Origin of the sequence: Oceanibaculum nanhaiense (assembly GCF_002148795.1) — a bacterium.
Lineage (GTDB): Bacteria > Pseudomonadota > Alphaproteobacteria > Oceanibaculales > Oceanibaculaceae > Oceanibaculum > Oceanibaculum nanhaiense.
Window position 1 is genome coordinate 334,551 of the sequence record NZ_MPOB01000004.1, and the last position, 111,449, is coordinate 445,999.

Annotated in this window: 110 protein-coding genes, 5 tRNA genes and 1 riboswitch (2 of these 116 cut by a window edge); of the genes, 84 read left to right on the forward strand and 31 right to left on the reverse strand. The window is 63.9% G+C overall.

The window, feature by feature from the left end; all coding sequences use genetic code 11:
- Together BKM74_RS09130 and BKM74_RS09135 are read right to left on the reverse strand one after the other, a co-directional pair.
- Positions 1–224: the 5' portion of an alpha/beta fold hydrolase gene (locus BKM74_RS09130; protein ID WP_086465390.1), read on the reverse strand. Its footprint begins 661 nt before the window's first position; the window shows 224 of its 885 coding nt (coding positions 1–224); the start codon lies at positions 222–224; its stop codon lies beyond the left edge, outside the window.
- 15 nt (positions 225–239) lie between these two features.
- Positions 240–2,321, reverse strand: a complete 2,082-nt coding sequence (locus tag BKM74_RS09135) for a lytic transglycosylase domain-containing protein (protein ID WP_086465391.1) — start codon at positions 2,319–2,321, stop codon at positions 240–242.
- A 297-nt stretch (positions 2,322–2,618) separates the two neighbouring features.
- Between BKM74_RS09135 and dapA the strand changes: the two genes are divergently transcribed.
- Together dapA and smpB are read left to right on the forward strand one after the other, a co-directional pair.
- On the forward strand, positions 2,619–3,506 hold the full coding sequence (dapA, locus tag BKM74_RS09140) for a 4-hydroxy-tetrahydrodipicolinate synthase (protein ID WP_086465392.1): 888 nt from the start codon (positions 2,619–2,621) through the stop codon (positions 3,504–3,506).
- A 25-nt stretch (positions 3,507–3,531) separates the two neighbouring features.
- Positions 3,532–4,014: an SsrA-binding protein SmpB gene (gene smpB, locus BKM74_RS09145; protein ID WP_407668684.1), complete on the forward strand. Its 483-nt coding sequence runs from the start codon at positions 3,532–3,534 to the stop codon at positions 4,012–4,014.
- Between the two features lie 16 nt (positions 4,015–4,030).
- Here smpB and BKM74_RS09150 read toward each other — a convergent pair whose 3' ends face one another.
- The gene (locus tag BKM74_RS09150; RefSeq protein ID WP_086465394.1) at positions 4,031–5,332 is read right to left on the reverse strand and encodes an NAD(P)/FAD-dependent oxidoreductase; all 1,302 of its coding nucleotides are present in this window, start codon (positions 5,330–5,332) and stop codon (positions 4,031–4,033) included.
- Positions 5,333–5,534: 202 nt separating this feature from the next.
- On the opposite strand from BKM74_RS09150, the gene BKM74_RS09155 reads away from it, so the two are divergent.
- On the forward strand, positions 5,535–6,440 hold the full coding sequence (locus BKM74_RS09155) for a DMT family transporter (protein ID WP_176342464.1): 906 nt from the start codon (positions 5,535–5,537) through the stop codon (positions 6,438–6,440).
- Here the strand turns inward: BKM74_RS09155 and BKM74_RS09160 are convergent.
- Genes BKM74_RS09160 through BKM74_RS09175 form a run of 4 tightly spaced genes read right to left on the reverse strand, consistent with a single transcriptional unit; the run spans position 6,421 to position 9,866 of the window.
- A complete protein-coding gene (locus BKM74_RS09160; RefSeq protein ID WP_086465396.1) occupies positions 6,421–7,686 on the reverse strand; it encodes a D-amino acid dehydrogenase in 1,266 nt (421 codons plus the stop codon). The two genes, BKM74_RS09155 and BKM74_RS09160, sit on opposite strands and share 20 nt — an antisense overlap.
- A gap of 3 nt (positions 7,687–7,689) precedes the next feature.
- Positions 7,690–8,496 (reverse strand): zinc ABC transporter permease subunit ZnuB, encoded by an 807-nt coding sequence (gene znuB, locus BKM74_RS09165; RefSeq protein ID WP_086465397.1) that lies wholly within the window; start codon positions 8,494–8,496, stop codon positions 7,690–7,692.
- Positions 8,489–9,319, reverse strand: coding sequence for a zinc ABC transporter ATP-binding protein ZnuC (gene znuC / locus BKM74_RS09170; RefSeq protein ID WP_086465398.1), 831 nt, complete (start codon positions 9,317–9,319; stop codon positions 8,489–8,491). The genes znuB and znuC overlap by 8 nt, the downstream gene beginning before the upstream one ends.
- Positions 9,309–9,866, reverse strand: coding sequence for a Fur family transcriptional regulator (locus BKM74_RS09175; RefSeq protein WP_086465399.1), 558 nt, complete (start codon positions 9,864–9,866; stop codon positions 9,309–9,311). Before BKM74_RS09175 ends, znuC begins: the two co-directional genes overlap by 11 nt.
- 105 nt (positions 9,867–9,971) lie before the next feature.
- Here BKM74_RS09175 and BKM74_RS09180 point away from each other — a divergent pair, with 105 nt between their 5' ends.
- From BKM74_RS09180 to BKM74_RS09210, 7 genes are all read left to right on the forward strand, one after another.
- Positions 9,972–10,964 carry a zinc ABC transporter substrate-binding protein gene (locus tag BKM74_RS09180; RefSeq protein ID WP_217895458.1) on the forward strand — a complete coding sequence of 331 codons (993 nt, stop codon included), beginning with the start codon at positions 9,972–9,974 and terminating at the stop codon, positions 10,962–10,964.
- A gap of 106 nt (positions 10,965–11,070) precedes the next feature.
- Positions 11,071–11,343: a hypothetical protein gene (locus tag BKM74_RS09185; RefSeq protein ID WP_086465400.1), complete on the forward strand. Its 273-nt coding sequence runs from the start codon at positions 11,071–11,073 to the stop codon at positions 11,341–11,343.
- Positions 11,344–11,347: 4 nt separating this feature from the next.
- The gene (locus BKM74_RS09190) at positions 11,348–11,950 is read left to right on the forward strand and encodes a DUF1007 family protein (protein ID WP_086465401.1); all 603 of its coding nucleotides are present in this window, start codon (positions 11,348–11,350) and stop codon (positions 11,948–11,950) included.
- Between the two features lie 5 nt (positions 11,951–11,955).
- Positions 11,956–12,930, forward strand: a complete 975-nt coding sequence (locus BKM74_RS09195) for a nickel/cobalt transporter (protein ID WP_086465402.1) — start codon at positions 11,956–11,958, stop codon at positions 12,928–12,930.
- Between the two features lie 90 nt (positions 12,931–13,020).
- Complete coding sequence (locus BKM74_RS09200) at positions 13,021–13,728, forward strand: DUF6134 family protein (protein ID WP_086465403.1); 708 nt, start codon at positions 13,021–13,023, stop codon at positions 13,726–13,728.
- On the forward strand, positions 13,715–14,482 hold the full coding sequence (locus BKM74_RS09205) for an SDR family NAD(P)-dependent oxidoreductase (protein ID WP_086465404.1): 768 nt from the start codon (positions 13,715–13,717) through the stop codon (positions 14,480–14,482). The genes BKM74_RS09200 and BKM74_RS09205 overlap by 14 nt, the downstream gene beginning before the upstream one ends.
- On the forward strand, positions 14,479–14,901 hold the full coding sequence (locus tag BKM74_RS09210) for a nuclear transport factor 2 family protein (RefSeq protein ID WP_086465405.1): 423 nt from the start codon (positions 14,479–14,481) through the stop codon (positions 14,899–14,901). The genes BKM74_RS09205 and BKM74_RS09210 overlap by 4 nt, the downstream gene beginning before the upstream one ends.
- Positions 14,902–14,905: 4 nt before the next feature.
- On the opposite strand, the gene BKM74_RS09215 is transcribed toward BKM74_RS09210, so the two are convergent.
- From BKM74_RS09215 to BKM74_RS09240, 6 genes are read right to left on the reverse strand one after another with little or no spacing between them, the layout of a single operon-like run.
- Positions 14,906–15,466, reverse strand: coding sequence for a DUF3833 domain-containing protein (locus BKM74_RS09215; RefSeq protein ID WP_086465406.1), 561 nt, complete (start codon positions 15,464–15,466; stop codon positions 14,906–14,908).
- Between the two features lie 27 nt (positions 15,467–15,493).
- Positions 15,494–16,825, reverse strand: coding sequence for an MFS transporter (locus tag BKM74_RS09220; RefSeq protein WP_086465407.1), 1,332 nt, complete (start codon positions 16,823–16,825; stop codon positions 15,494–15,496).
- A gap of 3 nt (positions 16,826–16,828) precedes the next feature.
- Complete coding sequence (locus BKM74_RS09225; protein ID WP_086465408.1) at positions 16,829–18,070, reverse strand: SAM-dependent methyltransferase; 1,242 nt, start codon at positions 18,068–18,070, stop codon at positions 16,829–16,831.
- Positions 18,067–18,909 carry a DUF1365 domain-containing protein gene (locus BKM74_RS09230; RefSeq protein ID WP_245825879.1) on the reverse strand — a complete coding sequence of 281 codons (843 nt, stop codon included), beginning with the start codon at positions 18,907–18,909 and terminating at the stop codon, positions 18,067–18,069. Before BKM74_RS09230 ends, BKM74_RS09225 begins: the two co-directional genes overlap by 4 nt.
- On the reverse strand, positions 18,909–20,225 hold the full coding sequence (locus BKM74_RS09235; protein ID WP_086465409.1) for an NAD(P)/FAD-dependent oxidoreductase: 1,317 nt from the start codon (positions 20,223–20,225) through the stop codon (positions 18,909–18,911). The genes BKM74_RS09230 and BKM74_RS09235 overlap by 1 nt, the downstream gene beginning before the upstream one ends.
- Positions 20,226–21,686, reverse strand: coding sequence for a cryptochrome/photolyase family protein (locus BKM74_RS09240; protein ID WP_176342465.1), 1,461 nt, complete (start codon positions 21,684–21,686; stop codon positions 20,226–20,228). It abuts the gene before it with no gap.
- Between the two features lie 216 nt (positions 21,687–21,902).
- Between BKM74_RS09240 and BKM74_RS09245 the strand changes: the two genes are divergently transcribed.
- Positions 21,903–22,301: a cyclic nucleotide-binding domain-containing protein gene (locus tag BKM74_RS09245; protein ID WP_086465411.1), complete on the forward strand. Its 399-nt coding sequence runs from the start codon at positions 21,903–21,905 to the stop codon at positions 22,299–22,301.
- Here the strand turns inward: BKM74_RS09245 and BKM74_RS09250 are convergent.
- Positions 22,298–23,143, reverse strand: a complete 846-nt coding sequence (locus BKM74_RS09250; protein ID WP_086465412.1) for a helix-turn-helix domain-containing protein — start codon at positions 23,141–23,143, stop codon at positions 22,298–22,300. The genes BKM74_RS09245 and BKM74_RS09250 overlap by 4 nt on opposite strands.
- Before the next feature lie 85 nt (positions 23,144–23,228).
- Between BKM74_RS09250 and BKM74_RS09255 the strand changes: the two genes are divergently transcribed.
- Positions 23,229–24,335 (forward strand): putative glycolipid-binding domain-containing protein, encoded by a 1,107-nt coding sequence (locus BKM74_RS09255; protein ID WP_245825880.1) that lies wholly within the window; start codon positions 23,229–23,231, stop codon positions 24,333–24,335.
- On the opposite strand, the gene BKM74_RS09260 is transcribed toward BKM74_RS09255, so the two are convergent.
- The gene (locus BKM74_RS09260) at positions 24,322–25,425 is read right to left on the reverse strand and encodes a cis-3-hydroxy-L-proline dehydratase (protein ID WP_086465413.1); all 1,104 of its coding nucleotides are present in this window, start codon (positions 25,423–25,425) and stop codon (positions 24,322–24,324) included. The genes BKM74_RS09255 and BKM74_RS09260 overlap by 14 nt on opposite strands.
- Before the next feature lie 174 nt (positions 25,426–25,599).
- Between BKM74_RS09260 and BKM74_RS09265 the strand changes: the two genes are divergently transcribed.
- The 9 genes from BKM74_RS09265 (at position 25,600) to BKM74_RS18725 (ending at position 36,086) form a co-directional block, all read left to right on the forward strand.
- Entirely contained in the window at positions 25,600–27,105 is a 1,506-nt protein-coding gene (locus BKM74_RS09265; RefSeq protein WP_086465414.1) for a M81 family metallopeptidase, read from the forward strand.
- Between the two features lie 113 nt (positions 27,106–27,218).
- On the forward strand, positions 27,219–28,724 hold the full coding sequence (locus BKM74_RS09270) for a M81 family metallopeptidase (RefSeq protein WP_086465415.1): 1,506 nt from the start codon (positions 27,219–27,221) through the stop codon (positions 28,722–28,724).
- A 237-nt stretch (positions 28,725–28,961) separates the two neighbouring features.
- Positions 28,962–30,566 carry an ABC transporter substrate-binding protein gene (locus BKM74_RS09275; protein ID WP_245825881.1) on the forward strand — a complete coding sequence of 535 codons (1,605 nt, stop codon included), beginning with the start codon at positions 28,962–28,964 and terminating at the stop codon, positions 30,564–30,566.
- 50 nt (positions 30,567–30,616) lie between these two features.
- Entirely contained in the window at positions 30,617–31,558 is a 942-nt protein-coding gene (locus BKM74_RS09280; protein WP_086465417.1) for an ABC transporter permease, read from the forward strand.
- Positions 31,558–32,442 carry an ABC transporter permease gene (locus BKM74_RS09285; RefSeq protein WP_086465418.1) on the forward strand — a complete coding sequence of 295 codons (885 nt, stop codon included), beginning with the start codon at positions 31,558–31,560 and terminating at the stop codon, positions 32,440–32,442. The genes BKM74_RS09280 and BKM74_RS09285 overlap by 1 nt, the downstream gene beginning before the upstream one ends.
- A gap of 237 nt (positions 32,443–32,679) precedes the next feature.
- Positions 32,680–33,828, forward strand: coding sequence for a TRAP transporter substrate-binding protein (locus tag BKM74_RS09290; RefSeq protein WP_086465419.1), 1,149 nt, complete (start codon positions 32,680–32,682; stop codon positions 33,826–33,828).
- A gap of 110 nt (positions 33,829–33,938) precedes the next feature.
- Positions 33,939–34,559, forward strand: a complete 621-nt coding sequence (locus tag BKM74_RS09295) for a TRAP transporter small permease subunit (protein ID WP_086465420.1) — start codon at positions 33,939–33,941, stop codon at positions 34,557–34,559.
- Complete coding sequence (locus BKM74_RS09300; protein WP_086465421.1) at positions 34,556–35,905, forward strand: TRAP transporter large permease; 1,350 nt, start codon at positions 34,556–34,558, stop codon at positions 35,903–35,905. The genes BKM74_RS09295 and BKM74_RS09300 overlap by 4 nt, the downstream gene beginning before the upstream one ends.
- Before the next feature lie 19 nt (positions 35,906–35,924).
- Entirely contained in the window at positions 35,925–36,086 is a 162-nt protein-coding gene (locus tag BKM74_RS18725) for a hypothetical protein (RefSeq protein ID WP_176342466.1), read from the forward strand.
- A 30-nt stretch (positions 36,087–36,116) separates the two neighbouring features.
- Here the strand turns inward: BKM74_RS18725 and BKM74_RS09305 are convergent, their stop codons facing one another.
- A complete protein-coding gene (locus BKM74_RS09305; protein WP_086465422.1) occupies positions 36,117–37,259 on the reverse strand; it encodes a DUF4340 domain-containing protein in 1,143 nt (380 codons plus the stop codon).
- A 212-nt stretch (positions 37,260–37,471) separates the two neighbouring features.
- Here BKM74_RS09305 and BKM74_RS18515 point away from each other — a divergent pair, with 212 nt between their 5' ends.
- Positions 37,472–37,870: a hypothetical protein gene (locus tag BKM74_RS18515; protein ID WP_140056051.1), complete on the forward strand. Its 399-nt coding sequence runs from the start codon at positions 37,472–37,474 to the stop codon at positions 37,868–37,870.
- A gap of 275 nt (positions 37,871–38,145) precedes the next feature.
- Entirely contained in the window at positions 38,146–39,777 is a 1,632-nt protein-coding gene (locus tag BKM74_RS09310; protein WP_086465423.1) for an ABC transporter ATP-binding protein, read from the forward strand.
- A gap of 7 nt (positions 39,778–39,784) precedes the next feature.
- Here the strand turns inward: BKM74_RS09310 and BKM74_RS09315 are convergent, their stop codons facing one another.
- Positions 39,785–40,663, reverse strand: a complete 879-nt coding sequence (locus BKM74_RS09315; RefSeq protein WP_086465424.1) for a YkgJ family cysteine cluster protein — start codon at positions 40,661–40,663, stop codon at positions 39,785–39,787.
- Positions 40,632–42,626, reverse strand: a complete 1,995-nt coding sequence (gene parE / locus BKM74_RS09320; protein WP_086465425.1) for a DNA topoisomerase IV subunit B — start codon at positions 42,624–42,626, stop codon at positions 40,632–40,634. The genes BKM74_RS09315 and parE overlap by 32 nt, the downstream gene beginning before the upstream one ends.
- A gap of 106 nt (positions 42,627–42,732) precedes the next feature.
- Between parE and BKM74_RS09325 the strand changes: the two genes are divergently transcribed.
- Positions 42,733–43,140 carry an acyl-CoA thioesterase gene (locus BKM74_RS09325; RefSeq protein WP_086465426.1) on the forward strand — a complete coding sequence of 136 codons (408 nt, stop codon included), beginning with the start codon at positions 42,733–42,735 and terminating at the stop codon, positions 43,138–43,140.
- A gap of 162 nt (positions 43,141–43,302) precedes the next feature.
- Entirely contained in the window at positions 43,303–43,524 is a 222-nt protein-coding gene (locus BKM74_RS09330; RefSeq protein WP_086465427.1) for a hypothetical protein, read from the forward strand.
- A 145-nt stretch (positions 43,525–43,669) separates the two neighbouring features.
- Here the strand turns inward: BKM74_RS09330 and glnA are convergent, their stop codons facing one another.
- The 3 genes from glnA to BKM74_RS09345 all read right to left on the reverse strand — a co-directional run bounded on the left by glnA (position 43,670) and on the right by BKM74_RS09345 (position 46,934).
- A complete protein-coding gene (gene glnA, locus BKM74_RS09335) occupies positions 43,670–45,079 on the reverse strand; it encodes a type I glutamate--ammonia ligase (protein WP_086465428.1) in 1,410 nt (469 codons plus the stop codon).
- A gap of 77 nt (positions 45,080–45,156) precedes the next feature.
- Entirely contained in the window at positions 45,157–45,495 is a 339-nt protein-coding gene (locus BKM74_RS09340) for a P-II family nitrogen regulator (protein WP_008943658.1), read from the reverse strand.
- 251 nt (positions 45,496–45,746) lie between these two features.
- Positions 45,747–46,934: a pyridoxal phosphate-dependent aminotransferase gene (locus BKM74_RS09345; protein ID WP_086465429.1), complete on the reverse strand. Its 1,188-nt coding sequence runs from the start codon at positions 46,932–46,934 to the stop codon at positions 45,747–45,749.
- A gap of 184 nt (positions 46,935–47,118) precedes the next feature.
- Between BKM74_RS09345 and BKM74_RS09350 the strand changes: the two genes are divergently transcribed.
- Positions 47,119–48,294, forward strand: a complete 1,176-nt coding sequence (locus tag BKM74_RS09350) for an aminotransferase (protein WP_086465430.1) — start codon at positions 47,119–47,121, stop codon at positions 48,292–48,294.
- Positions 48,295–48,364: 70 nt separating this feature from the next.
- Positions 48,365–48,441, forward strand: a tRNA-His gene (locus BKM74_RS09355).
- A gap of 80 nt (positions 48,442–48,521) precedes the next feature.
- Here the strand turns inward: BKM74_RS09355 and BKM74_RS09360 are convergent.
- A complete protein-coding gene (locus BKM74_RS09360) occupies positions 48,522–51,095 on the reverse strand; it encodes a 5'-nucleotidase C-terminal domain-containing protein (RefSeq protein ID WP_086465431.1) in 2,574 nt (857 codons plus the stop codon).
- Between the two features lie 229 nt (positions 51,096–51,324).
- Here BKM74_RS09360 and BKM74_RS09365 point away from each other — a divergent pair, with 229 nt between their 5' ends.
- From BKM74_RS09365 to BKM74_RS09515, 31 genes are all read left to right on the forward strand, one after another.
- Positions 51,325–52,107, forward strand: coding sequence for an HpcH/HpaI aldolase family protein (locus BKM74_RS09365; RefSeq protein WP_176342467.1), 783 nt, complete (start codon positions 51,325–51,327; stop codon positions 52,105–52,107).
- A gap of 2 nt (positions 52,108–52,109) precedes the next feature.
- On the forward strand, positions 52,110–53,591 hold the full coding sequence (locus BKM74_RS09370; RefSeq protein WP_086465433.1) for an NAD(P)H-hydrate dehydratase: 1,482 nt from the start codon (positions 52,110–52,112) through the stop codon (positions 53,589–53,591).
- Positions 53,592–53,744: 153 nt separating this feature from the next.
- Positions 53,745–53,829, forward strand: a tRNA-Leu gene (locus BKM74_RS09375).
- A 102-nt stretch (positions 53,830–53,931) separates the two neighbouring features.
- Complete coding sequence (tig, locus tag BKM74_RS09380; RefSeq protein WP_086465434.1) at positions 53,932–55,497, forward strand: trigger factor; 1,566 nt, start codon at positions 53,932–53,934, stop codon at positions 55,495–55,497.
- A 112-nt stretch (positions 55,498–55,609) separates the two neighbouring features.
- Positions 55,610–56,251: an ATP-dependent Clp endopeptidase proteolytic subunit ClpP gene (gene clpP, locus BKM74_RS09385; protein ID WP_086465435.1), complete on the forward strand. Its 642-nt coding sequence runs from the start codon at positions 55,610–55,612 to the stop codon at positions 56,249–56,251.
- A gap of 181 nt (positions 56,252–56,432) precedes the next feature.
- Positions 56,433–57,701 carry an ATP-dependent Clp protease ATP-binding subunit ClpX gene (clpX, locus tag BKM74_RS09390; RefSeq protein WP_086465436.1) on the forward strand — a complete coding sequence of 423 codons (1,269 nt, stop codon included), beginning with the start codon at positions 56,433–56,435 and terminating at the stop codon, positions 57,699–57,701.
- 252 nt (positions 57,702–57,953) lie between these two features.
- Positions 57,954–60,359, forward strand: a complete 2,406-nt coding sequence (gene lon / locus BKM74_RS09395; RefSeq protein WP_086465437.1) for an endopeptidase La — start codon at positions 57,954–57,956, stop codon at positions 60,357–60,359.
- Between the two features lie 271 nt (positions 60,360–60,630).
- Entirely contained in the window at positions 60,631–60,921 is a 291-nt protein-coding gene (locus tag BKM74_RS09400; protein WP_176342475.1) for an HU family DNA-binding protein, read from the forward strand.
- A gap of 108 nt (positions 60,922–61,029) precedes the next feature.
- Positions 61,030–61,104, forward strand: a tRNA-Val gene (locus tag BKM74_RS09405).
- Between the two features lie 137 nt (positions 61,105–61,241).
- A tRNA-Asp gene (locus BKM74_RS09410) sits at positions 61,242–61,318 on the forward strand.
- Positions 61,319–61,618: 300 nt separating this feature from the next.
- Positions 61,619–61,984 (forward strand): NADH-quinone oxidoreductase subunit A, encoded by a 366-nt coding sequence (locus BKM74_RS09415; RefSeq protein ID WP_086465439.1) that lies wholly within the window; start codon positions 61,619–61,621, stop codon positions 61,982–61,984.
- Positions 61,975–62,538, forward strand: coding sequence for a NuoB/complex I 20 kDa subunit family protein (locus BKM74_RS09420; protein WP_217895459.1), 564 nt, complete (start codon positions 61,975–61,977; stop codon positions 62,536–62,538). Before BKM74_RS09415 ends, BKM74_RS09420 begins: the two co-directional genes overlap by 10 nt.
- Before the next feature lie 27 nt (positions 62,539–62,565).
- Positions 62,566–63,189, forward strand: a complete 624-nt coding sequence (locus BKM74_RS09425) for an NADH-quinone oxidoreductase subunit C (protein ID WP_086465441.1) — start codon at positions 62,566–62,568, stop codon at positions 63,187–63,189.
- Positions 63,189–64,367 (forward strand): NADH-quinone oxidoreductase subunit D, encoded by a 1,179-nt coding sequence (locus BKM74_RS09430; protein ID WP_086465442.1) that lies wholly within the window; start codon positions 63,189–63,191, stop codon positions 64,365–64,367. Before BKM74_RS09425 ends, BKM74_RS09430 begins: the two co-directional genes overlap by 1 nt.
- Positions 64,364–65,029 carry an NADH-quinone oxidoreductase subunit NuoE gene (gene nuoE / locus BKM74_RS09435; protein ID WP_086465443.1) on the forward strand — a complete coding sequence of 222 codons (666 nt, stop codon included), beginning with the start codon at positions 64,364–64,366 and terminating at the stop codon, positions 65,027–65,029. Before BKM74_RS09430 ends, nuoE begins: the two co-directional genes overlap by 4 nt.
- Entirely contained in the window at positions 65,029–66,321 is a 1,293-nt protein-coding gene (nuoF, locus tag BKM74_RS09440) for an NADH-quinone oxidoreductase subunit NuoF (protein WP_086465444.1), read from the forward strand. Before nuoE ends, nuoF begins: the two co-directional genes overlap by 1 nt.
- 21 nt (positions 66,322–66,342) lie before the next feature.
- Positions 66,343–68,418 carry an NADH-quinone oxidoreductase subunit NuoG gene (gene nuoG / locus BKM74_RS09445; RefSeq protein WP_086465445.1) on the forward strand — a complete coding sequence of 692 codons (2,076 nt, stop codon included), beginning with the start codon at positions 66,343–66,345 and terminating at the stop codon, positions 68,416–68,418.
- A complete protein-coding gene (gene nuoH, locus BKM74_RS09450; protein ID WP_086465446.1) occupies positions 68,411–69,421 on the forward strand; it encodes an NADH-quinone oxidoreductase subunit NuoH in 1,011 nt (336 codons plus the stop codon). Before nuoG ends, nuoH begins: the two co-directional genes overlap by 8 nt.
- Positions 69,422–69,544: 123 nt before the next feature.
- Positions 69,545–70,033 (forward strand): NADH-quinone oxidoreductase subunit NuoI, encoded by a 489-nt coding sequence (nuoI, locus tag BKM74_RS09455; protein ID WP_086465447.1) that lies wholly within the window; start codon positions 69,545–69,547, stop codon positions 70,031–70,033.
- A 97-nt stretch (positions 70,034–70,130) separates the two neighbouring features.
- Positions 70,131–70,745 carry an NADH-quinone oxidoreductase subunit J gene (locus tag BKM74_RS09460; protein ID WP_086465448.1) on the forward strand — a complete coding sequence of 205 codons (615 nt, stop codon included), beginning with the start codon at positions 70,131–70,133 and terminating at the stop codon, positions 70,743–70,745.
- Between the two features lie 5 nt (positions 70,746–70,750).
- A complete protein-coding gene (gene nuoK, locus BKM74_RS09465; protein ID WP_008943637.1) occupies positions 70,751–71,059 on the forward strand; it encodes an NADH-quinone oxidoreductase subunit NuoK in 309 nt (102 codons plus the stop codon).
- A gap of 6 nt (positions 71,060–71,065) precedes the next feature.
- Positions 71,066–72,997: an NADH-quinone oxidoreductase subunit L gene (gene nuoL / locus BKM74_RS09470; protein ID WP_086465449.1), complete on the forward strand. Its 1,932-nt coding sequence runs from the start codon at positions 71,066–71,068 to the stop codon at positions 72,995–72,997.
- Positions 72,998–73,000: 3 nt separating this feature from the next.
- Positions 73,001–74,518, forward strand: coding sequence for an NADH-quinone oxidoreductase subunit M (locus BKM74_RS09475; protein ID WP_086465450.1), 1,518 nt, complete (start codon positions 73,001–73,003; stop codon positions 74,516–74,518).
- Positions 74,519–74,536: 18 nt separating this feature from the next.
- On the forward strand, positions 74,537–76,000 hold the full coding sequence (nuoN, locus tag BKM74_RS09480; RefSeq protein WP_176342468.1) for an NADH-quinone oxidoreductase subunit NuoN: 1,464 nt from the start codon (positions 74,537–74,539) through the stop codon (positions 75,998–76,000).
- Positions 75,997–76,740 carry a biotin--[acetyl-CoA-carboxylase] ligase gene (locus BKM74_RS09485; protein ID WP_086465451.1) on the forward strand — a complete coding sequence of 248 codons (744 nt, stop codon included), beginning with the start codon at positions 75,997–75,999 and terminating at the stop codon, positions 76,738–76,740. The genes nuoN and BKM74_RS09485 overlap by 4 nt, the downstream gene beginning before the upstream one ends.
- 12 nt (positions 76,741–76,752) lie before the next feature.
- Positions 76,753–77,526, forward strand: coding sequence for a type III pantothenate kinase (locus tag BKM74_RS09490; RefSeq protein ID WP_086465519.1), 774 nt, complete (start codon positions 76,753–76,755; stop codon positions 77,524–77,526).
- Entirely contained in the window at positions 77,523–79,265 is a 1,743-nt protein-coding gene (locus tag BKM74_RS09495) for a ribonuclease J (protein ID WP_086465452.1), read from the forward strand. The genes BKM74_RS09490 and BKM74_RS09495 overlap by 4 nt, the downstream gene beginning before the upstream one ends.
- Positions 79,266–79,306: 41 nt before the next feature.
- Positions 79,307–79,711, forward strand: coding sequence for a methylmalonyl-CoA epimerase (gene mce / locus BKM74_RS09500; protein ID WP_086465453.1), 405 nt, complete (start codon positions 79,307–79,309; stop codon positions 79,709–79,711).
- A gap of 10 nt (positions 79,712–79,721) precedes the next feature.
- Complete coding sequence (locus BKM74_RS09505) at positions 79,722–79,955, forward strand: DUF1467 family protein (protein ID WP_086465454.1); 234 nt, start codon at positions 79,722–79,724, stop codon at positions 79,953–79,955.
- Positions 79,956–79,969: 14 nt separating this feature from the next.
- Positions 79,970–80,503: a DNA-3-methyladenine glycosylase I gene (locus BKM74_RS09510; protein ID WP_086465455.1), complete on the forward strand. Its 534-nt coding sequence runs from the start codon at positions 79,970–79,972 to the stop codon at positions 80,501–80,503.
- A 336-nt stretch (positions 80,504–80,839) separates the two neighbouring features.
- Positions 80,840–81,289 carry a hypothetical protein gene (locus BKM74_RS09515; RefSeq protein WP_086465456.1) on the forward strand — a complete coding sequence of 150 codons (450 nt, stop codon included), beginning with the start codon at positions 80,840–80,842 and terminating at the stop codon, positions 81,287–81,289.
- Positions 81,290–81,342: 53 nt separating this feature from the next.
- On the opposite strand, the gene BKM74_RS09520 is transcribed toward BKM74_RS09515, so the two are convergent.
- Positions 81,343–82,566: an acyl-CoA dehydrogenase gene (locus tag BKM74_RS09520; protein WP_407668682.1), complete on the reverse strand. Its 1,224-nt coding sequence runs from the start codon at positions 82,564–82,566 to the stop codon at positions 81,343–81,345.
- 303 nt (positions 82,567–82,869) lie between these two features.
- Between BKM74_RS09520 and BKM74_RS09525 the strand changes: the two genes are divergently transcribed.
- Positions 82,870–83,088 (forward strand): DUF6898 family protein, encoded by a 219-nt coding sequence (locus BKM74_RS09525; RefSeq protein WP_086465457.1) that lies wholly within the window; start codon positions 82,870–82,872, stop codon positions 83,086–83,088.
- Positions 83,089–83,192: 104 nt separating this feature from the next.
- On the opposite strand, the gene BKM74_RS09530 is transcribed toward BKM74_RS09525, so the two are convergent.
- Positions 83,193–83,648 carry a MucR family transcriptional regulator gene (locus BKM74_RS09530; protein ID WP_086465458.1) on the reverse strand — a complete coding sequence of 152 codons (456 nt, stop codon included), beginning with the start codon at positions 83,646–83,648 and terminating at the stop codon, positions 83,193–83,195.
- A 413-nt stretch (positions 83,649–84,061) separates the two neighbouring features.
- Between BKM74_RS09530 and rpiB the strand changes: the two genes are divergently transcribed.
- The 12 genes from rpiB (at position 84,062) to BKM74_RS09590 (ending at position 95,678) form a co-directional block, all read left to right on the forward strand.
- A complete protein-coding gene (gene rpiB, locus BKM74_RS09535; RefSeq protein ID WP_086465459.1) occupies positions 84,062–84,499 on the forward strand; it encodes a ribose 5-phosphate isomerase B in 438 nt (145 codons plus the stop codon).
- A 110-nt stretch (positions 84,500–84,609) separates the two neighbouring features.
- Entirely contained in the window at positions 84,610–85,926 is a 1,317-nt protein-coding gene (glyA, locus tag BKM74_RS09540) for a serine hydroxymethyltransferase (RefSeq protein ID WP_245825882.1), read from the forward strand.
- A 73-nt stretch (positions 85,927–85,999) separates the two neighbouring features.
- Entirely contained in the window at positions 86,000–86,470 is a 471-nt protein-coding gene (gene nrdR, locus BKM74_RS09545) for a transcriptional regulator NrdR (protein WP_086465460.1), read from the forward strand.
- A 14-nt stretch (positions 86,471–86,484) separates the two neighbouring features.
- The gene (gene ribD, locus BKM74_RS09550) at positions 86,485–87,579 is read left to right on the forward strand and encodes a bifunctional diaminohydroxyphosphoribosylaminopyrimidine deaminase/5-amino-6-(5-phosphoribosylamino)uracil reductase RibD (protein ID WP_176342476.1); all 1,095 of its coding nucleotides are present in this window, start codon (positions 86,485–86,487) and stop codon (positions 87,577–87,579) included.
- A gap of 42 nt (positions 87,580–87,621) precedes the next feature.
- A riboswitch (FMN riboswitch) is annotated at positions 87,622–87,770 on the forward strand.
- 151 nt (positions 87,771–87,921) lie between these two features.
- Positions 87,922–88,536, forward strand: a complete 615-nt coding sequence (locus BKM74_RS09555) for a riboflavin synthase (RefSeq protein WP_086465462.1) — start codon at positions 87,922–87,924, stop codon at positions 88,534–88,536.
- A 6-nt stretch (positions 88,537–88,542) separates the two neighbouring features.
- Positions 88,543–89,691 (forward strand): 3,4-dihydroxy-2-butanone-4-phosphate synthase, encoded by a 1,149-nt coding sequence (gene ribB, locus BKM74_RS09560; RefSeq protein ID WP_086465463.1) that lies wholly within the window; start codon positions 88,543–88,545, stop codon positions 89,689–89,691.
- A 4-nt stretch (positions 89,692–89,695) separates the two neighbouring features.
- Positions 89,696–90,124, forward strand: coding sequence for a 6,7-dimethyl-8-ribityllumazine synthase (locus tag BKM74_RS09565; protein WP_086465464.1), 429 nt, complete (start codon positions 89,696–89,698; stop codon positions 90,122–90,124).
- A 2-nt stretch (positions 90,125–90,126) separates the two neighbouring features.
- Positions 90,127–90,627 (forward strand): transcription antitermination factor NusB, encoded by a 501-nt coding sequence (gene nusB, locus BKM74_RS09570; RefSeq protein ID WP_086465465.1) that lies wholly within the window; start codon positions 90,127–90,129, stop codon positions 90,625–90,627.
- On the forward strand, positions 90,624–91,628 hold the full coding sequence (thiL, locus tag BKM74_RS09575; protein WP_086465466.1) for a thiamine-phosphate kinase: 1,005 nt from the start codon (positions 90,624–90,626) through the stop codon (positions 91,626–91,628). The genes nusB and thiL overlap by 4 nt, the downstream gene beginning before the upstream one ends.
- A gap of 39 nt (positions 91,629–91,667) precedes the next feature.
- Positions 91,668–92,126 (forward strand): flagellar basal body-associated FliL family protein, encoded by a 459-nt coding sequence (locus tag BKM74_RS09580; RefSeq protein ID WP_086465467.1) that lies wholly within the window; start codon positions 91,668–91,670, stop codon positions 92,124–92,126.
- A 94-nt stretch (positions 92,127–92,220) separates the two neighbouring features.
- On the forward strand, positions 92,221–93,441 hold the full coding sequence (locus tag BKM74_RS09585; RefSeq protein WP_086465468.1) for an MFS transporter: 1,221 nt from the start codon (positions 92,221–92,223) through the stop codon (positions 93,439–93,441).
- A 158-nt stretch (positions 93,442–93,599) separates the two neighbouring features.
- On the forward strand, positions 93,600–95,678 hold the full coding sequence (locus BKM74_RS09590; protein WP_086465469.1) for a sodium-translocating pyrophosphatase: 2,079 nt from the start codon (positions 93,600–93,602) through the stop codon (positions 95,676–95,678).
- Between the two features lie 83 nt (positions 95,679–95,761).
- Here BKM74_RS09590 and BKM74_RS09595 read toward each other — a convergent pair whose 3' ends face one another.
- The gene (locus BKM74_RS09595) at positions 95,762–96,199 is read right to left on the reverse strand and encodes an outer membrane protein assembly factor BamE (RefSeq protein ID WP_245825883.1); all 438 of its coding nucleotides are present in this window, start codon (positions 96,197–96,199) and stop codon (positions 95,762–95,764) included.
- A 254-nt stretch (positions 96,200–96,453) separates the two neighbouring features.
- Between BKM74_RS09595 and BKM74_RS09600 the strand changes: the two genes are divergently transcribed.
- The 8 genes from BKM74_RS09600 to BKM74_RS09635 all read left to right on the forward strand — a co-directional run bounded on the left by BKM74_RS09600 (position 96,454) and on the right by BKM74_RS09635 (position 101,130).
- Entirely contained in the window at positions 96,454–97,047 is a 594-nt protein-coding gene (locus BKM74_RS09600) for a ubiquinol-cytochrome C chaperone family protein (protein WP_086465471.1), read from the forward strand.
- Complete coding sequence (locus BKM74_RS09605) at positions 97,044–97,619, forward strand: YceD family protein (protein WP_086465472.1); 576 nt, start codon at positions 97,044–97,046, stop codon at positions 97,617–97,619. Before BKM74_RS09600 ends, BKM74_RS09605 begins: the two co-directional genes overlap by 4 nt.
- A 122-nt stretch (positions 97,620–97,741) precedes the next feature.
- Positions 97,742–97,918: a 50S ribosomal protein L32 gene (gene rpmF, locus BKM74_RS09610; RefSeq protein WP_086465473.1), complete on the forward strand. Its 177-nt coding sequence runs from the start codon at positions 97,742–97,744 to the stop codon at positions 97,916–97,918.
- Between the two features lie 26 nt (positions 97,919–97,944).
- Entirely contained in the window at positions 97,945–98,991 is a 1,047-nt protein-coding gene (gene plsX, locus BKM74_RS09615) for a phosphate acyltransferase PlsX (RefSeq protein ID WP_086465474.1), read from the forward strand.
- Positions 98,991–99,965, forward strand: coding sequence for a beta-ketoacyl-ACP synthase III (locus BKM74_RS09620; protein ID WP_086465475.1), 975 nt, complete (start codon positions 98,991–98,993; stop codon positions 99,963–99,965). The genes plsX and BKM74_RS09620 overlap by 1 nt, the downstream gene beginning before the upstream one ends.
- A 111-nt stretch (positions 99,966–100,076) precedes the next feature.
- On the forward strand, positions 100,077–100,388 hold the full coding sequence (locus tag BKM74_RS09625) for an integration host factor subunit alpha (protein ID WP_086465476.1): 312 nt from the start codon (positions 100,077–100,079) through the stop codon (positions 100,386–100,388).
- A 37-nt stretch (positions 100,389–100,425) separates the two neighbouring features.
- Positions 100,426–100,977, forward strand: a complete 552-nt coding sequence (locus BKM74_RS09630) for a MerR family transcriptional regulator (protein ID WP_086465477.1) — start codon at positions 100,426–100,428, stop codon at positions 100,975–100,977.
- 76 nt (positions 100,978–101,053) lie between these two features.
- Positions 101,054–101,130 (forward strand) — tRNA-Pro (locus tag BKM74_RS09635).
- 14 nt (positions 101,131–101,144) lie between these two features.
- On the opposite strand, the gene BKM74_RS09640 is transcribed toward BKM74_RS09635, so the two are convergent.
- Positions 101,145–101,564, reverse strand: coding sequence for a hypothetical protein (locus BKM74_RS09640; protein ID WP_086465478.1), 420 nt, complete (start codon positions 101,562–101,564; stop codon positions 101,145–101,147).
- A gap of 134 nt (positions 101,565–101,698) precedes the next feature.
- On the opposite strand from BKM74_RS09640, the gene BKM74_RS09645 reads away from it, so the two are divergent.
- Positions 101,699–102,433 carry an aldolase gene (locus BKM74_RS09645; protein ID WP_086465479.1) on the forward strand — a complete coding sequence of 245 codons (735 nt, stop codon included), beginning with the start codon at positions 101,699–101,701 and terminating at the stop codon, positions 102,431–102,433.
- 9 nt (positions 102,434–102,442) lie between these two features.
- Here the strand turns inward: BKM74_RS09645 and BKM74_RS09650 are convergent, their stop codons facing one another.
- The 5 genes from BKM74_RS09650 to BKM74_RS09670 all read right to left on the reverse strand — a co-directional run bounded on the left by BKM74_RS09650 (position 102,443) and on the right by BKM74_RS09670 (position 107,871).
- The gene (locus tag BKM74_RS09650) at positions 102,443–103,507 is read right to left on the reverse strand and encodes a response regulator (RefSeq protein ID WP_086465480.1); all 1,065 of its coding nucleotides are present in this window, start codon (positions 103,505–103,507) and stop codon (positions 102,443–102,445) included.
- Positions 103,508–103,550: 43 nt separating this feature from the next.
- Complete coding sequence (locus BKM74_RS09655) at positions 103,551–104,054, reverse strand: hypothetical protein (protein WP_086465481.1); 504 nt, start codon at positions 104,052–104,054, stop codon at positions 103,551–103,553.
- A gap of 49 nt (positions 104,055–104,103) precedes the next feature.
- The gene (locus tag BKM74_RS09660; RefSeq protein ID WP_086465482.1) at positions 104,104–104,352 is read right to left on the reverse strand and encodes a hypothetical protein; all 249 of its coding nucleotides are present in this window, start codon (positions 104,350–104,352) and stop codon (positions 104,104–104,106) included.
- Between the two features lie 95 nt (positions 104,353–104,447).
- Positions 104,448–105,953 (reverse strand): anthranilate synthase component I, encoded by a 1,506-nt coding sequence (trpE, locus tag BKM74_RS09665; protein WP_086465483.1) that lies wholly within the window; start codon positions 105,951–105,953, stop codon positions 104,448–104,450.
- A gap of 34 nt (positions 105,954–105,987) precedes the next feature.
- Entirely contained in the window at positions 105,988–107,871 is a 1,884-nt protein-coding gene (locus BKM74_RS09670) for a peptidyl-prolyl cis-trans isomerase (RefSeq protein WP_086465484.1), read from the reverse strand.
- Between the two features lie 238 nt (positions 107,872–108,109).
- Here BKM74_RS09670 and tpiA point away from each other — a divergent pair, with 238 nt between their 5' ends.
- The 4 genes from tpiA to kdsA form a co-directional block, all read left to right on the forward strand.
- Positions 108,110–108,862, forward strand: a complete 753-nt coding sequence (gene tpiA / locus BKM74_RS09675) for a triose-phosphate isomerase (protein ID WP_086465485.1) — start codon at positions 108,110–108,112, stop codon at positions 108,860–108,862.
- A gap of 65 nt (positions 108,863–108,927) precedes the next feature.
- Positions 108,928–109,278, forward strand: coding sequence for a preprotein translocase subunit SecG (gene secG / locus BKM74_RS09680; RefSeq protein WP_086465486.1), 351 nt, complete (start codon positions 108,928–108,930; stop codon positions 109,276–109,278).
- Positions 109,279–109,397: 119 nt separating this feature from the next.
- Positions 109,398–111,026 carry a CTP synthase gene (locus BKM74_RS09685; protein WP_086465487.1) on the forward strand — a complete coding sequence of 543 codons (1,629 nt, stop codon included), beginning with the start codon at positions 109,398–109,400 and terminating at the stop codon, positions 111,024–111,026.
- A 31-nt stretch (positions 111,027–111,057) separates the two neighbouring features.
- Positions 111,058–111,449, forward strand: the start of a protein-coding gene (gene kdsA / locus BKM74_RS09690; protein ID WP_086465488.1) for a 3-deoxy-8-phosphooctulonate synthase. It continues 460 nt past the right edge of the window; 392 of the gene's 852 nt are visible here — the first part of the coding sequence; it begins with the start codon at positions 111,058–111,060; its stop codon lies beyond the right edge, outside the window.

The window sequence follows — 111,449 nt, forward strand, 5'->3', positions numbered from 1 at the left end:
GAGCGGCCGCGCCCGCGATAATCCGGCACGACGACCCGATGGCCGCGTACCGTCAGGTGCCGGGCGAGGCCATCGAAATCCTTCGAATTGCGCGCCAGGCCGGGCAGGCACAGAACGGCCGGCCGGTCGCCTGTCCTGGCCGGCGCATAGTCGCGGAAATAAAGCCGGACTCCGTCACTGGCGGAAAAGACGCACCCCCGATAGGCCGCCGGATCGCCGGTCACGCCGTCCCGCCGCGCCTATTCCGGCGCCCGCTCGAAATCGGCTGCCAGGCTGTTATGCAGGGTCGGGTGCGGCAGCAACGCCGCATCGCGCTGCAGATTGTCGAGCCGCACGCCGCAGGCGATCACGCACCAGACATGCAGGGTGCGGTCCTTCGTGGTGTCGGTCGGATGCAGCTGCAGCCGGGTGCGATAGACATAGAGATTCTCCAGCACGCGCTGCACGTAATTGCGTGTCTCGGAGAACGGGATCAGCTCGATCCAGTCCACGATGTCGATATCGCCGCGCCTTGGGTCGCCGATCTCGCGCAGCCAGCGGCTGGCCCGGCTGGGGCCGGCATTGTAGGCGGCGATAGCGGCCGGATAGAAACCGTCGTAATTGTCCAGCAGATCAACCATGTAGCGGCTGCCCAGCGCGACGTTGAAGTCGGGATCCTCGGTCAGCTTTGCCGGTGCATAGGTCAGGTTTTCCTGGCGGGCGACCTGCCGGGCGGTGGCTGGCATCAGCTGCATCAGCCCGCGCGCACCGGCGCGGCTGACCGCCTGGCTGTCGAAATTGCTCTCCTGGCGGATCAGCGAGAGGATAAGCGTCTGTTTGGGGTGCCCCTCGGCGATCCGGCCCGGAACCGGATAGCCGGCTTCGATCAGCTGCAACCCGTCCTGGGCGAACTGCCGGGCAAGCCGGACGCCGACATCGGGATTGCCGTTGGCCTGTCCGAGGTCGGCCACCAGCTGCCGCTGCCCGGCGCTGTCGGCCTGGCGCGCCACCGCGTCGAGGAAGATGGAGAGCAGCTTCGGCTGGTCGATCTCGCTCAGCCGGCGCACCAGCCGCACCAGTTCCAGCTTTTCGAAGGCGGCGATCTCGGCAGCGTCGGGGATCGGGTCGACGGGCAGGGCCGGCAGCGGGCCTTCCAGCCGCGCGGCGGCCAGCTGGCCGTAGAAGGTGGTGATGTGTGCGCTGGCCTCGCCATACCAGCGTGCGGCCTCCTCGCGGCGATTCAGCGCCTCAGCGGCGCGGCCGGCCCAATAGGCGGCGCGGCCACGGCTGATCGGGGTGGAAACCCCGTCATGCATGCGGGTGAAGTGGGTGAGCGCGTCCTTCTTGTCTTCCAGGAAGCGCAGCGCGGTCCAGCCGGCCAGGAACTCGCCCTCGGCGAACACGATGCCGCTCTTGGCGCCGTGGCGGCTGGCCAGCTTGTAGGCATCGCTGATGTGTCCCGCGTTCAGCGCCTCGCGGAAATGATAGGCGCGCTCGCGCCACCAATAGCCGGCATTGTCCGGGTCGGCCGGGGCCTGCACCAGCAGTTCCCGCGCCTCGTCTGTACGGCCCTTCATACGGCGCCAGCGGATGCGCTCGTACAACAGCGCCGGATCGTCCTGCAGCGCCTTCGGCACCGCGTTGATGGCGGCATCGACGCCGGGGCTCAGATCGCGCAGCCGCATGCGCGCGACGGCCAGCGCGCGCAGGTCGGCCGGCACCAGCGGCAGCATGCGTTCGGCGCTGGTCAGATGACCCTCCCACAGCAGCCAGTCCAGCCGGCTTGCGTGGTCCTGGGCGCGCAGCAGCCCGGCATAAGCCTTCAGGAAATCGGTCTCGGCGCTTCTGCCGAACACGCTGCGCCGCCAGACAGTGCGGGCGAGGCCGGTCAGCTTCTCGGTATGACCGCTTGCCTTCAGTGCCGCCAGCTGGCGTAGCCGTCCATCCTGCGTCAGCGGCGGGAATTCCGCGAACCACAGGGACACCGCCGTTGCGGGCAGGGTCTCCGGCATCTTCTGTTCGCCGCGCAGGCGCAGCGTGTTGCGATGCGGCCAGTCCGGATGGGCGTGCAGGAAGGCGGTGATCTCGGCGAAGGTGGCGTTGCTGTCGGGCCGCGTCAGGTCCATCCAGTCCAGCGCCTTGTCCAGCAGCGCGTCTTTTCCCCTGGCGGCGGTCGCGCGCGCCTCGGTCCATTTATCGGCCTGCGCCGCTGCGAAAACCCTGGTGTAGATATCCTTCTGGGCAGGCTTCAGCGCATCGGCAGCCGAAGCCGGCGCGCCAGCAACCAGTCCGCTCGCCAGGGCAAACAGACACATAACCAGAATCGTCAGGCGGATAGGCATGCCGGCCCCTTCACTGTCTTAACGGTCGTGACCCAAGCCGCGATCGGCTGATTTGTGGCGCGCCTTCTATCGCTCCAATCCTAACGTTTTCTTGGGTTTACAACAAGCCGTCACGGATTTGCCGGGGTGTGCGGTGCTGGCGTAGGAACGCGCGCGGATTTATTGAGGTGCCGGGGCCCGTGCCAGCGACGCTTGCGGGCCGGGCGGCCGGGCGCTATGGTCTTCGGCCTTTCGCAGCGTGCGGAAGGGCCGGGCCGCGACGGCCCGATGCATCAAACAGCCAGAGGGAGTCTCGTCATGGCCAAGCCGCAGTTCAGCGGTGCCATCACCGCCTTGATCACGCCGTTCGCAAACGGGGCGGTGGACGAGAAAAAATTCCAGGCTTTCGTGGACTGGCAGATCAACGAAGGCATCAACGGCGTCGTGCCCTGTGGCACCACGGGCGAATCGCCGACGCTGAGCCATGCGGAGCACAACCGGGTTACCGCGCTGTGCGTTGAGGTCGCCAAGGGGCGCGTGCCGGTGATTGCCGGTACCGGCTCGAACTCGACCGCCGAGGCGATCAGCTTGACGCAGCATGCCCAGAAGGCGGGTGCCGATGCGGCGCTGCTGGTGACGCCCTATTACAACAGGCCGACCCAGGCCGGTCTGATCGCCCATTACAAGGCGATCCACGATGCGACCGACATTCCGATCATCATCTACAACATTCCCGGCCGCTCGGTCGTGGACATGAAGGTGGAGACGATGGCGGAACTGGCGAAGCTGCCACGCATCGTCGGCGTGAAGGACGCGACCAACGATCTGACCCGGCCGGTCACCACGCGTCTTGCCATCGATGCCGATTTCGTCCAGCTCTCCGGCGAGGACGGCACCCAGGTCGCCTATCTGGGGCAGGGCGGGCATGGCTGCATCTCGGTCACGTCCAATGTGGCGCCCCGGCTGGTGTCGGAAATGCATGCCGCCTGGAAGGCCGGCGACCGCGCCACCGTGCAGAAGCTGAACGATCGGCTGATGCCGCTGCACGAGGCGCTGTTCTGCGAATCCAGCCCCGGCCCGGTGAAATATGCCGCGGCGCTGCTGGGCAAGTCGGATGCCGGGACGCGCTTGCCGCTGACCGAAATCGCGGCCTCCAGCAAGGCACGGGTGGAAGCGGCAATGAAAAGCGCCGGCCTCATTAACTAACGGATACGGATGCTAAAGCGGGGTTATCGCCATGACGGGCGACAAGGCCGCCCGGTATCGGATCGTTGCCGATAACCGCCGGGCGCGGCACGACTATTTTATCGAGGATACGCTCGAGGTTGGCATCATGCTGCTGGGCACGGAGGTGAAAGCCCTCCGTGCCGGCCGCGCCAGCATCGGCGAATCCTTTGCCGGGCCGAAGGCGGGCGAACTGTATCTGTTCAACGCCCACATCCCGGAATACGGGCAGGCGGCAAACCAGATGAATCACGAGCCGCGGCGCATGCGCAAGCTGCTGGTGCACAAGCGCGAGCTGGCAAAGCTGCTGGGCCAGGTCAAGCGCGAGGGTGTTACGCTGGTGCCGTTGCAGATGTATTTCAACGACCGTGGCATCGCCAAGCTGCAGCTCGGCCTGGCCAAGGGCAAGAAGCTGGTGGACAAGCGCGAGACCGCGAAGAAGCGCGACTGGCAGCGCGACAAGGCCCGGCTGCTGCGCGCCAAGGGCTGAGGGTCAGCCCGCCGGCTTATCCTGCCGTCCGGCGGTCGATCCAGTCGCGCATCCTGTAATAGCTGCCGACGATGGGCAGGAACCAGGGATTGCCGCCATAGAGCGGCACGGTCGGCATTGGCAGCGCCTCGTAGGCACTGGGGCTGTTGGCATGGCCCAGAATATTCAGCGCCGTGCGATGGCCGAGATGCGTCATCATCACCACGCCGCTGCCATTGCAGCCCAGCGCGTAATGCAGGCCGGCCTGCCGGCCCATATGCGGCAGCCTGTCGAAGGTGAAGGCGACATTGCCGGTCCAGGCATGGGTGATCTTCACGCCGCGTACCTGCGGGAAGCGGTCGCACATGAAGCCATAGAGGATCGGCGCGCTCTCGGTCGGTGTCGCCTGGCCGAATTTGGCGCGGCCGCCGAAGATGATGCGTTTGCCGTCCGGCGAGGGGCGGTAATAGCACAGCACCCGCTTCGATTCGGAGATCATGCGCAGTTTTGGGAACAGCGCGCGGACGCGTTCTTCGCCCAGCTCCTCGGTGGCGATGATGAAGCTGCCGACCGGGACCAGCCGGCGTTTCTGCCAGGGTGTGGCGTCGCCGGTATAGCCATTGGTGGCGATCACTACCTCCTTCGCCTTCAGCTCGCCCTTCGAGGTGCTCAGCCGGAAGCTGCCGGGGGCGCCGTCGATGCGGCCGACCCGCGCGCCGGCGCAGAGCCGGGCACCGGCCTTGTGCGCGGCCTCCAGCATGCCCTTGTGCAGCAAGGCGGGATGCACGCCGCCGGCGCGCTGCACCACCATGCCGCCATGATAGAAATCACTGGCGATTTCCTCGTGCTGGCGGTCGCGCGGAACCATGTAGGCCTCCGACTCGGCCAGCCGGTTCAGCGCCTCCACGCGCTTCGCCTGCGCCTCGTAAGCCGCTGGCGTGTGCGCGCCGACAAAGCGGCCGGTCCTGGCGTAGAAGCAGTCGATCCCCTCGCGCGTGATCAGATTTTCCAGATGCGCATAGGCCGCGCCGGCCTCGGCCAGCATCGCGCGGGTGGCATCGTCCTCCATGGTGCGGCCCTTGCCGACATTCACGCCGCCCGAGACCATGCCGCCATTGCGGGAGCTGGCGCCCCAGCCCAGATCCTCGGCCTCCAGCACCGTGACATCGGTGCCGTTGCGCGCCAGTTCCAGCGCCGTGGACAGGCCGGCATAGCCGCCGCCGACGATGGCGACATCGGTGGCGCCAGGCAGGGTGCTGGCCAATGCGGCGGTCGGCCTTGCGGCTTCCCACCAGTAGGGTTCGGCCTTGAAGCTGTCCGCGAAGATATCGGCGGTCATGAAGCGCTCCTGTCTGTCCTGTTAGTCTTAGTTACAACATCATCACGGCGATGCGGACGCGATACAAGGGTAGCCTTTTTGGCGCCGGCTTTCCGCAGGGCTGTCGCCAGCGGGAGGCCGCCCTGCGCACGGGTGTCTGGCCTGCGCGGCCAATCCCTTGCAGGATGGCCGGCACGCAATGCGGCGGAACGGGGGAGGGAACGTGTCGCGACGGCAAGCCTATCTGCTGCTGGCCCTGGCGGCGCTGTTCTGGGCCGCCAACCCGGCGCTGGGGCGTTTCCTGGTGGACAGCGTGCCGCCCATCAGCCTGTCCTTCTGGCGCTGGACCGGGGCGTTGATCGTCATGACGCCGCTGGCGTTGCCGGCCTTGTGGAAGCAGCGCGCGACCCTGCGTCAGGACTGGCTGGCGGTACTGGTGCTGGGCTTCCTGTCGGTCGCCGGTTTCACCACCCTGGTCTATGTCGGGCTGCGCTATACCACCGCCACCAACCTGTCGCTGCTGAACGCCACCATGCCGGTGATGATCCTGATTGTTGCCCGGCTGCTGCTGGGGCATGTCATCGGCAGGCAGCGGCTGATCGGGGTGGCGGTGTGCCTGGCCGGTGTCGTGCTGATTGTCGGGCAGGGCAGCCTGGCGACGCTGCTGGCGGTCCAGGTCAATCCCGGCGATCCGATCATCCTGGCGGCGATGCTGTGCTGGGCGGCCTATTCGGTGCTGCTGGCGCGGATGAAGCCGCGCCTGCCGATGCTGCCCTTCCAGCTTGCCGCCTTCGCCGCCGGCTGGTTCTTTCTCGGTCTTGGCTTCGCCTGGGAGGTCGCGGCGGGCACGGCCTGGTGGCCGACGCTGGATGTGGGATGGGTGCCGCTGGTCAGCCTTGTCTTCCTGGCGGTGTTCCCTTCGGTGTTGGCCTTCCTGTTCTGGCAGAAGGGCATCGAAGCGACCTCGCCGGGCACGGCGGGCTATTTCATCTATCTGGTGCCGGTGTTCGGCACGCTGCTGGCGGTCGTCACGCTGGGGGAACGGCTCTACTGGTACCATTTCGCCGGCATGGTGGCGATCTTCGCCGGCATCTGGCTGGCGCAGCGCGTTACAGGGCGAACCGGCTGAGAGTCATGCCGCTGAGGTCATGGTCCGGCGTGCGTCCGGCGACGAGATCCGCAATCACCTGCGCGGAGCCGCAGGCATAGGTCCAGCCATAGGTGCCATGGCCGGTATTCAGCAGCAGGTTCGGCACTTTGCAGCTACCCAGGATCGGCAGCCCGTCCGGCGTCAGCGGGCGCAACCCGCACCAGAACTCGGCCCGCCCGCCATCAATGCCGGGGAACAGCGACAGGCCGGCCTCCAGCACCTGCCGGGCGCGCGGCTGCTCCAGCGTCAGATCGTACCCGGCGATATCGGCCATGCCGGCGATGCGCAGCCGGTCGCCCAGCCGGCTCATAGCCACCTTCTTCTCGGCGATATAGAGGCTGATCTTTGGCGCGCTGTTGCTGTCGCCGACCGGGCCCCCCACCGGCACGGTCGCGGAATAGCCCTTCACCGGATAGACCGGCAGCGACAGGCCAAGCTTGCGAGCCAGTTGCGGCGAATGGCTGCCGAGCGCCAGCACGAACAGTTCGCCGCCGATCTCGCCCTTGTTGGTGCGCACCGAGAGAATCTCGCCCTTATGCATCTCGACATCGCGGATATCTTGGCCATAGCGGAAATCCACGCCCAGCGCCGCACAGCGGTCGGCGAGGCCGCGTGCGAATAGATGCGCGTCGCCGCTCTCGTCGGTTGGCAGGTGCAGGCAGGCGGCAAGCCGGCCGCGCACCGGTTCCAGTGCCGGTTCCAGGGCGATCGCCTCCTCGGCCGATAGCCGGCGTGCCGGAATCTCCGCGCGCTGCAGGATGGCCTCGAAATCGGCAAGGTCGGCGACGGTTTCCGGCGTGGTGCAGAGCTTCAGGATGCCCTTTTCCAGCTGGTCGTAGGCAAGGCCGGTCTCTTGCTTCACCCCGGCCAGCATCGTCTGGCTGTACTGGCCGAATTCCAGCATCCGGCGGAAGGTGGTCTCGAATCTGTCGCGCCGGCATTCGGCAAGGAAGCGCAGCCCCCACAACCATTGCCGGTGGTCGGCTTTCAGGCGGAACCGCATCGGGCTGTCGGCCCGGCGCATCCAGTCCAGCATCTGGCCGGGCACGCCGGGTGCGGCCCAGGGGCCGGACAGCGCGGCGGCGATCTGTGCCGCGTTGGCGAAGCTGGCCTCCAGCGCCGGCCCCGGCTGGCGGTCGATGACCGTGACCTTGTGGCCGTCGCGCGCCAGCCGGTAGGCGGTGGTGACGCCGACGATGCCGGCGCCCAGGACAACGATACCCATCGTTCAGCCTTTCGCGGTCAGGCCGCCGCGGATCGCCGGAATCAGCAGCGACAGCACGAACAGGGTCGCGGCGGCGACCACGATGGCCGGGCCGGTCGGCAGGTCGAAGCGCAGCGAGGCGGTCAGCCCGATCACCACGGCCAGCATGCCGATCAGGCTGGCATAGAGCGCCATGCGTTCCGGCGTGCGGGCGAAGGAGCGGGCGGCCGCCGCCGGGATGATCAGCAGCGAGGTGATGAGCAGCATGCCGATGATCTTCATGGCGATCGCCACGGTAATCGCCAGCAGCAGCACGAAGCCCAGCTTCACGCGCTCCACCGGCACGCCCTCGACGCGGGCCATCTCCTCATGCACCGTCATCGACAGCAGGGGGCGCCACAGCCAGATCATCAGCCCCATGACCACGGCGCCGCCGGCATAGATCGTCGCCACATCGCGCCAGCCGACCGCCAGGATATCGCCGAACAGGTAGCCCAGCAGATCGACCCTGAGCGTGCTGAGGAAGGCAATGGTGACGAGGCCGAGCGACAGCGCGGTATGCGACAGGATGCCCAGCAGCGTATCGCCGGGCAGTTTCTGCTGGCGTTGCCAGACCGGCAGCAGCAGGGCGATGGCGATGCAGCTGGCGAAGATTCCGAGCGTCAGGTCGATGCCCAGCACGAAGCCCAGCGCCACGCCGAGCAGCGCCGAATGCGCCAGCGTGTCGCCGAAGAAGGCCATGCGCCGCCAGACGATGAAGGAGCCGAGCGGACCGGCAAGCGCCGCAACGCCGAGGCCGCCCAGCAGCGCGCGCAGGAAGAATTCATCCATGATGGTGATGATGCCCGTGCGGGTGATCGCTGGCCGCCTGCTCGACAGTGCTGTCCTCGTGCAGCGGCACCACGCCGCCGCCCGGCGTGTGGTGATGGTCGTGATGATGCTGATAGACCGCCAGCGCCTGCGCCGCCCTCGGTCCGAACAGCGACAGATAGGCGGGGTCGCGGCTGACATCCTCGGGATGGCCGGTGCAGCAGATATGGCCGTTCAGGCAGATCACCCGGTCGGTCGCCGCCATGACGAGATGCAGATCGTGCGACACCATCAGCACGGCGCAGCCGCGGTCGCGCCTGATCCGGCCGATCAGCTCGTACAGCTCGACCTGGCCATTGACGTCCACGCCCTGTGCCGGTTCGTCCAGCATCAGCAGGTCCGGCTGGTTCAGCAGGGCGCGGGCCAGCAGCGCGCGCTGGGTCTCGCCACCGGACAGGCCCTGCATCGGCCGGTCGGCCAGATGCGCGATGCCGGTGTCCTGCATCGCCTGCCGGCGGGCGGCGGCGTTTGCATTGCGCGACAATCCCAGAAACCGCTCCAGCGTGATCGGCAATGTCGGGTCGATGGCAAGGCGCTGCGGCATATAGCCGATGCGCAGGCTGGGGCGGCGCGTCACACTGCCGTCCTGTACGGCGATGAGACCCAGCAAGGCGCGCAGCAATGTCGTCTTGCCGGAGCCGTTGGGGCCGATAATGCAGACGATCTCGCCAGCACTCAGCGTGAGGTCCACATGGTCGAGCACCGGAACGTCGCCGCGCCGGACGGTGATGCTGCTGGCCTCGATCAGCGCGGGGAGGGCGGCAGCGGAAGAGTCAGCCTGCATGGTTGGCATTGCATTTCGGGCACAGGCCGGAAACCTCGACGGTGATCCGCTCGATGGTGAAGCCAATCTTGCGGGCATGTTCGCCGATGGCGCGCCGGATCGCCGGATCGTCGATCTCCGCCGCGTTGCCGCATTGCGTGCAGATCAGGAACTGGCCGTTATGCTCGCTGTCAGGGTGCGGGCAGCCGACATAGGCGTTCATCGATTCGATACGGTGGACCAGCCGGTGCTTCAGCAGGAAATCCAGCGCGCGATAGACCGTGGGCGGGGCTGCCGGGCGGCCATCCTCGCCGGCGCTGTCCTCGCGCTGCAGTTTCGCCAACACATCATAGGCACCGATGGGTTCATGGCTGCGCCAGACCAGCTCCAGCACCTGCCGGCGTAGCGGCGTCAGCCGGGCATTGCGCCCGGCGCAGATATCCTCGGCAGCGGCCAGCGCCTGATCCACGCAATGCGCATGATCGTGCCGTTCCGACGGGAAAAGGGCCGGGAGGCCTGCATTCTCTGCGGTTTTCGTTGCAGCAATCATGGATTTCGTTTCCGTCATCCGGATTTCCCGTTGCACTGTTCGGTAATGTTACTTTATAACATCACCTGATTTTCGAGTCGATAGCGGCTCATCATGCCGGTTTCGTGCATTAGGAGCATTCCCATGTCCGCTTGTCACGCTTTGAGGCGTCCCCTGCATCTGCTTGCCGGTGCGGGTCTGCTGCTGTTCGCCGCGCTCGGTTCCGCGCAGGCGCAGCCGGCGCCGAAGGTTTTCGTCACGGTGAAGCCGGTGCATGCGCTGGTCGCCGGCGTGATGCAAGGGGTGGGAGAACCTTACCTGCTGCTGAAGGGCGGCGAATCTCCGCACAGCTACACGCTGAAACCCTCGGACGCGCGTGCCCTGTCCGAATCGGCGCTGGTGTTCTGGGTTGGCGAGTCGCTGGAGACCTTCCTGGAGCATCCGCTGGAAACGCTGGGCAAGCAGGCGCGCATCGTCGAGCTGGCCGAGGCGAAGGGCATTGAGACGCTGGAAGGCCGGGAAGGCGGCGCCTGGGAATCGCATGAGGCAGCGCATGACCACGACAAGAAACATGATCATTCGCACGACAAGAAACACGCGCACGCCGCGCATGATGGGATCGACGGCCATCTCTGGCTCGACCCGCACAATGCCGAGGCCATCGTGACCGTGGCGGCCGAGGCGCTGGCCGGGATTGATCCGGCCAATGCGGCGGCCTATCGCGACAATGCGCAGAAAATGGTCGAGCGGATCGAGGCGCTGGATGCGGAGCTGACGGCGCAGCTGGCGCCGGTGAAGGACCGGCCCTACATCGTGTTCCACGATGCCTATCAGTATTTCGAGGCGCATTACGGGCTGAAGGCGGTGGGGTCCATCACCCTGTCGCCGGAGCGCCAGCCGAGCGCGCAGCGTCTGACCGAAATCCGCAAGCGGCTGGCTGACAGCGGTGCGGCCTGCGTGTTCTCCGAGCCGCAGTTTCGGCCGGCGCTGGTCGATGTGGTGATCGAAGGCAGCACGGCAAAGCGCGGCGAACTTGACCCCATAGGTGCCGCCCTGAAGGCGGGGCCGGATTCCTATTTCGAGGTGATGCGCGGGCTGGCCACTTCGTTGCGCAACTGCCTGATGCCGCAAAGCTGAAGCGGTTTGGCCACTGGAATGTCGCTGCGGGACGGCCTATTTTAAAGCCAGCTGCCCGTTGCAAGGACACATCATGCTCAGCCGACGCCGCCTTCTGGAAACCAGCATGCTCACTGCCGTCGCGGCGCTTGTGCCGGGCTTTCTTGCCGGACGGGCCTACGCTTTCAGCGTGGAGCCGGCACCGGTACCGGTGCAGCAGCTCCGCTTGCAGGCCTGCACCGAGCAGCAGCGCCACAAGCAGCTGGTCGAGGAGGTGCTGGCGAAGCTCGATACAGCGGGCCAGTCCCTGCCGGAGCCAGAACGGCAAAGCCTGATGGCGGCCTTCGATTGCCCCTATTGCGGCTGCCGTCTGGACCCCAAATTCCCACCCATCGGCTGACGCCATGAAAGGGCTGGCAAGTTTCCTGCTGGCGCTGGCTCTCCTGGCCACAGGACTGCCGCGCACCGCCGATGCCCATCCGCATGTCTGGATCGATACCCATGCGACGCTGCGCTTCGATGCCGGCAAGCTGGTTGCCCTCGATGTCGTCTGGGTGTTCGACGATTTCTTCAGCTCGATGATGATCGAGGATTTCGCGGCGAAGGGGGGTAAGGATTTCACGCCGGAAGGGCATGGAGAGCTGGAAAGCCAGGTCATGCTGCCGATGGAGGAGTTCGGTTTCTTTACCCATCTCACAGCCGACGGCGCGGCGCTGAAGATCGAGAAGATCGCGAATTTCAAGGCCAGCATCGAGGATGGGCGGGTGATCTTCGCCTTCCGGGCGCTGTTGCCCCAGGCCGTCGATCCGCGCGTCACAGCGCTGTCGGTCGGGCTCTATGACGAAAGCTATTATGTCGAACTGCTCCTGGATGAGTGGGATCCGTTCCGTCTTGCGGGCGATGCGGTGCCCGCCTGCGCCATCGACATGACGGAGGATATGAGCCGCCCGCTCTATTACGGCGCCTTCTTTCCGCGCGTTGCCACGCTGCGCTGCACCGGGAGCTGAGTTTCATGCGCATCGCCGCCGTTTGCGGGCTGTGCCTGCTGATGCTTCTTGCCTGCGCTATTCCAGACGCGCTGGCGCAATCACCATTGGCGGGCCCGGCGGCCGCACCGGCGGGGGAGCCCGGATTCTTTTCGGGCGTGCTGGCACAGATCGCGCGCTGGCAGTCGGAATTGCATCGCGAGATGGCGGCACTGGTGCGCGCCGTGCGGCAGGGTGACGCGTTGTGGCCGGCGCTGACGTTGATCGGCGTCTCTTTCCTGTACGGCATCTTCCATGCTGCCGGACCGGGGCATGGCAAGGCCGTGATCTCCGCCTATCTGGTCGGGCATGACAGCCGCCTGAAGCGCGGCATCGCACTCGCCTTCGCCTCCTCGCTGGTGCAGGGGCTGAGCGCCATATTGCTGGTGGTGGTGCTGGCGGTGCTGCTGGGCGCGTCGCGCTTTGCCGTTGGCGAGCAGGTGCGGGTGCTGGAGATCGTCAGTTTCAGCCTCGTCATCCTGATCGGCCTGTGGCTGGCAGTGCGCGCCTGGAAGGGCGAGAGCTGCGACCATGATCATGGCATCGGGCATGGCCATCAGCATGACCATGCCCACGACCACACCCACCATCATGACCACGACCAAGACCACGAGACAGCGGCCCGGCGCGGCCTGCGGCGCTTCTGGGCGATGGCGGCGGCGGTCGGCATCCGGCCATGCAGCGGTGCCGTGCTGGTGCTGTTGTTCACGCTGGCCAACGGGATGTTCCTGCTGGGCATTGCCGCAACCTTTGCGATGGCGCTGGGCACGGCGATGACGGTCGCGGCGCTGGCCACGGCCAGCGTCTATGGCCGCAAGGCCGCGCTGGCGTTCGGCGGCGGTGCGGAGTCAGTCTGGCGCGACCGGCTGCATCGCGGCCTCGGCGTTGCCGGGTCGCTGGCGATTTCCGGCTTCGGCCTGCTGTTCCTGCTGGCGACGTTGCAGCGCGGCGGGATGTTCTGATCCCCCCATTCTGTCCTGCCGAGGCATCCGTTCCGGCATCCCTTGCGTAGAAAGGTCAATTGATCCGCAACGGGACAAGGACTGGTTGACATGAAACGCCTTCTTGCCGCCGCTGCCATCTTTCTGGCTGCGACCACTGTCGCGCGCGCCGAACCCATGGTTGAGCGCATCGATTTCGAGGTGACGCGCGGCGGCGATCCGCTGGGCTGGCAGCGTTTGCGCATTGCACGCGATGGCGACCGGGCCATTGTCGAGGTGATGATCGACTTCGAACTGAAATTCGGCCCCATTGCGCTGTACCGCTACACCCATCGCAACCGCACGGTGCTCGAGGCCGGCAAGGTGGTGAGCGTCGAGACCCGGACCAATGATGATGGCGATTATTACGCCGTCCTTGCCCGGCAGGGGGAAGGGGCTGGAGAGGGCGGTCTGACCGTCCTGGGTGTCGATGGCCGGATCATGGCGCCGACGGATATCTTCCCCTCGGATTACTGGCGCTATGCGACTGTCCGCCAGGGCCGTCTGCTGGACACGCAGAAGGGTATTCTGCGCGATGTCGAGATGACTGCGGTGGCCGGACGCGAGGGCTGTTACGATATGACCGGCGAGTTGACCATGCAGCTCTGCTACGATGACGGGCGCTGGGTCGGCGGCAGCTTCGACGGGCGTGGCAAGGAAGTGCTCTATACCCGCCGGGAGATGCCCGCCGATGCGCCCTGGAATTTCAGCCTGGAAGATGTGCCGGCGGGCGAGCCCGCCAGCCGTTATGTGATGATGGCCCAGAATGAACAGCGATAAACCTGGCGGCCGGCTGGTCTGGATCACCGGCGCCAGCTACGGGCTGGGCCGTGAAGTCGCCCTGCAGCTTGCCGCGCGTGGCGACCGGGTGGCGGTCAGCGCGCGCTCGGCGGACAAGCTGAAGGCGCTGGCGGGGGAAGCGCCGGAAGGGTGCATCCTGCCCTACGAACTGGACGTCACCGACCGGCAGGCGGTTGCCGATACCGTCGCCCGCATCGAGGCGGAGCAGGGCCCTATCGACCTGGCGCTGCTGAATGCCGGCACGCATGAGCCTATCAGCGCCGGCGATTTCAACGTCGATACGGTGCGCACGCTCGTCGAGCTGAACCTGATGGGGACGGCAAACTGCCTAGAGCCGTTGCTCTCCCGTTTCAGGGCGCGCGGGCAGGGGCACATCGCCATCGTCGCCTCGGTCGCCGGCTATCGCGGGCTGCCGACCTCTGCCGCCTATGGGGCGACCAAGGCCGGGCTCATCAATATGGCGGAATCGCTGAAGCCGGAATGCGACCGGCTGGGAATAAAGCTGCAGATCGTCAATCCCGGCTTCGTGCGCACGCCGCTGACCGACAAAAATCCGTTTCCCATGCCATTCCTGATGGAACCGGAGGATGCGGCCGCTGCGCTGATTCGCGGTCTGGACGGGAACGGTTTCGAGGTCAGCTTTCCGAAGCGTTTCACCTGGATGCTGAAATTCCTGCGCTGCCTGCCCTATGCTCTGTATTTCCCGATGATCAGCCGGGCGACCAAGCAGTGAAAGATGCCGTCGCGGCCTATGGCCGCTTTTTCGAAACCATCGCGCCAGACAGCCTGGACCGGCTGGACGGGATCGTGGCACCCGATGTCCGCTTCGTCGATCCATTCAACGACGTGACCGGCATCGAGGGGTATCGCGCGGTCTTCCGGCATATGTTCGAGACGGTGGACCAGCCGCGTTTCACCATATTGCGCACCGCCATCGACGGCGATACGGCGTTTTATCGCTGGCGGTTCAGCTTCCGCCGCAAGGGCGTGGCGGACATCTGGACCATCGAGGGGATGAGCGAGGTGCGCTTCCTGGCCAACGGTCTGGTGGCCGCGCATATCGACCATTGGGATGCAGCATCGCAGCTCTATGAGCGCCTGCCGGTCATCGGCACACTGCTGCGGTGGATCAGGCGGAAGCTGGCGGTGTAGCCTCTCACTCCGCCGCCAGGGAGGCGCTCTGCTTGCCGTTCTCGCGCAGGAAGAACAGGGTCACCTCGCCCAGCTCGATGCCGAACTTGCTGACCGTGGCGCGGTTTACCATCACCTTCTCGTCCTGGCGGAACATCCAGTCGTCGAAATGCACGCGGATCGTGCGTTCACCCACCTTCAGGTCGAAATCGTAACGCCAGTTCAGCGCCTTGCCGTAGGCGATGCCGGTTGCGGTGCCGACCACATCATCGGCCCTTCCTTCATAGCGGTGCTCGTCCAGCTTGCGGATGCGCCAGACGCGGCGGTCGGTCTCGCCATCATCATAGAGGAAATCCTCGGTGAGGACGAACTCGTCGCCTTCCTGCCGGCCTTCGATATCGACCGTGAAGCTGCGCTTCAGCGTGCCGAACCGGTCCTGGAAAATGCCCCAGGCGCGGCTCTTGCCGATGAAATACTCCTCGACGGTCAGCTTCGGCTCGGAGCCGGCGAAATCCTCAGGCTTCATGGTGCTGCATCCTCCCAGCAGAAGAGCGGCAGCCAGTAGCGTCGCTGCGGCGCGGAACATCGGTGGTCCTCCCGAAGGTGATGGGGTTCATGGCACGGTCTCGATCCGGCGTTTCACCGCCGCATGCTCGGCTGCGCCGATCGGATAGCCCCACATCAGCGCGATGGCGGCCAGCTTGAACAGGATCGGGGCAATGGCGTAGAGCGCGGCCAGGGTTGTCAGCGCGGCCGGGTCGTTCACGCTGCCGCTCGCCGCCTGAAAGCCGAACAGGTCGAGGATCGGGAAAGCGATGCCCACGGCCAGCGCCAGCGCCAGCTTCGTCGCCACGCCCCACAGCGCGAAATACAGGCCGGCGCGGTGCGCCCCGCTCTCGGCCGTGTCGATATCCACCACATCGGCCTGCATCGAGGGCGGCAGGGCGAGATCGGCACCCAGGCACAGGCCGGTCAGCACGCAGATCGCCAGGAACCCCGCCATGTCGCCCGCACCCAGAAAGGGCACCGGCGCGAAGAACAGGCAGTTCAGCAGCATCGCCATACACCAGGCGCGGTGCTTCTCCAGCTTGCGGCTGGCCGCGATCCAAACTGGTATGGAGAGAATGCCGCATCCGAAATACACCGTCAGGAACAGGCCGCTCAATTCGCCCAGTTGAAGCACCTGGGCCGCGAATAAAAGTACAAGTGTTGCCGGCAGGCCGTTTGCGATGCCATTCAGCAGATAGGCCACGATCAGCCGGCGGAAGGGTCTGTTCGCGGCCAGCACCCTGATTGCCAGCCTCCAGTTACTTGTACGCGGCGCGGGGCGCGGCGGTTCACCCACGGCGGCACAGGCCAGAAGGATGGTCAGCGGCAGGGCGATCAGCAGGGTGAGAGCAAGCACCTTGAGCACAGCGGCGTTGCCGCCCTCGACCAGCGCCGGCAGGCCGGCGGCGATCAGTGTTCCCAGCACGACGAACAGCTCGCGCGAGGCGGTGATGCGGGAACGTTCATGATAATCGGGCGACAGCTCCGCCCCCCAGGCGGAATGCGGCAGGGAGATCATCGTCCAGCCGAGATAGAGCAGCATCGACCAGCCCAGCAGATGCGCGATGCCGGCACCCTGCGGCGGCACGAACAGCATCCACATGGCGAGCAGCGTGACCGGCAGGCCGGCGATCATCCAGGGACGGCGGCGGCCCCATCGGCTGACGGTGCGGTCGCTGAGCACGCCGATCGCCGGGTCGGTTACCCCATCCCACAGCCGGGCCAGCAGCAGCACCGCGCCCACCGCCGTGAGGTTCAGCCCCAGATCGGCGGCGTAGAAGGTCGGCAGGTAGATGAACAGCGGCAATCCCAGCGCCGCCATCGGCAGGCCGGGCAGACCATAGGCGGCCAGCAGCCGGCGCGCGAGGGGCCGATGATCGGGGAGGGATTGCTCCATGCGCTAGCGTTTGAAGGCGATCTGGCGCACGTCGATGCTGCCGGACCGGAACCCGCCCTCGCAATAGTGCAGATAGAATTCCCACATGCGCTGGAAACGCTCGTCGAAGCCCAGTTCACGGATGTCCGGCCAGGCGGTCTTGAAGGCGTCGCTCCAGTGGCGCAGCGTACGGGCATAATCCAGCCCGAAGCCGTCATCCTGGGTCAGCACCATGCCGGCATCGCGCACCAGCCCGCGCAGGATGCTGTCTGACGGCAGCATGCCGCCGGGAAAGATATAGCGCTGGATGAAGTCGGGGGAGCTGCGATAGGCCTCGAACCGGTCGTCGGCGATGGTGATGACCTGCATCGCCGCCCTGCCATCCTCCTTGAGGCAGGATTTCACCTTGTCGAAGAAGACCGGCCAGTAACGTTCGCCCACCGCCTCGAACATTTCAATGGAGGCGATGCGGTCGTAGCGTTCCGCCACATCGCGGTAATCCTGCAGGCGCAGTTCCACGCGGTCGGAAAGGCCGGCGCGGGCCATCCGCTCGGTGGCGTAGGCATGCTGCTCTTGCGACAGGGTGATGCCGGTGACCTTCAGGCCGAACTCGCCGGCCGCCATTTCCGCGAACCCGCCCCAGCCGCAGCCGATCTCCAGCACATGCTGGCCGGGTTTGGCGTCCAGCAGGGTGCAGATGCGACGGTACTTGGCACGCTGGGCGGCTTCCAGATCCTGCTGGCCGCTCTCGAACACCGCCGCGGAATAGGTCATCGAAGGGTCGAGCCAGCGCCGGTAGAACTCATTCCCCAGATCGTAGTGATAGGCGATGTTGCGCTGGCTGCCGCGCCGGTTGTTGCGGTTCAGCGCGTGCAGCGCGCGGCCGGCCAGGCGGCTCCACCAATTGCCGTCAATATGCTGTTCCAGCGCGGTGATGTTGGCGGAGAACAGCTCCACCACCCGGGCGGGATCGGGGCTGTCCCATTCGCCATCGAGGTAGGATTCCGACCAGCCGACGCTGCCGCCCATGAACCAGCGCCGCGCCATGCGCTGGTCACGCACCAGGATGGTTGCCTCCGGCCCGTCATGCGGGCTGTCGAAACGGAACCGCCTGCCGTCCGGCAGCACGACGATCAGCGTGCCGTGGCTGAGGTTGCGCAGCATCTTCAGGCCAAGCCACATCCAGCGTGTCAGGCTGCGGTCCGGGCGGCGCCGTGTCTGGGCGATCCAGGTGCGGCCATCGATGGTCAGGGTCGCGTCGCTCACTTGTCATGTCTCCCGTTTGCGAGGGCGGGGTCGGACCAGATCGAAACTTCTTCCAGGGGCGGCGTGGGGCGGGAATGGAACCGCGCGCCCTTGCGCCACAGACGCAGCGCCTCCCAATGGATGCCGGCGACCACTTTCAGGGTCATCAGCGGGTGGCGGGCGAAGGCACTCAGAAGCGTGGCGTCGGTAAGTGCCGCACGCTGCGCATTGTGGGTGGCGGCCAGCAGCGGCTTTCCGTCGGGGCCAGCCTCGTCCTGGCGGATCAGGATGGACAGGCTCTCGTCCGGCTCGTTCAGCCGGAAGCGGTAGCGGCATTCCATCGGCAGGAAGGGCGAGACATAGAAGCCCTTGTCGTGGCGCTGCAGGATCGGTGCGCCGGGCTGCCGGCCCGCTGGGACGGGCAGCAGATAGCCATGCTGCTGGCCGAAGGTGTTCTTCACCTCGTAGAGGATCGCCGCCAGCCGGTCCTGGCGGTCGCGGCAGTAATAGATCGACAGCGGATTGAAGGCGAAGCCCATGAGGCGCGGAAAGCAGAGCAGCGAGATTCGTCCGCCATCAATATCGATGCCGGCGGCGGCCAGATGGTGCTCGACCCAGGGGCGTAGCGCGCTGCCGTCGCGCGGGCCATGGTCGCGGTCATGGAAGCTGAGCAGATTCGCGCGATTGTAGGAGAACAGCCGCAGCCCGGCATCGAGCACCGGCAACTCGTCCAGATCGACCAGCAGCGAGAAGACCCGGTAATGGAATTTGTGCCGGAACGGCGTCAGCCGGCTGTGCGTCACCCGCCCGCGATAGAGGCAGGATTTCCAGGCCGTATCTGGCGTCATCTGGTTGTTCATCAGTCGCCTGCCAGCAGCGGTTTGGCAGCGGTTGCGGGCTGACCGGCGGGCTTCACGTCGGTCTGCCACGGCACATCGGCACCCAGCGCCAATGCGACGGCAATGCCCGATTTTAACCCATCTTCGTGGAAACCGTAACCGCCCCAGGCGCCGCAGAACCAAAGGCCGCGCGTCCCCTGGATATGGTTCATCTCCTTCTGTGCCTGTATGGCCGGACCGTCGAATACCGGATGGCTGTAGGATATCCGCGCGAAAACCTTTGCCGGATCGGGCTGGCGGATCGGGTTCAGCGTGACAAACAGCGGATGGGCGGGATCGATGCCCTGCAGCAGGTTCATCCAGTAGGTGACGGCCACCTCGCGGTCATAGGCCTCGCCCTCGGCCAGATAGTTCCAGCTCGACCAGACAGCGCGGCGCTTCGGCATCAGGGCAGGATCGCAGTGTAGCACCGCCTCGTTCGGCTGGTAGCGACACCGGCCCATAATGTCGCGCTCGGCGGCGTCGGAATCCTGCAGCAGAGCCAGCGACTGGTCGGCATGGCAGGCCAGGATCACCTGGTCGTACAGCGTTTCCTCGCCGTCGGAACCGCGTACCATCACGCCGCCGGGCACGCGCCGTACCGATACCGCCGCATTGCCGAGGCGGAACCGGTCGGCGAAGGGGGATGTCAGGCGCCGCACATATTCACGGCTGCCGCCGGTGACCGTCATCCATTGCGGCCGGTCATTCACCGACATCAGACCGTGATTGTGAAAGAAGCGCGCGAAGCTGGCGGCCGGGAACTCCAGCATGGTCTCCACCGGGCAGGACCAGATGGCGGCGGCCATCGGCAGCAGATGGTCGTACAGGAAGCCGTCGGAATAGCGGTTGCGCTTCAGATACTCACCCAGCGACAGCGTGCCGGGATCGCCCTCCAGCAGCGCCGGCGCTTCACGGAAGAAGCGCAGAATGTCATGGACCATGCGGCCGAAGCGCGGGCGCAGCAGGTTGCGCTTCTGCGCGAAAAGCTGCGGGATACTGCCGCCGCCATATTCCAGGCGTCCGTCATCGATAGAAACGGCGAAGGACATCTCGCTGTTCTGATAGGGCACGTCGATCTGCCCGAACAGGCCGCGCAGGTTCGGGTAGTTGCGGTCGTTGAACACGATGAAACCAGTATCGACCGGGATCGTCCGGCCGCCGACATCGGCCTCCACCGTATTGGCGTGGCCGCCGATCCGGTTTTCCTTCTCATAGATTGTGATCTCGTGCTGCTGGTGCAGCAGCCATGCGGCACCCATGCCGGAAATGCCGCTGCCGACGATCGCAAGTCTCATTCAGGCCGCTTTCTTGATGCGGGAGAAGGCGTCGAGCGCGCGGTCGCGCGCCGTGCCGTGATCCACGATGGGGGTGGGGTAGGTCTCGCCGAGCGTCACGCCGGCCTGACGCATCACATCGTCGGGGGCGAGCCAGGGCTTGTGGATATGGGAGGCCGGCATTTTCGCCAGCTCCGGCACCCAGCGCCGGACATAGGCGCCGTCCGGGTCGAATTTCTCGCCCTGCAGCACCGGGTTGAAGATGCGGAAATAGGGTGCCGCATCCGCGCCGCAGCCGGCGACCCATTGCCAGCTTGCGGCATTGTTGGCGAGATCGGCATCGACCAGCGTGTCCCAGAACCAGGCCTCGCCTTCCTGCCAGGGGATCAGCAGATCCTTCACCAGGAAGGAGGCGACGATCATGCGCACCCGGTTGTGCATCCAGCCGGTCGCCCACAGCTCCCGCATGCCGGCATCGACGATGGGGAAGCCAGTGCGGCCGCGCTGCCAGGCGGCCAGCGCGTCGCCGTTCTCGTGCCAGGGGAAGTCCGCGAATTCCGGGCGCAACGGATGATCCGGCAGGGTGTCGTTGTGATAGAGCAGGTGATGGGCGAATTCGCGCCAGCCAACCTCGGACAGGAATTTCTCGGCGCTGGCCTCGTTAAGGTCGTGAGCGGCAATGTCGGCGCGGGTCGCGTGCCAGATCTGGCGGGGGCCGATCTCGCCGAAATGCAGATGTGGCGACAGCCGCGAGGTCGCCTCGATATCCGGCCGGTCGCGTTCTGCCTTGTAGCGGTTCACCGCAGCGTCGAGAAAGCCGGTCAGCCGGTCGCGCGCGCCAGCCTCGCCGGGTGTCCATGCGGCCTCGAAGCTCCTGGCCCAGTTCGGTGCGGTGGGCAGCAGCGCCCAATCCGCCAGCCTGTCGCCTTGGGGCGCAGGGGCAGGTGTGGATTCCAGTGCTTCCGGGGTGGGCAGCGGCGCTTCCGGTCCGTCCTTGGCAAGACAGGCGCGCCAGAAGGCGGAATAGACGCGGAACGGCTCGCCGGCCTTGTTCTCGACGGTCCAGGGTTCGTGCAGCAGGGCCGAATTGAAGCTGCGCGCCGCGATCCCATCGCGTTTCAGCGCGGCCTTGATGGTCTCGTCCCGCTTGCGGGCGAATGGCTCGTAGCAGCGGTTCCAGTACACCGCCGCAGCACCGGTTTCGCTGACGAGATCGGAGATGATCTGCCGTGAATCGCCGCACCGCAGGACAAGCGGCAGGCCCAGCGCGTCAAGGTCGCGGGACAGCGCCGTCAGGCTGTGGTGCAGCCACCAGCGTGCAGCATCGCCGGTCCGCCAGGTGCCGGGCGTCTCATCATCCAGGATATAGACGGGCAGGACCGGCTGGCCGCTGGCCATGGCCGCGCACAGCGCCGGATTATCTGCAAGACGCAGATCCTGGCGAAACCAGAGGAGAACGGGCCTATCGCTGTCTCGTGCCATCTTGCTTGCTGTAAAATCTTCGATCATCTTGGAATTCTGTAAGTTTTACGTACCGCGCCGGGCGGCGGATCATTCCGGAAGCAGAAATAGATGCTGCCCGAATGAAGCCGCAGTGAAAGATGAATAACATTTTATTGATTTGCACGGCGGGCGTGCGCTGCGCGATAAACAGGCTGTTTCGGAGCATGCCAGCTGCGAAAACACAGCGGAGGCAGGATGGCCAAGCCCAAGATTCTCGACCGTCGGGTGTTTTATGCCGGCGCGCTGCTGTTCCGGGAGGGTGAGCTGGGCAGTCACGCCTACCTCATCGAATCCGGCCGGGTGGAAGTCTTTGTCGGCCGCAACGAGGCGGAGACGGTGCTGGCCGATCTCGGTCCCGGCGAGATCATCGGCGAGATGGCGCTGATCGCCAAGGGGCCGCGCCAGGCCTCGGTGCGGGCGCTGGAACTCACCGTCTGCTCGACGATCAACGAGCAGGTCATGGATCGGCTGCTGGAAAGCTGCGAGCCGGGCGTGAAGGCGCTGCTGAAAGTACTGATGAAGCGGCTCTACGCCACCAACATGATGCTGGCCGACCATCTGCACCGCGATGCCGAAATGGGGCGCTGGAACTAGACCATCTTGCCGCGTCGCCAGGAAGCTGGCGTCTGGCCGAAGGTGCGGCGGAAGCGCCGGGTGAATTCCGACAGATCGCCGAATCCGGCCGATAGCGCCGCGTCCAGCACGCTCATGCGGTCCTCGCGCAAGGCGCGGGCGGCCGCCCGCAGTCGGCGGTTCAGCAGATATTGATAGGGTGTGACCCCAAGCACGGTGCTGAACCGGCGCAGGAAGTGATAGCGGCTGAGGCCGACCGCGGCGGCGATATCGGCGACCGATAGCGGTTCGGGATGGTGCGCCTCGATCAGCCGCGCGGCGGTTGCGATGCGGGCGAGATCGCGCGTCCGTTCCGGTGACGCCGCGTCGGCATGGCTGAGGCGCAAGGCCGCGCCGGCCATCCGCAGCGCCAGCTCCTCCAATGCCAGTGCATCCTGCTCCGACAGCGCGGCTTCCGCCGCCGCGAACAGCGGCGACAAGGCCGTCACGGGTGGCAGCCGGTGCTGCGGGAAATCGATATGTTTTACGCCGGGCAGAGCGCCTGCGACCTCCGCCATGAATTCCGGTGCGAAATGGAAGGCAAGGCAGCGGTCGCCGGCGCCATGTTCATGCCCGCAGGAATAGCAGGCGCCTTCATTCCCCAGCATCAGCGATCCCGCTGCCATCAGCGTGCTGCCCCGGTCCGAGCGATAGACGAAATTGCCCGACAGCACGGCAGCGATCACCGCCGGGCCGTGCTGTTCCTCATAGGGTTTGTCCTCAGGTCCGCAGCGGCAGATCACGTCGCTGACGCTCCAGCCGGAGCCCTCGGCGAGGAAGCTCTGGGTGACCTTGTCCTGATCGATGGCAGGGGCGATGCTCATGGGCGAAATTATAGCAATAATCCCCAAGAAACGCGCGCGTGTCGGGCGCTAGGGTCCAGCCATACCAAAGTCATGGAGGCAGCGAATGACACCGAAGATGCGGACCCTGATGTGGCGGCGCGACTGGGACGGCAACAGCATGGAACAGGCCACCGTTCGCCGTGACGATTCGGGAATCGAAATCGCCGGCACCGTGCTGCTGGCGGAGAAGGGCGCCCCTTTGCGCGTCGAATACCGGCTGCAGTGCGATGCCGGCTGGATCACAAGGCGGGTCGAGGTCAGTCAGGATTTCGAGGGCGCAACGCAGAGCCTGACCTTGCTGCATGACGGCACGGGCAACTGGCGGCTGAACGGCGCGGCCGCCCCGGATCTTGCCGGCTGCACCGATATCGATCTGGGCGTGAGCCCTTCGACCAATGCGCTGCCGGTGAACCGGCTGCGTCCTGCCATCGGGGAGACAACGGAAATCCGTGCCGCCTGGGTGCGGTTTCCGGAGATGATTGTGACGGCGGCGCCGCAGGCCTATGACCGGCTGGCGGAGCGGCGTTACCGCTACCGCAATCTGGACAGTGACTTCAAGGCGGTGCTGGAAGTCGATGAGGACGGGTTCCCCATCGATTACGAAAGCATCTGGACGCGCATCGCCGATGGCGCGCCGGCGCGCGGACTGACCCATGTGCTGGCCGCTGCCCTCTTCTCGTCCGGCCCGTCGCCGGAACTGGGGGAGGCGGCGAAGGCTTTCGACTGGGTGATCGGCGGCTGGCGTGCCGAAGTGTTCGACTATGCCGAGGATGGCACGGCACGCACCGGCGAGGGCGAATGGTGGTTCAGCTGGGCACTGGAGGGCCGGGTCATCCAGGATATCTGGATCGCCCCGCCCCGTGGTGAACGAGAGGGCGGCGACCTGCCGGTCCGCGACCGCTACAGCACCACGCTGCGCTGGCTCGATGGGGATGGCGAGACCTGGCGCATCCTCTGGCTGAACCCGGTGACCGGCGTGCTGAACCGGCTGTCCGGCCGCCTGACGGATGGCCGGATCGTGCTGGAAGGCGAGGAATATGGCCACCCGGCGCGCTGGAGCTTCAACGACATCACGCCGGATAGCTTCGTCTGGCGCGGCGAGAGCCAGCAGGAGGACGGCAGCTGGCGGCTGGATGCCGAATTCCGGCTGCTGCGGATCACCCCACGCTGAACACCGGCGCTCCCAGCACCTCCATGCGCGGTATCACGCCCAGCCCCGGGGCGGTCGAGGCGCTCATCCGGCCGTGCTGGCGTTGCGGCGCCCCTTCCGCCAGGGAGACAGTGACATAGGAGTTGAAGTCCGTCGCCGAGAACAGGAAATCGGCCGGCGTCGAATGGGCGAGATGGGCGATGGCGGCGGTGGTGATGTCGCCGCCCCAGGTGTCCTCGATGGTCATGGCAATGCCGAGCGACAGGCAGAGATCGCGGATCTGCCGCGCCCTGGTCAGCCCACCGACCTTGGAAATCTTCAGGTTGATGACGTCCATGGCGAGGTCCGACGCGCCGCGCAGCACGGCGGGTAGCCCGTCGATCACCTCGTCCAGGATGAAGGGCTTCGGCGTGCGGCGGCGGATCGCCAGGCATTCCTCGTAGGATGGGCAGGGCTGCTCGATATAGACATCGACATCGCGCACCCCCTCGACCACGCGCGCCGCCTCATGCATCAGCCAGCCGGTATTGGCATCGGCAATCAGCACATCGCCGGGCAGCAGCTTCTCGGCGACAGCATGGATGCGCGCGATGTCGGTATCCGCGTCGCCGCCGACCTTCAGCTGGAATTTGGTATAGCCCTCCGCCCGGTAGCCGGCCACATTGGCCGCCATCGCCTCGGGCGTGTCCTGCGAGATCGCGCGATAGAGCAGGACATCCTCGCCGCAGCGGCCACCGAGCAGAGTCACCACCGGCAGTCCCGTTGCCTGGCCCAGAATGTCCCAGCAGGCGATGTCGAGCGGCGATTTCACGTAAGGGTGCCCGCGCATCGCCTGGTCCATCACCCGGTTGATGGTGCCGAGGTCACGCGGGTCCAGCCCGATCAGCCCTGGCGCCAGTTCCTTGATGCCGGTACGCGCGCCATTGGCATAGGCCGGCAGATAGGCCGGCCCGAGCGGGCAGACCTCGCCATGACCGGTGATGCCTTCGTCGGTCTCGATGGCGACCACGGTCGAATCGAACACCTCCACGGATTTGCCATCCGCCCATTTGTAGCTGCCTTCATGCAGCGGCAGATCGATCTGGTAAGCGGATATCCGGGTGATCCTCATGGCGCGCATCCTCCGCTGGCCGGCTTCTTATGAAACGGAACACTAACCCCTGAGTCAGCGGGATTCCATACAACTTTAGTGATTTAGCACGGGAGGGCTTGACGGGACTTGTAAAGGAAGTTTGCATATCGGCCTGTCTGAAAAAACAAAACAACTGAATGGGGATTCGTTTCGATGCATTTCTTGCTCGCCATGATGAAACACGAGACGAACACCTTCTCCCCGGTACCCACACCGCTGGAGCGCTTTGCCCGCGGCCGCGGCACGCCACCGGAAGGCCAGGACGCCGTTGCGGCCTATCGCGGCACGCAGAGTGCGCTGGCTGCCTTCATCGACATCGCGGAGAAAGAGGGCGCCACCTACGACATTCCGGTTGCCGGCCAGGCCTGGCCCTCCGGCCCGGTGCAGGATGATGCCTACAACTACATGACCGGCAAGATCATCGCGGCGGCGAAGGCGCGGAAATACGACGCCATCCTGCTCGACCTGCATGGCGCGATGGTGACCGAGAGCTTCGAGGATGGTGAGGGCCAGCTGATCAAGATGCTGCGCCAGATCGCGCCCGACACGCCCATCGCCGTGGCACTGGATATGCACACCAACCTCTATGCCGAGATTGTCGATAACGCGACCTCGGTGGCCGGCTATCAGACCTATCCGCATATCGACGTCTATGAGACCGGCACGCGCGCGGCGCTGCCGGTGATCGCCAAGCTGAAGGGCAAGGCCAATCCGGTCATGGCCTGGGGCAACCGGCCGATGCTGCCGCATGTGATGCGCCAGGGCACCGACGATTTCCCGAACAAGGAACTGCAGATCCGCGCCCATGAGATGGAGACCACCGGCGGCGCGCTGGCGGCGACCTTGTTCACCGGCTTCCCGCATGCCGACATCCACAATGCCGGCCTGTCGGCGGTGGTGGTGACCGATGGCGACAAGGCACTGGCGCAGAAATATCTGGACGAGCTGCTGGACTTCGCCTGGGACGAGCGCGAGGCTTTCGTCTACAAGCTGGAGCCGCTGGGCGAGTCGGTGGCGCGCGCCAAGAAGATGAATGACGGGCCGGTGGTGCTGCTCGACCATTTCGACAATGCGGCCTCTGGCGGCACGATGGACACCACCGCCGTATTGGGGGAGATCATCCGGCAGGGGCTGGAGAATGTCGCCTTCTTTGCGATCCACGATCCCGAAGCCGTGCAGCAGATGATCAAGGCCGGCATCGGTGCCAAGCTGACGCTGAAGCTGGGCGGCAAGATCAAGATGCCGCTGCTGGCCGCCGATGCCATCAGCGAACCGCTGGAGGTGACCGGCACGGTGCGCGTGCTGACCAATGGCGAGTTCCGCAACCGTGGGCCGATGGGCACCGGCATCCTGAACGATATGGGGCCGACCGCCGTGTTCGATACCGGCAAGGTGGAGATCGTCGTCATCTCCCGCCATCAGGAGCCGAACGACCTCAACTGCTTCTACAGCCTGGGCATCGACCCGCTGGCCAAGCGCTATCTGTGCCTGAAGAGCCGGGTGCACTGGCGCGCCGGTTTCAAGCCGATCATGAAGGATGTGGTGGAATGCGCCGGCGTCGGTGTCTGCACTTCGGATTACAACCAGCTTGAATTCAAGCATGTCCGGCGGCCGATCTATCCGCTCGATATTCTCAACGAGCCGAAGGCCGGCCGGTAACGGTTGCTTACAACCTGCCGGCGTAACCATTCGCGCGCGTACAATATTGTGCCGGGCCGGCGGAGCGGGCAGTCTTCATTTTCCAACTGGCGAAAAAACAGGAGGTCCAAGGGATGCGTCTCGTTCTCGGCATGATGAAGCACGAGACCAACACCTTCTCTCCGCTGCGTACCGACTGGGCGCGGTTCCAGGCCTGGGGTGCCTTCACCGGCGAGGAAGCCCGCAAGAATTTCGAGAAGACGGCAATGCCGCTGGGCGCCTATATGAAGCTGGCGCGCGAGCGCGGCGCCGATTTCACCATCCCGATGGCGGCGGAGGCGATGCCCTCCGGCCCGGTCGAACGCGACGCCTATGAACGCATGGCCGGCGCCATCTGCGAGGCGGTCGCCAAGGGCTGCGACGGCGTGCTGCTCGATCTGCATGGCGCCATGGTCACGGTCGATCATGAGGATGGCGAAGGCGAGTTGCTCGCCCGCATCCGCAAGATCGCGCCCGATGTGCCGATTGCCGTCACGCTCGACCTGCATACCAACCTGACGCAGCGCATGGTCGATAACTGCACCGCGCTGATCGGCTACAAGACCTATCCGCATGTCGATATGTACGAGGTGGCCGAGCAGGTCGGCCGCATCGTGCTGGACAGCATGGCGGGCAAGTGCCGGCCGGTGATGGCCTGGCGCAGCCTGCCGTTGCTGTCCCAGACCCTGAGACAGGGCACCGACGACGAGCCGATGAAGTCGCTGATCGCCATGACGCGCGCGGCCGAGGCGAAGCCGGGTGTCCTGGCGGCGAGCGTGTTCGGCGGGTTTCCGATGGCCGATATCCGCGATGCCGGCACCTCTGTCATCACCGTGACCGATGGCGATGCGGCGCAGGCGCAGGCCGTCTGTGACGAGATCGGCGCGGCGGCCTGGAAGGCGCGCGAGAGTTTCATCTACCAGCATGAACCGCTGGAGCAGGCGGTCGCCCGCGCCAAGACCCTGACGGAAGGTCCGGTGCTGCTGCTCGACCATGCCGACAATACCGGCTCCGGCGGCACGCAGGATGTGATGACGGTGATCGCCGAGGTGATGCGCCAGGGGCTGGAGGATGTCGCCGTCGCCGCGGTCTGGGACTCGGCGGCGGTGCAGGAAATGGCCAGGGCCGGAGTCGGTGCCACGGTGACCATCCGGCTGGGCGGCAAGACCGACATGCCGTCGATCGACCTAAAGGGCGAGCCGCTGGAAATCACCGGCAAGGTGAAGACCCTGACTGACGGCGAATGGGTGGTGCACGGGCCGATGTACACCGGTGTGACGGTGCAGATGGGGCCGACGGCGGTGCTGGATACCGGCAAGGTCCAGATCGTCATCGTGTCGCGCCATCACGAGCCTTGGGATACCGGCGTGTTCCGCTCCGTCGGGATCGAGCCGGAGCACAAGCGCTATCTGGTGCTGAAGAGCCGCATCCATTATCGCGCGGGTTTCGCCGGTCTGGGCAAGGCGACGATCACCTGTGACGGTCACGGGGTGACGACATCGGATAACAGCATCCTCACCTTCACCCGGCTGCGGCGGCCTATTTACCCGTTGGACCGGATGAACGACGATACGCTCTTGCCATCGACTGCCCAACAGTGATGCAGTTGATGGTGATCTGCCTCGTATGAGGGCAGGCCCATGCCTGACACGGGCAAGAAACAGGCAGAAGCTGTTGCAATTGCTAAAAGGAGTACGGCTTATCTAATAAAAACAGTTACTTATAAAAAAATCGCGACATCGCTGAGTTGGCACGGTTTTCGCCTTAGTGGCGGGGAAGCGTCGATCCGGCAAAGCCGCGATAGCTAAAAAAAGTTGAACAGGAAAGGACACGAGACAATGAAACTCCATCACATGCTGAAGGGGGCTTGCGCCGCCATCGCGCTGAGCGCGCCGATGCTGCTGGCGAACGCCGCCCCGGTCTCGGCCGAGTCGGTCCTGCGCGTGGTCAAGCATTCCAGCCTGCGCGTGCTCGACCCGATCATGACCACGGCCTACATGTCGCGTAATCATGGCTACATGATCTACGACACGCTTTTCGCGCTGAACGAGAAGCAGGAAATCACCCCGCAGATGGCCGAGGGCTACAAGGTCAGCGCCGATGGGCTGACCTACACCATCACCCTGCGCGACGGGCTGAAGTTCCATGACGGCGCGCCGGTCAAGGCCGAGGATGCCGTGGCCTCGCTGCAGCGCTGGGGCAAGCGCGACGGCATGGGCCAGAAGCTGATGGACTTCGTGAAGGAAATGAAGGCCACCAGCGACAAGAGCTTCGACATCGTCTTGAAGGAGCCCTACGGCCTGGTGATGGCCTCGCTGTCCAAGCCCAGCTCCAACGTGCCCTTCATCGTGCCGAAGAAGCTGGCCGAGACGCCGCCCTCCGAGCCGATGCCGGAGCAGATCGGGTCCGGCCCCTTCACCTGGGTGAAGGCGGAATTCCAGCCGGGCGTGAAGGCGGTCTATTCCAAGTTCGGCGATTACAAGCCGCGTTCCGAGCCGGCCAGCTGGGCCGCTGGCGGCAAGATCGTCAAGGTCGATCGCGTCGAGTGGGTGACCATGCCGGATCACATGACGGCGGCGAACGCGCTCATCAGCGGCGAGATCGACTATATCGAGAACCCGCCGACCGACCTGCTGCCGCTGCTAGAGGCCGATGACGGCATCGAGATGCGCAGCATCAACGAGCTGGGCAGCATGGTCATGCTGCGCCCGAACCATCTGCATCCGCCCTTCAACAACCCGAAGATCCTTCAGGCCATGGCCTACGCCATCAATCAGAAGGATGTGATGGTCGGCATGATGGGCGACAACGAGAAATACTACAATCTCTGCAAGTCGCAGTTCGTCTGCGGCACGCCCTATGGCACCGAGGCCGGCTCCGAAGGCATGATGGTCGGCAACATCGACAAGGCGAAGGCGCTGCTGAAGGAAGCGGGCTATGACGGCACGCCGGTGCTCATCATGCACCCGACCGATGTCGCCACCCTGTCCAGCCATCCGCCGATCGTCGCCCAGGCGATGCGTCAGGCCGGCTTCAAGGTCGATCTGGCGGCGATGGACTGGCAGACCCTGGTCGGCCGCCGCGCAAAGCAGGACCCGGTCGCGCAGGGCGGCTGGAACGTGTTCATCACCACCTGGGTCGGTCCGGACCTGATGAATCCGGTCGCCAATCTCGGCGTGAACGGCCGCGGCAAGAAGGGCGGCTGGTTCGGCTGGTACGAGGATGCCGAGATGGAGAAGATGAAGGATGCGTTCGCCCGCGAGACCGATCCGGCAAAGCAGAAGGCGCTTGCCGAGGAGATGAACAAGCGCGCCTGGCAGACCATCCCGAACCTGCCGCTGGGCCAGTTCTTCACCGTCAGCGCCTGGCGCAAGGGCGTGGTGAAGGGCGTGCTTGACGGCCCGGCACCGTTCTTCTGGAACATCGAAAAGACCAAGGGCTAAAACGGCCTAGGGCTTTATTTTGAAAAATCAGAAGAAAAGAAAAACCGACGATGTTTGCTTTCATTAGTCGGCGCATCCTGGCCACCATCCCCGTCATGGGGGTGGTGGCGCTCGTCGTCTTCCTGCTGCTCAGGCTGACGCCGGGCGATCCGGCGGCGATCATTGCCGGTGACGCCGCGACCCCCGCCGAGCTGGAAGCGATCAGGGAGCGCCTGGGGCTGAACCAGCCGATCTACCTCCAGTTCTTCGACTGGCTGATCCGGTTGCTGCAGGGTGACCTCGGCACCTCGATCCTCTCCAATACCTCGGTTGGAACGATGGTGCTGCAACGGATGGAGCCGACGTTGGCACTGGCCACGACAACGATCATCTTCGCGGTTCTGGTCGCGGTGCCGATGGGCGTGATCGCGGCCTGGAAGCACGGTACTTGGATCGACCGGGCGATCATGATCTTCTCCGTGATCGGCTTCTCGGTTCCGGTTTTCGTGATGGGCTATATCTGGATCTACGGCATCTCGATCAATCTGCGCTGGCTGCCGGTGCAGGGCTATCGATCGATTTCCGGCGGCTTCTGGCCGTTCTTCGAGCGGCTGATCCTGCCGACTCTGACACTCAGCGTCATCTATATCGCGCTGATCGCCCGCATCACCCGGGCCAGCGTGCTGGAAATTCTCGACGAAGACTATATCCGGACCGCACGGGCCAAGGGGCTGACCGAGAAGCGGGTGCTGCTGGTGCATGCGCTGCGCAACGCGGCGGTGCCCATCGTCACCATCATCGGCATCGGCATCGCGCTGCTGATCAGCGGCGTGGTGGTGACCGAGAGCGTGTTCAACCTGCCGGGGCTGGGCCGGTTGACCGTCGATGCCGTGCTGGCACGGGATTATCCGGTGATTCAGGGCATCATCCTGATCTTCGCCTTCGTCTATGTGATCGTGAATCTGGTTATCGATCTTAGTTACACGCTGTTTGACCCGAGGATACGATACTGATGGCCGTGCAAACCGAAAACGTGCCAATCGCTGCGGTGCCGGCCAAGCCCGCCCAGGCGATTTTCCGGCAGGCGCTGCGCAATCCGGGTGTGATCCTGGGGGGCGTCATCCTGTCGATCATGATCTTCGTGGCCATCTTCGCGCCGTTTCTGGGCACGGTCGATCCGGTGTATCTCGACCCGCTGACGCGCCTGAAGAAGCCTTTCACCGACTGGTTCCTGGGCACCGATGCTTTCGGGCGCGATATCTATTCCCGCATCATCTATGGCGCGCGTATCTCGCTGATCATCGGTATCGGCGCCGCCGTGCTCAGTATCGCGATCGGTCTGTTCGTCGGCCTGATCTCCGGCTATTTCCGGATCATCGATGCCATCGTCATGCGGATCATGGATGGCCTGATGGCGATCCCCGGCATCCTGCTGGCGATTGCCCTGGTGTCGCTGTCCGGCGCCTCGTTGCTGACCGTCATGGTGGCGATCACCATTCCGGAAATTCCGCGCGTCGTGCGTCTGGTACGCTCGGTCGTGCTGTCGATCCGCGAGGAGCCCTATGTCGAGGCGGCAATCTCGATTGGTACGCCGCTGCCGCTGATCCTGATCCGCCACGTCATGCCGAACACCTTCGCCCCGTTGATCGTGCAGGGGACCTACATCTGCGCCTCGGCGATGCTGACGGAGGCGATTCTCAGCTTCCTCGGCGCCGGCATTCCGCCGGAAATCCCAACCTGGGGCAACATCATGGCCGAGGGGCGGGTCTATTTCCAACTGGCCCCCTGGATCATCCTGTTCCCGGGCATTTTCCTGTCGCTGACCGTCCTCGCGGTGAACATCCTGGGCGACGGGCTGCGCGACACGCTGGACCCGAGACTGGCGAAAAGGGTCTGATCTCAATTTTCCACAATACGGAATTGTTTCTGCGCGGGGCTTCGGCCCCGCGTTTTTTTGTTGATGGCGCCGCTCAAGTTAGGCAAGTCTTACTGAAGTGGTATGTCACTTGGTCACAGGCCTTGCCGTTAAGGTGGAGAAGCCGAACAAGAAAAAATATAACAAAATCAATGTCATCCAAAAAGGGTGGGCCGGCTGGTTTGCATGCCAACCGTATAAAACAGGGAGGAATGAGACATGGAAAGCGTAAAGAAGGCGACCTCGCGTCGCAATTTTCTGAAGAACACGACGGTTGCCACCGCCGCCACGGCGGGTGCCGTTGCCGGTGTCGGCAGTCTGGCTGCGCCGGCGGTGCTGGCACAGGCACCGATCGTCCTGAAGATGCAGTCTTCCTGGCCGTCCTCGGATATTTTCCAGGATATGGCCAAGCAGTATGTGGAGCGCGTCGAGGCGATGTCCGGCGGGCGGCTGAAGATCGATCTGCTGCCGGCAGGGGCGGTCGTCGGAGCCTTCCAGGTGCAGGATGCCTGCCATGATGGTGTGCTGGACGCGGCCCATTCGGTGCCGGTTTACTGGTACGGCAAGAACAAGGCGGCCTCGCTGTTCGGCACCGGCCCGGTGTTCGGCGCCAATGCGGCGCAGATGATCGCCTGGATGTATCATGGCGGCGGCAACGAATTTTATCGTGAGCTGACGCAGGATATTCTCGGCCTCGACATCGTTGGCTTCATGGGCTTCCCGATGCCGGCGCAGCCTTTCGGCTGGTTCAAGAAGCCGATAGACGATGTGAGCCAGGTCAAGGGCCTGAAATACCGTACCGTCGGTCTTGCCGCCGACCTGTTCCAGGCGATGGGCGCCAGCGTGGCGCAGCTGCCCGGCGGCGAAATCGTGCCGGCGATGGAACGCGGCGTGATCGATGCCTTCGAGTTCAACAACCCGACCTCGGACATGCGCTTCGGCTCGCAGGATGTGGCGAAGAACTACATGCTGTCCTCCTATCATCAGGCGAGCGAGAGCTTCGAGTTCATCTTCTCCAAGCGCAAGTTCGAGAGCCTGCCGCCGGACCTGCAGGCGGTCCTGCGCTATGCCGTCGAGGCGGCCAGCACCTCCAACTATGCGCTGGCGATGCACCAGTATTCTCAGGATCTGGAGAAGTTGCAGAAAGACCATGGGGTGACTGTGAAGCGCACCCCGGAATCGGTCCTGAAGGCGCAGCTGGCGGCCTGGGACAAGATCCTGCCGCCGCTGATGAACGACCCCTATTTCAAGAAGGTCGTGGACAGCCAGAAGGCCTGGTGCGAGCGCGTCGTGTTCTACGATTTGATGAACGCGCCGGACTACAAGCTGGCCTACCAGCATTACTATCCCGGCAAGATCACCTTCTGATTCTTGGCCGCGAGAGCGCGGATAGGGAAAGTCCGGCCTTCGGGCCGGGCTTTTCTGCCGCCGGGCGGGACGGCGCCCCTTGTCCCGAAGGATATATTGCGAGCGGTTAGATGGAGCAGTTCATTCGGTTCGCCGACAAGCTTTCGGCCTGGTTCGGCAAGGCGTTTGCCTGGTGCGTCCTGGTCATGACGCTGGGCGTGGGATACGAGGTATTCGTCCGCTATGTCCTGAACGCCCCCACGGTGTGGGCGTTCGATCTGACCTACATGATGTACGGCACCATGTTCATGATGGCGGGCGCTTACACATTGTCGCGTGATGGCCATGTGCGGGGCGACTTCGTCTATCGGCTCTGGAAGCCGGCGACCCAGGCGAAAATCGAGCTGGTCCTCTATTTCTTCTTCTTCTTTCCCGGTGTCCTGGCGCTGATTTTCGCCGGCTGGAGGTACGCCAGCCGGTCCTGGCGCTATCTTGAGGTCAGCGTCATGAGCCCGGCCAATATCCCGATCTATCAGTTCAAGAGCGTCATCATCGCCGCCGGGGTGCTGCTGACGATCCAGGGGATCGCGGAAGTGTTCCGCTGCATTCTGACGATCCGGCGCGGCGCCTGGCCGGAGCGCGAATCCGATGTCGAGGAGCTGGAGGCGGTCTTGCAGAAAGAAGGGATCGCCGCCCTCCACCATGGCAGCGAAGCCGTCGATGTGGTCACGCCGAAAGTGGAGCGGTCATGAGCGATCCCGTCATTGCGATCATGATGCTGGGGATTTTCATCATCATCATCATGCTGGGTTTCCCCATTGCCTTCACGCTGATGGCGATGGGAATCGGGTTTGGCTACTACGCCTATTTCGACCCGGAGCGGATGCGGACGCTGTTCGACAACCGCATCTTCGATCTGTTCGTGAATCAGACCTATTCGGTGATGTCGAACGATGTGCTGACGGCGATCCCGTTATTCCTGTTCATGGGATATATCGTCGAACGGGCGAACATCGTCGATCGGCTGTTCCAGACGCTGAGTGTCGCGACCCGCCGGGTGCCGGGCTCGATGGCGGTGGCGGCGCTGATCACCTGCGCGCTGTTCGCCACCGCGACCGGCATCGTCGGGGCCGTGGTCACACTGATGGGGCTGCTCGCCTTTCCGGCCATGCTGAAGGCGCGCTACGACACCAGCTTTGCCTCGGGTGTGATCTGCGCCGGCGGCACGCTCGGCATCCTGATTCCGCCGTCGATCATGCTGATCGTCTATGCGGCGACGTCGGGCGTCTCCATTGTCCGGCTCTATGCCGGGGCGCTACTGCCCGGCTTCGCGCTGGCCGGCATGTATCTGATCTACATCCTGGTGCGCGCCTGGCTGCAACCCAAGCTGGCGCCGAAGCCGGAGAAACTGGAGGATGTGCCGATCAGCCGGGTGATGTGGATGCTGGTGACCTCCTTCTTCCCGCTGGCTTTCCTGATTCTCTCCGTGCTGGGGGCGATCCTGTTCGGTCTCGCCACCCCGTCGGAGGCGGCGGCGATCGGCGCGCTGGGCGGGCTTTTGCTGGCCGTCGCCTATCGCGCGCTGACCTGGAGGCGGCTGCAGGAATCGGTCTATCTGACGGTCCGCACGACGGCGATGGTGTGCTGGCTGTTCGTGGGGTCCTGGGTGTTCGCCTCGGTGTTCTCCTATCTCGGCGGCGAGCATGTGGTCAGCGAGTTCGTGAAGGGGCTGGATCTGACGCCGTTGCAGTTCCTGATCATGGCGCAGCTCATCATCTTCCTGCTGGGCTGGCCGCTGGAATGGTCGGAGATCATCATCATCTTCGTGCCGATCTTCCTGCCGCTGCTGCCGCTGTTCGATATTGATCCGCTGTTCTTCGGCATCCTGATCGCGATGAACCTGCAGACCTCCTTCCTGACGCCGCCGATGGCGATGTCAGCCTATTATCTGAAGGGGATTGCTCCACCCCATGTGCAGCTGGTGCAGATTTTCCGTGGCTCGCTGCCTTATGTGGCGATGGTCTTCATCACCATGGTGCTGCTCTACACGGTGCCTGAGATCGTGTACTGGCTGCCCCAGCTGATCTATGGCCGTTAAGGGCCGTCAGGAGGACGCCATGATTCTCGACCGTCTGCTCGGCCTGATCGCGCTGGCCTTCTTCATCGGCTTCATCGGCATCATCGCGCTGTCGGTGAAGCAGCCGGCGCTGATCGTGGTCGCAGTCATTGGCTGCGCGTTGGTGGTGTACGATTTCTGGCGGCAGCTTGTGCGGCGGTAAGGGCGTTAACCCTTAAGCCGCCAAGAGGTCTTACTGCCGTGGTGCCTGTTGTTCCGTGCCGGGGGGCGTAGCAGGGGCCGCGGGGCGGGGACTCGTCCTGTCGATCACCGCGTCGGTCGTCGCGACAAGGCCCTCGGTGGCGAAGTCGGGCAGGCGGAAGTGCCAGCCGGCGGTGCGGGCATTAATGGCATCTGCCTCCTGCTTCGCATCGCCCGCACTGTCGGCTTCCGCCTTGATTTCAGCCCAGTTCACATCATTCTGCCGGACCATCGCCAGTTTTACGCGCAACCCGTCGAGCGTTTCGAACTCCGCCTCGACCTTGTCGGCGTCCGGCGGCAGGGTGGCGTCATTTGCCTTGCGGGCCTCGACGATCTGCAGCTTTTCCAGCGCACCGGCCATCCGGGTCAGCTGCCAGGCCTCCGAGACACGGGCGCCTTCAGGCAGGCCGGTCGGCTTGAAAGGGTGCTCCATATTCTCCTGGCGCTCGATGCCCAGACTGTTGCCGTTGGCATCGCGCAGACGTGCCGATGTAATACGGTCCGGGCCGATATCCAGGATGATGGAGGTCGTCCAGGCGGGTAGATCGATGGGGACGGCAATTTCCCTGGCGGACAGCCAGGCGCGTTCCTCACCGCCGGGCTGGACGTAGGTCCGGTTGATTTCAGCGCCTCCCGGCGTGGCGACAGTGTCGCCGATCAGCAGGTCGGCAAGGGCGTTTCCCCCGCGGTCGCGGACGGTCACAGCCGTTGCCGTGTTCTGATTGCGCAAATCAGGAACATTGGCGGCGGTGATTTTCTCCGTGCTGGCCGGCGCGCCGTGCAGGGCGGCAAAGCTGTCGATCAGGCCGGCGATCTTGCTCTCATCGACCGGATAACCGTCCCAGTTGGCAAGCCCCCACTGGCCATCTTCCTGACGCGTCAGTTCCAGCCTGTCGCCGCTGCGCTCGATGACAATGCTGCTTACGGCCGCGCGGTTGTCAGACAGGCGCGGGAACAGCTGTTCATCCTGTTGCTGAACGGTCTGGACGATGGAGCGATCCATAAACAGATTAGCGCCGAGCGCCACCATGCCGATCACGACAAAGACCGCGATCACGATCAGCAGGTTGATGGGGCTCACCCATTTCGTCGGGGTTTTCTTGGTCGCACTGTCCATGTTCTTGCCGTCACTCATGTCATTCCTGGGCGGTGGTGGTAAAAATTAAAGAAATTCTGTTTTTACTTTTGTGTAACTCAGTCAGTTAACGGAATATTTTAATCCTTACAAAGCAGATATCTAACTCATAATGCCGTCATATTGTGTCCATTTTTTGTTGAGTTGATTGTCGGTAGGCGATTTTTTACCATCGCCTTACCTGTGTTTTTGCACTGAATTATGGATCGTATATGAGTCGTAAGCGCATATTTTTCAAACGCCCACCAAGGCGCCGGTTTGGCTGGTTGTTGGGCACTGCGGTTCTGGTCGCCGGTTTGTCATGGTCGCTGTATGGCGGTTTTCCCGATGCCGGGGTGCCGGATTGCGGCAGTGATGCGGTGCGCCAGCAGATTCGTAAAACCCTGACAACGAACTCGCCGGCGCAGGCTTCCGGGATCGAGGTGGTTTCCTACCGTGAGAACCGACGCCGGATGGCCGAAGATGTCGTTGAAGCGCGTGACTGCGCGGCCCGCACCCTGCATGACGGGACCGTGGGAATTGTCCGCTATACCGTGCTGAGACGATCGGACAGCGACGGGTTTCACGTCGATATAAGGGAGCAGGCGGCCTTGCAGGATTTACGCCGCTGACGCCGGCTTCTTTTTTTCGGATTCCCGCGTTTTTGCGGTGCAAACTTGCCTCAAACCCTGACATCTTCGCTATAGTCTAACCTGCGTCCGGGAAATGACCGGGCGTGACAATGAAACGCCCTTGCACGCCGCGCTGATGTGGTGAAGCGGGGGACGATGAACCAGGCGAGCGTGAACCGTTCTAGAGCGCGATCGCATTAAAGCGTGAATCGCCCTCTATGTTTTTGGTTAGAGCAGGATCGTTCGATCCGGCTCTGGGAGATGGAAGGGAACAGATGTCCGATAAGCCGGTCCTGCAAGTAAAGAACCTGACCGTTCGCCTGCCGCGCGGCGCCGACCGCGAGAATGCGGTGGAAAACATCAACCTGGAAGTCCGTCCGCAGGAGATTCTCTGCGTTGTCGGCGAATCGGGGTCCGGCAAGTCGGTGACGGCCCATACCGTCATGGGGCTGTTGCCGAAGAAACAGCTGGTGCCGACCGCCGGCGAAATCCTGCTGGAAGGCGAGAATCTGCTCACCGCCACGCCGGAGCGCATGCGGCAGCTGCGCGCCAGCCGCATGTCGATGATTTTCCAGGAGCCGATGACGGCGCTCAATCCGGTGATGACGGTTGGCGACCAGATCGATGAATTGCTGCGCTTCCACACGCAGATGAGCCAGGAAGAGCGCCTGACGCGGGTGCTGACGGTGATGGCGGATGTGCATCTGCCGGACCCGGAACGTATCCGTAATTCCTATCCGCACCAGCTTTCCGGCGGCCAGCGCCAGCGCATCATGATCGCGATGGCGCTTGCGCTCGATCCGGTGCTGCTGATCGCCGACGAGCCGACGACCGCGCTGGATGTGACGACCCAGGCCCAGATTCTGCGTCTTATCAAGGATTTGCAGGGGCGCCATCAGACGGGTGTGCTGTTCATTACCCATGATTTCGGTGTGGTGGCGGAAATCGCCGACCGCGTCGCCGTCATGCAGTATGGCAAGCTGGTCGAATTTGGTGAGGCAAAGCAGATCCTGCGCAACCCGCAGCATCCCTACACGCGGATGCTGATTTCCTCCGTGCCCAGCATCAAGCCGAAGCATCGTGAACCCATCGTCAATGCACCGATCGTGCTGGAGACGGAGAATCTCTCGAAGACCTATGGCGGTGGCGGCGGCCTGTTCCAGAAGGCGCATCCGGTGCATGCGGCAAAGGATGTCAGCCTGACGGTCCGCCGTGGCGAAACACTTGGCATCGTAGGCGAATCCGGTTCCGGCAAGTCCACCGTGGCCCGCTGCGTGGTGCGGCTGATCGACCCGACCTCGGGCTCCATCAATCTGCACAATGTCGATATCGGCACCTTGCCGCCGAGCTTGCTGCGGCCGCACCGCAAGAAGGTGCAGATCGTCTTCCAGGATCCCTACCGCTCGCTCAATCCGCGGCGCACCGTCGGCCAGTCGATTGTCGAGGGGCCGATGAATTTCGGCCTGTCCTCGAAGGAAGCCTGGGAACGCGCCCGCGACCTGATGAAGCTTGTGGGGCTCGACCCTTCCGCGGTTGACCGTTTCCCGCACCAGTTCTCTGGCGGTCAGCGTCAGCGTATCTGCATTGCACGGGCGCTGGCGATGGAACCGGAACTGCTGATCGCCGACGAAGCCGTCTCGGCGCTGGATGTGTCGGTGCAGGCACAGGTGCTGGATCTGCTGGACGATGTGCGCAAGCGCTTCAATCTCGCCATGCTGTTCATCACCCATGATCTGCGGGTGGCCGCGCAGATCTGTGACCGCGTGGCGGTGATGTTCAAGGGCGAGGTGGTGGAATACGGCCCGGCCAGCAAGGTGTTTAGTGCGCCGGAGCATGAATATACCAGGGCGCTGTTCGACGCCGCCCCCGGCAAGGACTGGGAATTCGGCAAGTTCGACGCGGCCTAGCCCGGATTTATCCGGCGATCCACGGGTTGGCGGGCAGGGGGGAATTTTCCGCCCCTGCCGCCAGCACCGAGAGGAAGAGGGCGATCTGCGGCTGCTCGCCCGCATCCACCCGCTCATGGCGGATTCCGGCGAAGATATCCTCGCCGGAAAGCCAGCGCTGCTCGGCATCCCCGGTTTCAAGCGCGATGCAGAGCGCCTGGTTCAGCTCGTATAGCCGGTCATCGAGCCCTTCGGCCTGCAATGCCGCCAGCAGCGTGTAGGAATAGGCGGTGCGCAGCGCGCCATAGGGTTTGGGCACCGGAATCTGCGCCGGCTCGCCCGCGAAGCTGGCGCGGCAGGCTGCGACCGAGGCCGAAACCATGGTGCGGCAGACATTGGGCCGTGACTCATAGGCGCCGCACAGCCCATTTTCGTCCAGCAGGCCGCAGGCAATATGCGCCAGGTAACGCTGGCGCGGGTCGAGATCGCGGCCCGCCAGATCGGCGGCCTTCAGCTTTTCCAGCACGTCTTGCCGCCGGGATGGATCGGTTTTCCTGAAATGCCGGGCCAGCAGGAAAATCTCCGGCGCGCTGGCTGTCACCATATTGTGGCAGCAATAGCTGCAGCCCTTGCTGCATTCCAGGGCGAAGGCGCCGGCCTGCTGGCGCAGTGACCGGTTCAGCGCATCGAGATGATGCCGTGCCGCCTCCTGTGCGCGGGCCGCGTTCGGCCGCTGGGCAAGGATGCGGCGCAGATTCCCGGTATGGGCGAACAACAGCGGGAAATCGTGGCCGACCGGCAGGCCGGCGCGGCGCAAGGCGGCCTGGGCCGCCTTCTCCTGCTTCTTGCGTTCGGCGCGGGACATGCCGCCGCCGTCAGACGTCCAGATCGCGGACGAAGCGGGCATTTTCCTGAATGAAGGCGAGGCGCAGTTCCGGCTTCCGGCCCATCAGGCTTTCCACCAGCTGGGCGGTGTCCTTGGCGTCCTCGCGCTGTTCGGCGTCGCGCATGTCGGGAATGGTCACCCGGACCAGGACGCGCTTGTCCGGGTCCATGGTGGTTTCCTTCAGCTGCTGCGAGGGCATCTCGCCCAGGCCCTTGAAGCGGCTCATCTCGATCTTGCCGCGTCCCTTGAAACCATTGGCGATCAGCTCGTCCTTATGCTTGTCGTCGCGGGCATAGAGCGTCACCGCCCCCTGCGTCAGCCGGTAGAGGGGGGGGATGGCCAGATAGAGATGGCCGTTCTCGATCAGCTTCGGCGTCTCGCGATAGAAGAAGGTCATCAGCAGCGAGGCGATGTGCGCGCCATCGACGTCGGCGTCGGTCATGATGATGACCCGGTCGTAGCGCAGCGCCGCCTCGTCATAGCGGTCGCCGGTGCCGCAGCCCAGCGCCAGCATCAGATCGGCGAGTTCCTGATTGCCGCGCAGCTTGTCGGCCGAGGCTGAGGCGACGTTCAGGATCTTGCCGCGCAGCGGCAGCACCGCCTGGGTGTCGCGCCGGCGCGCCTGCTTGGCGGAGCCGCCCGCCGAATCGCCCTCGACCAGGAAGATTTCGGTATCTTCCCGGTTGGTGCGGGTGCAATCGGCCAGCTTGCCGGGCAGGCGCAGCCGCTGGGTCGCGGTCTTGCGCTGGGTATCCTTCTGCTGCCGGCGCTTCAGCCGTTCCTCGGCCTTGTCGATGATGAATCCCAGAAGCTGGTTCGCCTGTTCCGGCTGGTCGGCCAGCCAATGGTCGAACCGGTCCTTCACCGCCTGATCGACAAGGCGGGTGGCATGCTGGGAGACCAGCTTTTCCTTGGTCTGGCCCTGGAATTGCGGGTCGCGGATGAAGACTGACAGCATGACGGCCGTGCCGCCCAGGATGTCATCCGCCGTGATCTGCGCGGCGCGCTTGTTGCCGACCAGTTCGCCATAGGCTTTCAGTGCCCGCAGCAGCGCCGTGCGCAAGCCCTGCTCATGAGTGCCGCCCAGCGGGGTCGGCACGGTATTGCAGTAGGCGTTCAGGAAGCCGTCATCCTCGTCCGCCGGCCAGGCAATCGCCCATTCAATGCGGCCGTTCTCGCCATTCTGCACCTCCACCTCGCCGGTGAAGGGCTGCGCGGTGACCTGCGCGCGATCCTCCAGCGCATGGCCGAGGAAGTCGGCAAGGCCGCCGGGGAAATGCAGCGTGTCGCTGGCCGGTGTCGTATCGCTGCCGGTGATCAGCACGGGATCGCAGCTCCAGCGGATTTCCACGCCCTTGAACAGATAGGCCTTGGAGCGCGCCAGGCGGTACAGCATCGCCGGCTTGAAGCGTGCGCGCTCGCCGAAAATCTCCGGGTCGGGGTGGAATTTCAGCGTGGTGCCGCGCCGGTTCGGGGCGGCGCCGATCACCTCCAGCGGTCCCTGCGGTGCGCCGCGGCTGAAATGCTGGGCGTAAAGCCGTTTTTCGCGGGCGACCTCGACGGTCAGCCGGTCGGACAGCGCGTTCACCACGGACACACCGACGCCGTGCAGACCGCCAGCGGTCTTATAGACGGAATCGCTGAACTTGCCGCCGGAATGCAAGGTGGTGAGGATCACCTCCAGCGCCGATTTATCGCGGTATTTCGGGTGCGGATCGACCGGGATGCCGCGGCCATTGTCACGGACCACGACACTGCCATCTTCATGCAGTTCCAGTTCGATGCGGTTGGCATGGCCGGCCACCGCTTCGTCCATCGCATTGTCGAGCACCTCGGCGACCAGATGGTGCAGGGCACGCTCGTCGGTGCCGCCGATATACATGCCGGGCCGGCGCCGGACCGGTTCCAGCCCTTCGAGAACCTCGATATCCTTGGCGGTATAGTCGCCGGTATCGCGCGCTGTCGTTTGAAAAAGGTCTGCCATAAGCGGAGTATATCTGCAGCGGGCAACGGTTCAAGCGTATCCTGTGGGAGGTAACTTTAGATTAACAATATATAGTAGATATTGCCGCCTTTTAGAGGAGGGGAGAATGAACGAAACCGAAGCTGTGCCAAGCGAAAAGGCGCCGCATGGCGATCTGCAGATCAGGACGGTCGCCATGCCGGCCGACGCCAACCCGAATGGCGATATCTTCGGCGGCTGGGTGCTCTCCCAGATGGATATCGCGGGCGGTGTCGCGGCGCAGCAGCGGGCCGGCGGGCGGGTCGCCACGGTCGCGGTGGATGCGATGACCTTCCACCGGCCGGTTTTCATCGGCGACATTCTGTGCTGCTACACGGCTATCGAACGGGTGGGGCGCACCTCCATCACCATTCGCATCGAGGCCTGGGCGCAGCGTCGGGACCACAGCCCCCGCGTGCTGGTGACGGAAGGCACCTATACTTTCGTCGCCATCGACGAGAACCGGCGGCCGAGACCGGTCGATCCGGAAATCTGAGCCGCCCGCGCGAGACGAGACCTGCGCCTCGGACAGGGTTTTGTTGCAGTGCACGCATGGCAAATAGGACAGTAAAGCTTGCCTATTGTGCGTCGCAGCAATATATTGGTTTCAACGATATGGGAGAGCGCTCTTCGTAACCCATTTTTACGGAGATACCCGATGTTCAAAGACCTCGAAAAGACCCACGCGGCATATCAGAACTATGAGCTGCCGCCCTTCGATCCGAGCCAGATTTACATCCATGTCCGGTACGCGCGCCAGTTGCGCGCCCAGGCGATCAACGAGGGTATGACCCTGTTCATCGTGAACCCGGTTAAGGCCATTGTGCGCCGCACACTGGACGCCATGAAAAGCCACGGTGGCGCTGCTGCGCACTCCTGATCGGCAGCAGAATAAAATAAGGAACGGCTCCGCTGCGGCGGGGCCGTTTTTTTGTGCTCTCGCCATCTGTTTGCCTGGGAGCAACAAAAACGCCCCCGCCGGCTGGCGGGGGCGTTCTCATCCCGACTATCGGGAGACGGTCAGCTTAGACGCTGTAGTACATCTCGAACTCGATCGGGTGCGGGGTGTGCTCGAAGGCGTACACCTCTTCCCACTTCAGCGCGATGTAGGCGTCGATCATGTCGTTGGTGAACACCTCGCCGCGGGTCAGGAACTCGCGGTCGGCATCCAGTGACTGCAGGGCTTCGCGCAGCGAGCCGCAGACGGTCGGCACTTCCGCCAGCTCTTCCGGCGGCAGGTCGTACAGGTTCTTGTCCATCGGGTCGCCCGGATGGATCTTGTTGATGATGCCGTCGAGGCCGGCCATCATCAGCGCCGAATAGGTCAGGTACGGGTTGCCGGCCGGATCCGGGAACCGCACCTCGACGCGCTTGCCCTTCGGGCTGGCGACGTGCGGGATGCGGCAGGAAGCCGAACGGTTACGCGAGGAGTAGGCCAGCAGCACCGGCGCCTCGAAGCCCGGAATCAGCCGCTTGTAGCTGTTCGTCGTCGGGTTCGAGAAGGCGTTGATCGCACGGGCGTGCTTGATCACGCCGCCGATGTAATAGAGCGCCGTCTCCGACAGGTCGGCATAGCCGGAACCCGCGAAGGTGTTCTTGCCGCCCTTCCAGATCGACTGGTGGACATGCATGCCCGAGCCATTGTCGCCCTTCACCGGCTTCGGCATGAAGGTCGCGGACTTGCCATAGGCAGCGGCGACCATCTGGATGCAGTACTTGTAGATCTGCATGTTGTCGCCGCACTTCACCAGCGTGTCGAACTTGATGCCCAGCTCGTGCTGCGCCGCCGCCACTTCATGATGGTGCTTCTCGACGCTGACGCCCATCGCGGAGATGGTGTCCAGCATCTCGCCGCGCATGTCCTGGCCGCTATCGACCGGGGCAACCGGGAAATAGCCGCCCTTGGCCGGCGGACGGTGGCCGAGATTGCCTTCCGGATAGACCTTGCCGCTGTTGTACGGGCCTTCCTCGGAATCGAGGTGATAATAGGCCTCGTTCATACCGGTCTTGAAGCGCACGTCATCGAACACGAAGAACTCGGCCTCGGGGCCGAAATAGGCGATGTCGCCGATGCCGGTGCTGCCGAGATAGGCCAGCGCCTTCTTGGCGATGGAGCGCGGGTCGCGCTCGTAGGGCTGGCCGGTCGAGGGCTCCAGCACGTCGCACACCAGGATCAGCGTCGGCTGCGCCGAGAACGGATCCATCACGGCGGTCTCGAGGTCCGGCATGAGGGTCATGTCGGATTCGTTGATCACTTTCCAGCCGGCGATCGACGAGCCGTCGAACATGAAGCCTTCGACCAGCGCCTCTTCATCGACGGTCTCGATGTGCTGCGTCACGTGCTGCCACTTGCCGCGCGGGTCGGTGAAGCGGAGATCGACGTAGTTGGCGCCGTTCTCCTTGATCATCTGCATTACGGTCTTGGTGTCCGACATATCCCTTTTCCCTCGCTCGGGTTCTTAAGGTTTGGGTGACTGTGGTGGTTCTGCCGGGGGTTTACCCGGCAGTCTCGTTAGACGGCGTCCGCGCCGCGCTCGCCGGTACGAATACGGATAACCTCGTCAATGGTCGAGACGAAGATTTTTCCATCGCCGATGCGGCCGGTCTGGGCCGCCTGCTGGATGGCTTCGACGGCGCGTTCTACCATCGAATCTTCCATAACGATCTCGATTTTCACCTTGGGCAGGAAGTCCACGACATATTCGGCGCCCCGATACAGCTCGGTATGGCCCTTTTGCCGTCCAAAGCCCTTGGCCTCGGTGACGGTGATGCCCTGGATGCCAACCTCGTGCAGCGCCTCCTTCACTTCGTCCAATTTGAACGGCTTGATGATGGCTTCGACTTTTTTCATATGCGGTTCTCTTTTCGTCGTCTGCGGCTAAGGCCATCGGGAGGTACCGGGATCAGCTTCCGCCGCTCACGGTTAATCCTGTGATAGCAGGACTCATGCCAGCTTGCCGGAATCGCGGAAACGCCTGCATCGTCGCCCGGCGGCCTTGTCGCTGGTTGCGGGAATCGGGACGTTCTGATGTCATATTGCACACAAAACGGGCATTTGTTCGGCTAAATTTTAATCGTCCGGTGCTTAATATCGCGCCATAGTCACGCGGAGAGCAGTCTGCGGATGCGCGCCATTGCCTCCCGAATGTTCTCCGTGCTGTTGGCGTAGGAGAAACGCAGATAGCCCTCGCCATGCTTGCCGAAGCTGGTGCCGGCGATGACCGCGACGCCGGCTTCTTCCAGCAATCTTGTCTGCAGTTCCTTGGTGCCGATGCCGGTCCCCTCGACATTGGGGAAGGCATAGAAGGCACCGCCGGGTTCGACACAGCGGAAGCCCGGAATCTGGTTCAGCTCGGAGACGATGACACGGCGGCGCTCGTCGAACGCCTTCACCATGGCGTGAACGGCATCCTGCGGGCCAGTCAGCGCGGCGATGCCGGCATATTGCGTGGCCGCGTTCACACAGGAATGGCAGTTCACTGCCAGCTTCTCGGCATGCGGCAGCACGGCTTTCGGCCACACGCTGTAGCCAAGCCGCCAGCCGGTCATGGCGTAGGTCTTCGACCAGCCATCCAGCAGGATCACCCGGTCCTGCAGTTCCGGATAGGACAGCAGGCTGACATGCTCGCGCCCGTCATAGAGCATCTGGCCATAGATCTCGTCGCTCATGATCGTGACATGCGGGTGATCGGCCAGGCCTTTGGCCAGCTTGTCCATCTCCGCCTTCGGCACCGCGCCGCCGGTGGGGTTGGCGGGGCTGTTCAGCATCAGCAGGCGGGTCTTCGGCGTGATCCTGGACAGCACATCCTCGGCGGAGAAGGCGAAGCCGTTCTCCTCCAGCAGCGGGATCGGCACCGGTGTCGCGCCGGAAAAGCGGATCACCGATTCGTAGATCGGGAAGCCGGGATTCGGGTACAGGATCTCGACGCCGGGCTCGCCATACAGCATGGCGGCGAAGAACATCGTCACCTTGCCGCCGGGTACGATCAGCACCTGGCCGGGATCGACGCTTACCCCCAGACGGCGCTGCAGGTCGGCGCTGACCGCCTCGCGCAGGGCCGGAATGCCGGCCGCAGGCGTATAGCCATGATGCCCGTCGCGCAGCGCCTTGCAGGCGGCCTCCACGATATGGTCGGGCGTGCGGAAGTCGGGCTGGCCGATGCCCAGATTGATAATGTCCTTGCCCTGCGCGGCCAGCTGGCCGGCGCGGGCCAGCACCTCGAAGGCGGTTTCTGTGCCCAGCGTGGACATGCGGGCGGCGAGTTGCGGGGCGTCGGGTGTGATGGCCATGGCGGGATCGTTTCCTGGAAGGCTGGTTATTGTTGGCGGCCACTATGCCGCAAGCCGGGCAGGGCGGAGAAGCCGAAAACCGCATGGCCCGCGCCAGCACTTCATGCTACGAAATTTGCCCTTTTGCGGCACGAGAGTGCGATTCAATCTGAAACGATCCGGCTCTAGCGACGGGAACCCTGCCATGAAGCCAGCCAATGCCATCCTCTCCGGTTACGGAACCACCGTGTTCGAGGTGATGTCGCGGCTGGCCATGGAGAAGGGGGCGATCAATCTGGGACAGGGTTTCCCGGACGATAACGGGCCGGCCGAGGTGGTGGCCGCCGCGCAGGCGGCGCTGGCCGACCGGCCGAACCAGTATCCGCCGATGATGGGTGTGCCGGAGCTGCGCCAGGCCGTCGCCGCGCACAACAAGCGGTTCTACGATCTGGACGTGGACTGGCAGACCGAGACCATGGTGACCTCGGGCGCCACCGAGGCGCTGGCCTCCTGCCTGTTCGGGCTGATCGAGCCGGGCGACGAGGTTGTCCTGATCGAGCCGCTCTACGATTGCTACCTGCCGATGATCCGCCGCGCCGGCGGCATCCCGAAGCTGGTACGGGTCGAGCCGCCGCGCTGGGAACTGCCCTACGAGGCGCTGGCGGCGGCGTTTTCCGACAAGACCAAGCTGATCCTGCTGAACAGCCCGATGAACCCGGCCGCCAAGGTGTTCAGCCGCGAGGAGCTGGGATTTATCGCCGATCTGGTGAAGAAGCACGATGCCTATGCGGTCTGCGACGAGGTCTATGAGCACATCGTCTTCGACGGGCTGACACACCATCCGCTGATGACCCTGCCGGGCATGCGCGAACGCTGTGTGCGCATCGGTTCGGCCGGCAAGACCTTCTCGCTGACCGGCTGGAAGGTGGGCTATGTGACGGCCAGCCCGGCGCTGTTGCAGCCGATCTCGAAATGCCACCAGTTCCTGGTGTTCACCACGGCGCCCAACCTGCAGCGCGCGGTGGCCTTCGGCCTGATGCAGGATGACAGCTATTTCACCGGCCTGGCCGCCTCGATGCAGGCAAAGCGCGACCGTTTCTCCGCCGGCCTGCGCGAGATCGGCTTCGCGGTGCAGCCCTGCCAGGGCACCTATTTCGTGAATGCCGGCTTCGCGCCGCTGGGCTTTGCTGGCGATGACGCCGATTTCTGCCGCCATATCATCGAGGAGGCGGGGGTGGCCGCGATTCCGGTGTCGGCCTTCTATCAGGATCAGGAGAGTGCCGTGCGCACCACGGCGCGCTTCTGCTTCTCCAAGCAGGATACGGTGCTGGACGAGGCACTGGACCGGCTGGCCCGGCATTTTGGCAGACAAGCGGCCTGAACCCTGAAGAATCCCACATCTGGTTCTTGACCGGAAAGGGACGTTCGGGTACCAAGGCGCTCCCACGGTGGCGGGCTTAGCTCAGTTGGTTAGAGCGCTTGGTTGTGGTCCATGAGGTCACGGGTTCGAACCCCGTAGCTCGCCCCATTTCCCCAAAGTGTCGTGCGATAGAAAAAGGCGCGCCGGATTTCTCCGACGCGCCTTGTGTATTTTCTGCTGCTCCCCGATCAGGCGACGGCGAAATCCGCCGCCGTCAGGTCGGCCACGGCCACGCCCTGCAGCGTGATGCTGTTGCTGCCGCCGAGATCGATCACGACGTTGCCGCCGCTGTTCACCGCTGCCGCCAGCACCTGCTCGGCACTGAACAGGCCGTTGCTGTTGGCGTTGGACGAAATGAACAGCTTGTCCGTGCCGGCCTGGAAGTCGGTGATGACATCGACGCCGCTGGCCGCTTCGAAGATGAAGAAGTCCACCCCGTCGCCACCAGTCAGCGTGTCATTGCCCTGGCCGCCATAGAGCAGGTCGTTGCCAGCCCCGCCATCGATCGAGTCATGGCCCTTGCCGCCGCGCAACACTTCGCCCGCGTTGCCGCCGATAATGGTGTCGGCGTTGCGGTTGCCGTTGGCCACCGCCACGCCGCTGTCGCCGCTGAGGTCGATCCGGTCGTTGCCGTCGCCGCCCTCAATGGTGTCGTTGCCGGCCCCGCCGGTCAGCGAATCGTTGCCGGCACCGCCGCGGATGCTGTCATTGTAGCCGCCGCCATTGATCGTGTCGGCGCCATCGCTGCCGTTACGCTGCTCGGTCAGCACGGAGTCGCCGCGCAGTTCCAGATTCTGGATGCGGGTATCCTGGCTGGCGGCGGTATCCGCCTCGGCATACGGCGTGGTGCTGTGGAGAGCGGCCAGATATTCCGCCAGGGCATCCTGTTCCGTGCCGGGGGCGGCGAAGGTGGAGAGACCGGCGTCGGTCAGCGTGTCGGCCAGATCGACCCGGTTCGCGAAGGTCGGGTCGGCGGCGATGAAATCGTCCAGCGGATAGCTGTCGCCGCCATCGGCCAGGAAGCTCAGCGTCACCATGCGGATCGCGCGGCTGGCGTCGCCCACCAGTTCGCCATTCTGCACGATGACATCGACGATGAAGCCGTCATCGTCAACGATGGCGAGGTTCTGAATGCGGCTGCCGGCTGCCTGGTCCGTGTCGTAGCTGAAGCGCAGCCCGCCCCACTGGCCGAACTGGCCCGGTGAGGCGCCGCCGCCGGAAGCGGCGACGGAATGCTCCACCAGCTGCTTCAACTGGTCGGCGGTGACGGTCACGACCGACAGCGCGTTGTTGAAGCGCAGCGAGTTCAGGATATCGAGCTGCGAGACCTGGCCGGCTTCCTTGCCGGACAACGCATTCGCCTCGGGCGCCGACAGCTCGTACACGCCGGGCGAGGTTTCGCTGACCTGGCCGATGGCGGCACGGATGCCGCCGCCATTCTTCATCGAGACCAGCACGCTGCTGTCAGTCTGCTTCGCCACATAGAGGTTGGCGTCGGCGGTCAGGTTGCCGAGGTTGGTTTCTTCGGTGCGCACCGAGCCGCGCACGCCGTTCAGATAAACGCTGGTGCTGCCGGTGATGACGCCGTCCTGCGCGGTGACGATGGAGCTGACCGCACTGGTCAGTTCCTGCACCAGATCGCCCTTGCTGCCATCGGCGAAGGCATCGGTCGTGCCGTACAGCGCCTCGACCTGCTCGGTCGTGGAGGCGAAGGCGCCGCTGACATTCGCATCGATGCTGGAGGTATCGAGCACGCCATTGTCGTTGAAGGTCAGCACCAGCCGGCCGACATAGCTGTATTCGCCGTCGGTGCTGACGATGGCGACCGGATCGCCGTCGGCGTTGGTGGTGAGGTAGGGATAGGTCTCGGCCGGCGTATCGCCATCCTGCAGGCCGCGCGACACGTCCTCGGCATCGGCCTGCAGCGTGTCGGAGCCGCCGGCGATGATCACGTCCACGCCTTTCAGCAGGCCGGCCAGTTCCTTTTCCAGCGCGATCTGCTGCAGGTGGCTGACCAGGATGATCTTGTTCACCCCAGCGGCCAGCATGGCGTCGATTTCCGGCTGGATGATCGCGGCCAGCGCGGCCATATCGTTGCTGCCGCCGCTTTCGACAACCACGCTGCCCGGCGAGGAGATCGAGGCCAGTACCTGCGTCGTGGCACCCACAACGCCGATCTTTTCGCCGCTGCGCTCGATGATGGTGGAGGCGGCCAGCTTCGGCGCGCCGGAGACCAGCTCGCCCGCCGCATTCAGCGACTGGAAGGCGGTGTTGGTCTGCAACTCGCTGCTATAAAGCGCGTTCAACCCGCTATTGGCCGAGAAGTCCAGATTGGCGCTGAGATACGGGAACATGGCGCCGAGCCAGCCGGTATCGGCCGTGCTGCTGCCCAGGCTGGCGGCGATCACCGACTGCAGACCGTCCGTGCCGGCATCGAAATCATGGTTGCCGAGCGCCGAGGCATCGAAGCCGATGGTGTTCATGATCGCGATGTCGAGTCGGCCGGAGCCAGCCGACAGGTCCTCGAAGCTCTGACCGTAAAGCTGGGTATAGACCGTGTTCAGCGTTGCCGCGATGGAAGAATCGGCGGCCGCGTTGAAGAACGGGCCGGGGATGAAATTGTCGCCGGCGGACAGCACGACGGTGTTCGCGTAGGTGTCTTCCAGGTAATCGACGATGGCGGCGAAATTCGGCGCCCGCCCAATCGCGTCAACACCGCCTTCCAGATCGGAAGCGTGCAGGATTTGTAACGTATAGGCCATTTGAGTTCCCCCTCTAAGGCTTTACGGGCCGCAAGCGGCCAATCCTGTCTCGATTAAACGGGGGCGGTTACGTCGGCATGGCGGGGCGGTTGCGCTGGCGTGAAGAGTTGCGGACGGTTTCATGAAACGATCCCGCGACTGCAGCGCTGATCTGCCCTGGCGCGTGCTTGTCACGACGCAGCGCCGGGCCTATGCATGAACCGTCTTAATGAAGGGGAGGGACGAACAGGTGACCCAGGCGATGCCGCTCAAGGAAAGATTGCAGGCCGGCAAGCCTGCCCTAGGCTGCTTTCTCAACATGGCGAACGGGATGGCGGCGGAAATCTGCGCGCGCGCCGGCTTCGACATGGTGCTGATCGATTGCGAACACGGGCCAGGCGATATCACGGCGGCGATCCAGCAGATGCAGGCAGCCCAGGCCGGCGGTTGCCCGGCCATGGTCCGCGTGCCCTGGAACGACACGGTCTATCTGAAGCGCATCCTGGATGCCGGTGCGCAGGGCGTGATGATTCCTGCCATCAGCACGGCAGAGGAGGCACAGGCCGCCGTCGCCGCCTGCCGCTATCCGCCGCGCGGCGTGCGTGGCATCGCCTATCCCATCGTCCGCGCTTCCGGTTATGGCGCCGATCTCGCCACCTATCTGGAAAAGACGGTCGATGAGCTGCTGGTCATGGCACAGATCGAAACCCGCGCCGGCGTCGAGAATGCAGCATCCATCGCCGGCACCGAGGGCGTCGATCTGATCTTCGTCGGGCCGATGGATCTGTCCGCCAGTCTCGGCTATTTCGGCCAGCCGGACCACCCCGAGGTGCGCAAGATTATCGAGGGCGTGAAGGTGAAGGTGAAACAGGCGGGCAAGCTGATCGGCATTATCCCGACGCCGGAATTCGACGCGCGCACGCTGTTCGGCCAGGGCTACGACCTGGTGCTGGACGGCGCCGATGTCGCCTTCCTGCGCGACGGCGCGCTGGCGAAGGTCCGGGCGGTCGCCGACATCACCGGCGGGAAGTAGCCATGAAAGCCGCCTCCCTGGCGCTGCTGACCACCGCCCAGATGTATGCGGCGGACAAGGCGGCGATGACGGGGGGCGTGCCCGGCCTCGACCTGATGGAGGCGGCGGGCAGGGCGGTCGCCGACGCGATCCGCCGGCGCTGGGCGCCCAGACCGGTGCTGGTGCTGGCAGGGCCGGGCAATAATGGCGGCGATGGCTATGTCGCCGCACGTCTGCTGGCGGCGGCCGGCTGGCCGGTGACAATCGCCGCGCTGGTGCCGCCGGGAGAGCTTAAAGGCGACGCGGCCGTCATGGCCGCGCGCTGGGCCGGCCCGGTTATCGGCTTTGACGACATCGATTGGAGCGGCATCGGGCTTGTCATCGACGCGCTGTTCGGTGCTGGCCTGTCGAAACCGGTGGATGGCCTGGCGCGCGCGGCGCTGGAGGCGGCAGGGGCGCGAGGCCTGCCCATCATTGCGGTCGATGTGCCGAGCGGCGTTTCCGGCGATACCGGTGAGGTTCTAGGGTACGCGCCACAGGCGGCGCTGACTGTCAGCTTCTTCCGCGCCAAGCCGGGCCATCTGCTGCTGCCCGGTCGCGATCTCTGCGGGACCGTCGAGATCGCCCCCATCGGCATTCCTGAATCGGTAATGGATGACATCGCCCCGGCCTGCTGGCGCAACGGCCCGGCGCTGTGGCTGGACAGCCTGCCGGTACCGCGCGGTGACACCCACAAATACCATCGCGGCCATGCGCTGATCCTAGGCGGGCCGATGACCGGCGCCGGAAGGCTGGCGGCGCAGGCGGCACGGCGCATCGGGGCGGGGTTGGTGAGCCTCGCGGTGCCGCCGGGGACCGCCGATATCTATGCCGCCGACCATTCGGGTGCCATCGTGCAGGAATGTCCGGACAGGGAGGCGCTTGCCGATATCCTGCGCGATCCGCGCCGCAACGCGCTGCTGGCCGGGCCGGGAGCGGGGCAGGGCGCGGAGGTGCGTCCTGCCGTGAGCGCCGTGCTGGAGACCGGACGCGCGACGGTGCTGGATGCCGACGCCATCAGCGCCTTCGCTGGCGAGGCGGCTGCGCTGGCCGCGCTGATTAAGGGGCCGTGTGTGCTGACCCCGCATGACGGCGAGTTCGCGCGGCTGTTCCCTGACCTTATGGGCGACAGGCTGAACCGCGCCCGTCAGGCGGCCAGGATGCTGGGTGCGGTGCTGGTCCTGAAGGGTTCGGACACGGTGATCGCGGCGCCGGATGGCCGGGCGGTTATCAACGACAATGCCCCCGCCGACATGGCGACAGCCGGAGCCGGCGATGTGCTGGCGGGACTGGTGCTGGGACTGCTGGCGCAACGCATGCCGGCCTTCGAGGCCGCGGCCGCCGCCGTCTGGCTGCATGGCGCCGCCGCCGGCATCGCGCCGGCCGGGCTGATCGCCGAGGATATCCCCGACCGTCTGCCGGGCCTGCTGCAGCGGCTGCGGCGGAATCGCGCACCGGGCTTTTGAGCGGGTGTTGCCGCGTCCCGGCAATTGGTATACAAGCGCCCCCTTAGCGTTGCTCGGGAGAGCGGCGATAGCGCTTGGTTGCACGGCCCCAGGCTTTATGGTCCGTGGCTTTATGGCTGGCGCGTCGCGATCCCGGCCGGTGCGGCGTCCCGGGCGGGCGTGGTGAAATTGGTAGACACGCAGGATTTAGGTTCCTGTGGCGAAAGCCGTGGGGGTTCAAGTCCCTCCGCCCGCACCATGCCGCCTAAGGCCGGGTTGCCATTCCGGATAGTACGCGTTGAAGATTTGACCTGACACCGCCGCCCGTCGCGGCCCCAGACGAGAACGATTCGAGAGCCCCATGGAAATCACCCAGACGCAGTCCGCCGGCTTGACCCGTGAATTCAAGGTGGTCGTTGCCGCCAAGGACATCGAGGAAAAGCTGAATATCCGCCTTGCGGAAGTGCAGGGGATGGTCAACCTGCCGGGCTTCCGCCCCGGCAAGGTGCCGTTGACGCTGGTGAAGAAGCGCTTTGGCGCCTCGGTCATGGGCGAGGTGCTGGAGCAGGTGGTGCAGGACAGCTCCAGCCAGGCTCTCGCGGAGAATAATGTCCGTCCGGCGATGCAGCCGCAGATCGAGATCGAGAAGTTCGACGAGGGTGCCGACCTCGAATACAAGCTGAAGGTCGAGGTCATGCCGGAGATCGTGCCGGTCGATTTCTCCACCATCGAGGTCGAGCGCGAGACCGCCGAAATCGCCGAGGAAGAGATCGAGCAGGCGATGTCCCGCATCGCCGAGCAGAACCAGCAGACCAAGCCGGTCGAGAAGAAGCGCGCGGTGAAGAGCGGCGACGTGGTGGTGATCGATTTCACCGGCAAGCTGGAAGGCAAGGATGACGACCGGCTGAAGGGCGAGGGCGCGCGCCTGACGCTCGGCTCCAACACTTTCATCGCCGGCTTCGAGGATCAGCTGGTCGGCGCCAAGCCCGGCGAGACCCGCGAAGTGAAGGTGACCTTCCCGGAGGAGTACGGCAATGCCGAACTCGCTGGCAAGGAAGCCGCTTTCACCGTCGAGGTGAAGGAACTGCACGAGCCGATCCCGGTCGAGATGAATGACGAGTTCGCCAAGAGCCTGGGCTTCGACGATCTGGAAGGCGTGAAGGCCGCTATCCGCCAGCAGATCGAGGGCGAGTACAAGCAGGCCGCGCGCACCAGGGTGAAGCGCCGCCTGCTCGACAAGCTGGCCGAGTCGCACAGCTTTGAGGTGCCGCAGGGCATGCTCGACGCCGAATACGAGACCATCGTGCGCCAGATTGCTGGCGCGGATCACGATCACGCGCATGACCACGATCATGATCACGACCACGATCATGACCATGATCACGATCACGGGCATGACCACGATCACGGGCATGACCACGATCACAAGCACGCCGTCGATGAGAAGCTGAACGACGAGGAGAAGTCGGAGTACCGCACCATCGCCGAGCGCCGCGTGCGTCTGGGCCTGCTGCTCTCCGAGGTCGGCCGCTTGAACAACATCGATGTCAGCGATGAGGAAGTGCAGCGCGCGATGATCCAGGAAGCCAGCCGCTATCCGGGTCAGGAGCGTCAGGTGGTCGAATTCTACCGCGGCAATCCGCAGGCGCTGGCCAATCTGCGTGCGCCGCTGTTCGAGGAGAAGATCATCGATTTCATCCTCGAAATGGCCAAGGTCTCGGAAAAGACCGTAACGGCGGAAGAGCTGTTCAAGCCGATCGACGAGGATGGCGAGGAAGCCGGCGCCGACAAGAAGAAGCCGGCGAAGAAGGCCGCCGCCAAGAAGACCAAGGCTGCCGACAAGGATGCCAAGGCAGACGCCAAGGATGAGGCTGCGGAAGCCAAGCCGAAGAAGCCGGCGAAGAAGGCCGCCGCCAAGTCGGAGTGATCCTGCGCTTGAAGCCGGGCTTGTTGCGGGCCAAATTCCCGTGACATGATGCCCACCGCCGCCGGGTACGACGCCCGGCGGCTTCGGTCCGAAGCAGGAAAGCACCCGAGCGATGAGTGAGCGTGATCCGATCGACGTCTATATGAACACCCTGGTCCCGATGGTGGTCGAGCAGACCAACCGGGGCGAGCGGGCCTACGACATCTATTCCCGGCTGTTGAAGGAACGGATCATCTTCCTGACGGGGCAGGTGCATGACGGCGTGGCCAGCCTGATCTGTGCCCAGTTGCTGTTCCTGGAGTCGGAAAACCCGACCAAGGATATTGCGATCTACATCAATTCGCCGGGCGGTGTCGTCACCTCCGGTCTCGCGATGTACGACACCATGCAGTATATCCGCCCCGACGTGTCCACCCTGTGCATCGGCCAGGCGGCGTCGATGGGGTCGCTGCTGCTGGCCGCTGGTGCCAAGGGCAAGCGCTTCTGCCTGCCGCATTCGCGCGTGATGGTGCATCAGCCTTCCGGCGGGGCCCAGGGGCAGGCGACGGACATCGAGATTCAGGCGCGTGAAATCCTCTCGATCCGCGCCCGATTGAACCGGATTTACGCCGATCATACCGGTCAGCCGATCGAGGAAATCGAAAAGACGCTGGAACGCGACCGATTTATGTCGGCCGAAGAAGCGAAGAATTTCGGCCTGATCGACGAGGTCGTTTCCCGCCGCGCCGTGCCTGAGGCGGAAGAAAAGAAATAACGATCAATGGGTTATGGCGCGCGCCTTTACCTGGCGGTTGCCATAACCCATTTAAATAATGTTGATCGTGTGAAGGCGGCTGTAACGAAATCGACGCATGGCCGCGCTTTTTCACATTGAGCCCAGCGGAACGCTGCGGCTAACATAGCCTATTGAGCGCACGTGACCCCACGGAGTTAAGATGAGCAAATCCGGCGGCGGCGATTCGAAGAATACGCTTTATTGCTCCTTTTGCGGCAAGAGCCAGCACGAGGTCCGCAAGCTGATCGCGGGTCCGACCGTATTCATTTGTGATGAATGCGTCGAACTGTGCATGGACATCATCCGCGAGGAGCATAAGAGCAGCCTCGTCAAATCGCGCGACGGCATTCCGACGCCAACGGAAATCCGGACCGTGCTGGACGACTACGTCATCGGACAGAGCCACGCCAAGCGCGTGCTGTCGGTTGCCGTGCACAACCACTACAAGCGGTTGGCGCATGGTGCGAAGAATGGCGATGTCGAGCTGGCAAAGTCGAACATCCTGCTGGTCGGCCCGACCGGCTGCGGCAAGACGCTGCTGGCCCAGACCCTAGCGCGCATCATCGATGTGCCCTTCACCATGGCCGATGCGACGACACTGACCGAGGCGGGCTATGTCGGCGAGGATGTGGAGAACATCATCCTGAAGCTGCTGCAGGCCGCCGACTACAATGTCGAGCGGGCGCAGCGCGGCATCGTCTATATCGATGAGGTCGACAAGATTTCCCGCAAGTCGGACAATCCGTCGATCACGCGGGACGTCTCGGGCGAGGGCGTGCAGCAGGCGCTGCTGAAGATCATGGAAGGCACCGTTGCCTCCGTGCCGCCGCAGGGCGGGCGCAAGCATCCGCAGCAGGAATTCCTGCAGGTCGATACGACCAACATCCTGTTCATCTGCGGCGGTGCCTTCTCCGGGCTGGAGAAGATTATCGGGCAGCGCAACAAGGGCACCTCGATCGGCTTCGGCGCCGATGTGCAGGGGCCGGAGGAGCGCCGCACCGGCGATGTGCTGCGCGAGGTCGAGCCGGAGGATCTGCTGAAATTCGGCCTGATCCCCGAATTTATCGGCCGTCTGCCGGTTCTCGCGACGCTGGAGGATCTGGACGAGAATGCGCTGGTGGACATCCTCAGCAACCCGAAGAACGCGCTGGTCAAGCAGTACCAGCGGCTGTTCGAGATGGAGGATGTGCATCTGACCTTCGCCGAGGACGCCCTGCGCGCCATCGCGCAGAAGGCGATCCAGCGCAAGACCGGCGCGCGCGGCCTGCGTTCGATCATGGAGAGTATCCTGCTGGACCCGATGTTCGACCTGCCGGGCATGGAGGATATCGACGAGATCGTCGTGAACCGCGAGGTTGTGGAGAGCAAGGTGGCGCCGCTCTATGTCCACAGCCGCGAGCGCAATAAGGACGCGAATACCAGCGCGTGACGGTCCCCCGTTGGCGTCCTCTGGGGGCTGCATCGACATTGAAATCCGAACTGGCCACAACCTCTAATCAAGGGGTTGTGGCTGTTCCGTCTTGACGGACGATGTATGGTGCTGCCACGCTCTTGAACGGGCCTGAACAAGGGCCATCTGATTAGTCGAAAGGTCGATCTGCCATCCCGCGCCATTTTCTGTCGCTTCCAGCCTTATCGAAGCGGTTATTCCCCCGGCGGGACAGGGTCGAAAAGAGGTAGAATGTACGAGCAATCGCGTGACGGCACGTTTCCGGTTCTCCCGCTGCGGGACATCGTGGTGTTTCCGCACATGATCGTTCCCCTTTTCGTCGGGCGCGAAAAATCTGTTCGCGCGCTCGAGGATGTGATGCGCGACGACAAGCAGATCATGCTTGTCACGCAGAAGGACGCCAGCCAGGACGATCCGCAGTCCGGCGATATCTATCAGGTGGGCACCATCGGTACTGTGCTGCAGCTGCTGAAGCTGCCGGACCAGACCGTTAAGGTGCTGGTCGAAGGTGGCCAGCGCGCCCGCATCAAGAGCTTTACCGACAATCCGGACTTCTTCCAGGCCTATGCCGAAGTGTTCGACGATGTTGCTTCCGAAGGGCAGGAGCTGGAGGCGCTGTCGCGCGCCGCGGTCGCGCAGTTCGAGCAGTACATTAAGCTGAACAAGAAGATCCCGCCGGAGGTGCTGGTTTCGATCAATCAGATCGACGATCCCAGCAAGCTTGCCGATACGGTCGCCTCGCATCTGGCGCTGAAGATCGCCGACAAGCAGCAGCTTCTGGAGACCAACTCGATCGCCGAGCGGCTGGAGAAGATCTTTGCCTTCATGGAGGGCGAGATCGGTGTGCTGCAGGTGGAAAAGCGCATCCGCAACCGCGTGAAGCGGCAGATGGAGAAGACCCAGCGCGAGTACTATCTGAATGAGCAGATGAAGGCGATTCAGAAGGAGCTGGGCGAGGGCGAGGACGGCCGCGACGAGGTCGCCGAGCTGGAGGAGCGGATCAAGAAGACGCGCTTCTCCAAGGAAGCGCGCGACAAGGCGATGGCGGAGCTGAAGAAGCTGCGCTCGATGAGCCCGATGTCGGCCGAATCGACGGTGGTGCGCAACTATCTCGACTGGATGCTTTCGATTCCGTGGAAGAAGCGCAGCAAGGTCAAGAAGGACATCAAGCTGGCGCAGGAGGTTCTCGACGCCGATCATTACGGGCTCGAGAAGGTGAAGGAGCGCATCCTCGAATATCTCGCCGTGCAGCAGCGAGTGGGCAAGATCAAGGGGCCGATCCTGTGCCTCGTTGGCCCGCCGGGCGTCGGCAAGACCTCGCTGGGCAAGTCCATGGCGAGGGCGACGGGCCGCAATTTCGTGCGCATCAGCCTGGGCGGCGTGCGCGACGAGGCGGAAATCCGCGGCCATCGGCGCACCTATATCGGCTCCATGCCGGGCAAGGTGATCCAGGGCATGAAGAAGGCGAAGACCTCGAACCCGCTGTTCCTGCTGGACGAGATCGACAAGCTGGGCGCCGATTGGCGCGGCGATCCCAGCTCGGCGCTTCTGGAGGTGCTGGATCCCGAGCAGAACCTGAACTTCAACGACCATTATCTGGAGGTCGATTACGACCTGTCGGATGTGATGTTCGTGACCACGGCGAACACGCTGCGCATGCCGCAGCCGCTGCTCGACCGCATGGAGGTCATTCGCATCCCCGGTTACACCGAGGATGAGAAGGTGGAGATCGCACGCCGTCACCTGATCTCGAAGCAGGTATCCGAGAACGGCCTGAAGGAAGCGGAATGGTCGATCTCCGATGGCGCGCTGCGTGACCTGATCCGTTACTACACGCGGGAAGCCGGCGTGCGTAACCTGGAACGCGAGATCGCGAACCTGGTGCGCAAGGCGGTGAAGGAAATCCTGTCCGAGAGCAAGGAGAGCATCAAGGTCACCAGCACCAACCTCGACAAATATGCGGGCGTGCGCAAGTTCCGCTATGGCGAGGTGGAACTGGAAGATGCCGTCGGCGTGGTGACCGGCCTGGCCTGGACCGAAGTTGGCGGCGAGTTGCTGTCGATCGAGGCAGTGACGCTGCCGGGCAAGGGCAAGGTGGCCGCGACCGGCAAGCTGGGCGATGTGATGAAGGAATCGGTGCATGCCGCCGAGTCCTACGTGAAGTCGCGCTCCATCGCTTTCGGTATCAAGCCGACGATCTTCGAGAAGAAGGACATCCACGTCCATGTTCCCGAAGGGGCGACCCCGAAGGACGGTCCGTCGGCCGGCGTGGCGATGATCACGGCCATCGTCTCTGTGCTGACCGGCATTCCGGTGCGCCGGGATGTTGCGATGACCGGCGAGATCACGCTGCGCGGCCGCGTGCTGCCGATCGGCGGCCTGAAGGAGAAACTTCTGGCGGCACTGCGTGGCGGGTTGAAGACCGTGCTGATCCCGCAGGAGAACGAAAAGGACTTGGCGGATATCCCGGACAATGTGAAGAAGGGTCTGGATATCATCCCCTGCGCGAACATCGACGAGGTTCTGAAGGTGGCGTTGAGCCAGCCGCTGATCCCGATCGAATGGGATGAGAGTAAGGTGGAGCCGGTGTCCCGGCCTGCCGGCGAAGAGGATCGGGGCGGTCTGACGACCCACTGATCCTGCCCACAGGCTCAGATTGTCTGAGTGAATTGCCGAATCGGCCCCCTGTCCTCGTGACCGGGGGCCGATTTTTTTCGCATTCCTCTCCGGATGCATCCCGGAATATGCGGCAAACTTGCATTTATCCCCAGAAAACGTCAGGAAACTGCGGATTTCTGCGGCTTGGCGATTGACGCAGGCGGATCGGGCGATTTACAGTCTCTCGGTCTTGAGGATGTCCTCGTGGCGTTCTTGGGCGTTGATTTGAATACGCCTTTCTTTTTTGAGGATTGCGAGGGGGGCCGACGTGAATAAAAATGAACTCGTGGCTGCGGTCGCGGAAAACAGCGGACTGACGAAGGCTGATGCCGGTAAGGCAGTCGATGCTGTTTTCGATTCGATTACTTCTGCGCTGAAGACGGGGGACGAAGTTCGTCTCGTTGGCTTTGGCACTTTTGCCGTCTCGGCGCGCGCGGCCAGCGAAGGTCGTAACCCGCGGACCGGTGAGAAGATCAAGATCCCAGCTTCCAAGCAGCCGAAGTTCAAGGCTGGCAAGGGTCTGAAGGACGCGATCAACTAAATCGCGTTCCGTTTTGGGGCTTTAGAAATCACGCCAGCGGGTTTTCTCCTGGCGTGATTTTTATTTCGGCGCCGCGCGCGCCGATGCCAGAGGGAATCTGGTGCTTAAGGGCGATTAGCTCAGCGGTAGAGCGTCTCGTTTACACCGAGAATGTCGGCGGTTCGATCCCGTCATCGCCCACCATTTCCAGGCTATCCGCGACGCTTTGTAACGGCTTCTACTTTAGCGTCGGACAATCTGTTTCAGCTTGGAGAAAGATCGTTGACACCCATCGGGTGAGACGCTATTTCAAGGCTCCCTTTCACGAGGGGCCCTGTCGCGGGGGTGTAGCTCAGTTGGTTAGAGTGCCGGCCTGTCACGCCGGAGGTCGCGGGTTCGAGCCCCGTCACTCCCGCCATTTCTTCGGAAATGAATACCCGATTTCGCTGTCGATGCGTCGCCACTTTCCGTGTGCGGCGCATTACGCGTTTTAGGGCGCGTTCCGGTGGATTTTGGCGCGTCTGAATGCATGCTGCATGTGCGGTTTGCTTTGCCAAATGATATGTCATCTGTATAGTGGCGCCCGTATCCGATGGCTGACGAAGTCGCTGTCCGATGGCGATGGCCAGGGGCAGCGTACGGCGGACTGCCAAATGCACGGGACAGGGGCCTTGAGCCCCGACACCAACCCGGTGAGTTCTCGCTAGGGCCGCATCGCATGGAAGAGTTTCTGAAAGAGTATCTGGCGATACTGATCTTTCTCGGCGTAGCCATTGGTTTGGCCGCCGTGATGGTGATCGCCTCCTATCTCGTCGCGCCGCAGCGTCCCGATTCCGAAAAAGTGTCGGCTTACGAGTGCGGGTTCGAGGCCTTCGACGATGCGCGCAGCCGGTTCGATGTGCGCTTCTATCTGGTGGCGATCCTGTTCATCATCTTCGATCTTGAGGTTGCCTTCCTGTTTCCCTGGGCAATCTCGCTGGGCGAGATCGGGCTGTTCGGCTTCTGGTCGATGGTGGTGTTCCTCGGCATCCTGACCATCGGCTTTGCCTATGAATGGAAGAAAGGAGCCCTGGAATGGGAGTGACCCTTCCGCGCAACGGCCTCGTGCCGGCTCCCCAGGGGGCGCTGCCTCCCGGCGCCGAGCAGGACGCCCTGCTGCGCCATGTGACCGACGAGATGTCCGACAAGGGGTTCGTGGTCGCTCAGCTGGACAAGCTGATCGGCTGGGCACGCAGCGGTTCGATGTGGCCGATGACCTTCGGTCTCGCCTGCTGCGCGGTGGAAATGATGCACACCGCTGCCAGCCGCTACGATCTCGACCGCTACGGCATCGTGTTCCGCCCCAGCCCGCGCCAGTCCGACGTGATGATCGTCGCCGGCACGCTGTGCAACAAGATGGCGCCGGCCCTGCGCAAGGTCTATGACCAGATGGCGGAGCCGCGCTATGTCATCTCGATGGGCAGCTGTGCCAATGGCGGCGGCTATTACCATTATTCCTATTCGGTGGTGCGCGGATGCGATCGCGTTGTGCCGGTCGATATCTATGTGCCGGGTTGCCCGCCGACGGCGGAGGCCCTGCTCTACGGTATCCTGCAATTGCAGAAGAAAATCGGCCGTTCCAGCAGCTTTGCCCGCTGATCCCCTCTCTTCGCTAGCGACTGCATCATGAACCAAGCATTGATCGATCTGGGCGACTATATCGCCGGCGCTGCGGCGAACGAGGTGGAGCGCAGCGAGCTTGTCTCCGATGAGCTGATCCTGTGGACGCGCCCGGCCTCGCTGATCCGGCTGATGACCATGCTGCGCGATGACAGCAACTGTCAGTTCAAGGTGCTGGTCAGCGTCTGCGGGGCCGATTACCCGGCGCGCGAACAGCGCTTCGAGGTGGTCTATAACCTGTTGAGCATGAAGCATAACCAGCGCATCCGGGTGAAGGTGGCAACCGACGAGGCGACGCCGGTGCCGTCGGTCGTAGGGGTGTTCCCCAGCGCCAACTGGTTCGAGCGCGAGACCTGGGATCTCTACGGCGTGCTGTTCAGCGACCATCCCGACCTGCGCCGCATCCTCACCGACTACGGTTTCGAGGGACATCCGCTGCGCAAGGATTTCCCGCTGACCGGCTATGTCGAGGTGCGCTATGACGAAGAGCAGAAGCGCGTGGTGTATGAGCCGGTGAAGCTGGTGCAGGATTTCCGGACCTTCGATTTCACCAGCCCGTGGGAAGGCATGACCCGTCAGCTTCCGGGCGACGAAAAGGCCAATGTCCCGCAGGATGAGGGGAAAGCCTGATGCCTGAGGTCACAATCAAGCCGATGACGCTGAATTTCGGCCCCCAGCATCCGGCCGCCCATGGCGTGCTGCGGCTGGTGCTGGAGATGGACGGCGAGGTCATCGAGCGTGCCGACCCGCATATCGGCCTGCTGCATCGCGGCACCGAGAAGCTGATCGAGTACAAGACCTACCTTCAGGCCGTGCCCTATTTCGACCGGCTGGATTACGTCTCGCCGATGTGCCAGGAGCATGCCTATGCGCTGGCGGTCGAGAAGCTGCTGGGCATCGGGGTGCCGGCGCGCGCGCAATATATCCGCGTGCTCTATGCCGAGATCACCCGCATCCTGAACCATCTGCTGAACATCACCACTTTCGCGCTCGATGTCGGTGCCATGACGCCGCTGCTCTGGGGCTTCGAGGAACGCGAGAAGCTGATGGAGTTCTATGAGCGGGTGTGCGGTGCGCGCCTGCATTCGGCCTATTTCCGGCCGGGCGGCGTGCATCAGGACCTGCCAGCCGGGCTGGCTGACGACATTCTGGCCTGGATAGAGACTTTCCCGGCGGTGATCGACGATATCGAGAGCCTGCTGACCGAGAACCGCATCTTCAAGCAGCGCACCGTCGATATCGGCGTCATGTCGGCGGAGGAGGCGCAGGCCTGGGGCTTCTCCGGCCCGTCGCTGCGCGCCTCCAACGTGGCGTGGGATCTGCGCAAGTCGCAGCCCTACGACGCTTATGCCGACATGGATTTCGACGTGGTGATCGGCAAGACCGGCGATTGCTATGCGCGGTATCTGGTGCGCATGGAAGAGATGCGCCAGAGCCTGAAAATCATGCGCCAGGCCATTGAGAAGATGCCGGATGGCCCGGTGAAGACCACAGACCGCAAGGTGGCGCCGCCGAAGCGCGGCGAGATGAAGCAGTCGATGGAAGCGCTGATCCATCACTTCAAGCTCTATACCGAGGGCTATCACGTGCCGGCCGGCGAGACCTATACCGCCGTCGAGGCGCCGAAGGGCGAGTTCGCCGTGTATCTGGTGGCCGATGGCAGCAACCGGCCGTACCGCTGCCATATCCGCGCCCCGGGGTTCCCGTTCCTGGCGGCCATGGATTACATGTGCAAGGGGCACATGCTGGCCGATTCCGTGGCGATCCTGGGGTCGCTCGACATCGTTTTCGGGGAGATCGACCGATGAGCGCCGCGCCGACCGTGAAGGTGCAGCAGCCGGAGAGCTTCTCCTTCACCAAGGAGAACATGGCGACGGTCAAGAAGATCATCGCCAAGTACCCGGAAGGCCGCCAGCTTTCTGCCGTCCTGCCGTTGCTCGACCTGGCGCAGCGCCAGCACGACAACTGGGTGCCGCAGGCGGCGATGGAGCATATCGCTGAAATCCTGGACGTGGCGCCGATGCGGGTGATGGAGGTCGCGACCTTCTACACCATGTTCCATCTGGTGCCGGTCGGTAAGTACCACCTGCAGCTCTGCACCACGACGCCGTGCTGGCTGCGTGGCTCCGACGATGTGGTGGCGACCTGCCGCAACAAGCTGGGCATCGATTTCGGCGAGGTGACGGCGGACGGCAAGTTCTCGATGGTCGAGGTCGAATGCCTGGGGGCCTGCGCCAATGCGCCGATCCTGCAGGTGAATGACGATTTCTACGAGGATATGGACGCCGAGACGACGACCAGTCTGCTCGACCAGCTGGCGCGCGACGAGGTGCCGCCGGCAGGCCCGATGAACGGCCGCCAGTTCTCGGCGCCGGAAGGCGGGCCGACCACGCTGCTGGACATGAAGCCGGCGAAGAAGCCTGCCAGGAAGAAAGCCGATACGTCGGATAGCGATGAGGCGAGTGTCTGATGCTGAAGGACGAAGATCGCATCTTCACCAACCTGTACGGTCAGGAAAGCTGGCAGCTGGCCGCTGCCCGCAAGCGCGGCGACTGGGATCAGACCAAGGATTTCATCGCCAAGGGCCGTGACTGGATCATCGATCAGGTGAAGGAATCGGGGCTGCGCGGCCGTGGTGGCGCCGGCTTCCCGACCGGGCTGAAATGGTCCTTCATGCCGAAGGAGATCGGCGCCCGCCCGCATTACCTGGTCATCAACGCTGACGAATCCGAGCCCGGCACCTGCAAGGACCGGGAGATCATGCGCCACGACCCGCAGAAGCTGATCGAGGGGGCGCTGATCGCCAGCTTCGCGATGGGCGCGCACGCCTCCTACATCTATATCCGCGGCGAGTTCTACAACGAGGCGATGCGCCTGCAGGCCGCCATCGACGAGGCCTATGACGCCGGCCTGCTGGGCAAGAATGCCTGCGGGTCGGGCTGGGATTTCGACCTCTATCTGCATCGCGGTGCCGGCGCTTATATCTGCGGCGAGGAAACCGCACTGATCGAGAGCCTGGAAGGCAAGAAGGGCATGCCGCGCCTGAAGCCGCCTTTCCCGGCGGCGGTCGGCCTCTATGGCTGCCCCTCGACGGTGAACAATGTCGAGAGCATCGCGGTGGTGCCGACCATCCTGCGGCGCGGCGCATCCTGGTTCTCTGGCCTGGGCCGTCCGAAGAACAGCGGCACCAAGCTGTTCTGCATTTCCGGCCATGTGAACAAGCCGTGTAATGTGGAAGAGGAGATGGGCATTCCGCTGCGCGAGCTGCTGGAAAAGCATGCCGGCGGCGTGCGTGGCGGCTGGGACAATCTGCTGGCGGTGATCCCCGGCGGTTCCTCCGTGCCGGTGCTGCCGGCTGAGCAGTGCGACGAGCTGTTCATGGATTTCGACACGCTGCGCGAGAAGCGGTCCGGCCTCGGCACGGCGGCGGTCATCGTCATGGACAAATCGACCGACATCGTGAAGGCCATCGCCCGGCTGTCCTACTTCTACAAGCATGAGAGCTGCGGCCAGTGCACGCCGTGCCGCGAGGGCACGGGCTGGATGTGGCGCGTCATGGAACGCATGGTGCGCGGCGAGGCGGAAGTCGGCGAGATCGACATGCTGGAAGACGTCACCAAACAGGTCGAGGGGCACACGATCTGCGCGCTGGGCGATGCCGCAGCGTGGCCGATCCAGGGGCTGATCCGGCATTTCCGGCCGGAGATGGAACGGCGCATCCATGCGCGCAAGGGCGGCGTTGCCGCCCGGGCCGCCGAGTAGGATAGGGGTAGGGGAATATCCATGCCGAAACTGATTGTCGACGGCATCGAAGTCGAGGTCCCTGCCGGGGCCACCGTCCTGCAGGCCTGCGAAGTGGCCGGCAAGGAAGTGCCGCGCTTCTGCTATCACGAGCGCCTGTCCATCGCCGGCAATTGCCGCATGTGCCTGGTGGAGATGGAGAAGGCACCGAAGCCTATCGCTTCCTGCGCCTTTCCGGCCGCTGAAGGCATGGTCATCAAGACCGACACGCCGCTGGTGGAAAAAGCCCGCAACGGCGTCATGGAATTCCTGCTGGCGAACCATCCGCTGGATTGCCCGATCTGCGACCAGGGCGGCGAATGCGACCTGCAGGACCAGGCGATGGCCTATGGCCTGGGCGACAGCCGTTATCATGAGAACAAGCGCGCGGTCACCGACAAGCATATGGGGCCGCTGATCAAGACGATCATGACGCGCTGCATCCATTGCACGCGCTGCATCCGCTTCGCCAGCGAAGTGGCCGGCGTCGATGATATGGGCGCGCTGTATCGCGGCGAGAGCATGCAGATCACGACCTATCTGGAAAAGGCGCTGGCTTCCGAGCTGTCGGCCAATGTCATCGATCTGTGCCCGGTCGGCGCGCTGACCTCGCGGCCCTACGCCTTCGTGGCGCGGCCGTGGGAACTGAAGAAGACCGAGACCGTCGATGTGATGGACGCCGTCGGCTCCGCCATCCGGGTGGACAGCCGCGGCTCCGAGGTTCTGCGCGTGCTGCCGCGCCTGAACGAGGACGTGAACGAAGAGTGGATTTCCGACAAGACGCGCTATGCCTGCGACGGGCTGAAGCGCCAGCGTCTGGACACGCCCTATGTCCGCGTGAACGGCAAGCTGCAGCCAGCCAGCTGGGATGAGGCGCTGCTTGCGGTCGCCGACAGGATGCGCGCGACACCGGCCGCGAAGCTGGCGGCGATTGCCGGCGATACAGTCGATGCCGAATCGATGTATGCGCTGAAGGGCATCATGACGGCGCTTGGGGCCGCCAGCCTCGACTGCCGGCAGGACGGCACCAAGCTGACTGCCGGCCCGCGCGGCGGCTATATCTTCAATACGGGCATTGCCGGTATCGAGCAGGCCGACGCCATCCTTCTGATCGGCACCAATCCGCGCACCGAGGCGCCGATCCTGAATGCACGCATCCGCAAGCGCTGGCTGGCGGGCGGGCTGAAGGTGGCTTCTATCGGCGCACCGGTGGATCTGACCTACAAGACCGAGTTCCTGGGCGACAGCCCGGCCATCCTGTCCCAGTTCGCCTCCGGCAAGCACGCCTTCGCCAAGGTGCTGAAGGCGGCCGAGCGGCCGATGATCGTGATCGGGCAGGGCGCGTTGACCCGTGCCGATGGCGCCGCGATCCTGGCAACCGCGCGGGAGATCGCCGAGAAGCTGAACATGGTCCGTGAGGACTGGAACGGCTTCAACGTACTGCATACGGCGGCGGCGCGCGTCGGCGGCCTCGATCTCGGCTTCGTGCCGGGCGGGGGCGGCAAGGATGTCGCGGGCATCCTCGCCGGTGCCGAAGCTGGCGACATCGAGACGGTCTATCTGCTGGCCGCCGACGAGATTGACAGCGACCGGCTGAAGAAAGCCTTCGTGATCTATCAGGGCCATCATGGCGATCGCGGCGCACATGTCGCCGACGTGATCCTGCCGGGGGCGGCCTATACCGAGAAGGAAGGCCTCTACGTCAACACCGAGGGGCGGGTGCAGCTCGGCAAGATGGCGGCCTTCCCGCCGGGTGAGGCGCGCGAGGACTGGAAGATCCTGCGCGCCTTGTCGGAGCGACTGGGCAAGACGCTGCCATACAATTCGCTGGTCGAGCTGCGCCAGAAGCTGGTGGCGGACCATCCGGCGTTCGCCCGGGTGGAGCATGCCGAGGCCGGCGCGTGGGGCGCGTTCGGCGAGGCCGGCAGCATCGAGGATGCGGCCATCGCCTATCCGATCCGGAATTTCTACATGACGGACCCGGTCAGCCGCGCCTCGGTGACGATGGCGAAATGCACCGAGGCCTTCGTGCTGAAGAATGCGGGCGACGAGCAGGGGATGACGGGGACCCATGGTTGAGTTCTGGGACGGCTATGTACTGCCGCTGATCATCATTCTGGCCCAGATTCTGGCCATCGTGGTGCCGTTGCTGGTGGCGGTGGCCTATCTGACGCTGGCCGAGCGCAAGGTGATCGCCGGCATGCAGCTGCGCACCGGCCCGGCCAAGGTCGGTCCGTTCGGCCTGCTGCAGCCACTGGCCGACGGTCTGAAGCTGTTCGCCAAGGAGACGATCCTGCCGGCCGGCGCCAACCGCGTCGTGTTCATCATGGCGCCGATGCTGACCTTCGTGCTGGCGATGGTGGCCTGGGCGGTGATCCCGGTGGGCGACGGGCTGGTGATCGCCGACATCAATGTCGGCATCCTGTACCTGTTCGCGATTTCCTCGCTGGGCGTATACGGAATCATCATGGCGGGCTGGGCCTCGAACTCGAAATACCCGTTCCTGGGCGCGCTGCGCTCGGCGGCGCAGATGGTCTCCTACGAGGTGTCCATCGGCTTCGTCATCATCACGGTGCTGCTCTGCGTCGGGTCGCTGAACCTGTCGGACATCGTGCGTGCGCAGGAGACGGTGTGGTTCGCCATCCCGCTGCTGCCGATGTTCGTGATCTTCTTCGTGTCCGCGCTGGCGGAAACCAACCGCGCGCCGTTCGACCTGCCGGAAGGCGAGTCGGAGCTGGTGGCCGGTTATTTCGTCGAATATTCGTCGATGAGCTTCGCGCTGTTCTTCCTCGGCGAATACGCGAACATGATCCTGATGAGCGCGATGACCACCATCCTGTTCCTGGGGGGGTGGCTGCCGCCGTTTGATATCGCACCGTTCAACTGGGTGCCGGGGCCGATCTGGTTCGTACTGAAGATCTGCGCGGTCCTGTTCGTGTTCCTGTGGGTGCGCGCGACATTCCCGCGCTACCGCTACGACCAGCTGATGCGTCTGGGCTGGAAGGTGTTCCTGCCGCTGTCGCTGCTTTGGGTGGTGCTGACGGCGGGCGTGCTGGTGGCTTTCGACTGGCTGCCGAAGTGAGGCTTGTCATCCGGCGGGCGGCGACTATGGTAGGCGCCGCCGGACCGGAGGGTGATTTGGGGTTCGATGTGCCGGCCCGGCAAAGGGCCGGCCGCCACGGAAGGGATTTGAGGGACGGACTGCATGGCGTTCATTGATCGAAATGCCCGCGCGCTGCTCCTGACGGAGCTGGTCTCCGGGATGGCCTTGACCTTGAAGTATTTCTTCAAGCCGAAGGTGACGCTGAACTACCCCTACGAGAAGGGGCCGATCAGCCCGCGCTTCCGGGGCGAGCATGCGCTGCGCCGTTATCCGAACGGCGAGGAACGCTGCATCGCGTGCAAGCTGTGCGAGGCGATCTGTCCGGCGCAGGCCATCACCATCGAGGCGGAACCGCGCGAGGATGGCAGCCGGCGCACCACGCGCTACGACATCGATATGACGAAGTGCATCTATTGCGGCTTCTGTCAGGAAGCCTGTCCGGTGGATGCCATTGTCGAGGGACCGAATTTCGAGTTCGCGACCGAGACCCGCGAGGAGCTGTTCTACAACAAGGACAAGCTGATCGCGAATGGCGACCGCTGGGAAGCGGAGATTGCGGCGAATCTTGCCGTTGACGCGCCTTACCGCTGAAGGCTCGGCCGGCGGGGGTACAGGCGGGGATGCAAGGTTTTATTAGGGGAGGGGCGGTCATGGTCGGCCGCATCCAGGGGCACCAATCGAGGGCTTGATGATTATCCAGGCACTAGTCTTCTATCTGTTCGCGGGGATCACCGTGGCGTCGGCCGTCATGGTCATCGCCTCGCGCAATCCCGTGCACTCCGTGCTCTATCTCATCCTGGCCTTCTTCAACGCTGCCGGGCTGTTCGTGCTGATCGGGGCGGAATTCCTGGCGATGATCCTGGTCGTCGTCTATGTCGGCGCGGTCGCGGTGCTGTTCCTGTTCGTGGTCATGATGCTGGACATCAACTTCGTGCGGATGCGCGAGGGCTTCCTGCAATACTTGCCGATTGGCGGGCTGATCGGAATTATCCTGCTGATCGAGCTGGGGCTGGTCTTCGGGACCTGGATTCTGGCGCCGGAGATGGCGCAGATGTCGGCGTTGCCGACGCCGGCCATGGCCGATGTCAGCAATACCGAGGCCATCGGCCGGGTCATGTACACGAAGTATGTCTATCTGTTCCAGGCCTCGGGGCTGGTGCTGCTGGTCGCGATGATCGGTGCCATCGTGCTGACGATGCGCCAGCGCGAGGGCGTGCGTAAGCAGTCCATCGCCGTGCAGAATGCGCGCCGCCCCGAAGATGTGGTGGCGACCGTCAAGGTGCCGACCGGCGGGGGAGTGTAAGCATCATGGAAATCGGCCTGTCCCATTACCTCACACTGGCGGCGATCCTGTTCACGCTGGGCATTTTCGGCATTTTCGTGAACCGGAAGAACGTCATCATCATCCTGATGTCGATCGAACTGATGCTGCTGGCGGTGAACATCAACCTGGTCGCCTTCTCCAGCTTCATGGGCGACCTGGTCGGCCAGATATTCGCCATGCTGGTGCTGACGGTGGCGGCAGCGGAAGCGGCCATCGGCCTTGCCATCCTGGTCGTGTTCTTCCGCAACCGCGGCTCGATCGAAGTCGAAGACGTCAACATGATGAAGGGCTGATCCAGGATGTTTGCCGCAATCGTCTTTCTGCCCCTCCTGGGCGCCATCATCGCGGGCTTCTTCGGCCGGGTCATCGGCGACCGCGCGGCGCAGCTCGTCACCTGCGCGCTGATGCTGGTATCGATGGCGCTGTCCATCCTCGTGTTCATCGACGTGGCGCTGGGTGGCAACCCGCGCACGGTGGAGTTGTTCACCTGGTTCCAGTCGGGCGCGCTGGATGTCAGCTGGGCGCTGCGCGTCGATACGCTGACTGCGGTCATGCTGATCGTCGTCACCGTGGTGTCGTCGATGGTGCATGTCTATTCGGTCGGCTACATGTCGCACGATCATTCAATCCCGCGCTTCATGGCCTATCTGTCGCTGTTCACCTTCTTCATGCTGATGCTGGTGACGGCCGATAATCTGGTGCAGATGTTCTTCGGCTGGGAGGGCGTGGGCCTTGCCTCCTATCTGCTGATCGGCTTCTGGTACCACAAGGATTCCGCCAACGACGCCTCGATCAAGGCGTTCCTGGTGAACCGCGTCGGCGATTTCGGCTTCATGCTGGGCATCTTCGGCTGCTTCCTTCTGTTTGATACGGTGGCCTTCGACGAGTTGTTCCAGGCCGCGCCCGGCGCCGTCGGCCAGAAGATCGACTTCCTGGGCATGCAGCTCGACGCGCTGACCACGATCTGCCTGCTGCTGTTCGTGGGCGCCATGGGCAAGTCGGCGCAGTTCATCCTGCACACCTGGCTGCCGGACGCGATGGAAGGCCCAACGCCGGTCTCCGCGCTGATCCATGCCGCGACGATGGTGACCGCCGGCGTGTTCATGGTCTCGCGCCTGTCGCCGCTGTTCGAATATGCGCCAGCGGCACTGGAGGTGGTGACCTTCCTCGGCGCGATCACGGCGATCTTCGCGGCGACCGTCGGCCTGACGCAGACCGACATCAAGCGGGTCATCGCCTACTCGACCTGCTCGCAGCTGGGCTACATGTTCTTCGCCATCGGCGTGTCGGCCTATTCGGCGGCGATCTTCCACCTGATGACGCATGCTTTCTTCAAGGCGCTGCTGTTCCTGGGCGCCGGCTCGGTCATCCATGCAATGTCCAACGAGCAGGACATGCGCAAGATGGGCGGTATCTGGAAGCTGATCCCGCTGACCTACGGGCTGATGTGGATCGGCTCGCTGGCGCTTGCCGGCGTGCCCTTCTTCGCGGGCTTCTATTCCAAGGACATGATCCTGGAATCGGCCTTCGCCAGCGGCACGCAGGTCGGACATTTCGCCTTCTGGCTCGGCATTATCGCGGCGGTGCTGACCGCGTTCTATTCTTGGCGCCTGCTGCTGCTGACCTTCCACGGCAAGCCGCGCGCCGACCATCACACGATGGAGCATGTGCACGAATCGCCGAAGGTCATGACGATCCCGCTGATCGTGCTGGCCATCGGCGCCATCTTCGCCGGCTATGTCGGTTACGAATCCTTCGTCGGTGATGGCCGCGAGGCGTTCTGGGGTGCATCCATCTTCGTGCTGGAGGGCCGCGACGTCATCGAGGCGGCGCACCATGTGCCGCTGTGGGTGAAGCTGCTGCCCATCCTGGCCGGCGTGGTCGGCATCGGCGGTGCCTATTACGTCTACATGCTGCGCCCGGGCACGGCGGAAGCGGTGGCTACCCAGTGGCGCCCGCTGTACCTGTTCCTGCTGAACAAATGGTACATCGACGAGTTGTACGATTTCCTGTTCGTGCACCCGACGCGCTGGATCGGCCGCGTGCTGTGGAAGCAGGGCGACGGCAGGATCATCGACGGCTTCGGCCCTGACGGCATCGCGATGACCACGCGGCTGCTGGCACAGCGCACGGCGCTGCTGCAGTCGGGATATCTCTATCACTATGCATTCGCCATGCTGATCGGCGTGGTGGTGCTGGTGACCTGGTACGTGTTCTCTCGGATGGCCTGACCCATGACCAGTAGCTGGCCCTTGCTCTCACTCGTCACCTTCCTGCCGCTGGTGGGCGCCCTGTTCATCCTGGCGACCCGCGGCGAGGCCGAGGTGGTGGCCCGCAACGCCCGGAACATGGCGTTGTGGACATCGCTCATCACCTTTGCCCTGTCGCTGATGATCTGGGTGCAGTTCGACAGCGCGACCGCGGATTTCCAGCTGGTCGAGAAGGTCGCCTGGATGCCGGAATTCGGCATCGGCTACCATATGGGCGTCGATGGTATCTCGATGTTCTTCGTGCTGCTGTCCACTCTGCTGACGCCGATCTGCATCCTGGCGAGCTGGGAGTCGGTCAAGACCCGCGTGAAGGAGTACATGATCGCCTTCCTCGTCCTCGAGACGATGATGGTCGGCATGTTCTGCGCGCTGGATCTGGTGCTGTTCTACATCTTCTTCGAGGCGGTGCTGATCCCGATGTTCCTCATCATCGGGGTGTGGGGCGGGGCGCGCCGTGTCTATGCCGCCTTCAAGTTCTTCCTCTACACGCTGCTCGGCTCGGTGCTGATGCTGCTGGCCATCCTGGCGATGTATTTCGATGCCGGCACGACCGACATCCCGACGCTGATGGCGCACGGCTTTCCGTCCAGCATGCAATACTGGCTGTGGCTGGCCTTCTTCGCCTCCTTCGCGGTGAAGGTGCCGATGTGGCCGGTGCACACCTGGCTGCCGGACGCCCATGTCGAGGCGCCGACGGCGGGGTCCGTCATCCTGGCGGGCGTGCTCCTGAAGATGGGCGGTTACGGTTTCATCCGCTTCAGCCTGCCGATGATGCCTGAGGCGAGCGAGTATTTCGCGCCGCTGGTTTTCACGCTGTCCATCGTCGCCGTCATCTACACCTCGCTGGTGGCGCTGGCGCAGGAGGACATGAAGAAGCTGATCGCCTATTCCTCGATCGCCCATATGGGCTTCGTGACGATCGGCATCTTCACCGCCACCATGCAGGGGCTGCAGGGGGCGATCTTCCAGATGCTGAGCCACGGCATTGTCTCCGGAGCGCTGTTCCTGTGCGTAGGCGTGGTCTATGACCGGCTGCACACGCGCGAGATCGCGCGCTATGGCGGCCTCGTTCACAACATGCCGCGCTATGCGCTGGTGTTCATGGTGTTCATGCTGGCCTCGGTCGGCCTGCCGGGCACCAGCGGCTTCGTCGGCGAGTTCCTGGTGCTGACCGGCGCCTTCATGACCAACAGCTGGATCGCCTTTCTGGCGGCCACCGGCGTGGTGCTGGGCGCGGCCTACATGCTCTACCTCTACCGGCGCGTCGTGTTCGGTGTGCTGGACAAGGACGATGTGAAGGCGATGCTGGACCTGAACTGGCGCGAGAAGGCGCTGTTCGCGCCGCTGATCGTGCTGGTGCTGTGGATGGGCATCTATCCCTCGACCTTCCTGGACGTGATGGCGGTGTCGGTCGAGAATCTGATCCAGAATTACGAGACGGCGCTGGCTGCCGGCCAAGCGACGTCCGTGGCGGTACGGTAAGGGACGGGGCGAACGGACATGCAAGACACAACCCTTGTGCTCGGAACCCTCGTGCTCGGACCGGCGATCCCGGAAATCTTCCTGGCCTGCGCCGGCATGGTGCTGTTGCTGCTGGGCGTGTTCCAGGGCAACCGGTCGCTGCGCAGCCTGTCCTGGCTGACCGTGGGCAGCTTCGCCGTCACCGCGGTGTTGCTGTACATCTTCGCCGGCTGGGGCAGCAAGACCATCGCCTTCGAGGGCATGTTCGTTGCGGATTCCTTCGCGCTGTTCGCCAAGCTGTTCATCCTGCTGGGTTCGGCGGTCGCGGTCATCCTGTCGATGGATTATCTGGAGCGCGAGAACGCGGCGCGCTTCGAATATCCGGTGGTGATCCTGTTCGCCACGGTCGGCATGATGATGATGGTTTCGGCGAACAATCTGATGTCGCTCTATGTCGGCCTCGAGCTGCAGAGCCTCTCGCTCTATATCGCGGCTGCCTTCCGGCGCGATTCGCTGCGCTCCACCGAGGCCGGCCTGAAATATTTCGTCCTCGGCGCACTGTCCTCCGGCATGCTGCTCTATGGCAGCTCGATGATCTACGGCTTCACCGGCAGCACCGATTTCGCGGTTCTAGCGCAGTCGCTGGGCAGCGAGCCCTCGGTCGGCCTCATCGTCGGCATCGTGTTCCTGTCGGCTGGCCTTGCCTTCAAGGTCTCCGCCGTGCCGTTCCACATGTGGACGCCGGACGTCTATGAGGGCGCGCCCACACCGGTGACGGCGCTGTTCGCCTCGGCGCCGAAATTCGCCGCCATCGCGCTGTTCTGCCGGGTGATGGTGGAACCGTTCGGCGAGATCGCCAATCAGTGGCAGCAGATCATCATCCTGATCTCGGTCGGCTCCATGGTGCTGGGCGCGCTGGCCGCGATCATGCAGACCAACATCAAGCGGCTGATGGCCTACAGCTCCATCGGCCATATGGGCTATGCGCTGGTCGGCCTGGCGGCTGGCAGCGAGATCGGCGTGCGCGGCGTGCTGATCTACATGGCGATCTATCTGGTGATGAATGTCGGCACCTTCGCCGTCATCCTGTGCATGCGCCAGCAAGGCCGGCTGGTCGAGAACATCTCGGACCTGGCGGGCCTGTCCCGAACCCATCCGATGATGGCGGTGGCACTGACCATCTTCATGTTCTCCATGGCCGGCATTCCGCCGCTGGCCGGCTTCTTCGGCAAGCTGTACGTGTTCCTGGCGGCCATCGAGGCCGGCCTGTACATCCTCGCCGTGATCGGCGTGGTCAGCAGCGTGATCGGTGCCTTCTACTATCTGCGCATCGTCAAGGTGATGTATTTCGATGAGCCGGTGGAGGAGCTGGACAGCCCGGTTCGCCGCGAACTCGGTACCGTGATCACGGTCAGCGGTCTGTTTACCCTGCTGTTCTTCCTGTGGCCGGCGCCGATTCTGAACGGGGCCGCGCAGGCGGCGGCAGCGCTCTTCCCGGGATGAGAGCAGCCGCCCCGCGTTTCGAGGTCGTCGCCCTCGGCAGCGTCGGCAGCACCAATGACGAGGCCCACCTTCTTGCCCGCCAGGGCGCGGCCGACCGCACGGCGGTAACGGCTGTCGAACAGCTGGGGGGCAAGGGCCGCCGGGGCCGCGCCTGGGCCTCGCCGCCGGGCAATCTCTACCTTTCGGCTATTTTGCGGCCATCCTGCCCGGTGGGGCAGGCGGCCCAGCTTTCCTTTGTTGCGTCTCTGGCGATGCGCGATGCGGTGCGCCGGTTTCTGCCGGACAGTGCCGCGGTCGCGGTGAAATGGCCGAACGACGTGCTGGTCGAGGGGGGCAAGATTTCCGGCATCCTGCTGGAAACCGGGCCGATCAATGACGGCGATGTCGAGTATGTGATTCTCGGCATGGGCATCAACCTGGCGCACCATCCGGACAATGCGGAGCGCCCGGCGACCAGCCTGGCCGCCCTGAATGCAGATCCGGGCGTGGCGGCGGCGCGAGACGCCCTGCTGGAGGCGCTGGGCCGCTGGGACAGCCTGTGGCGGGCGCGGGGGTTCACGCCGATCCGCGAGGCCTGGCTCAGCGATGCCATCGGGCTTGGCGCGCCGATCCAGGTGCGGCTACCGGACAGTACTCTTGATGGTGTGTTCGCCGATCTCGACATGGATGGGGCGCTGTTGCTGGAACAGCCGGACGGGCTGCGGCGGATTACCGCCGGCGACGTTTTTCTGGCGCGTTAGGAGGAGATGAACATGCTGCTGGCAATCAACTCCAACAACACCAATGTGAAGTTCGCGCTCTATGATGGCGACCGGGAGGTCGGCTCCTGGCGCATCGGCACCGATACAAAGCGCACAGCCGACGAATATGCGATCTGGCTGATCCAGCTGATGGCGCTGAAAGGCAAGCAGCCTTCCGATGTGACGGAATGCCTCATCGCCTCGGTCGTGCCGGATACGCTCTACAATCTGCGTCAGCTCTGCCGCACCTATTTCGGCCATGATGCGCTGGTCTATGGCGAGGCCCCGGTGAAGAAGGGGACGGTCGCCAAGGTGGACAGCCCGGAAGAAGTTGGTGCCGACCGGCTGGTCAATACGGTCGCGGCGCACCATTTCTACGGTGGCCCTGCCATCGTGGTCGATTTCGGGACTGCCACGACCTTCGATGTGGTCGATGCCGATGGGAATTATTGCGGCGGGGTCATCGCGCCGGGCATCAACCTCTCCATCGAGGCGCTGCGCATGGCCGCCGCCCTGTTGCCGCGCGTCGCTGTGCGGCGTCCGGACAAGGTGATCGGCTCCAACACGGTCGGTTGCTTCGAATCCGGTATCTTCTGGGGGTATATCTCGCTGATCGAGGGGCTGGTGGCGCGAATCCGCAACGAGTTCGGCCAGCCGATGAAGGTGATCGCGACCGGCGGACTGGTGCCGGTCTTCGCCGATGCGACCGACATATTCGATATTCTCGACCAGGACCTGACGATGAAGGGCATGGTTATCGTAAACCGCTTGAACAGACAGGCATGACGAAAAAACAGAAGAAGAGCGCCGCCGCGCCAATCAAGAGCGCGGCCGTGAAGAGTGCGGCCCGGAACGGGACCACCACCGATTATCTCGATCCCGACGATGAGGGGCTGTATTTCCTCCCCCTCGGCGGTGCTGGCGAGATCGGCATGAACCTCAATCTCTACCGCCACAAGGGCCAGTGGCTGATGGTCGATTGCGGCGTGACCTTCGGCGACGATTCGATGCCGGGCCTCGATGTCATCACACCCGACCCCACCTTCATCGTGGAGCATGTGGACGAGCTGTGCGGGCTGATCCTGACCCATGCGCATGAGGATCATCTGGGCGCCGTGCCCTATCTCTGGCAGCGCCTGCGCTGCCCGATCTACGCCACGCCGTTCACCGCCTCGGTGCTGCGCCGCAAGCTGGAAGACACCGATTTCGGCAAGCAGGTGCCGGTTACCATCGTGCCGCTGTCCGGCAGCTTCGAAGTGGGGCCGTTCGAGATCGAGCTGATTACCCTGACCCATTCGATCCCGGAACCGAATGCGCTGGTGATCCGCGCCGGCAAGGCCGGGCCGGTGGTGCATACGGGTGACTGGAAGTTCGACCCCGATCCGCTGATTGGCGAGACCTCGGACGAGGCGCGCCTGCGCGAGCTGGGCGAGGAGGGGGTGCTGGCGATGATCGGCGATTCCACCAACGTCTTCAGGGAAGGCGAGGCGGGATCGGAAGCCGATGTGCGCCGGAACCTGATCGAGATGGTGGGCCGCTTCGAGAATCGCGTGGCCGTTGCCTGTTTTGCGTCCAACGTGGCCCGGCTGGAAACCATGGCGAAGGTCGCCGAGGCCCATGGCCGCCATCCGGCGCTGATCGGGCGGTCGCTGTGGCGCATGAACTCGGCGGCGAAGGAGAATGGCTATCTGAAGGGCATCGAGTTCCTGAGCGAGCACGATGCCGGCTTCTTGCCGCGCGACAAGGTGCTGCTGATCTGCACCGGCAGCCAGGGCGAGCCGCGCGCGGCGCTGTCCCGCATCGTCGGCGACAGCCATCCGCACATCACGCTGGAGGGCGGCGATACGGTTATCTTCTCCTCCCGGGTCATTCCGGGGAACGAGAAATCCATCGCCCGGGTGCAGAACGCGCTGATCCGCCGCGGCATCGAGGTGGTGACACCGAAGAACGATGATATCCATGTCTCCGGCCATCCGGCGCGCGACGAGCTGGTACGCATGTACCAGCATGTGCGCCCGCAGATCGCCATCCCGGTGCATGGCGAGAGCCGCCATCTGATCGAGCATGCCAAGCTGGCGCGCGAGTGCCAGGTGCCGGAAACGCTGGTTGTCTCCAATGGCGACGTCATCAGGCTCTATCCAGGGCCGGCGGCGCGGGTGGACGAGGTCTATAACGGGCGCCTGGCGCTGGATGGCAAGCGGCTGGTGCGGTTGGGTGACACTGTGCTGCGCGATCGCCACCGCCTGATGCAAAGCGGTGCCGTCACCCTGACGCTGGTGCTGGACAGGGCCGGCCGGCTGCGCAGCGACCCCGTCGGCAGCTTCCATGGCGTCCTCGACGTCGAGGACGTGGCTTGTGACGATATTCTGGACCTGGCGGCCGATACGGTCGAGGCGATGCAGGCGAGCGCCCGCCGCGACGATGCGTCGGTGGCTGAGGCGGTGCGGATCGCGGTGCGCCGTGCGCTGAACGAGGATCTGGGACGCAAGCCGGTGACCGATGTGCATGTGGTCAGGCTGGACTAGCCAGCCTATCATCGGATGATGACGAAGGACGGAACCAGCGCATGATCGGCCGGCTGAACCATGTCGCCATTGTCGTGCCCGATCTGGCGGCGGCGGCGGAAACCTATCGCGGCGTGCTGGGCGCGGATGTTTCCGCGCCGCTCGACATGCCGGAGCATGGGGTGACGACGGTGTTCGTCACCCTGCCGAACACCAAGATCGAGCTGCTGCATCCGCTGGGGGAGGATTCTCCGGTGCGCGCCTTTCTGGAGCGCCACCCGTCGGGCGGCATGCATCATCTGTGCTATGAGGTGGCGGACATCCTTGCCGCGCGGGATCGCCTGGCGGAGGCGGGGCTGAGGGTGCTTGGCGATGGCGAGCCCAGGATCGGCGCGCACGGCAAGCCGGTGCTGTTCCTGCATCCGAAGGATCTGAACGGCACGCTGGTCGAAATCGAGCAGGTTTGAGGAATCGGCAATGTACTGGACATCGGGAATCGTCGTTTACGTCATCGCCTGGTGGCTCGTCTTCTTCATGATGCTGCCGGTTGGTGTGAAAACACCGGACAAGCCGGAAACCGGGCATGCGGCGAGCGCGCCGGTGAAGCCGATGCTGGTGCGCAAGGCGCTGATCACCAGCGTCATCGCCGCTGTGATCTGGGCCGTGGTCTATTGGATCGTGGCATCGGACATCTATTCCTTCCGGCAGTAGGGCCCCGCAGAACCATGTCAGGCTATTGTGACAGCGCGCCGGGGCATCCGGTCCATGCCAGCTACCATGATACGGAATACGGTTTCCCGGTCACTGATGACAAGGTGCTGTTCGAACGGCTGGCGCTGGAGATCATGCAGGCCGGCCTGTCCTGGGAAATCACGCTGAAGAAGCGTCCGGCCCTGTTTACCGCCTTCGAAGGTTTCGATCCGGCAATCGTCGCCCGCTACGGCGCCGACGACCGCGCCCGGCTGCTGGCCGATGCCGGCATCATCCGCAACCGGCTGAAGATCGACGCCATCATCACCAATGCTGGCATCATCTGCGGCATGCGGGACAGCCATGGCAGTTTCGTCGGCTGGCTGGACGCCAATCATCCGCTGGACAAGGCGGCGTGGGTAAAGCTGTTCAAGAAAACCTTCCGCTTCACCGGCGGCGAGATTGTCGGCGAGTTCCTGATGAGCACCGGCTATCTGCCTGGTGCGCACCGTGACGACTGTCCGGTGCAGTCGAAAATCCTGACCGCGAATCCGCCCTGGTGCCGATAAGGGCGTGAGAAGCGGTTTCATGTGCACATTATTTGCGCAAACCGCGTCTATATTCTCTGCAAATGCCAAAACTGCCAGCAAAATAGGCAAAAAATAATGGCAAGAGCAGCTTTGCTCTTGCCATAGTGCAATGCACAATTCATATTTTTATCAGGTCGTTTGAGGTTGGTATGACCTCTCGACCGACGCCTGGTGGCGATTCCTCCCTAAACTTGGGCCGTGCCGCTTCACAGCGGCGCGGTCTTTTTTTGTGCCGCTCAGGCTACAAAATAGATTTACCAAAGTCATCATCTTTCTGCATGTTAAATGCAAATGCCACAGAGTGGGATTTCATCCATGCCGTTTGCCGCCCGAAAGCTTGCCGTTGGTACCGCTCTAGCGCTGCTGGTTACGTCGCCGGCGTCGGCGGTGGAGATCATCATCGGCGGGGATGCCTGTTCCGGCGCGGTTGCGTACCGTCCTGAAGCCGGTGTGGCCTATCAGCCGGGGGTTGATGCCTATGGCCGCAAGGTGGCCCCGGCGGACCTGTCCGGCGGTTCTGCCATCCAGATACCCGACACCATTGCCATCGACATTACGGTGGAGCTGCAGAAGCGCTTTGGCCTGCCGTCAAATTCCACGCTGTTCAAGCCGGAGGCGCGCATCGGTACGCTGGAAGTGGATCGGAACGGCGCCATGCGGTTCAACGGCGAGCCGGTGACCAGGGACGAGGCGCTGGCGGTGCAGGCGGCCTGCCGGGAGGCGCTGGGCCTGCCGCCCTTGCCGCTGCCGAAACCAGCCAAATAGAAAAAAGGGCGACCTGATCAGGCCGCCCTTTCCATAAGCCTATGCCGGAAGGCTTACATGAACGCCTGGATGCCGGTCTGGGCGCGGCCCAGGATCAGCGCATGCACGTCATGCGTGCCTTCGTAGGTGTTCACCGCCTCCAGATTCAGCACATGGCGGATGACGTGGTATTCGTCGGACACGCCGTTGCCGCCATGCATGTCGCGGGCGACGCGGGCGATGTCCAGCGACTTGCCGCAATTGTTGCGCTTCAGCAGCGAGATCATCTCCGGCGCCGCGCGGCCCTCATCCATCAGCCGGCCGAGGCGCAGGCAGGAATGCAGGCCCAGCGTGATCTCGGTCTGCATGTCGGCCAGCTTCTTCTGGATCAGCTGGTTGGCGGCCAGCGGCCGGCCGAACTGCTTGCGGTCCAGCGTGTACTGGCGTGCCGCGTGCCAGCAGAATTCGGCGGCGCCAAGCGCGCCCCAGGCAATGCCGAAACGTGCCTTGTTCAGGCAGCCGAACGGACCCTTCAGTCCCTCGACATTCGGCAGCAGATTCTCGTCCGGCACGAAAACCTCATCCATGACGATCTCGCCGGTGATGGAGGCGCGCAGGCTGAACTTGCCCTCGATCTTCGGCGCCGACAGGCCCTTCATGCCCTTTTCCAGCACGAAGCCGCGGATCACGCCATCCTCGGTCTTGGCCCAGACCACGAAGACGTCGGCGATCGGCGAGTTGGTGATCCACATCTTGGCGCCGGAGACGACATAGCCGCCATCGACCTTCTTGGCACGGGTCTTCATGCTGCCGGGGTCGGAGCCGTGGTCCGGCTCGGTCAGGCCGAAACAGCCGACCCATTCGCCGGTCGCCAGCTTCGGCAGGTACTTCTGGCGCTGCGCCTCGTTGCCGTATTCGTGGATCGGGTGCATGACCAGGCTGGACTGCACGCTCATGGCGGAGCGGTAGCCGGAATCGACACGCTCGACCTCGCGGGCGACCAGGCCGTAGCAGACATAGTTCACGCCGGCGCAGCCATAGCCATCGATGGTGGAGCCGAGGAAACCCTGCTCGCCCAGCTCGTTCATGATCTCGCGGTGGAAGATTTCGTGCCGGAAGCCCTCCTGCACGCGGGTCATCAGCTTCTCGTCGCAGAAGGCGTGCGCGGCGTCGCGCACCATGCGCTCGTCTTCGCTCAGCGCGTCGTCGAGGAGAAGCGGATCCTCCCAGGAGAAGCTGGGGCGGCCCGACTTGCCGGCGGCGGGTTTCATGGTGGTGGCGGCCTGCTGCGCAGTCATTATCGTTACTCCGGTAGGTCGATAAAACCGTAAGAAAGCGGAACAGAGTTGTTCACTAAACGAACATAGCGTGCAACCCCAGAATCTCCATATATATGGTTGGCTTGCGGCAAAACGCCATGGCGCAGGCACCTCTGGCAGTCATTGACCGATCAGGGGTTGGGCCAGGAAGAGGGATGTCCGTGGCGGAAAACTGGGATATGTTGGCCCGTACTCCGGTGGCCGGCAACTGGCAGTTCCGGGTTCGCTTAATTCTTTTGTTTGGGGCCGGTACGGGTTGACGGACCGCCTGGACGGGATCGCATGAAAACCGACTTCGACGAGAACAGCGTCATCATCGAGTTCTACTCGGTTGGCGCCTATGTGAAGGTCAGCGCCATCGATCCCAGGACGCTGGTCGAGGTTTCCATCGTGGGCGACCCGCAGCGCGGGGAGGCGGCCTTGCGCCAGGCGGTTCTGCGCAAGCTGCGCTATGTTATGGAAAAACGCGCAAAGGGCGGCCGCGGCGGTCTCGTGGTTTGATGGCCTGGGTGTGACGGTCTCGTTGTGTGACGTGCGAACAGTTTAACGTTCGCCCGGTCTTAACGTTCGCCCGGTCTTAACGTTCGTCCTGCGCAAATTTGACCCTAGACCTTGGCGCGGCGCCCGCGGCTGCCGTTCTTGCCGAGACCGATCTTCTTGGCAAAGGCGGAGCGCTGCTTGGCATAGCTGGGCGCCACCATCGGATAGTCGGCAGGCAGGCCCCATTTCGCCCGATACTCATCCGGCGTCATATTGTAGTTGGTGCGCAGATGACGCTTCAGCATCTTCAGTTTCTTGCCATCTTCAAGGCAGATGATGTAGTCGTCGCCGATGGATTTCCGAATCGCAACGGCCGGTTTCAGCGGCTCCGCCGGCATTTCTCCATTCCTGTCGCTAAGGGTGCGCAGCGAATTGTAGATAGTGCCGATAATTTCGGAAACTTGCGTGGCGGGCAAAGGGTTGTTGCGCAGGTAAGCTGCCACGACCTCGCTGGTCATCTTCAGCAATTCGTTCGGTGTGACGCTTTCGGGCGCGGCCTCTGTGTTCATCACGACATCCATCGTTAAGTTTTGTAAAATTTGATATTTATACGGTACATATAATAGATGTCAATTGCCATGCGCAATAATCAAATCACAAACTTCATAAGCCTTGCGCACACTGCTTTAAGAATAAAAATCATAGGCAACAACCTGGTTAATAAGTGTTAACAATTACTTTGTATGCAATATCTTGACCTAACGATTTGTGCGCACCGACTCGTTTGGCAAGGGGCGGGGCGTGATTTCCTGTCGAAAAAGCGCGTTCGGCACAGTTGGGCTGCTTCTGGTCTATTCCTTGAAGCGCCTTGAATAGACCTTGTGGTGGACTGGCAGGAGTGCCGGACATATGGTAGTGTCTTTCCAGCCTAGCGTAGGCAATTCCTTGCGCCCGGGTGGTGCCACAGCTTCGACACTGGCCTGTAAAGACATTCATGACTGAGACCATCGCGATTGCATCCGATCATGCCGGCTTTGCGCTGAAGAGCGTTTTGAAGCACGAGCTGGAAATTTTGGGATATGCGCCGCTCGATCTGGGAACCGACGATACCGCGTCGGTGGATTACCCGGATTATGCGGAGAAGCTGGCCCAGGCGATAAAGGCGGGCAAAGCGGCGCGCGGCATTCTGGTCTGCGGCACCGGCATCGGCATCAGCATCGCCGCCAATCGTCACCGGGAAATCCGCGCGGCGCTGTGTCAGGATGTGACCACGGCGCAGCTGTCGCGGGAGCATAATGATGCGAATGTGCTGGTGCTCGGCGGTCGCATCGTGGGCGAGGAGGTGGCGAAAGGATGCCTGAAGGTGTTCCTGGAGACGCCTTTCGCCGGCGGCCGTCATGAAGGGCGGGTCGCGAAACTCTCGAAAACCTAGGTTCACAGTGCTGGACAAGCCGTTATGCCGGGGGCTATGCCCTCACTCCCGTTTCTCAGCTTCGCCGTTCCCCAGATTTCCCGTTCCTTAGCTTCAAGGTTGCCGCCTCGATGACTTCCTCCAAGCCCCTCGCTTCCCGCCCGCTCAGCCATGACCGGTTCTTCGAGGCCTCGCTGGCAGAGGCCGATGCCGACCTGAAGGCAGCCATCCAGGATGAGCTTCATCGGCAGCAGGAACAGATCGAACTGATCGCCTCGGAAAACATCGTCTCCCGCGCTGTGCTGGAAGCGCAGGGTTCGGTGATGACCAACAAGTACGCCGAGGGCTATCCCGGCAAGCGCTATTATGGCGGCTGCGAGTTCGTCGATGTTGCCGAGGCGTTGGCGATTGAGCGCGCGAAGAAGCTGTTCAACTGCAGCTTCGCCAATGTGCAGCCGCATTCCGGCGCGCAGGCCAACCAGGCGGTCATGCTGGCGCTGGCCAAGCCCGGCGACACCATCATGGGGCTGTCGCTGGCGGCTGGCGGCCATCTGACCCATGGCGCCGCGCCGAACCTGTCGGGCAAGTGGTTCAACGCCGTGCAGTATGGCGTGCGCCGCCAGGACGGGCTGATCGACTATGATGTGGTCGAGGAGATGGCGAAGGAGCACAAGCCGAAGATCATCATCACCGGCGGCTCGGCCTATCCGCGCACCATCGATTTCAAGCGCTTCCGAGAGATTGCCGATTCGGTCGGCGCGATCTTCTGGGTCGATATGGCGCATTTCGCCGGTCTGGTGGCTGGCGGTGCCTATGCCGATCCGCTGCCGCACGCGCATGTGGTGACCACCACCACGCACAAGACGCTGCGCGGTCCGCGCGGCGGCATGATCCTCTCCAATGACGAGGATCTGGGCAAGAAGATCAATTCCGCTGTCTTCCCCGGTCTGCAGGGCGGCCCGCTGATGCATGTCATCGCCGCCAAGGCGGTGGCTTTCGGCGAGGCGCTGAAGCCGGAATTCAAGGATTACGCCCGTGCCGTAGTGGAAAACGCCAAGGTCCTGTCCGCCACACTGGTCGAGCGCGGGCTCGACATCGTCTCCGGCGGTACCGACAGCCATGTGGTTCTGGTGGATCTGCGCCCGAAGAAGCTGACCGGCAACATCGCCGAGAAGGCGCTGGAGCGGGCCGGCATCACCTGCAACAAGAATGGCGTGCCGTTCGACCCGGAGAAGCCGATGGTGACCTCGGGCGTGCGCCTGGGCTCGCCGGCTGCCACCACGCGCGGGTTCGGCACGGCGGAATTCCGCCAGGTCGGCGAAATGATCGGCGATGTGCTGGACGGGCTTGCGGCCAATCGGGACGATAATTCGGCGGTCGAGGATGTGGTGCGCGGGCGGGTGAAGGAGCTTTGCGCGCGCTTTCCGATCTATTCGAACCTGGGCTAAGCGGAATAAGGCCGGTCACCCTGAAAACCGGCTGGGAAACAGAGGGTCAGGGAACAGAGGGGAGTAGGGGGCAATGCGCTGTCCGTTCTGCGGGAATGACGACACGCAGGTGAAGGATTCTCGGCCAACCGAGGATAATTCTGCGATCCGACGCCGGCGCTTCTGCCCGGAATGCGGCTCGCGCTTCACGACGTTCGAGCGGGTCCAGCTGCGCGACCTGGTCGTGGTGAAGCGCAGTGGCAAGCGCGCGCCTTTCGACCGGGACAAGCTGGCCCGTTCGCTGCAGATCGCCCTGCGCAAGCGGGCGGTGGAGAATGAGCGGCTGGAGCGCGTGGTGAACTCCATCGTGCGGCGGCTGGAAAGCTCCGGCGAGACTGAGATCCCCGCGGAACAGATTGGCCTCATGGTGATGGAGGCGTTGCGTAATCTCGATCCTGTCGCCTATGTCCGCTATGCTTCCGTGTATAAAAATTTCCGTGAAGCCAAAGACTTCGAGGAGTTTGTTGGGAAGATAGATCAGGATATGGAGGCGGCCGAGGATTGACCGATCTCGCCCATATGCGCGCCGCCCTGTCCCTTGCCGAACGCGGCCTGGGGCAGGTGGCGCCCAACCCGGCGGTCGGTTGCGTCCTGGTTTCCCCTGACGGTCAGATCGTCGGCCGAGGCTGGACCCAGAAGGGCGGCCGCCCGCATGCCGAGACCGAGGCGCTGCGCCGCGCCGGCCCGCTGGCGAAGGGGGCCACGGCCTATGTCACGCTGGAACCCTGTTCGCACCACGGCAAGACCCCGCCCTGCGCCGATGCGCTGATCGAGGCCGGTATCGCCCGCGCGGTGGTTGCCCTGGAGGATTCCGATCCACGGGTGGCAGGGCGCGGCATTGAACGGCTGCGCGCGGCCGGTATCCCGGTCGATGTCGGCCTTTGCGCGGATGAAGCACGCCAGCTGAATGAGGGGTTTTTCCTGAAGGTTGAGCAGGGCAGGCCGCTGGTCACGGTGAAACTCGCCAGCTCGCTCGACGGCAACATCGCCACCCACACCGGCGACAGCAAATGGATCACCGGGCCGGAGGCGCGCCGCCGCGCGCATCTGCTGCGCGCCACGCATGACGCCATTCTGGTTGGCAGCAATACGGCGCTCTCCGACGATCCAGAACTCACCTGCCGCCTGCCGGGGCTTGCCGAGCGCTCGCCGATCCGGATCGTGGCGGATGGCCGGCTGCGGCTGCCGCTGACCAGCCGGCTGGTGGCGACGGCATCCCAGGTGCCGACCTGGCTGTGCACGCGGCAGGGGAACGATCCGGCGCGGCTCGACGCTTACCGTGATCTCGGGCTTGAGGTGATCGAACTGCCGGCCGAGGGGGACAATCCGCTCGACGTCGTGGCGCTGATGCAGGCGCTGGGTGCACGCGGCGTCACGCGGCTGCTGGTGGAAGGTGGCGGTGCTGTGATCGCGGCCCTGCTGCAGCATGATCTGATCGACCGGCTGGTCTGGTTCCGCGCCGGCCTCGCCCTCGGTGGCGACGGCGTGCCGGCCATTGCCGGCCTGGGGCTGGAGCGGGTGGCGGACGCCCCGAAATTCATGCGCACCGATGCCCTCGCGGTGGGGGCGGACATGATGGAGTGCTTCGCGCGCAACCCCATCCCGCGCGCTTAGGCGTTGCCATCCCGGCCCATGGCCCATATATCAGCAGTAATACGACGTTCTCAGGGCGGGGTGAAACTCCCCACCGGCGGTAAGCAGGTTCGTCCTGCAAAGCCCGCGAGCGCCCGGCCGCATGGCCGGGGTCAGCAGATCCGGTGAGATGCCGGAGCCGACGGTTAAAGTCCGGATGGGAGAGAGCGGGTATCGTCCGTCGGTGACGCGGTTTGCGCGTGCCGTCGCTTTCCCGTTTCGCCCTGATTGCGCGCTGACCTGTTTTACGAAGGAAGCCGCCATGGATCAGGGCCCGGTCCCGAGCCATAAAGCCACCGCCCGTCCCGCTTCTGGGGGCATGTGATGTTCACCGGCATCGTCACCGATATCGGCCGTGTCGCTGCCATCCGTACGGATGGCGATACGGTGCTGACCATCGAAACCGCCTATGCGCCCGAGGGCATCGATCTCGGCGCCTCCATCGCCTGTTCCGGCGTCTGCCTGACGGTGACGGAGAAGGGGCAGGAGAAGGGCGTGAACTGGTTCCGCGTCGCGGCCTCGGCGGAAACCCTCTCAAAGACGAGTCTGGGCGGCTGGCGCGTCGGCTCCCGGATCAACCTGGAACGCGCCCTGCGCCTGGGCGACGAGCTGGGGGGCCATCTGATGCTCGGCCATGTCGATGGCATTGCACGGCTGGTCTCGGTCACGCCGGAAGGCGACAGCCACCGGCTGGTACTGCAGGCACCGGCCGATCTGGCACGCTATGTGGCGCCCAAGGGCTCGGTCTGCCTCGACGGCATCTCGCTCACCGTGAACGCGGTCGAAGACATGCCGGACGGGACGGCGCATTTCGGCATCAACATCGTGGGCCATACCTGGACCCACACCACTCTGGCCGACCGCCGCCCCGGCGACGGCCTGAACATGGAAATCGACGTGCTCGCGCGCTATGTGGCGCGGCTTACGGCAAGGGATTAAGCGATCATGGACACCAAGGATTTGCGCCGCACCACCTATCATGAGGCGCTGGCTTCCATCGAGGAGATCATCGAGGACGCCCGCAACGGCAAGATGTTCATCCTGATCGATGACGAGGATCGGGAGAATGAGGGCGATCTGGTGATCCCCGCCGAGATGGCGACGCCGGAGGCAGTGAATTTCATGGCGAAATTCGGCCGCGGTCTGATCTGCCTGGCCATGACGCGGGAGCGGATCGACGAGCTGGGCCTGCCGCTGATGCCGCGCAAGCACAGCTCGCGGCACGAGACCGCTTTCACCGTCTCCATCGAGGCGAAGGACGGGGTGACGACCGGCATTTCCGCCGCCGACCGGGCGCGCACCATTGCCGTCGCCATCGACCCCGCCTGCAACCGCGACGAGATCGTCACGCCGGGCCATGTCTTTCCGCTGGTGGCGCGTGAGGGCGGCGTGCTGGTGCGCGCCGGCCATACCGAGGCCGCCGTCGATCTGGCCCGCATGGCCGGGCTGCTGCCGGCCGGCGTGATCTGCGAGATCATGAATGATGACGGCACCATGGCGCGGCTTCCCGACCTGATCCAGTTCGCGCAGTATCATGGGCTGAAGGTCGGCACCATTGCCGATCTGATTGCCCATCGCCGGCGCACCGAAAGCATCGTGCGGCGCAGCCTGGAGAGCCAGATCGACACGCTGCATGGCGGCGCGTTCCGCATGGTGATTTATGTGAACAAGGTTACCTATGCCGAACATATCGCGCTGGTAAAGGGCGATATTTCGACGTCGGACCCGGTGCTGGTACGCATGCATGCGCTGAACGTGCTGGACGATGTGCTGGGCGACCGGGGCAGCGGCAAGGGCGGCCAGCTTCAGGCTGCCATGCAGCAGATCGCGGCGGTCGGGCGCGGCGTCGTTGTGCTGATCCGTGAACCGAGCGCCACGACCCTGTCCGATACGGTGCGCGCGCGGCTGGAACATGAAGGTGCTGGTGGCGAGCTGCGCGACTATGGCGTTGGCGCGCAAATCCTGCTCGACCTCGGCATTCGGGACATGATCCTGTTGTCGAACAGCCAGAAGAACATCGTCGGTCTGGACGGTTATGGCCTCAGCATCGTAGAACGCCGGCCAATATCCATCGCAACGGAAAAGGGCGCCTGAGCCAATGACGCATGTGCTGATCGTGGAGGCACGGTTCTACGAGGACCTGGCCGACGAGCTTGTGAAGGGGGCAATGGCGACGCTGGAGGCGGCCGGCGTGACCTATGACCGCATCGCCGTGCCAGGCGCCTTCGAGATTCCGGCTGCCATCGGCTATGCCGCGCAGGGCGGCAAGTATGCCGGCTATGTCGCGCTCGGCTGCGTGATCCGCGGCGAGACCACGCATTACGATTATGTCTGCGGGGAAAGCGCGCGCGGCTTGCAGGATCTGGCGATTCAGCGCCATCTGGCGATCGGCTATGGCATTCTCACCTGCGAGAATGGCGAGCAGGCCTGGACACGCGCCAGCGTGGCCAAGAAGAACAAGGGTAAGGACGCGGCGGAGGCCTGCCTGGCGATGATCGAGCTGAAACAGCGCTTTGGGGTATCGTGAGGATGGCAGCTGGTACGGGTAAGCCCAAGGCAGGAACGACCGCCAAGTCGCGGGGCCGGTCGGTCGCGCGTTTGCAGGCGGTGCAGATTCTCTACCGCATCGAGATGACGGAGGAACCGCCGCAGACCGCTTTGCCGGATTTCCTTGCCAGCGCCTCGGCCGGTGAGGTGGAAGGCGAGGCGCTGAGCCAGACCGACGTGTCCTTGCTGAAAGAGATCGTGCATGGCGTGTTTCACCGGGCGGAAAAGGATATCGACCCGATCCTGTCCGCCGTGCTGCCGGCGGACTGGCCGCTGGACCGGCTGGAATCGGTGATGCGTGCGATTCTGCGCGCCGCCGGCTTCGAAATGCTGGCCAAGGGCGAGGTGCCGGCGCGCGTTGTCATCAATGAATATGTCGATCTGACGCATGCCTTTTTCGAAGGCAAGGAGCCGGGCTTCGTGAACGGCGTGCTGGACAAGATCGCGCGCACCTTGCGACCAGAGGAGTTCCCGGCCTCGTGAGCGGCAATCCCTCTCTCGACGAATTTGGCCGTATCGCCCGCTATTTCGCGCCGCTGGCCCGATCCGCGAAGGGGGCGTTCGGCCTGACCGACGATGCCGCCGTATTCGATTGCCCGGCAGGCGAGGAAATCGTCGTCACCACCGACGCGATGGTGTCCGGGGTGCATTTCCTGCCGGACGATCCGGCCGATCTGGTGGCGCGCAAGACCCTGCGGGTCAATCTCTCCGACATTGCGGCGATGGGGGCGGTACCGTTCGGCTATACGCTGGTGACGGCGCTGCCGCGCGCGCTTGCCGGGCCGGCGGGCGAGGCCTGGCTGGAACGCTTCGCGGACGGGCTCAGGAGCGACCAGGAGGCGTTCGGCGTCACCCTGCTCGGCGGTGACAGCGTATCCACGCCGGGGCCGCTGATGGTCTCGATAACCGTGCTGGGCCGCATTCCGAAAGGGCAGGCGGTGACACGCGGTGGCGCGCGCGCGGGCGACCTGATTTTCCTCTCCGGCACATTGGGCGACGGCGCCCTGGGGCTGCGCGTGCTGCAGGGCGGTCTCGCGGGATTGTCACGCGAGCATCAGGAATTCCTGGCCGACCGCTATCGGCTGCCGCGTCCGCGCGTCGGCCTTGGTCCCCGGCTGGTCAGCCTCGCCAGCGCCATGCTGGATGTTTCCGACGGGCTGGTGGGCGATCTGAGGCACATTGCCGATGTCTCCTCGGTGGCAGCTGAAATCCGCATCGACCGGCTGCCCCTGTCGGCGGCGGCCTGGGCCGCCATCGAGCAGGACAAATCGGTCGTCGAGGCCGTGCTGACCGGCGGCGACGATTACGAGCTGCTGTTCACGGCGCCGCCCTCGCGGCGGGAAGCGGTTATAGCCGCCGCCGCCGATGCCGGGGTGCCGGTTGCGGAAATCGGCCGCGTCCTGGCCGGCAAACCGGGCGTGACGGTACTCGACCTGGCGGGCGAGCCGATGACTCTCACGGCCGCCGGTTATGTTCACTTCTGATTTTTTTGCTTTTTTCGCGCAAGCAGCGATGATGCGCGCATGAAGATCGTCATCATCCTCGTCGTTCTGCTGGCCATGATCGGCGGTGGCGGTTTCGCTGCCTGGACATTCTTTCCGGATATGGTGAAGCCGATGCTCGGCATCTATCCGGAAGGGGAGGAGCCGCCAAAGCCGCCGCCAGCGACCGGTGTGGTGAATATCGATCCGCTGATCATGCCGATCTTCGAGGATGGAACGGTTCGACGCTTCCTGGTGCTGGAGCTGTCCTTCGAGGTCTATCAGCCGAATGGCGGCCTGATCGTGCAAAGCCAGCTGCCGCGCCTGCAGAACGCTTTCCTGACCTATATCCTGTCGCTGCAGGCCAATGGGCTGAACGACAAGCTGACGGATTTGCGTTTTCTGAAAGACCGGCTGATGCGGGTGACGACCGATGTGGTGGGGCCGGGTGTGGTCCACGACATCCTGTTGAAGAATGTTTTCGAGCGTCCTGTTTCTTAGGCATCAGACCCGGCAAGCGAACATAACCGGCTACCGACACGCCATGCTATGCGACTGGCAAGAATAAGAAATCGTCTTTTTGGTGCCTTGAAACATGACCAGCATTCCTGACGCGCCGGCAATCACGACCGGCGATCCGACCCGCAAGAATGTGGTGTTGCTGGCGCTGTGCCAGGCGCTGTCAATGTCCGGCAGCTCGCTGGTCATGACCGTGTCGGCCATCGTCGGCACGATGATTGCCGCCGACAAGACGATGGCGACGCTGCCGCTCGCCTTCCAGATGACGGCGATGATGGTGACCACGATCCCGGCGTCGCTCGCCATGAAGCGCTTCGGCCGGCGTGCCGGCTTCCTGTTCGGCATCATGGTGGGAATTGGCGGCGCGGTGCTGGCCACCTATGCGATTTTCGAGCGTAATTTCGTGCTGCTGTGCGTGGCGTCTGGCGTGATGGGCATCCAGATGGGGTTTGCCCAATTCTATCGCTTTGCGGCGGCCGATACGGCGAAGCCGGATTTCAAGAGCAAGGCGATCTCCCTTGTCCTAGCGGGCGGCGTTATCGCGGCCGTGCTGGGGCCGAACCTGGCGAAGTGGGCACGCGACCTGTTCGAGCCGGTGATGTTTGCCGGCAGCTATGCCGCCATTGCCGTGCTGTGGCTGATTCCGCTGGTCCTGCTGTTCTTCATCGACATTCCCCGCCCGAGCGTCGAGGAACGCAAGCAAAGCGGCAGGCCATTGGTCGTCATCATGCGCCAGCCGGTGTTCGTGGTGGCGATCATCGGCGCTGTCGTCGCCTATGCCATGATGAACATGGTGATGACATCGACGCCGCTTGCCATGCTGGCCTGCGGGCTGGAGTTCGAGGATGCCGCCTTCGTCATCCAGTGGCACGTGCTGGGCATGTATGCCCCGGCTTTCTTCACAGGATCGCTGATCGCACGCTATGGCATGCTGAACGTCATGCTGGTCGGCGCCGTGCTGATGCTGGGCTGCGTGGCGGTCAATCTGAGCGGGCAGGATGTCACCCGTTTCTGGCTTGCGCTGGTGCTGCTGGGGGTGGGCTGGAATTTCCTGTTCGTCGGGGCGACGACCCTGCTGACCGAGACCTATGTGCCGGCCGAGAAGGCCAAGGTTCAGGCGGCGAACGATTTCCTCGTGTTCGGCTCCGTGTCGGTCTCGGCATTTTCCTCCGGGATGCTGCAAAACGCCTTCGGCTGGGACATCGTCAACATGATGGCGCTGCCCTTCCTGGCGGTTGCCTTGTGCATGGTCGCATGGCTGCGTTTCCTGCGCCCGGAACATACCGCCAATCCATAACGCCTTGCTTGTTAACCCCTTCCTTTATTTGCCTGTTCTGTTACGCTTCGGCGCGTAAGCGGGAGGGTGTGCGGGGCGTTCTTGCCCTGCCATGTCCAAAATAAAGGATAAGGCGGTGCGGCCTCCGGGCCGGCCGACGCAACAAGGGGCTCACATTCATGTCGGGTTTATACTTATTTGTCGTTGCCTGCGGCGCGGTCGCGCTGCTCTACGGGCTTTATGCATCCCGTGGCGTGCTGGCGGCCAGCGCTGGTTCCGCGAGGATGCAGGAGATCGCGGGGGCGATCCAGGAAGGGGCGAACGCCTATCTCAACCGGCAGTACAGGGCGATCGCCATTGTCGGCGTCGTCGTTGCCGTTATTCTGGTGCTGACGCTGGGCGTGCTCAGCGCCGTCGGCTTCGTGATCGGTGCCGTACTGTCCGGCATCGCCGGCTATATCGGCATGAACGTGTCGGTGCGCGCCAATGTCCGCACAGCCGAGGCGGCGCGCCACGGCCTTGCGCCGGCGCTGGACATCGCGTTCAAGTCCGGCGCGATCACCGGCATGCTGGTGGTCGGTCTCGGCCTGCTGGGCGTTGCCGTCTATTACCTTATCCTGCTGCAGATGGGCACGCCGATCCGCAGCATCCTGGAGGCGCTGGTCGCCTTGAGCTTCGGCGCTTCGCTGATCTCCATCTTCGCCCGCCTCGGCGGCGGTATCTTCACCAAGGGCGCTGATGTCGGCGCCGACTTGGTCGGCAAGATCGAGGCCGGCATTCCCGAGGACGACCCCCGCAATCCGGCGGTGATCGCGGATAATGTCGGCGACAATGTCGGCGATTGCGCCGGTATGGCGGCCGACCTGTTCGAGACCTATGCCGTTACCGTTGTCGCCACCATGCTGCTGGCCGCGATCTTCTTCGCACCGGCACTGCAGCCGACCCTGATGGCCTATCCGCTGGTCATCGGCGCTGTCTGTATTCTGGGTTCGGTTGTCGGCACCTTCTTCGTGAAGCTGGGCGCCAGCAAGAAGATCATGGCGGCCCTGTACAAGGGGCTGATCGTCAGTGCGGTGATTTCGGCGGGGCTGATCGTCATCGCCACCGGCTACATGCTGGGCTTCTCCAACCCGATGGAGGCGGGCAGCCGTACGGTGACAGGCGCCAACCTGCTGGTTTGCGCGATCACCGGCCTGGTGGTCACCGGCCTCATCGTCTGGATCACGGAATATTACACCGGTACCGACTACCGGCCGGTGCGCAGCGTCGCCAAGGCTTCCGAGACCGGCCATGCCACCAACATCATCCAGGGCCTTGCCGTGTCGATGGAGGCCTGTGCCCTGCCGGTGCTGGTGATCTGCGGCGGCATCCTGGTCTCCTACATCGCGGCCGGGCTGTTCGGCATTTCCATCGCCGCGACGACGATGCTGGCGCTGGCTGGCATGGTGGTGGCGCTCGATGCCTATGGTCCGGTAACCGACAATGCCGGCGGCATCGCCGAAATGGCGGAGCTTCCGCCAGAGGTCCGTGAGGTGACGGACGCGCTGGACGCGGTCGGCAACACCACCAAGGCGGTGACCAAGGGCTATGCCATCGGTTCCGCCGGTCTGGCCGCCGTGGTGCTGTTCGCGGCCTATACCGAGGATCTGAAGCATTATTTCCCGGATCTGGATGTGCAGTTCCGCCTGCAGGATCCCTATGTGGTGATCGGCCTCTTCTTCGGTGGCCTGCTGCCCTACATGTTCGGCGCGATGGGCATGATGGCGGTCGGCCGCGCGGCGGGTGCCGTGGTCGTGGAGGTGCGCCGGCAGTTCAGGGAAATTCCGGGCATCATGGAAGGCACCGCCAAGCCGGAATATGGCAATGCGGTAGACATGCTGACCAAGGCGGCGATCAAGGAGATGATCGTCCCGTCGCTGCTGCCGGTGCTGGCGCCGGTCTTCCTCTATGTTGTGATCGCCCTGATCGGCGGTCAGGCTGCCGCCTTCACGGCGGTGGGTGCGATGCTGCTCGGCACCATCGTGACCGGCCTGTTCGTGGCGATCTCGATGACCTCGGGCGGTGGTGCCTGGGACAATGCCAAGAAGTATATCGAGGACGGTCATCATGGCGGCAAGGGCTCTGATGCCCACAAGGCCGCGGTGACCGGCGATACGGTCGGCGATCCCTACAAGGACACGGCCGGCCCGGCGGTGAACCCGATGATCAAGATCATCAACATCGTCGCCATCCTGCTCTTGGCCGCGCTGGCGCATTGACGGGATAAAGGTCCGACAAGAAAAACGCCCCCGGAAATACCGGGGGCGTTTTTTGTGCTTTCCTGACTGTCGGTGCGAAGGCCTTAGCGGCCGATACCGCCGGTTGGCAAGGCGCCGCGGCTGTCCACCGCATTAAAGCGGCCGAGATTTCCGAACATCTGCTGCAGGAAGGTCATTTCGGCACCGGCCGTGGGGGTGGTGCGCTCGACGATCTGCACCTGATTGCCGTTCTCCTTGTCCAGCCGGTCGATGCCGCTGACGATACCATCCTTGTCGAAGCTGATGATGACGACCTGCTGCTCCAGCACTTCCGGCGCGAAAAACGCCAGTGTCTCGGTACGCTTGCCGATATAGTACCAGTTCTCATTGTCGAACAAAGCTGTCGCCGAGGGCGAGCCGAGAGCTTGCTGCACCTGCTCGCGGCTGGTCTGGCCGATCTTCACGGTTTCTATCCGGTCGTTATCGACCATGTTTCCGCGGGTATCGACAATCGGCGCGCAGCCGGCCATGGCAGATGCCATCAGGGCGCCAGCGAGGGCGATCCCCAGGCAACGGCTGCGGGGAGCACGAAAAGCAGGAAGGGAAATGAGCTTGAACATCACGCCTGATCTGTTGGTCCACACGACAGCCCAATGGCAGGCTCGGCATAATTTGCCACGGCAGCTTGACCTGCAGGCCGGGTCACGCGATCTATAGGGCAGAAACTCGCACCGTCCTTCGCGGCTGTCAATCTTGCCGCGGGGGGAATGGTCCGGTCGATACGAATTGAGCATCCATGCCCTTCAGCAAGTTCTTCAGCAAGGCCGCGCGACGGCGGGAAAGCGCCGACAGGCTCTATCTGGCCCTGGTCGCGCTGGCGCGGGATCCACGCTTCTATACCGATCTCGGCGTGCCGGACACGGTGGATGGCCGTTTCGAGATGCTGTCCCTGTTCGTTTATCTGGCGCTGCGCCGCCTGCGCCGGGAGGGTGAGGGGAACGCGGACTTCTCCCAGGATTTGTTCGACACCATGTTCGCCGACCTGGACCAGAGCCTGCGTGAGCTGGGAGCGGGCGACCTCGGCGTCGCGCCGCGCATCAAGCGCATGGCCGAGGGGTTTTATGGCCGCATCGCCGCCTACGACAAGGCGCTGGAAGAGGGCGGTGAGGCACTCGGAGTCGCGCTGCGCCGCAATCTCTATGGCACGGTCACACCCGATGAAGCGGTTCTGGCGCGCATGGCGGGAGTTCTGCGGCGTCTGGACAGCGCCTTTGCCGGGCTTCCGGTCGCGGCGGTGCGCACCGGCGAGCCTGGAATCTCGCTGGATCTGGTCCTTGCTGGCCAGCCGGAAACGGAAGGCCAGCCAGAAACGGAAGGAGCGCAGGCATGAGCGCTGAAGAAGCGAAACCGGAATTCTCCCGGCCGGTTCTGGTATCGAAGATTGGCCGCAATGGCCTGTCGATGACGATCCGTGCGGAACCGGAGGAGCGCGAGGCGCTTGCCCGCCGTCTCGATCTGCTGGCGCTGGACCGTCTGGAGGCGATTGTCGAATTTCGCGAAAAGGCGGATGGCTTCGTCCTCGAGGCCGATCTCGTCGCCGATCTGGCGCAGCGTTGCGTGGTCAGCCTGCAGCCGGTGCCGGTGCGGATCGAAGAGCATTTCACCCAGTATTTCTCCGAGAATGCGCCGAGCGATGCGGAGCTGATGCAGCGCGCGATGGAGGAGGGGCTCGATTTCTTTGCCGAGGCCGAGGATGACGAAATCCCCGACCCGATCGTGAATGGCCGGATCGATGCCGGGGAGGCGATGGTGCAGCAGCTCGCCGTGATGCTCGACCCGTATCCGCGTCTTCCCGAGGCGGAATTGCCGGCAAGGCGCCGTGGCGTTACCTTGAATGCGGAGGATGAACCGCTCGAGAAAGCCAATCCCTTCGCGGAATTGGCGGATAAATTCCAAAAATAGCGGGGAACCTGCGCGAACGGCTTGCTGCGCGGCAGGTTTTTAGCTAAACAAGCGCGCTCCGCAGTCTCGCGCGATATGGCAAGTCTGCGACCCATCTTTGAATTGCTCAGAAAGTCGGACCCATGGCTGTTCCGAAGAAAAAGAAATCCAGTTCGAGCCGCAACATGCGCCGCTCGCATGATTCGATCACCGCGACGCTGTCCAACGAGTGCCCGAACTGCGGCGAGCCGAAGCTGCCGCATCACGTCTGTTCGTCGTGCGGGTATTATAAGGGCCGTGAGGTTTCCGAGGCGGCCTGAGGCTTGCCGAATGGGGGGCTGATCCTTTGAGCGCTCGTGTCACGCTTGCCCTGGATGCCATGGGTGGCGACAAAGCGCCGGAAATGGTGATCCGGGGAGCGGAGATCGCGCTTGAGCGCCTTCCCGATCTCCGGTTTATCATTTTTGGCCGGGAAGAAGAGATTGCGGCTCTCATCCCGAAGGACAGCCCGCTCAGCAAGGCTGCGGAAATCCGCCATTCGCCGGATGTCGTTGGCGCCGATGTGAAGCCGTCCGTTGCCTTGCGCAACAGCCGCGATACCAGCATGCGCCATGCCATCGAAGCGGTGCGCGAGGGCAGTGCCTCCGGCATGGTGTCCGCGGGCAATACCGGCGCGTTGATGGCGATGTCGAAGGTTGCCCTGCGCACGGTGCCCGGTATCGATCGCCCGGCGATCGCGTCCTTCTTCCCGACCCGGCGCGGCGAAAGCGTCATGCTGGATCTGGGCGCCAATATCGATTGCGATGCCGCAAATCTGGTGCAGTTCGCCATTATGGGCGATGTTTTCGCGCGCGCGGTTCTTGGCATGCCGAAACCGACCATCGGCCTGTTGAATGTCGGCGCCGAGGACCAGAAGGGCCACGAGCATATCCGCGCGGCGGCGGCAATTCTGCGGGCAACGACGCTCCCCCTCGATTTCCGCGGCTTTGTCGAAGGCGACGATATCGCTGCCGGTACGGTCGATGTCATCGTGACCGACGGCTTCACCGGCAATGTCGCCCTGAAGACGGCGGAGGGGATGGCGAAGCTGATCACCACTTTCCTGCGCGAATGCTTCAAATCCTCGCTCATGGCCCGGGTCGGCTATGTGCTGAGCCGGACCGCCCTGAAGCGGCTGACGCAGCGCGTGGACCCCCGGCGCTACAATGGCGCGATGTTCCTGGGCCTTAACGGGATCGTGGTGAAAAGCCACGGTGGTACGGATGAGTTCGGTTTTGCCAACGCCATCGGTGTTGCCGCTGATCTATGCCGCCAAGGGTTCATCGAGCGCATCCGGGACGAGATCGGCAATCTGACCCAGGAATTGAACGAGAAAAAGGCGGCAGCGATATAATGATCTACCGGTCTCGTCTGGTTGGCTGGGGCGGCTACCTGCCGGCGCGTATTGTCACCAATGCTGAACTGGCCCAGCGCGTGGATACCACGGACGAGTGGATCGTGCAGCGCACCGGCATCCGCCAGCGTCATATCGCCGGAGAAGGCGAGCTGACCTCGGACCTGGCGCTGGGTGCTGCCCGCAAGGCGATGGCGGTGGCCGGCAAGGTGGCGGCGGATATCGATCTTGTGATCGTCGCGACGACGACGCCGGACGAAACTTTCCCGGCCACGGCGACCAAGGTGCAGGCCGCGCTCGGCATGACACGCGGCGCCGCCTTCGATGTGCAGGCGGTGTGTGCCGGCTTCATCTATGCGCTGGCCATCGCGGATAATTTCATCAAGTCGGGGCAGGCCAGGAATGTGCTGGTCATCGGCGCGGAAACCTTCTCCCGCATTCTCGACTGGGAAGACCGTTCGACCTGCGTGCTGTTTGGCGATGGCGCCGGCGCGGTGCTGCTGACGGCGGAAGAAGCCGAGGGCAAGCCAGGCGACCGGGGTCTGCTGTCCACCCATCTGCATTCCGACGGGCGCGAGCATGACGCGCTCTATGTCGATGGCGGCCCGTCCTCGACCGGCACGGTCGGGCATGTGCGGATGGTCGGCCAGCATGTCTATAAACACGCAGTAACAAAGCTGGGCGCGGTTATCGAGGAGGCGCTGGAGGCCAATGGGCTGACCGCTTCCGATATCGACTGGCTGGTGCCGCATCAGGCCAACAAGCGCATCATCGACAGCATGCGCCAGCGTTTCGGCCTGGACGAGGACAAGGTCGTGCTGTGCATCGACCGCCACGCCAATACTTCGGCGGCCTCCGTGCCTCTGGCGCTGGCCGAGGCGATGGATGATGGCCGGATCAAGCCGGGCGACCTTGTCGTGCTTGAGGCGATCGGCGGCGGGCTGGCCTGGGGGGCCGGACTCCTGCGGATTTGAGTTCGCCGCCAGCCCTCATGTTAAATCTCACTTAAAAAACCCGGCTCATCCCTTTGTAATTGACGGATTTATCCGGTCGCGTTACCGTGACTTTCCTTGGGGAGGCATGGCATGACCGAAAAAACCGTTACCCGTGCGCAGTTGAGCGAAGCGGTATATCAGGAAGTTGGCCTGTCACGGAACGAGTCCGCCGATCTGGTGGAGACCGTTCTGAATGAGGTTGCCGACGCGCTGGAGCGCGGCGAGATGGTGAAAATTTCATCCTTCGGCAGCTTTTCGGTGCGGCAGAAGGGCCGCCGCATCGGGCGGAATCCGAAGACCGGCGAGGAAGTGCCGATCCTGCCGCGCCGCGTTCTGGTCTTCCGCCCGTCGCATGTGCTGAAGAACCGGATCAATGCCCTGCTTTCCGGCAAACGGGGTTGAGGGTTTTCTTGGCTGACACAGTGTCGGACCGGGGGAAATGAGCGTGGAAACCGTGAGTAGTCCGTCCTCCTCGCAGCGCCGGGGCAGTGGCAAGTCGGCCGCTGCTTTCAGGACGATCAGTGAGGTTGCCTCGGAACTCGACGTTCCGCCGCACGTCCTGCGGTTCTGGGAAACCAAATTCTCGCAGATCAGGCCCATGAAGCGGGGCGGCGGACGTCGCTATTACCGCCCTGAGGATGTCGATCTGCTGCGCCGCATCCGCGAGCTTCTCTACAAGGATGGCTATACGATCAAGGGCGTGCAGCGGCTGCTGCGCGACGGCATCCACCGCGATGGCGGGGATGATGATCCCGACGAGGATGAGGACGAGGGGCTGGCGGCCGAAGGCTTTTCCGAAAGCGCCCCCAATGGCCAAGCGGGAGGCCAAGGGGGTGGGGAGGATGAGGATGAGGCGGAGGAAACCGACCTGTTCTCTGCTTCCGGCGAAAAGACGGCGGCCCTGGCGCCATCCGCGCGACTAGAAATTGAGACGGCCTTGCAGGAATTGACCGAGCTGTCGGGCCTGTTGCGGCAGGCGGCCCGGAAATAGCACCGAAAATCGCATTCCTTGCGGCTTGAAACCGTTGCGCGGCGCGGCGATGGTCGTTATGGTCCGCGTCCTCGGTCGGAGCGTAGCGCAGCCTGGTAGCGCACTTGTCTGGGGGACAAGGGGTCGTCGGTTCAAATCCGGCCGCTCCGACCAGTCTTCCCCCAATCCTATCCTGTAATCTGCTGGCGTAATCGTTCGAACACGGCCTCGATGCTGTCGTTCATCGCCGTCATTTGCGCTGCCGTGGCCGGGTCCAGACTCCGCAACAGGGCCAGCGTGCGCTCGTCCAGCCTCGGATGCAGAGTCGCGTAGGCAAGGGAAGTACCGCTCCCGGCCTCGATCTCATGCAGCGCGATATCGAAGCGCACGCCATCGCGCACAAGTTCCGACAGGATCAGGATGAACTGCGCCTTGTCGCAGAAATAGCTGGGGCAGTCGAGGCTGGCCGGGATGGCGTCGTTCGCGGCGAGACCGGCCGCATCCTCGATCACCAGCGCATTCACGTCGAGATCGACCAGCCGCGCCGCGTGCCGGAGGTTGCGGTAGCTTGCCGTCAGGCGCCAGGCAATGGTGCTGTCTTGTGTCATAAATACTGTCATATCCGTATCGGAACCCCAGAGCTGGCGTTGCCGGCACCGGGGGCGCAGCGCTAGACTGCGCGTCAAACCTGTCTTGCGTCCAGACAGACGTTCTTGTCCACCATTCATTCCGGAAGGTCTCAATGCCGATCATCGATCAGAAAGAACAGGCCAGGATCGACCTCGCGGCCGCCTTCCGGTGGGCTGTGCGGATGAATTTCCACGAAGGTGTCTGCAATCATTTCAGCCTGGCCGTTCCCGGCGAGACGGATCGCTTCCTGATCAATCCGCACGGCCTGCATTTCTCGGAAATCCGCGCCAGCGATCTCTGTATCCTGGATGCGGAGGGGAATGCCCATGGCGGCTATCACCCGCCGGAACCGACGGCGTTCTATATCCATTCGGCGATCCACCGCACCAATCCGAAGGCGGCCTGCGTCCTGCACACCCACATGCCCTATGCCACGGCGCTGTGCCTGGTGCAGGAGGGCAGGCTGGAGATGGTCAGCCAGAACGCGCTGCGCTATCTCGACCAGATCGCCTATGACGACAAGTATAACGGGCTGGTGCTGGATTTCGAGGAAGGCTTCCGGATCGCCGAGGTGCTGGGCGACAAGCGGGTGCTGTTTCTGGCCAATCACGGGGTGATCGTGGTCGGGCCGACCGTCGCGGATGCCTTCGACGATCTCTATTACCTGGAGCGCGCCTGCCAGCATCAGGTGCTGGCCATGTCCACGGGACGGCCGCTGAAGCCGATTGACCCGCAGGTTGCCGCCATGACCTGCGAGCAGATCGAAGGCGAGCGGCTGAACGCCCAGCTGCATTTCCAGGCACTGAAGCGGATTCTGCAGCGGGAATCGCCGGATTACGCGGATTAAAAAAGCCGCTCAACCGCCCTTGTACTTCTTCACGGCAATTTGCAGCATCCTGACCAGCTCCTTGCCGATAGCGCCGCCATCACCCTTCACCTTGTCGGCGATGACCGCCCGCAGCCCGTCGATATGGGCCTTGATGAGTTCCAGCAGGTCCGGGCTGGCGCTGGTGGTGTCCTTGTCCAGCGCCGTATATTCATAAAGCGAGCGGCCGAAGGTGGTGATCAGTGGATAGCCGAAGGTCGATCCCTGGCCGCGCAGCTCGTGCGCGATCAGATTCATCGCCTTCAACGGCTTCCAGGCCATGCTCGGGTCTTTCACCGCGATGGCGTGCTGCGCCTGGAGCTGGGCGGCGTAGTCGCGCACCCAGTCGGCATAATCGCTTTCCATCTTCTGGATCTGCTGTTCGGCCGCCTTCAGCAGCGACGGATCGATGCCGCCTTCCATCGTGCCGCCGAGAGCCAGGATTTTTTCCTTGGCCCGGTTGGACAGCCGGAACACCCAGCATTTCGCATTGCCGGGAACCGAGCGCAGGGAACGCGCGGAATAGAGAACGGCAACCTCGTTTTTCTTGGCGATGCGCCTTTCCTCGCCTTCGATTTCCTGGCTGGTGCGCCGCCGATCAGGGCCGAAATAATCCTGCGTCAGGATGAACTGGCGCGGATTCTCGATGGCGGCCTGGAGATGCGCGGCGACGGCGGCGATGGAAAAGGGTTTGGCCAGGAATTCGCTGACGCCGAGATCGCGCACTTCCGCCACACGCTTGCGGTCAACCGCACCGCTGATCATCACGAACGGCAGGAAACGGTCCGGCGAATCCTCACTGCGCCGCACCCAGCGCAGCAGCATGGCGCCATCGGTCGGGGCCATGACCAGGTCGCTGAGGATCAGATCGACCGGCGCTTGGCCCGGCAAGCCGCTGCGCGCCCGCGACATAAGGAAGTCGATGGCTTCCTGCCCGTTGCGTGCGGTGTAAACCTGGCCCACATCCAGCGACCGCAGGATACTGAACAGCAGCTTGCGGATAATGTCGCTGTCTTCCACCAGCAGGATCGACAGGCGGTCGAGACGATAGCTCATCGCGGGGAGGAGACTCCGGGTTCCGGTTGAGGCGGCGAAGGGGTCAGGCCGGCCAGTCGGTCTTCACGACACGCATGCCGCAACGCTGGAAATAGGTCTCGAAATTGGTGTTCGGCCCGACCAGCGCATGCACCAGCTTGGCGATGGCATGCTGTTTCTCGGGGATCTGGAAGGGCGCTTCGACCTGTTCGGGCGAAGGTTGCGGTAGCAGGCACTTCCAGCCATCCACCGCGGCCAGCGTGTCGCGAAACACCATGGCGCCGCCGAACAGGAAATCCAGCAACACGCTCTGCGCCCGCTTGTTGGGGAAATTGGTCGCCCAGTCATCGTTGAAATTGGCGTTCTGGACCAACCCGAAGGCCATAGAGAAGCGGATGTCGCGGCGGAAGATGATCAGTGCCGTATGTTCCTGCAGCTCGAAATCCAGCGTCCGGTTATCGGCGCCCCTGGCTGGAACCAGCCGGTACATGAAGGTCGGCACCTTGCTGACGGTCCAGTCGCTCGGTGCGCTTTGCGCGACAACGGACAAGTAATCGTTGAGCTTCATGTGGGTGTCCTGTTCCGGCAGCCGTTTTCGTTTTCCGTACGATACGCGGTCACGGTTCGCTGGCAAGTGCCATGCGGCCGGCCTCGGTCAGTTTGCAGACAAGCCAGTCCGGTTTCAGCGGGTTTGCGAACCAGGGTTCGGCCCAGCCCTGGTCGATGCAGGACCGGATGGTCTGTGCGTTCACGCGCTGGCCGTCGCCATCGAACAGCGGCAGCTTGCCGCCGGGCTGGTCGATGCCGCGGCTCAGCCAGCTGCGCTGTGCCGGGGTTGGTGTCTTGCGGCCGGCCTTGGCGGGCATAGACGGCTCCCTGTCCGCTGCTGTCCCAATCCGCTACTGGCGGGACGGAGAACATGGTAGCCGGGGATGGTGGGACTCGCCAAGCCGGATGGGTTTCAGCGTGCAGCGGCGAAGCGCACGGCCTCCTGTGCGGCGCGGACCAGCGCGCGCGACTTGTTGATGCTCTCCTGATATTCGGATTCGGGGTCGCTGTCCGACACCACACCGCTGCCTGCCTGCACATGCATGACGCCGTCCTTCACCAGCGCGGTGCGCAAAGCGATACAGGTATCCATCGCGCCATTAGCCGAGAAATAGCCAACCGCGCCGGCATAGATGCCGCGCCGCGACTTCTCCAGCTCGTCGATGATCTCCATCGCCCGCACCTTCGGTGCGCCGGACACGGTGCCGGCGGGGAAGCCGGCGCACAGCGCGTCCACGGCGTCCAGTTCCGGCTGGATCTTGCCCTCGACATGGCTGGCAATGTGCATGACGTGGGAATAGCGCTCGACCATGAACTTGCCCTTGACCTGCACCGTGCCGATCTGCGAGACGCGCCCGACATCGTTGCGCCCGAGGTCAAGCAGCATCAGATGCTCGGCCCGTTCCTTCGGGTCGGCAAGCAGATCCTCTTCCAGCGCCTTGTCCTCCTCCGGCGTGGCGCCGCGCTTGCGCGTGCCGGCCAAGGGGCGGATCGTCACCGTCTCGTCGCGCAGCCGCACCAGGATTTCCGGGCTGGAGCCGACAATGGAGAAGTCTCCGAAATCCAGCAGGAACAGGAAAGGCGAGGGGTTCAGCCTGCGCAACGACCGGTACAGCGCGATCGGCGGCAGTTTGAAAGGCACCTCGAAACGCTGCGAGGGCACCACCTGGAAGGCGTCGCCGGCAAGGATATAATCCTTGGCCTTCTCCACCATCGCATGAAATTCCTCGCGCGTGGTGTTGGAGGTCGGCTCCGGCGGCGTTGCCGTCGCGCCGCTCGCTTCCCGGCGGAAGGGTAGGGACCGGCCGAAATCCTCGATCACATCGGACAGCCGCTCGCGCGCCTGACGATAGGCTGACTCCGCATCGAGGCCGGGCTCGGCACGGGCCGGAGTGATCAGGGTGACACTGTCCTCGATATTATCGAACACAGCGATGACGGTCGGGCGGACGAACATGCCGTCCGGAACCTCGTAGGGCTTCGGCTTCGGGTTCGGCAGCTTTTCCATCAGCCGAACCATGTCATAGCCCATATAGCCGAACAGGCCGCTGGCCATCGGCGGCAGCTTCTCGGGAACCTCGATCCGGCATTCCTCGATCAGCGCGCGCAGGCTCTCCAGCGTCGGCTTTTCGTCGCGGACGAAGGCGGTATCGTCGAAGCGCGCCTGACGGTTGATCTCCGCCGTTTCGCCATTGCAGCGCCAGATCAGGTCCGGTTTCAGCCCGATGATGGAATAGCGCCCCCGGATGGCGCCGCCTTCAACCGATTCGAACAGGAAGGAGTTGGGGCTGCCATCCGCCAGCTTCAGCATGGCGGAGACGGGCGTTTCCAGATCGGCAACCAGAGTGGTCCAGACCAGCTGATGCTTTCCCGCTTCGAAGGTCCGGATGAAGGCGTCGCGATCGGGGAAGGTGCTCATGGCTCGGTCTGGGCTCGATCTGGAATGTGGAAGATCAGAAGAAACGGTCGATGACGGCCTGGTCGATCTTGACCGGGTAGGACTGGCGCAGGCCAGCGGTGAGGCTGGCATAAAGATCATTGCCCATGCCCTGGCTCAGCGACTGGCGCAGCTGGTCGAGGGCGCCTTCCTCGGCCTGCGCCGGATCGGCCGGGCGAATCTCCTTCAGCACCATCACATACTGGCCATCCTGCGCGCCGACCACCTGTACCGCGCCGGTGTCGAGGCGGAAGGCGGCGGAGGCGAGGCTGCGCGGCAGGTTTTCCAGCCCCTGGCCGTCCCGCGTGAAGGGGGCGGTGGTGGCGCTGGACAGGCCGGCGGACCCGGCCGCATCGGCGATGGCGGTGCCGCCCTTGACCTGATCGGCAAGCGCCTCGGCCTTCTGCTTCGCCGCCTCGGCGCGGCGTTCGGCCAGCACATCTTCCTTCACCTGGTCGCGCACGCTGTCGAACGGCTTCACGGCCGGCTCGGTCACGCTGTCGACACGCAGCACGGTGAAGCTGCCGTCCTGGCCTTCGATGGTGTTGCTCTGCTCACCCCGGGTGGTCTGGAAGGCGGCTTCCAGAAAACGCTCGGGAGCGGGCAAATCGGTCAGTGCCGTCCCGTCGGCGGTCTGTCCCGTGCGGGTGATGTTTTCCAGCTTGCGCAGCGGGGCATTCAGGCTCTGGGCGGTTTCTTCCAGCGTGGCGCCACTGGCCAGCCCATCCTCCAGCCGGTTCGCCATCTCGAAGAGCTGGTCGAGCGCGCTTTCCTGCGCCATCTCGGCGCGCAGTTGCTCGCGCACCTCCTCGAAGCTGCGGGTCGTGGCCGGCTTGATGGCATCGACGCGGAAAAGGTGCCAGCCAAAGGGGCTGTTCAGCGGCTCGGAAACGCCGCCTTCCGGGAGGGCGAACACGGCGTCGCCAAGCCCGCCGACAAGGTCACCCTTGGAGACGCCGGCGAGAGTCAGGTCGCCCGGCCCCATGCCGGCCAGTTCCTGCGCCACGGCGGCAAAGTCCTGGCCGCCAGCCAGGGCAGTGGCAGCCTGCTTCGCCTTTTCCTCGTCGGAGAACAGCATCTGCGACAGGTCGCGCGTCTCGGGCGTGGCGTACCCTGCGGCCCGCGCCTCATATTCGCGGCGCAGTTCCTCGTCGGGAATCAGGGTTTCGGCGGCCAGCGACTGCGCCGTCAGGGTAACGAAACTGACGGAGCGGTATTCCGGCGCCAGATAGCGGCGCTCGTTGGATTTGTGGAACTCGGCCAGCTCCGCCTCGGTCGGCTGCGCCACGTCCTGCATGGCGCTGTTGGCGAGGAAGATCAGATCGGCAACGCGCTTCTCGTTGCGGTGGCGATAGAGCCGGTCCACCAGTACATCGGGCGCCGAGGCGCTTGCCAGCGTGGCGTTGATGACATTCTGGCGCATCAGTTCGCGGCGCATGGTCTGGACGTAGCCCTCCTCGGTCATGCCGACCGAGCGCAGGGCGGCGACGAACTGGTCGCGGCTGAAACTGCCATCCGGTCCCCTGAAGGCGGGTTCCCCGGCGATGGCTTCGCGCACCATCTCATCCGTCACCGCGATGCCGCGGTCCCGCGCGAAAGCCAGAAAGACGGCGTCGTTCGCCATGCTGTCGATGACCGTGTCGAGCAGGCCGAGCTGGCGGGCCTGTTCGGTCGTGATGGTCTGGCCGAAACGCTGGCGCAAGGTTGCGATCTCGGACTGCAGGCGCTCGCTGACCTGTTGCGCCGGAATTTCGACATCCTCGACCGTGATGACGATATTGCTGGTACTCCCGCCCCGGAACATGTCCTCGACGCCCCAGACGGCGAAGCTGAGAACGAGAAGGGCAAAGAGAATCTTTACAACCCAGGACGCGGTCTTGGTTCGGATCGACTGCAGCATGGTCGGTCAAGGCTTTCGGTTGAGCGGAAAACCGCCCGGAAACCGCCCGGGCGACTCTGCCGGTAATTTTGGCCGGAGAGGCCGGGCATCATAGAGGGGCGGCGCTTTCCGCCGCAACCTGAAATGGGCCGGTTTCCTGACGGGATTGAGCACGGACTGGCAGAAACCCCGGCGGGCATGCTAGTAACCGCCCCGAAAGCGATAGACATAACCGACGAACCTGACGGGAGGGCAGCCGATGGCGCCACGCAAGCTGATCGCCGGCAATTGGAAGATGAACCTGCTGAAGGCGGAAGGGGAAGCCCTGGTCCGCGCGCTGGGGGCAAGCCTGGCCAGTGAGCCGAAGCCGGCCTGTGACGTGCTGGTGTGCCCGCCCTTCACCCTGCTGGGCGCGCTGGCGCCGCTGTGCGGTGAGGCTGGCCTCGCGCTCGGCGCGCAGGATTGCCATGCGGCACCGTCCGGCGCCTTTACCGGTAATGTCGCGGCACCGATGCTGGCGGATGCCGGCTGCGCCTATGTCATCGTCGGCCATTCCGAACGCCGCAGCCTGCATGGCGAGGATAATGCCACCGTGAAGGCAAAGGCGGAGGCCGCGCTGGCTGCCGGCCTTGTCGCCATCGTCTGCGTCGGCGAGACCGAGGCCGAGCGCGATTCCGGCAAGGCGGAGGAGATCGTGGTCGCGCAGCTGCTTCAGTCGCTTCCGGAAGGGGCGTCCGCCGGCAGCCTCGTCGTTGCCTATGAGCCGGTCTGGGCCATCGGCACCGGGCGCACGCCGACTGTGGCGCAGGTGGCCGACATGCACGCGGCGCTCCGCAAGGCGCTGGGCGGTGCGGTTGCCGATGCGGCAGCCGTGCGCATCCTCTATGGCGGTTCGGTGAAGCCGGGTAACGCGGCGGAGTTGCTGGCGGTCGCCAATGTCGATGGCGCGCTGGTCGGCGGGGCCAGCCTATCCCACGGGGATTTTTGGGCGATCTGCCAAAGTTGCGGCTAGCAAAATGGCCTCCGAGAGGCTACAACACCGGCAATCTTATTCTTTAGGCAACCCGCAGGTTTTTCATGACCACGATCATCCTGGTCATCCATAGCCTTTTGGCTCTGGTGCTGATCGGTATCGTTCTGATCCAGCGCAGCGAAGGCGGCGGACTTGGTATCGGCGGCGGTGGCGGCGGCGGTGGCGGCTTCATGACCGCGCGCGGCAGCGCCAATTTCCTTACCCGGACGACGGCGATCCTGGCCGCCTGTTTCATGGCGACCAGCCTGGTCCTGGCGATTCTGGCCGGCGGTCACAGCCAGCCACGTTCCATCGTGGACGATATCTCGACGCAGCCGGCCGGCACCCAGCTTCCGGGCGCCCCGCAGGGCACCGGTACAGCCCCGGCGACGCCCCGCGCGCCGGTCAGCCAGTAAGCGGCCTTGCCGGCTGTCTTGCCTTCCCGCCGGTCACGGTTTCATGCCGCGGCCGTCCTTTCCTGTAAGCCCAACTTGTCGCATGACGGTTGGGCTTTTCTGATGTAGTTTGCAGGTCCATGACGCGTTTTATTTTCGTTACCGGCGGCGTGGTTTCATCTCTTGGCAAGGGGCTGGCGTCGGCAGCGCTGGGTGCGCTGCTGCAATCGCGCGGCTATGCCATCCGGCTGCGCAAGCTGGACCCCTATCTGAATGTCGATCCCGGCACGATGAGCCCGCTGCAGCATGGCGAGGTTTTCGTCACCGATGATGGTGCGGAAACCGATCTCGACCTCGGCCATTATGAGCGTTTCACCGGCATTCCCGCGCGCCGCAGCGACAATGTGACGACCGGCCGTATCTATTCGACCGTGATCGAGCGCGAGCGGCGCGGCGATTATCTGGGCGCCACCGTGCAGGTGATCCCGCACGTTACCGACGCGATCAAGGAATTCGTCCGTGCTGACGTGAATGGCGAGGATTTCATCATCTGCGAGATCGGCGGCACGGTCGGCGATATCGAAAGCCTGCCCTTCCTGGAGGCGATCCGCCAGCTCGGCAACGAGATGGGGCGCGAGCGGGTGATGTTCCTGCATGTCACGCTGCTGCCCTATGTCAGCGCCGCCGGCGAGTTGAAGACCAAGCCGACCCAGCATTCGGTGAAGGAACTGCTGTCGGTCGGTATTCAGCCCGACATGCTGCTGTGCCGCTCGGAAATGACCATCAGCGAGGATGAACGGCGCAAGATCGCGCTGTTCTGCAACGTCCGCCAGGAAGCGGTCATCCCGGCGCTGAATGTCGATACGATTTATGCGGTCCCCATCGAATATCACAAGCAGGGACTGGACACCCAGGTGCTGCGCCATTTCGGCCTGACCTCTGATGTTGAGCCGGACCTGTCGGGGTGGGAGTCCATCGCCAGCCACATCCGCCAGCCCGAAGGCGAGGTGAAGATCGCCGTGGTCGGCAAGTACACGTCCGTGTTCGATGCCTACAAGTCGCTGGCCGAGGCCCTTGCGCATGGCGGTATCGCCAACAATGTGAAAGTCAATCTGCACTGGATGGACGCCGAGATCTTCGAGCGCGAGGATGCCGTCCATTTTTTGGAGGATGTGCATGGCATCCTGGTGCCGGGCGGCTTCGGCGAGCGTGGCAGCGAGGGCAAGATCGCGGCGGTGCGCTTCGCGCGCGAGCGCAATGTGCCCTATTTCGGCATCTGTTTCGGCATGCAGATGGCGGTGATCGAGGCGGCCCGCACGCTGGTGAACCTGCCGAAGGCCAGCAGCACCGAGTTCGGTCCGTCGGACGAGCCGGTCGTCGGATTGCTGACCGAATGGACGCGCGGCAACGAAGTGGAGCGCCGCAGCGCCGAAGGCAATCTGGGCGGCACCATGCGGCTTGGTGCCTATGATTGCGCCGTCGCTGCCGGCAGCAAGCTGGAGGAGATTTACGGCAAGCAGTTGATCAGCGAACGGCATCGCCATCGCTATGAGGTCAACATCAACTACAAGGACCGGCTGGAGCAGGTGGGCCTGCGCTTCTCCGGCATGTCACCGGATGGCGAGCTGCCCGAAGTGGTCGAGATCCCCGACCACCCCTGGTTTGTCGGCGTGCAGTTCCATCCCGAATTGAAGTCGAAGCCGTTTGATCCGCATCCGCTGTTCACCTCTTTCGTGAAAGCGGCCCTCGAACAGTCGCGGCTGGTCTGAACCTACTGATCTTGACCCTTGGGGAAGTGCCATGAGCGTCGCACAGCGTCTCGTCCGCGTCGGCAAGCTGGAGATCGGCAACGACAAGCCGTTCACCCTGATCGCCGGCCCGTGCCAGCTGGAAAGCCGGCAGCACGCGCTGGAGATGAGCCATGCGCTGGCCGAACTGACCGGCAAGCTGGGCATCGGCCTGATCTACAAGACCTCCTATGACAAGGCGAACCGCACCAGCATCAAGGGCGAGCGCGGCCTGGGCATGGCCAAGAGCCTGCCGATCATGGCCGAGGTGCGCGAGACCTATGGTTGCCCGGTGCTGACCGATGTGCATCAGCCCGACCATTGTGCGGCGGTCGCCGAAGCGGTGGATGTGCTGCAGATTCCGGCCTTCCTGTGCCGCCAGACCGACCTGCTGGTCGCGGCGGC

Coding starts and splice junctions, on each gene's coding strand:
- BKM74_RS09135 (WP_086465391.1), bottom strand. CDS start 2,321: ATGCCTATCCGCCTGACGATTCTGGTTATGTGTCTGTTTGCCCTGGCG.
- dapA (WP_086465392.1), top strand. CDS start 2,619: ATGGCCAAGCCGCAGTTCAGCGGTGCCATCACCGCCTTGATCACGCCG.
- BKM74_RS09150 (WP_086465394.1), bottom strand. CDS start 5,332: ATGACCGCCGATATCTTCGCGGACAGCTTCAAGGCCGAACCCTACTGG.
- BKM74_RS09160 (WP_086465396.1), bottom strand. CDS start 7,686: ATGGGTATCGTTGTCCTGGGCGCCGGCATCGTCGGCGTCACCACCGCC.
- znuB (WP_086465397.1), bottom strand. CDS start 8,496: ATGGATGAATTCTTCCTGCGCGCGCTGCTGGGCGGCCTCGGCGTTGCG.
- znuC (WP_086465398.1), bottom strand. CDS start 9,319: ATGCAGGCTGACTCTTCCGCTGCCGCCCTCCCCGCGCTGATCGAGGCC.
- BKM74_RS09175 (WP_086465399.1), bottom strand. CDS start 9,866: ATGACGGAAACGAAATCCATGATTGCTGCAACGAAAACCGCAGAGAAT.
- BKM74_RS09180 (WP_217895458.1), top strand. CDS start 9,972: ATGTCCGCTTGTCACGCTTTGAGGCGTCCCCTGCATCTGCTTGCCGGT.
- BKM74_RS09185 (WP_086465400.1), top strand. CDS start 11,071: ATGCTCACTGCCGTCGCGGCGCTTGTGCCGGGCTTTCTTGCCGGACGG.
- BKM74_RS09190 (WP_086465401.1), top strand. CDS start 11,348: ATGAAAGGGCTGGCAAGTTTCCTGCTGGCGCTGGCTCTCCTGGCCACA.
- BKM74_RS09195 (WP_086465402.1), top strand. CDS start 11,956: ATGCGCATCGCCGCCGTTTGCGGGCTGTGCCTGCTGATGCTTCTTGCC.
- BKM74_RS09200 (WP_086465403.1), top strand. CDS start 13,021: ATGAAACGCCTTCTTGCCGCCGCTGCCATCTTTCTGGCTGCGACCACT.
- BKM74_RS09205 (WP_086465404.1), top strand. CDS start 13,715: ATGAACAGCGATAAACCTGGCGGCCGGCTGGTCTGGATCACCGGCGCC.
- BKM74_RS09215 (WP_086465406.1), bottom strand. CDS start 15,466: ATGTTCCGCGCCGCAGCGACGCTACTGGCTGCCGCTCTTCTGCTGGGA.
- BKM74_RS09220 (WP_086465407.1), bottom strand. CDS start 16,825: ATGGAGCAATCCCTCCCCGATCATCGGCCCCTCGCGCGCCGGCTGCTG.
- BKM74_RS09230 (WP_245825879.1), bottom strand. CDS start 18,909: ATGAACAACCAGATGACGCCAGATACGGCCTGGAAATCCTGCCTCTAT.
- BKM74_RS09235 (WP_086465409.1), bottom strand. CDS start 20,225: ATGAGACTTGCGATCGTCGGCAGCGGCATTTCCGGCATGGGTGCCGCA.
- BKM74_RS09240 (WP_176342465.1), bottom strand. CDS start 21,686: ATGGCACGAGACAGCGATAGGCCCGTTCTCCTCTGGTTTCGCCAGGAT.
- BKM74_RS09245 (WP_086465411.1), top strand. CDS start 21,903: ATGGCCAAGCCCAAGATTCTCGACCGTCGGGTGTTTTATGCCGGCGCG.
- BKM74_RS09250 (WP_086465412.1), bottom strand. CDS start 23,143: ATGAGCATCGCCCCTGCCATCGATCAGGACAAGGTCACCCAGAGCTTC.
- BKM74_RS09255 (WP_245825880.1), top strand. CDS start 23,229: ATGACACCGAAGATGCGGACCCTGATGTGGCGGCGCGACTGGGACGGC.
- BKM74_RS09260 (WP_086465413.1), bottom strand. CDS start 25,425: ATGAGGATCACCCGGATATCCGCTTACCAGATCGATCTGCCGCTGCAT.
- BKM74_RS09265 (WP_086465414.1), top strand. CDS start 25,600: ATGCATTTCTTGCTCGCCATGATGAAACACGAGACGAACACCTTCTCC.
- BKM74_RS09270 (WP_086465415.1), top strand. CDS start 27,219: ATGCGTCTCGTTCTCGGCATGATGAAGCACGAGACCAACACCTTCTCT.
- BKM74_RS09275 (WP_245825881.1), top strand. CDS start 28,962: ATGAAACTCCATCACATGCTGAAGGGGGCTTGCGCCGCCATCGCGCTG.
- BKM74_RS09280 (WP_086465417.1), top strand. CDS start 30,617: ATGTTTGCTTTCATTAGTCGGCGCATCCTGGCCACCATCCCCGTCATG.
- BKM74_RS09285 (WP_086465418.1), top strand. CDS start 31,558: ATGGCCGTGCAAACCGAAAACGTGCCAATCGCTGCGGTGCCGGCCAAG.
- BKM74_RS09290 (WP_086465419.1), top strand. CDS start 32,680: ATGGAAAGCGTAAAGAAGGCGACCTCGCGTCGCAATTTTCTGAAGAAC.
- BKM74_RS09295 (WP_086465420.1), top strand. CDS start 33,939: ATGGAGCAGTTCATTCGGTTCGCCGACAAGCTTTCGGCCTGGTTCGGC.
- BKM74_RS09300 (WP_086465421.1), top strand. CDS start 34,556: ATGAGCGATCCCGTCATTGCGATCATGATGCTGGGGATTTTCATCATC.
- BKM74_RS18725 (WP_176342466.1), top strand. CDS start 35,925: ATGATTCTCGACCGTCTGCTCGGCCTGATCGCGCTGGCCTTCTTCATC.
- BKM74_RS09305 (WP_086465422.1), bottom strand. CDS start 37,259: ATGAGTGACGGCAAGAACATGGACAGTGCGACCAAGAAAACCCCGACG.
- BKM74_RS18515 (WP_140056051.1), top strand. CDS start 37,472: ATGAGTCGTAAGCGCATATTTTTCAAACGCCCACCAAGGCGCCGGTTT.
- BKM74_RS09310 (WP_086465423.1), top strand. CDS start 38,146: ATGTCCGATAAGCCGGTCCTGCAAGTAAAGAACCTGACCGTTCGCCTG.
- BKM74_RS09315 (WP_086465424.1), bottom strand. CDS start 40,663: ATGCCCGCTTCGTCCGCGATCTGGACGTCTGACGGCGGCGGCATGTCC.
- parE (WP_086465425.1), bottom strand. CDS start 42,626: ATGGCAGACCTTTTTCAAACGACAGCGCGCGATACCGGCGACTATACC.
- BKM74_RS09325 (WP_086465426.1), top strand. CDS start 42,733: ATGAACGAAACCGAAGCTGTGCCAAGCGAAAAGGCGCCGCATGGCGAT.
- BKM74_RS09330 (WP_086465427.1), top strand. CDS start 43,303: ATGTTCAAAGACCTCGAAAAGACCCACGCGGCATATCAGAACTATGAG.
- glnA (WP_086465428.1), bottom strand. CDS start 45,079: ATGTCGGACACCAAGACCGTAATGCAGATGATCAAGGAGAACGGCGCC.
- BKM74_RS09340 (WP_008943658.1), bottom strand. CDS start 45,495: ATGAAAAAAGTCGAAGCCATCATCAAGCCGTTCAAATTGGACGAAGTG.
- BKM74_RS09345 (WP_086465429.1), bottom strand. CDS start 46,934: ATGGCCATCACACCCGACGCCCCGCAACTCGCCGCCCGCATGTCCACG.
- BKM74_RS09350 (WP_086465430.1), top strand. CDS start 47,119: ATGAAGCCAGCCAATGCCATCCTCTCCGGTTACGGAACCACCGTGTTC.
- BKM74_RS09360 (WP_086465431.1), bottom strand. CDS start 51,095: ATGGCCTATACGTTACAAATCCTGCACGCTTCCGATCTGGAAGGCGGT.
- BKM74_RS09370 (WP_086465433.1), top strand. CDS start 52,110: ATGAAAGCCGCCTCCCTGGCGCTGCTGACCACCGCCCAGATGTATGCG.
- tig (WP_086465434.1), top strand. CDS start 53,932: ATGGAAATCACCCAGACGCAGTCCGCCGGCTTGACCCGTGAATTCAAG.
- clpP (WP_086465435.1), top strand. CDS start 55,610: ATGAGTGAGCGTGATCCGATCGACGTCTATATGAACACCCTGGTCCCG.
- clpX (WP_086465436.1), top strand. CDS start 56,433: ATGAGCAAATCCGGCGGCGGCGATTCGAAGAATACGCTTTATTGCTCC.
- lon (WP_086465437.1), top strand. CDS start 57,954: ATGTACGAGCAATCGCGTGACGGCACGTTTCCGGTTCTCCCGCTGCGG.
- BKM74_RS09415 (WP_086465439.1), top strand. CDS start 61,619: ATGGAAGAGTTTCTGAAAGAGTATCTGGCGATACTGATCTTTCTCGGC.
- BKM74_RS09420 (WP_217895459.1), top strand. CDS start 61,975: ATGGGAGTGACCCTTCCGCGCAACGGCCTCGTGCCGGCTCCCCAGGGG.
- BKM74_RS09425 (WP_086465441.1), top strand. CDS start 62,566: ATGAACCAAGCATTGATCGATCTGGGCGACTATATCGCCGGCGCTGCG.
- BKM74_RS09430 (WP_086465442.1), top strand. CDS start 63,189: ATGCCTGAGGTCACAATCAAGCCGATGACGCTGAATTTCGGCCCCCAG.
- nuoE (WP_086465443.1), top strand. CDS start 64,364: ATGAGCGCCGCGCCGACCGTGAAGGTGCAGCAGCCGGAGAGCTTCTCC.
- nuoF (WP_086465444.1), top strand. CDS start 65,029: ATGCTGAAGGACGAAGATCGCATCTTCACCAACCTGTACGGTCAGGAA.
- nuoG (WP_086465445.1), top strand. CDS start 66,343: ATGCCGAAACTGATTGTCGACGGCATCGAAGTCGAGGTCCCTGCCGGG.
- nuoH (WP_086465446.1), top strand. CDS start 68,411: ATGGTTGAGTTCTGGGACGGCTATGTACTGCCGCTGATCATCATTCTG.
- nuoI (WP_086465447.1), top strand. CDS start 69,545: ATGGCGTTCATTGATCGAAATGCCCGCGCGCTGCTCCTGACGGAGCTG.
- BKM74_RS09460 (WP_086465448.1), top strand. CDS start 70,131: ATGATTATCCAGGCACTAGTCTTCTATCTGTTCGCGGGGATCACCGTG.
- nuoK (WP_008943637.1), top strand. CDS start 70,751: ATGGAAATCGGCCTGTCCCATTACCTCACACTGGCGGCGATCCTGTTC.
- nuoL (WP_086465449.1), top strand. CDS start 71,066: ATGTTTGCCGCAATCGTCTTTCTGCCCCTCCTGGGCGCCATCATCGCG.
- BKM74_RS09475 (WP_086465450.1), top strand. CDS start 73,001: ATGACCAGTAGCTGGCCCTTGCTCTCACTCGTCACCTTCCTGCCGCTG.
- nuoN (WP_176342468.1), top strand. CDS start 74,537: ATGCAAGACACAACCCTTGTGCTCGGAACCCTCGTGCTCGGACCGGCG.
- BKM74_RS09485 (WP_086465451.1), top strand. CDS start 75,997: ATGAGAGCAGCCGCCCCGCGTTTCGAGGTCGTCGCCCTCGGCAGCGTC.
- BKM74_RS09490 (WP_086465519.1), top strand. CDS start 76,753: ATGCTGCTGGCAATCAACTCCAACAACACCAATGTGAAGTTCGCGCTC.
- BKM74_RS09495 (WP_086465452.1), top strand. CDS start 77,523: ATGACGAAAAAACAGAAGAAGAGCGCCGCCGCGCCAATCAAGAGCGCG.
- mce (WP_086465453.1), top strand. CDS start 79,307: ATGATCGGCCGGCTGAACCATGTCGCCATTGTCGTGCCCGATCTGGCG.
- BKM74_RS09505 (WP_086465454.1), top strand. CDS start 79,722: ATGTACTGGACATCGGGAATCGTCGTTTACGTCATCGCCTGGTGGCTC.
- BKM74_RS09510 (WP_086465455.1), top strand. CDS start 79,970: ATGTCAGGCTATTGTGACAGCGCGCCGGGGCATCCGGTCCATGCCAGC.
- BKM74_RS09515 (WP_086465456.1), top strand. CDS start 80,840: ATGCCGTTTGCCGCCCGAAAGCTTGCCGTTGGTACCGCTCTAGCGCTG.
- BKM74_RS09520 (WP_407668682.1), bottom strand. CDS start 82,566: ATGACTGCGCAGCAGGCCGCCACCACCATGAAACCCGCCGCCGGCAAG.
- BKM74_RS09525 (WP_086465457.1), top strand. CDS start 82,870: ATGAAAACCGACTTCGACGAGAACAGCGTCATCATCGAGTTCTACTCG.
- BKM74_RS09530 (WP_086465458.1), bottom strand. CDS start 83,648: ATGGATGTCGTGATGAACACAGAGGCCGCGCCCGAAAGCGTCACACCG.
- rpiB (WP_086465459.1), top strand. CDS start 84,062: ATGACTGAGACCATCGCGATTGCATCCGATCATGCCGGCTTTGCGCTG.
- glyA (WP_245825882.1), top strand. CDS start 84,610: ATGACTTCCTCCAAGCCCCTCGCTTCCCGCCCGCTCAGCCATGACCGG.
- nrdR (WP_086465460.1), top strand. CDS start 86,000: ATGCGCTGTCCGTTCTGCGGGAATGACGACACGCAGGTGAAGGATTCT.
- ribD (WP_176342476.1), top strand. CDS start 86,485: ATGCGCGCCGCCCTGTCCCTTGCCGAACGCGGCCTGGGGCAGGTGGCG.
- BKM74_RS09555 (WP_086465462.1), top strand. CDS start 87,922: ATGTTCACCGGCATCGTCACCGATATCGGCCGTGTCGCTGCCATCCGT.
- ribB (WP_086465463.1), top strand. CDS start 88,543: ATGGACACCAAGGATTTGCGCCGCACCACCTATCATGAGGCGCTGGCT.
- BKM74_RS09565 (WP_086465464.1), top strand. CDS start 89,696: ATGACGCATGTGCTGATCGTGGAGGCACGGTTCTACGAGGACCTGGCC.
- nusB (WP_086465465.1), top strand. CDS start 90,127: ATGGCAGCTGGTACGGGTAAGCCCAAGGCAGGAACGACCGCCAAGTCG.
- BKM74_RS09580 (WP_086465467.1), top strand. CDS start 91,668: ATGAAGATCGTCATCATCCTCGTCGTTCTGCTGGCCATGATCGGCGGT.
- BKM74_RS09585 (WP_086465468.1), top strand. CDS start 92,221: ATGACCAGCATTCCTGACGCGCCGGCAATCACGACCGGCGATCCGACC.
- BKM74_RS09590 (WP_086465469.1), top strand. CDS start 93,600: ATGTCGGGTTTATACTTATTTGTCGTTGCCTGCGGCGCGGTCGCGCTG.
- BKM74_RS09595 (WP_245825883.1), bottom strand. CDS start 96,199: ATGGCATCTGCCATGGCCGGCTGCGCGCCGATTGTCGATACCCGCGGA.
- BKM74_RS09600 (WP_086465471.1), top strand. CDS start 96,454: ATGCCCTTCAGCAAGTTCTTCAGCAAGGCCGCGCGACGGCGGGAAAGC.
- BKM74_RS09605 (WP_086465472.1), top strand. CDS start 97,044: ATGAGCGCTGAAGAAGCGAAACCGGAATTCTCCCGGCCGGTTCTGGTA.
- rpmF (WP_086465473.1), top strand. CDS start 97,742: ATGGCTGTTCCGAAGAAAAAGAAATCCAGTTCGAGCCGCAACATGCGC.
- BKM74_RS09620 (WP_086465475.1), top strand. CDS start 98,991: ATGATCTACCGGTCTCGTCTGGTTGGCTGGGGCGGCTACCTGCCGGCG.
- BKM74_RS09625 (WP_086465476.1), top strand. CDS start 100,077: ATGACCGAAAAAACCGTTACCCGTGCGCAGTTGAGCGAAGCGGTATAT.
- BKM74_RS09630 (WP_086465477.1), top strand. CDS start 100,426: ATGAGCGTGGAAACCGTGAGTAGTCCGTCCTCCTCGCAGCGCCGGGGC.
- BKM74_RS09640 (WP_086465478.1), bottom strand. CDS start 101,564: ATGACACAAGACAGCACCATTGCCTGGCGCCTGACGGCAAGCTACCGC.
- BKM74_RS09645 (WP_086465479.1), top strand. CDS start 101,699: ATGCCGATCATCGATCAGAAAGAACAGGCCAGGATCGACCTCGCGGCC.
- BKM74_RS09650 (WP_086465480.1), bottom strand. CDS start 103,507: ATGAGCTATCGTCTCGACCGCCTGTCGATCCTGCTGGTGGAAGACAGC.
- BKM74_RS09655 (WP_086465481.1), bottom strand. CDS start 104,054: ATGAAGCTCAACGATTACTTGTCCGTTGTCGCGCAAAGCGCACCGAGC.
- BKM74_RS09660 (WP_086465482.1), bottom strand. CDS start 104,352: ATGCCCGCCAAGGCCGGCCGCAAGACACCAACCCCGGCACAGCGCAGC.
- trpE (WP_086465483.1), bottom strand. CDS start 105,953: ATGAGCACCTTCCCCGATCGCGACGCCTTCATCCGGACCTTCGAAGCG.
- BKM74_RS09670 (WP_086465484.1), bottom strand. CDS start 107,871: ATGCTGCAGTCGATCCGAACCAAGACCGCGTCCTGGGTTGTAAAGATT.
- tpiA (WP_086465485.1), top strand. CDS start 108,110: ATGGCGCCACGCAAGCTGATCGCCGGCAATTGGAAGATGAACCTGCTG.
- secG (WP_086465486.1), top strand. CDS start 108,928: ATGACCACGATCATCCTGGTCATCCATAGCCTTTTGGCTCTGGTGCTG.
- BKM74_RS09685 (WP_086465487.1), top strand. CDS start 109,398: ATGACGCGTTTTATTTTCGTTACCGGCGGCGTGGTTTCATCTCTTGGC.